120 protein-coding genes and 1 tRNA gene (2 of these 121 running past the window's edge) are annotated in these 108,362 nt (G+C 69.7%); 49 read left to right on the forward strand and 72 right to left on the reverse strand.

Going from position 1 to position 108,362, the window contains the following annotated elements:
* The 47 genes from ACZ6WN_RS24840 to ACZ6WN_RS25070 all read right to left on the reverse strand — a co-directional run.
* Nucleotides 1-1,851 carry the 5' portion of a hypothetical protein gene (locus ACZ6WN_RS24840; protein WP_465868518.1) on the reverse strand. The gene continues 558 nt to the left of window position 1, outside the view, so 1,851 of the gene's 2,409 nt are visible here — the first part of the coding sequence; it begins with the start codon at nt 1,849-1,851; the stop codon falls past the left edge of the window.
* Nucleotides 1,848-5,402 carry a hypothetical protein gene (locus ACZ6WN_RS24845; RefSeq protein WP_465868519.1) on the reverse strand — a complete coding sequence of 1,185 codons (3,555 nt, stop codon included), beginning with the start codon at nt 5,400-5,402 and terminating at the stop codon, nt 1,848-1,850. The genes ACZ6WN_RS24840 and ACZ6WN_RS24845 overlap by 4 nt, the downstream gene beginning before the upstream one ends.
* A complete protein-coding gene (locus tag ACZ6WN_RS24850) occupies nt 5,365-5,991 on the reverse strand; it encodes a hypothetical protein (RefSeq protein ID WP_465868520.1) in 627 nt (208 codons plus the stop codon). Before ACZ6WN_RS24850 ends, ACZ6WN_RS24845 begins: the two co-directional genes overlap by 38 nt.
* Before the next feature lie 540 nt (nt 5,992-6,531).
* Nucleotides 6,532-7,071: a phage tail tube protein gene (locus ACZ6WN_RS24855; protein WP_465868522.1), complete on the reverse strand. Its 540-nt coding sequence runs from the start codon at nt 7,069-7,071 to the stop codon at nt 6,532-6,534.
* Nucleotides 7,068-7,316 (reverse strand): hypothetical protein, encoded by a 249-nt coding sequence (locus ACZ6WN_RS24860; protein WP_465868524.1) that lies wholly within the window; start codon nt 7,314-7,316, stop codon nt 7,068-7,070. Before ACZ6WN_RS24860 ends, ACZ6WN_RS24855 begins: the two co-directional genes overlap by 4 nt.
* A 9-nt stretch (nt 7,317-7,325) precedes the next feature.
* Entirely contained in the window at nt 7,326-7,745 is a 420-nt protein-coding gene (locus ACZ6WN_RS24865; RefSeq protein WP_465868526.1) for a hypothetical protein, read from the reverse strand.
* The gene (locus ACZ6WN_RS24870; RefSeq protein ID WP_465868528.1) at nt 7,742-8,146 is read right to left on the reverse strand and encodes a hypothetical protein; all 405 of its coding nucleotides are present in this window, start codon (nt 8,144-8,146) and stop codon (nt 7,742-7,744) included. The genes ACZ6WN_RS24865 and ACZ6WN_RS24870 overlap by 4 nt, the downstream gene beginning before the upstream one ends.
* Nucleotides 8,143-8,559 carry a DUF6093 family protein gene (locus ACZ6WN_RS24875; protein WP_465868530.1) on the reverse strand — a complete coding sequence of 139 codons (417 nt, stop codon included), beginning with the start codon at nt 8,557-8,559 and terminating at the stop codon, nt 8,143-8,145. The genes ACZ6WN_RS24870 and ACZ6WN_RS24875 overlap by 4 nt, the downstream gene beginning before the upstream one ends.
* A complete protein-coding gene (locus ACZ6WN_RS24880; protein ID WP_465868531.1) occupies nt 8,556-9,125 on the reverse strand; it encodes a hypothetical protein in 570 nt (189 codons plus the stop codon). Before ACZ6WN_RS24880 ends, ACZ6WN_RS24875 begins: the two co-directional genes overlap by 4 nt.
* Nucleotides 9,126-9,143: 18 nt before the next feature.
* Nucleotides 9,144-9,464: an Ish1 domain-containing protein gene (locus ACZ6WN_RS24885; protein WP_465868533.1), complete on the reverse strand. Its 321-nt coding sequence runs from the start codon at nt 9,462-9,464 to the stop codon at nt 9,144-9,146.
* 12 nt (nt 9,465-9,476) lie between these two features.
* Nucleotides 9,477-10,481, reverse strand: a complete 1,005-nt coding sequence (locus ACZ6WN_RS24890; protein WP_465868534.1) for a major capsid protein — start codon at nt 10,479-10,481, stop codon at nt 9,477-9,479.
* Between the two features lie 18 nt (nt 10,482-10,499).
* A complete protein-coding gene (locus tag ACZ6WN_RS24895; RefSeq protein WP_465868535.1) occupies nt 10,500-11,207 on the reverse strand; it encodes a hypothetical protein in 708 nt (235 codons plus the stop codon).
* 52 nt (nt 11,208-11,259) lie between these two features.
* On the reverse strand, nt 11,260-12,069 hold the full coding sequence (locus ACZ6WN_RS24900; protein ID WP_465868537.1) for a hypothetical protein: 810 nt from the start codon (nt 12,067-12,069) through the stop codon (nt 11,260-11,262).
* Nucleotides 12,029-13,540 (reverse strand): phage portal protein, encoded by a 1,512-nt coding sequence (locus tag ACZ6WN_RS24905; protein WP_465868539.1) that lies wholly within the window; start codon nt 13,538-13,540, stop codon nt 12,029-12,031. Before ACZ6WN_RS24905 ends, ACZ6WN_RS24900 begins: the two co-directional genes overlap by 41 nt.
* 11 nt (nt 13,541-13,551) lie before the next feature.
* Nucleotides 13,552-15,234: a hypothetical protein gene (locus ACZ6WN_RS24910; protein WP_465868541.1), complete on the reverse strand. Its 1,683-nt coding sequence runs from the start codon at nt 15,232-15,234 to the stop codon at nt 13,552-13,554.
* On the reverse strand, nt 15,218-15,778 hold the full coding sequence (locus ACZ6WN_RS24915; RefSeq protein WP_465868542.1) for a hypothetical protein: 561 nt from the start codon (nt 15,776-15,778) through the stop codon (nt 15,218-15,220). The genes ACZ6WN_RS24910 and ACZ6WN_RS24915 overlap by 17 nt, the downstream gene beginning before the upstream one ends.
* Before the next feature lie 560 nt (nt 15,779-16,338).
* Nucleotides 16,339-17,190: a hypothetical protein gene (locus ACZ6WN_RS24920; RefSeq protein ID WP_465868544.1), complete on the reverse strand. Its 852-nt coding sequence runs from the start codon at nt 17,188-17,190 to the stop codon at nt 16,339-16,341.
* Nucleotides 17,190-17,426, reverse strand: a complete 237-nt coding sequence (locus ACZ6WN_RS24925; protein WP_465868546.1) for a hypothetical protein — start codon at nt 17,424-17,426, stop codon at nt 17,190-17,192. Before ACZ6WN_RS24925 ends, ACZ6WN_RS24920 begins: the two co-directional genes overlap by 1 nt.
* On the reverse strand, nt 17,423-17,611 hold the full coding sequence (locus ACZ6WN_RS24930; protein WP_465868548.1) for a hypothetical protein: 189 nt from the start codon (nt 17,609-17,611) through the stop codon (nt 17,423-17,425). Before ACZ6WN_RS24930 ends, ACZ6WN_RS24925 begins: the two co-directional genes overlap by 4 nt.
* Nucleotides 17,608-18,039, reverse strand: a complete 432-nt coding sequence (locus ACZ6WN_RS24935; RefSeq protein WP_465868550.1) for a hypothetical protein — start codon at nt 18,037-18,039, stop codon at nt 17,608-17,610. The genes ACZ6WN_RS24930 and ACZ6WN_RS24935 overlap by 4 nt, the downstream gene beginning before the upstream one ends.
* Nucleotides 18,036-18,182: a hypothetical protein gene (locus ACZ6WN_RS24940; RefSeq protein ID WP_465868552.1), complete on the reverse strand. Its 147-nt coding sequence runs from the start codon at nt 18,180-18,182 to the stop codon at nt 18,036-18,038. The genes ACZ6WN_RS24935 and ACZ6WN_RS24940 overlap by 4 nt, the downstream gene beginning before the upstream one ends.
* Nucleotides 18,179-18,658: a hypothetical protein gene (locus tag ACZ6WN_RS24945; protein ID WP_465868553.1), complete on the reverse strand. Its 480-nt coding sequence runs from the start codon at nt 18,656-18,658 to the stop codon at nt 18,179-18,181. Before ACZ6WN_RS24945 ends, ACZ6WN_RS24940 begins: the two co-directional genes overlap by 4 nt.
* A gap of 151 nt (nt 18,659-18,809) precedes the next feature.
* On the reverse strand, nt 18,810-19,295 hold the full coding sequence (locus ACZ6WN_RS24950; protein ID WP_465868555.1) for a hypothetical protein: 486 nt from the start codon (nt 19,293-19,295) through the stop codon (nt 18,810-18,812).
* Nucleotides 19,296-19,343: 48 nt separating this feature from the next.
* Nucleotides 19,344-19,502, reverse strand: a complete 159-nt coding sequence (locus tag ACZ6WN_RS24955; protein WP_465868556.1) for a hypothetical protein — start codon at nt 19,500-19,502, stop codon at nt 19,344-19,346.
* Nucleotides 19,502-19,912: a hypothetical protein gene (locus ACZ6WN_RS24960; protein WP_465868558.1), complete on the reverse strand. Its 411-nt coding sequence runs from the start codon at nt 19,910-19,912 to the stop codon at nt 19,502-19,504. The genes ACZ6WN_RS24955 and ACZ6WN_RS24960 overlap by 1 nt, the downstream gene beginning before the upstream one ends.
* Nucleotides 19,909-21,111 (reverse strand): DUF6551 family protein, encoded by a 1,203-nt coding sequence (locus tag ACZ6WN_RS24965; RefSeq protein WP_465868560.1) that lies wholly within the window; start codon nt 21,109-21,111, stop codon nt 19,909-19,911. The genes ACZ6WN_RS24960 and ACZ6WN_RS24965 overlap by 4 nt, the downstream gene beginning before the upstream one ends.
* The gene (locus ACZ6WN_RS24970; protein WP_465868561.1) at nt 21,108-21,671 is read right to left on the reverse strand and encodes a hypothetical protein; all 564 of its coding nucleotides are present in this window, start codon (nt 21,669-21,671) and stop codon (nt 21,108-21,110) included. Before ACZ6WN_RS24970 ends, ACZ6WN_RS24965 begins: the two co-directional genes overlap by 4 nt.
* On the reverse strand, nt 21,661-21,987 hold the full coding sequence (locus tag ACZ6WN_RS24975; protein ID WP_465868563.1) for a hypothetical protein: 327 nt from the start codon (nt 21,985-21,987) through the stop codon (nt 21,661-21,663). The genes ACZ6WN_RS24970 and ACZ6WN_RS24975 overlap by 11 nt, the downstream gene beginning before the upstream one ends.
* Before the next feature lie 33 nt (nt 21,988-22,020).
* On the reverse strand, nt 22,021-22,542 hold the full coding sequence (locus ACZ6WN_RS24980; RefSeq protein ID WP_465868564.1) for a hypothetical protein: 522 nt from the start codon (nt 22,540-22,542) through the stop codon (nt 22,021-22,023).
* Nucleotides 22,535-23,005 carry a hypothetical protein gene (locus ACZ6WN_RS24985; protein WP_465868565.1) on the reverse strand — a complete coding sequence of 157 codons (471 nt, stop codon included), beginning with the start codon at nt 23,003-23,005 and terminating at the stop codon, nt 22,535-22,537. The genes ACZ6WN_RS24980 and ACZ6WN_RS24985 overlap by 8 nt, the downstream gene beginning before the upstream one ends.
* Nucleotides 23,002-23,409, reverse strand: coding sequence for a hypothetical protein (locus ACZ6WN_RS24990; protein ID WP_465868566.1), 408 nt, complete (start codon nt 23,407-23,409; stop codon nt 23,002-23,004). The genes ACZ6WN_RS24985 and ACZ6WN_RS24990 overlap by 4 nt, the downstream gene beginning before the upstream one ends.
* Nucleotide 23,410: 1 nt before the next feature.
* A complete protein-coding gene (locus ACZ6WN_RS24995) occupies nt 23,411-24,169 on the reverse strand; it encodes a hypothetical protein (protein ID WP_465868567.1) in 759 nt (252 codons plus the stop codon).
* Nucleotides 24,166-25,083: a tyrosine-type recombinase/integrase gene (locus ACZ6WN_RS25000; protein ID WP_465868568.1), complete on the reverse strand. Its 918-nt coding sequence runs from the start codon at nt 25,081-25,083 to the stop codon at nt 24,166-24,168. Before ACZ6WN_RS25000 ends, ACZ6WN_RS24995 begins: the two co-directional genes overlap by 4 nt.
* On the reverse strand, nt 25,076-25,249 hold the full coding sequence (locus ACZ6WN_RS25005) for a hypothetical protein (protein ID WP_465868569.1): 174 nt from the start codon (nt 25,247-25,249) through the stop codon (nt 25,076-25,078). The genes ACZ6WN_RS25000 and ACZ6WN_RS25005 overlap by 8 nt, the downstream gene beginning before the upstream one ends.
* Nucleotides 25,242-25,955, reverse strand: a complete 714-nt coding sequence (locus tag ACZ6WN_RS25010; RefSeq protein WP_465868570.1) for a hypothetical protein — start codon at nt 25,953-25,955, stop codon at nt 25,242-25,244. The genes ACZ6WN_RS25005 and ACZ6WN_RS25010 overlap by 8 nt, the downstream gene beginning before the upstream one ends.
* A gap of 149 nt (nt 25,956-26,104) precedes the next feature.
* Nucleotides 26,105-26,419, reverse strand: coding sequence for a hypothetical protein (locus ACZ6WN_RS25015; protein WP_465868571.1), 315 nt, complete (start codon nt 26,417-26,419; stop codon nt 26,105-26,107).
* On the reverse strand, nt 26,416-26,625 hold the full coding sequence (locus ACZ6WN_RS25020; RefSeq protein WP_465868573.1) for a hypothetical protein: 210 nt from the start codon (nt 26,623-26,625) through the stop codon (nt 26,416-26,418). The genes ACZ6WN_RS25015 and ACZ6WN_RS25020 overlap by 4 nt, the downstream gene beginning before the upstream one ends.
* Nucleotides 26,625-26,768: a hypothetical protein gene (locus ACZ6WN_RS25025; protein ID WP_465868574.1), complete on the reverse strand. Its 144-nt coding sequence runs from the start codon at nt 26,766-26,768 to the stop codon at nt 26,625-26,627. Before ACZ6WN_RS25025 ends, ACZ6WN_RS25020 begins: the two co-directional genes overlap by 1 nt.
* A complete protein-coding gene (locus tag ACZ6WN_RS25030) occupies nt 26,768-26,962 on the reverse strand; it encodes a hypothetical protein (RefSeq protein ID WP_465868576.1) in 195 nt (64 codons plus the stop codon). Before ACZ6WN_RS25030 ends, ACZ6WN_RS25025 begins: the two co-directional genes overlap by 1 nt.
* The gene (locus ACZ6WN_RS25035; protein ID WP_465868577.1) at nt 26,959-27,237 is read right to left on the reverse strand and encodes a hypothetical protein; all 279 of its coding nucleotides are present in this window, start codon (nt 27,235-27,237) and stop codon (nt 26,959-26,961) included. Before ACZ6WN_RS25035 ends, ACZ6WN_RS25030 begins: the two co-directional genes overlap by 4 nt.
* Nucleotides 27,237-27,542, reverse strand: coding sequence for a hypothetical protein (locus ACZ6WN_RS25040; protein ID WP_465868578.1), 306 nt, complete (start codon nt 27,540-27,542; stop codon nt 27,237-27,239). Before ACZ6WN_RS25040 ends, ACZ6WN_RS25035 begins: the two co-directional genes overlap by 1 nt.
* Nucleotides 27,539-27,796, reverse strand: coding sequence for a hypothetical protein (locus ACZ6WN_RS25045; protein ID WP_465868579.1), 258 nt, complete (start codon nt 27,794-27,796; stop codon nt 27,539-27,541). Before ACZ6WN_RS25045 ends, ACZ6WN_RS25040 begins: the two co-directional genes overlap by 4 nt.
* Nucleotides 27,793-28,173, reverse strand: coding sequence for a hypothetical protein (locus ACZ6WN_RS25050; RefSeq protein WP_465868580.1), 381 nt, complete (start codon nt 28,171-28,173; stop codon nt 27,793-27,795). The genes ACZ6WN_RS25045 and ACZ6WN_RS25050 overlap by 4 nt, the downstream gene beginning before the upstream one ends.
* Entirely contained in the window at nt 28,170-28,643 is a 474-nt protein-coding gene (locus ACZ6WN_RS25055; RefSeq protein WP_465868581.1) for a hypothetical protein, read from the reverse strand. Before ACZ6WN_RS25055 ends, ACZ6WN_RS25050 begins: the two co-directional genes overlap by 4 nt.
* 179 nt (nt 28,644-28,822) lie before the next feature.
* Nucleotides 28,823-28,978 (reverse strand): hypothetical protein, encoded by a 156-nt coding sequence (locus tag ACZ6WN_RS25060; protein ID WP_465868583.1) that lies wholly within the window; start codon nt 28,976-28,978, stop codon nt 28,823-28,825.
* Complete coding sequence (locus ACZ6WN_RS25065) at nt 28,975-29,205, reverse strand: hypothetical protein (RefSeq protein WP_465868585.1); 231 nt, start codon at nt 29,203-29,205, stop codon at nt 28,975-28,977. The genes ACZ6WN_RS25060 and ACZ6WN_RS25065 overlap by 4 nt, the downstream gene beginning before the upstream one ends.
* Nucleotides 29,202-29,450 (reverse strand): helix-turn-helix domain-containing protein, encoded by a 249-nt coding sequence (locus tag ACZ6WN_RS25070; RefSeq protein WP_465868587.1) that lies wholly within the window; start codon nt 29,448-29,450, stop codon nt 29,202-29,204. The genes ACZ6WN_RS25065 and ACZ6WN_RS25070 overlap by 4 nt, the downstream gene beginning before the upstream one ends.
* 92 nt (nt 29,451-29,542) lie before the next feature.
* Between ACZ6WN_RS25070 and ACZ6WN_RS25075 the strand changes: the two genes are divergently transcribed.
* On the forward strand, nt 29,543-29,818 hold the full coding sequence (locus tag ACZ6WN_RS25075; protein ID WP_465868588.1) for a helix-turn-helix domain-containing protein: 276 nt from the start codon (nt 29,543-29,545) through the stop codon (nt 29,816-29,818).
* A gap of 150 nt (nt 29,819-29,968) precedes the next feature.
* A complete protein-coding gene (locus tag ACZ6WN_RS25080) occupies nt 29,969-30,223 on the forward strand; it encodes a hypothetical protein (protein ID WP_465868590.1) in 255 nt (84 codons plus the stop codon).
* Between the two features lie 64 nt (nt 30,224-30,287).
* On the opposite strand, the gene ACZ6WN_RS25085 is transcribed toward ACZ6WN_RS25080, so the two are convergent.
* The 3 genes from ACZ6WN_RS25085 to orn form a co-directional block, all read right to left on the reverse strand.
* A complete protein-coding gene (locus ACZ6WN_RS25085; protein ID WP_465868592.1) occupies nt 30,288-31,655 on the reverse strand; it encodes a tyrosine-type recombinase/integrase in 1,368 nt (455 codons plus the stop codon).
* 90 nt (nt 31,656-31,745) lie between these two features.
* A tRNA-His gene (locus ACZ6WN_RS25090) sits at nt 31,746-31,821 on the reverse strand.
* A 48-nt stretch (nt 31,822-31,869) separates the two neighbouring features.
* The gene (orn, locus tag ACZ6WN_RS25095; protein ID WP_465868813.1) at nt 31,870-32,538 is read right to left on the reverse strand and encodes an oligoribonuclease; all 669 of its coding nucleotides are present in this window, start codon (nt 32,536-32,538) and stop codon (nt 31,870-31,872) included.
* Nucleotides 32,539-32,644: 106 nt separating this feature from the next.
* Between orn and ACZ6WN_RS25100 the strand changes: the two genes are divergently transcribed.
* The 4 genes from ACZ6WN_RS25100 (at nt 32,645) to ACZ6WN_RS25115 (ending at nt 36,099) form a co-directional block, all read left to right on the forward strand.
* Entirely contained in the window at nt 32,645-33,403 is a 759-nt protein-coding gene (locus tag ACZ6WN_RS25100; RefSeq protein ID WP_465868594.1) for a DsbA family protein, read from the forward strand.
* A 91-nt stretch (nt 33,404-33,494) separates the two neighbouring features.
* On the forward strand, nt 33,495-34,262 hold the full coding sequence (locus tag ACZ6WN_RS25105) for an FkbM family methyltransferase (RefSeq protein WP_465868595.1): 768 nt from the start codon (nt 33,495-33,497) through the stop codon (nt 34,260-34,262).
* Between the two features lie 4 nt (nt 34,263-34,266).
* Nucleotides 34,267-34,695 (forward strand): limonene-1,2-epoxide hydrolase family protein, encoded by a 429-nt coding sequence (locus ACZ6WN_RS25110; RefSeq protein ID WP_465868597.1) that lies wholly within the window; start codon nt 34,267-34,269, stop codon nt 34,693-34,695.
* Between the two features lie 78 nt (nt 34,696-34,773).
* Entirely contained in the window at nt 34,774-36,099 is a 1,326-nt protein-coding gene (locus tag ACZ6WN_RS25115; protein WP_465868598.1) for a hypothetical protein, read from the forward strand.
* Nucleotides 36,100-36,105: 6 nt separating this feature from the next.
* Here the strand turns inward: ACZ6WN_RS25115 and ACZ6WN_RS25120 are convergent, their stop codons facing one another.
* Nucleotides 36,106-36,687, reverse strand: a complete 582-nt coding sequence (locus ACZ6WN_RS25120) for a dihydrofolate reductase family protein (RefSeq protein WP_465868600.1) — start codon at nt 36,685-36,687, stop codon at nt 36,106-36,108.
* 64 nt (nt 36,688-36,751) lie between these two features.
* Here ACZ6WN_RS25120 and ACZ6WN_RS25125 point away from each other — a divergent pair, with 64 nt between their 5' ends.
* Complete coding sequence (locus ACZ6WN_RS25125) at nt 36,752-37,852, forward strand: NAD(P)H-dependent flavin oxidoreductase (protein ID WP_465868602.1); 1,101 nt, start codon at nt 36,752-36,754, stop codon at nt 37,850-37,852.
* Nucleotides 37,849-38,367, forward strand: a complete 519-nt coding sequence (locus tag ACZ6WN_RS25130; protein ID WP_465868603.1) for a mycothiol transferase — start codon at nt 37,849-37,851, stop codon at nt 38,365-38,367. Before ACZ6WN_RS25125 ends, ACZ6WN_RS25130 begins: the two co-directional genes overlap by 4 nt.
* 19 nt (nt 38,368-38,386) lie before the next feature.
* Here the strand turns inward: ACZ6WN_RS25130 and ACZ6WN_RS25135 are convergent, their stop codons facing one another.
* Nucleotides 38,387-39,040: an NAD(P)H-binding protein gene (locus tag ACZ6WN_RS25135; RefSeq protein ID WP_465868605.1), complete on the reverse strand. Its 654-nt coding sequence runs from the start codon at nt 39,038-39,040 to the stop codon at nt 38,387-38,389.
* Between the two features lie 134 nt (nt 39,041-39,174).
* On the opposite strand from ACZ6WN_RS25135, the gene ACZ6WN_RS25140 reads away from it, so the two are divergent.
* Genes ACZ6WN_RS25140 through ACZ6WN_RS25150 form a run of 3 tightly spaced genes read left to right on the forward strand, consistent with a single transcriptional unit; the run spans nt 39,175 to nt 41,271 of the window.
* A complete protein-coding gene (locus ACZ6WN_RS25140; RefSeq protein WP_465868606.1) occupies nt 39,175-39,582 on the forward strand; it encodes a DUF6069 family protein in 408 nt (135 codons plus the stop codon).
* 10 nt (nt 39,583-39,592) lie between these two features.
* Nucleotides 39,593-40,666 (forward strand): sensor histidine kinase, encoded by a 1,074-nt coding sequence (locus ACZ6WN_RS25145; protein WP_465868608.1) that lies wholly within the window; start codon nt 39,593-39,595, stop codon nt 40,664-40,666.
* Entirely contained in the window at nt 40,663-41,271 is a 609-nt protein-coding gene (locus ACZ6WN_RS25150; RefSeq protein WP_465868610.1) for a response regulator, read from the forward strand. The genes ACZ6WN_RS25145 and ACZ6WN_RS25150 overlap by 4 nt, the downstream gene beginning before the upstream one ends.
* Here ACZ6WN_RS25150 and ACZ6WN_RS25155 read toward each other — a convergent pair whose 3' ends face one another.
* Nucleotides 41,272-41,718 carry a MarR family winged helix-turn-helix transcriptional regulator gene (locus ACZ6WN_RS25155; RefSeq protein WP_465868611.1) on the reverse strand — a complete coding sequence of 149 codons (447 nt, stop codon included), beginning with the start codon at nt 41,716-41,718 and terminating at the stop codon, nt 41,272-41,274.
* A gap of 140 nt (nt 41,719-41,858) precedes the next feature.
* Here ACZ6WN_RS25155 and ACZ6WN_RS25160 point away from each other — a divergent pair, with 140 nt between their 5' ends.
* The 4 genes from ACZ6WN_RS25160 to ACZ6WN_RS25175 all read left to right on the forward strand — a co-directional run bounded on the left by ACZ6WN_RS25160 (nt 41,859) and on the right by ACZ6WN_RS25175 (nt 45,651).
* Entirely contained in the window at nt 41,859-43,040 is a 1,182-nt protein-coding gene (locus ACZ6WN_RS25160; RefSeq protein WP_465868613.1) for an MFS transporter, read from the forward strand.
* A 29-nt stretch (nt 43,041-43,069) separates the two neighbouring features.
* Complete coding sequence (locus ACZ6WN_RS25165) at nt 43,070-43,891, forward strand: aldo/keto reductase (RefSeq protein WP_465868615.1); 822 nt, start codon at nt 43,070-43,072, stop codon at nt 43,889-43,891.
* A gap of 104 nt (nt 43,892-43,995) precedes the next feature.
* Nucleotides 43,996-44,382, forward strand: coding sequence for a hypothetical protein (locus tag ACZ6WN_RS25170; protein ID WP_465868616.1), 387 nt, complete (start codon nt 43,996-43,998; stop codon nt 44,380-44,382).
* 78 nt (nt 44,383-44,460) lie between these two features.
* Entirely contained in the window at nt 44,461-45,651 is a 1,191-nt protein-coding gene (locus ACZ6WN_RS25175; protein ID WP_465868617.1) for an acyltransferase family protein, read from the forward strand.
* Nucleotides 45,652-45,693: 42 nt separating this feature from the next.
* Here the strand turns inward: ACZ6WN_RS25175 and ACZ6WN_RS25180 are convergent, their stop codons facing one another.
* Nucleotides 45,694-46,140: a MarR family winged helix-turn-helix transcriptional regulator gene (locus ACZ6WN_RS25180; protein ID WP_465868619.1), complete on the reverse strand. Its 447-nt coding sequence runs from the start codon at nt 46,138-46,140 to the stop codon at nt 45,694-45,696.
* Between the two features lie 106 nt (nt 46,141-46,246).
* On the opposite strand from ACZ6WN_RS25180, the gene ACZ6WN_RS25185 reads away from it, so the two are divergent.
* Nucleotides 46,247-47,359 (forward strand): GlxA family transcriptional regulator, encoded by a 1,113-nt coding sequence (locus ACZ6WN_RS25185; RefSeq protein WP_465868620.1) that lies wholly within the window; start codon nt 46,247-46,249, stop codon nt 47,357-47,359.
* A 57-nt stretch (nt 47,360-47,416) separates the two neighbouring features.
* Here the strand turns inward: ACZ6WN_RS25185 and ACZ6WN_RS25190 are convergent, their stop codons facing one another.
* Nucleotides 47,417-48,166 (reverse strand): HAD-IIA family hydrolase, encoded by a 750-nt coding sequence (locus ACZ6WN_RS25190; protein WP_465868815.1) that lies wholly within the window; start codon nt 48,164-48,166, stop codon nt 47,417-47,419.
* 254 nt (nt 48,167-48,420) lie between these two features.
* Between ACZ6WN_RS25190 and ACZ6WN_RS25195 the strand changes: the two genes are divergently transcribed.
* From ACZ6WN_RS25195 to ACZ6WN_RS25205, 3 genes are all read left to right on the forward strand, one after another.
* Nucleotides 48,421-49,923 (forward strand): alpha/beta hydrolase, encoded by a 1,503-nt coding sequence (locus ACZ6WN_RS25195; RefSeq protein WP_465868622.1) that lies wholly within the window; start codon nt 48,421-48,423, stop codon nt 49,921-49,923.
* Between the two features lie 9 nt (nt 49,924-49,932).
* Nucleotides 49,933-50,310, forward strand: a complete 378-nt coding sequence (locus tag ACZ6WN_RS25200) for a YdeI/OmpD-associated family protein (protein ID WP_465868624.1) — start codon at nt 49,933-49,935, stop codon at nt 50,308-50,310.
* Nucleotides 50,311-50,487: 177 nt separating this feature from the next.
* Nucleotides 50,488-51,309, forward strand: a complete 822-nt coding sequence (locus tag ACZ6WN_RS25205; RefSeq protein WP_465868626.1) for an alpha/beta fold hydrolase — start codon at nt 50,488-50,490, stop codon at nt 51,307-51,309.
* A gap of 70 nt (nt 51,310-51,379) precedes the next feature.
* On the opposite strand, the gene ACZ6WN_RS25210 is transcribed toward ACZ6WN_RS25205, so the two are convergent.
* Nucleotides 51,380-51,949, reverse strand: coding sequence for a TetR/AcrR family transcriptional regulator (locus tag ACZ6WN_RS25210; RefSeq protein ID WP_465868627.1), 570 nt, complete (start codon nt 51,947-51,949; stop codon nt 51,380-51,382).
* Nucleotides 51,950-52,034: 85 nt separating this feature from the next.
* On the opposite strand from ACZ6WN_RS25210, the gene ACZ6WN_RS25215 reads away from it, so the two are divergent.
* Together ACZ6WN_RS25215 and ACZ6WN_RS25220 are read left to right on the forward strand one after the other, a co-directional pair.
* Nucleotides 52,035-52,784, forward strand: coding sequence for an SDR family oxidoreductase (locus ACZ6WN_RS25215; protein WP_465868629.1), 750 nt, complete (start codon nt 52,035-52,037; stop codon nt 52,782-52,784).
* A 77-nt stretch (nt 52,785-52,861) separates the two neighbouring features.
* The gene (locus ACZ6WN_RS25220) at nt 52,862-53,725 is read left to right on the forward strand and encodes a helix-turn-helix domain-containing protein (RefSeq protein ID WP_465868631.1); all 864 of its coding nucleotides are present in this window, start codon (nt 52,862-52,864) and stop codon (nt 53,723-53,725) included.
* On the opposite strand, the gene ACZ6WN_RS25225 is transcribed toward ACZ6WN_RS25220, so the two are convergent.
* On the reverse strand, nt 53,612-54,781 hold the full coding sequence (locus ACZ6WN_RS25225; protein ID WP_465868632.1) for an MFS transporter: 1,170 nt from the start codon (nt 54,779-54,781) through the stop codon (nt 53,612-53,614). The genes ACZ6WN_RS25220 and ACZ6WN_RS25225 overlap by 114 nt on opposite strands.
* 169 nt (nt 54,782-54,950) lie before the next feature.
* Here ACZ6WN_RS25225 and ACZ6WN_RS25230 point away from each other — a divergent pair, with 169 nt between their 5' ends.
* The 7 genes from ACZ6WN_RS25230 to ACZ6WN_RS25260 are packed head-to-tail and all read left to right on the forward strand — an operon-like array spanning nt 54,951 to nt 62,443.
* Nucleotides 54,951-56,228, forward strand: a complete 1,278-nt coding sequence (locus ACZ6WN_RS25230; RefSeq protein WP_465868633.1) for an amidohydrolase family protein — start codon at nt 54,951-54,953, stop codon at nt 56,226-56,228.
* 1 nt (nt 56,229) lies between these two features.
* Nucleotides 56,230-56,970 carry an ABC transporter ATP-binding protein gene (locus ACZ6WN_RS25235; RefSeq protein ID WP_465868635.1) on the forward strand — a complete coding sequence of 247 codons (741 nt, stop codon included), beginning with the start codon at nt 56,230-56,232 and terminating at the stop codon, nt 56,968-56,970.
* The gene (locus ACZ6WN_RS25240; protein ID WP_465868637.1) at nt 56,967-57,860 is read left to right on the forward strand and encodes an ABC transporter permease; all 894 of its coding nucleotides are present in this window, start codon (nt 56,967-56,969) and stop codon (nt 57,858-57,860) included. The genes ACZ6WN_RS25235 and ACZ6WN_RS25240 overlap by 4 nt, the downstream gene beginning before the upstream one ends.
* A gap of 29 nt (nt 57,861-57,889) precedes the next feature.
* Nucleotides 57,890-59,074: a substrate-binding domain-containing protein gene (locus tag ACZ6WN_RS25245; protein WP_465868639.1), complete on the forward strand. Its 1,185-nt coding sequence runs from the start codon at nt 57,890-57,892 to the stop codon at nt 59,072-59,074.
* Between the two features lie 5 nt (nt 59,075-59,079).
* A complete protein-coding gene (locus ACZ6WN_RS25250; protein WP_465868641.1) occupies nt 59,080-60,423 on the forward strand; it encodes an FAD-binding oxidoreductase in 1,344 nt (447 codons plus the stop codon).
* Complete coding sequence (locus tag ACZ6WN_RS25255; protein WP_465868643.1) at nt 60,423-61,208, forward strand: creatininase family protein; 786 nt, start codon at nt 60,423-60,425, stop codon at nt 61,206-61,208. The genes ACZ6WN_RS25250 and ACZ6WN_RS25255 overlap by 1 nt, the downstream gene beginning before the upstream one ends.
* Nucleotides 61,205-62,443, forward strand: a complete 1,239-nt coding sequence (locus tag ACZ6WN_RS25260; RefSeq protein ID WP_465868645.1) for an amidohydrolase family protein — start codon at nt 61,205-61,207, stop codon at nt 62,441-62,443. The genes ACZ6WN_RS25255 and ACZ6WN_RS25260 overlap by 4 nt, the downstream gene beginning before the upstream one ends.
* Here the strand turns inward: ACZ6WN_RS25260 and ACZ6WN_RS25265 are convergent.
* Nucleotides 62,421-63,002, reverse strand: coding sequence for a helix-turn-helix domain-containing protein (locus ACZ6WN_RS25265; protein ID WP_465868646.1), 582 nt, complete (start codon nt 63,000-63,002; stop codon nt 62,421-62,423). The two genes, ACZ6WN_RS25260 and ACZ6WN_RS25265, sit on opposite strands and share 23 nt — an antisense overlap.
* A gap of 148 nt (nt 63,003-63,150) precedes the next feature.
* On the opposite strand from ACZ6WN_RS25265, the gene ACZ6WN_RS25270 reads away from it, so the two are divergent.
* Both ACZ6WN_RS25270 and ACZ6WN_RS25275 read left to right on the forward strand, forming a co-directional pair.
* Nucleotides 63,151-63,609, forward strand: coding sequence for an agglutinin cell wall attachment protein (locus ACZ6WN_RS25270; protein ID WP_465868648.1), 459 nt, complete (start codon nt 63,151-63,153; stop codon nt 63,607-63,609).
* A gap of 144 nt (nt 63,610-63,753) precedes the next feature.
* Nucleotides 63,754-69,270, forward strand: coding sequence for an ATP-binding protein (locus tag ACZ6WN_RS25275; protein WP_465868650.1), 5,517 nt, complete (start codon nt 63,754-63,756; stop codon nt 69,268-69,270).
* 25 nt (nt 69,271-69,295) lie between these two features.
* Here ACZ6WN_RS25275 and ACZ6WN_RS25280 read toward each other — a convergent pair whose 3' ends face one another.
* The 3 genes from ACZ6WN_RS25280 to ACZ6WN_RS25290 all read right to left on the reverse strand — a co-directional run bounded on the left by ACZ6WN_RS25280 (nt 69,296) and on the right by ACZ6WN_RS25290 (nt 71,597).
* Nucleotides 69,296-70,597: a hypothetical protein gene (locus ACZ6WN_RS25280; protein ID WP_465868652.1), complete on the reverse strand. Its 1,302-nt coding sequence runs from the start codon at nt 70,595-70,597 to the stop codon at nt 69,296-69,298.
* Between the two features lie 37 nt (nt 70,598-70,634).
* Nucleotides 70,635-70,973 (reverse strand): carboxymuconolactone decarboxylase family protein, encoded by a 339-nt coding sequence (locus tag ACZ6WN_RS25285; protein WP_465868653.1) that lies wholly within the window; start codon nt 70,971-70,973, stop codon nt 70,635-70,637.
* A 186-nt stretch (nt 70,974-71,159) separates the two neighbouring features.
* Nucleotides 71,160-71,597 carry a DUF7144 family membrane protein gene (locus ACZ6WN_RS25290; RefSeq protein WP_465868655.1) on the reverse strand — a complete coding sequence of 146 codons (438 nt, stop codon included), beginning with the start codon at nt 71,595-71,597 and terminating at the stop codon, nt 71,160-71,162.
* Nucleotides 71,598-71,962: 365 nt separating this feature from the next.
* On the opposite strand from ACZ6WN_RS25290, the gene ACZ6WN_RS25295 reads away from it, so the two are divergent.
* Nucleotides 71,963-74,107 carry a winged helix-turn-helix domain-containing protein gene (locus ACZ6WN_RS25295; RefSeq protein WP_465868657.1) on the forward strand — a complete coding sequence of 715 codons (2,145 nt, stop codon included), beginning with the start codon at nt 71,963-71,965 and terminating at the stop codon, nt 74,105-74,107.
* Nucleotides 74,108-74,111: 4 nt separating this feature from the next.
* On the opposite strand, the gene ACZ6WN_RS25300 is transcribed toward ACZ6WN_RS25295, so the two are convergent.
* Entirely contained in the window at nt 74,112-74,927 is an 816-nt protein-coding gene (locus ACZ6WN_RS25300; protein ID WP_465868659.1) for a substrate-binding periplasmic protein, read from the reverse strand.
* A gap of 1,513 nt (nt 74,928-76,440) precedes the next feature.
* Here ACZ6WN_RS25300 and ACZ6WN_RS25305 point away from each other — a divergent pair.
* The 6 genes from ACZ6WN_RS25305 (at nt 76,441) to ACZ6WN_RS25330 (ending at nt 87,403) form a co-directional block, all read left to right on the forward strand.
* Nucleotides 76,441-77,961: a DUF3375 family protein gene (locus tag ACZ6WN_RS25305; RefSeq protein WP_465868660.1), complete on the forward strand. Its 1,521-nt coding sequence runs from the start codon at nt 76,441-76,443 to the stop codon at nt 77,959-77,961.
* On the forward strand, nt 77,961-78,590 hold the full coding sequence (locus ACZ6WN_RS25310) for a DUF4194 domain-containing protein (RefSeq protein WP_465868662.1): 630 nt from the start codon (nt 77,961-77,963) through the stop codon (nt 78,588-78,590). The genes ACZ6WN_RS25305 and ACZ6WN_RS25310 overlap by 1 nt, the downstream gene beginning before the upstream one ends.
* Nucleotides 78,587-81,925, forward strand: coding sequence for an ATP-binding protein (locus tag ACZ6WN_RS25315; RefSeq protein WP_465868664.1), 3,339 nt, complete (start codon nt 78,587-78,589; stop codon nt 81,923-81,925). Before ACZ6WN_RS25310 ends, ACZ6WN_RS25315 begins: the two co-directional genes overlap by 4 nt.
* Complete coding sequence (locus ACZ6WN_RS25320) at nt 81,922-83,073, forward strand: Wadjet anti-phage system protein JetD domain-containing protein (RefSeq protein WP_465868665.1); 1,152 nt, start codon at nt 81,922-81,924, stop codon at nt 83,071-83,073. The genes ACZ6WN_RS25315 and ACZ6WN_RS25320 overlap by 4 nt, the downstream gene beginning before the upstream one ends.
* Nucleotides 83,074-83,315: 242 nt before the next feature.
* Nucleotides 83,316-85,409, forward strand: a complete 2,094-nt coding sequence (locus ACZ6WN_RS25325) for a thioredoxin domain-containing protein (RefSeq protein WP_465868667.1) — start codon at nt 83,316-83,318, stop codon at nt 85,407-85,409.
* Nucleotides 85,410-85,507: 98 nt separating this feature from the next.
* Nucleotides 85,508-87,403: a helix-turn-helix domain-containing protein gene (locus ACZ6WN_RS25330; protein WP_465868669.1), complete on the forward strand. Its 1,896-nt coding sequence runs from the start codon at nt 85,508-85,510 to the stop codon at nt 87,401-87,403.
* Here ACZ6WN_RS25330 and ACZ6WN_RS25335 read toward each other — a convergent pair.
* Genes ACZ6WN_RS25335 through ACZ6WN_RS25355 form a run of 5 tightly spaced genes read right to left on the reverse strand, consistent with a single transcriptional unit; the run spans nt 87,400 to nt 92,072 of the window.
* Nucleotides 87,400-88,398, reverse strand: a complete 999-nt coding sequence (locus ACZ6WN_RS25335; protein WP_465868670.1) for a branched-chain amino acid ABC transporter permease — start codon at nt 88,396-88,398, stop codon at nt 87,400-87,402. The genes ACZ6WN_RS25330 and ACZ6WN_RS25335 overlap by 4 nt on opposite strands.
* On the reverse strand, nt 88,395-89,267 hold the full coding sequence (locus ACZ6WN_RS25340; protein WP_350662315.1) for a branched-chain amino acid ABC transporter permease: 873 nt from the start codon (nt 89,265-89,267) through the stop codon (nt 88,395-88,397). Before ACZ6WN_RS25340 ends, ACZ6WN_RS25335 begins: the two co-directional genes overlap by 4 nt.
* Before the next feature lie 29 nt (nt 89,268-89,296).
* Nucleotides 89,297-90,544 (reverse strand): ABC transporter substrate-binding protein, encoded by a 1,248-nt coding sequence (locus ACZ6WN_RS25345; protein WP_465868671.1) that lies wholly within the window; start codon nt 90,542-90,544, stop codon nt 89,297-89,299.
* Nucleotides 90,545-90,594: 50 nt separating this feature from the next.
* Entirely contained in the window at nt 90,595-91,287 is a 693-nt protein-coding gene (locus ACZ6WN_RS25350; RefSeq protein ID WP_465868673.1) for an ABC transporter ATP-binding protein, read from the reverse strand.
* Between the two features lie 11 nt (nt 91,288-91,298).
* Nucleotides 91,299-92,072, reverse strand: a complete 774-nt coding sequence (locus ACZ6WN_RS25355) for an ABC transporter ATP-binding protein (protein WP_465868675.1) — start codon at nt 92,070-92,072, stop codon at nt 91,299-91,301.
* Nucleotides 92,073-92,261: 189 nt separating this feature from the next.
* On the opposite strand from ACZ6WN_RS25355, the gene ACZ6WN_RS25360 reads away from it, so the two are divergent.
* Together ACZ6WN_RS25360 and ACZ6WN_RS25365 are read left to right on the forward strand one after the other, a co-directional pair.
* Nucleotides 92,262-93,947, forward strand: coding sequence for a tannase/feruloyl esterase family alpha/beta hydrolase (locus tag ACZ6WN_RS25360; protein WP_465868676.1), 1,686 nt, complete (start codon nt 92,262-92,264; stop codon nt 93,945-93,947).
* Between the two features lie 55 nt (nt 93,948-94,002).
* Nucleotides 94,003-95,502 carry an amino acid permease gene (locus ACZ6WN_RS25365; protein ID WP_465868677.1) on the forward strand — a complete coding sequence of 500 codons (1,500 nt, stop codon included), beginning with the start codon at nt 94,003-94,005 and terminating at the stop codon, nt 95,500-95,502.
* A gap of 50 nt (nt 95,503-95,552) precedes the next feature.
* On the opposite strand, the gene ACZ6WN_RS25370 is transcribed toward ACZ6WN_RS25365, so the two are convergent.
* Nucleotides 95,553-96,515 carry an ArsR/SmtB family transcription factor gene (locus tag ACZ6WN_RS25370; RefSeq protein ID WP_465868679.1) on the reverse strand — a complete coding sequence of 321 codons (963 nt, stop codon included), beginning with the start codon at nt 96,513-96,515 and terminating at the stop codon, nt 95,553-95,555.
* Nucleotides 96,516-96,571: 56 nt separating this feature from the next.
* Between ACZ6WN_RS25370 and ACZ6WN_RS25375 the strand changes: the two genes are divergently transcribed.
* Nucleotides 96,572-97,846 carry an MFS transporter gene (locus ACZ6WN_RS25375; RefSeq protein ID WP_465868681.1) on the forward strand — a complete coding sequence of 425 codons (1,275 nt, stop codon included), beginning with the start codon at nt 96,572-96,574 and terminating at the stop codon, nt 97,844-97,846.
* Here the strand turns inward: ACZ6WN_RS25375 and trhA are convergent.
* Complete coding sequence (gene trhA, locus ACZ6WN_RS25380; protein ID WP_465868682.1) at nt 97,807-98,547, reverse strand: PAQR family membrane homeostasis protein TrhA; 741 nt, start codon at nt 98,545-98,547, stop codon at nt 97,807-97,809. The two genes, ACZ6WN_RS25375 and trhA, sit on opposite strands and share 40 nt — an antisense overlap.
* Nucleotides 98,548-98,635: 88 nt before the next feature.
* Here trhA and ACZ6WN_RS25385 point away from each other — a divergent pair, with 88 nt between their 5' ends.
* From ACZ6WN_RS25385 to ACZ6WN_RS25395, 3 genes are all read left to right on the forward strand, one after another.
* Nucleotides 98,636-99,412, forward strand: coding sequence for an isoprenyl transferase (locus ACZ6WN_RS25385; RefSeq protein WP_465868684.1), 777 nt, complete (start codon nt 98,636-98,638; stop codon nt 99,410-99,412).
* A 299-nt stretch (nt 99,413-99,711) separates the two neighbouring features.
* Nucleotides 99,712-101,118, forward strand: a complete 1,407-nt coding sequence (locus tag ACZ6WN_RS25390) for a PhoH family protein (protein ID WP_465868685.1) — start codon at nt 99,712-99,714, stop codon at nt 101,116-101,118.
* A gap of 196 nt (nt 101,119-101,314) precedes the next feature.
* Entirely contained in the window at nt 101,315-102,022 is a 708-nt protein-coding gene (locus ACZ6WN_RS25395; RefSeq protein WP_465868686.1) for an aggregation-promoting factor C-terminal-like domain-containing protein, read from the forward strand.
* Nucleotides 102,023-102,096: 74 nt separating this feature from the next.
* On the opposite strand, the gene ACZ6WN_RS25400 is transcribed toward ACZ6WN_RS25395, so the two are convergent.
* Entirely contained in the window at nt 102,097-103,485 is a 1,389-nt protein-coding gene (locus ACZ6WN_RS25400; RefSeq protein WP_465868687.1) for a class II fumarate hydratase, read from the reverse strand.
* 18 nt (nt 103,486-103,503) lie between these two features.
* Nucleotides 103,504-104,166, reverse strand: a complete 663-nt coding sequence (locus ACZ6WN_RS25405; protein WP_465868817.1) for a spermidine synthase — start codon at nt 104,164-104,166, stop codon at nt 103,504-103,506.
* Nucleotides 104,167-104,294: 128 nt separating this feature from the next.
* Here ACZ6WN_RS25405 and ACZ6WN_RS25410 point away from each other — a divergent pair, with 128 nt between their 5' ends.
* The 6 genes from ACZ6WN_RS25410 to ACZ6WN_RS25435 all read left to right on the forward strand — a co-directional run bounded on the left by ACZ6WN_RS25410 (nt 104,295) and on the right by ACZ6WN_RS25435 (nt 108,072).
* Nucleotides 104,295-105,161: a glucose 1-dehydrogenase gene (locus tag ACZ6WN_RS25410; RefSeq protein ID WP_465868689.1), complete on the forward strand. Its 867-nt coding sequence runs from the start codon at nt 104,295-104,297 to the stop codon at nt 105,159-105,161.
* The gene (locus ACZ6WN_RS25415) at nt 105,161-105,661 is read left to right on the forward strand and encodes a DUF6328 family protein (protein ID WP_465868690.1); all 501 of its coding nucleotides are present in this window, start codon (nt 105,161-105,163) and stop codon (nt 105,659-105,661) included. Before ACZ6WN_RS25410 ends, ACZ6WN_RS25415 begins: the two co-directional genes overlap by 1 nt.
* Before the next feature lie 9 nt (nt 105,662-105,670).
* On the forward strand, nt 105,671-106,168 hold the full coding sequence (locus ACZ6WN_RS25420) for an NfeD family protein (protein WP_465868692.1): 498 nt from the start codon (nt 105,671-105,673) through the stop codon (nt 106,166-106,168).
* A gap of 15 nt (nt 106,169-106,183) precedes the next feature.
* Nucleotides 106,184-107,212, forward strand: coding sequence for an SPFH domain-containing protein (locus ACZ6WN_RS25425; RefSeq protein WP_465868694.1), 1,029 nt, complete (start codon nt 106,184-106,186; stop codon nt 107,210-107,212).
* Between the two features lie 69 nt (nt 107,213-107,281).
* Nucleotides 107,282-107,848: a GNAT family N-acetyltransferase gene (locus tag ACZ6WN_RS25430; RefSeq protein ID WP_465868696.1), complete on the forward strand. Its 567-nt coding sequence runs from the start codon at nt 107,282-107,284 to the stop codon at nt 107,846-107,848.
* Complete coding sequence (locus tag ACZ6WN_RS25435; protein ID WP_465868697.1) at nt 107,845-108,072, forward strand: hypothetical protein; 228 nt, start codon at nt 107,845-107,847, stop codon at nt 108,070-108,072. Before ACZ6WN_RS25430 ends, ACZ6WN_RS25435 begins: the two co-directional genes overlap by 4 nt.
* 27 nt (nt 108,073-108,099) lie before the next feature.
* Here the strand turns inward: ACZ6WN_RS25435 and ACZ6WN_RS25440 are convergent, their stop codons facing one another.
* A protein-coding gene (locus tag ACZ6WN_RS25440; RefSeq protein ID WP_465868699.1) for a fumarate hydratase crosses the window boundary here: on the reverse strand, nt 108,100-108,362 show its 3' end. Its footprint extends 1,426 nt past the window's final position; 263 of the gene's 1,689 nt are visible here — the last part of the coding sequence; its start codon lies beyond the right edge, outside the window — the gene reads right to left on this strand; it ends in the stop codon at nt 108,100-108,102.

Raw genomic sequence — 108,362 nt, forward strand, 5'->3', positions numbered from 1 at the left:
CCCCGAGATCCTGGCCACCAGGGCGTACGTCGAGTCGACCAGGCCGCTGTGCGGCACCTTCCAGGTCGGGTTGGCCGGCTGGGAGGTCGGGACCGCGAAGGTCTTGTTCGAGATCGACGCCGGGTCTGCAGTCCCGGCCGCGACCAGCGACGGAGACAGCGCGGGCACGAAGTCAGGGTTCGCCGGTGACGTGTAGATCAGGACGTTGCCGCCGACACCGCCGGGGTTGGCGACCTGCAGGGAGGCCTCGGCCGGCATCGTGCCCTGAACGTCGACCGTGAACTTCCCCTGTCGGCCCGTGCCGATCGGCGGGATGGAGGTCGCGGTGTCGACCTGGGTGACGGTGAGGGTCGCAGTGGTCGCGGCCGCGGCCGATGCTCCCGTCGGGGTGACGTCAGGGCCGGTAGCCTTGAGGGTCAGCGTCGAGCCTGTCCGTGGCCCGACACGGAAGTAGGCCTTGAATGTGCCGTCCGGGGCAGCGGTGACCAAGTCGGGCTTGATCCACCCCGAACCGCCCAGCAGCCCGGACGCCATGAACGTCGGCGAGGCGCCGGTGATCTTGCCGGTGATCACGAGGTACGGCGCCTCGGTGGTGGTCGCCCATGCCGCGGAGCGGGTCAGGACGGGAGTCAGACCGCCGGACGCGTGGTGGTAGGCGGCGACGGCGACCTGGCCGGCGGAGACGACCATGGACGCGAGCCCCAGCTCGACCTGGGCAGAGGCGTCCACCGCGCCGGTCCAGTCGTAGGCGCGGGTCGTCGTGTCCGGGGCGTTTCCGAAGAAGCTCGCACCGTCGGGTCCGACGTAGACCTGCCGCAGGGTGTAGGTGCGCTCACCGCCGGTGGCGTTCGTGAACTCCGTGTACGGATAGATGCCCAACGCCACGGCGCCCGCGGGCGGCGTGAGGAGGGCGCTCATCGTGTGGGTGGGGTTCGTTCGAGGGACCTCGGTGATGGTGAGGTCTCCACCGATCTGCTTCCGGGAGGCGTTGAACCACCGGTAGACCATCCCGAACCTGCACAGGAAGGCGCTTCCCTGCTCGAACCGCACGCGAACTGGGCCAGTTCCGATCAGATAGGCCCAGGGCGCGTTGGCGAACACCCGTGTCGACGCCGACGTCGGCTTCCCCTTGACGACCATCCTCCCTGAGGACCAGGAGATGGAGATCGTGTTGGAGCCCGCAGACCAGCCGCTGTTCTTGGCCGCGTCCGAGATCAGCGGCCGCGGCATGATGTTGTAGCGCAGCGGCGTCCACGACTGCGCGGCCGAGAGCGCGCTTCCCGACGCCGGCACCCAGTCTGGGTCCTGCGCCGACCAGTTGGTCGACGATGCGACGTCGTCGACGAGGGCATACGTGGGCTCGCTGACCGCGGTGCCTTCGGTGCGGACCTCGGTGTCCGAGCGCGGGAACGGCTTACAGGTCAGCGTCAGCTGGTAGACCCGGCGGTTGTCGACGTCGTCCTGGTCGTCGTAGTTCAGCTCCGGCTTCGCGTGGAGCACGTCAAAGACTGTCGCCGGGGACGCACCGTCGGCCGCGCGATAGATGAGCTCCCTCATGCCAGGGCGCCGCAGGACGCGGACCATGGCCGTGACTCCTCGGCCCAGGGCCCCCGAGTCCACTCCCACGATCGCCACTGGGAGCGTGGCGGTCATGTTGCCGTACGCGCCGGCTGTGATCGCCTCGCCGTCGAACAGCTGCGACTGGACGGAGGCGACGGCCTGCTCCGCGCTGGCCATCTCCAGGTTGTCGCCGAGCAGCTCGAGGTGGTAGCCGTCGGTGTCGTCGGCGAGGCGTCCCTCGAGGTCGCTGGTGAGCAGGGCTAGCTCGTCGAGCGTCCATGATGGGGTCATCTGCTTCGTGCCCCTCTCCGTGCCGCGGGTCCGGCGCCGTTGTCCTTGCGAGACTTCTGGGCCGCGTCGTGCCGTCGGTCCTGCTCCTTGCGGAGCAGGCTGAGCTGCTTGTTCATGGTCTTCTGCTGCGCGAGCTGCTTGTCGAGCGCGCCGCGGAGCGCGTTGAACTCGGGCGTGAGGACCTGGCCGCCGAATCGGCCGGCCGCCGCGGTAGCGGACTGGCGGGCGTTGTACGCGCGCTCGTAGGTCTGCAGCTCCGACTTCGATCCTGACGCGAACATGCGGGCCCGGTTGGCATCGCCGGAGGCGATGATCTCCTCGAGCGCTGCGCCATTGAGGCCCTTCTTCCGCAGGGTCGCGATGTCCTTGTTGAACTGCTTCGCCGTGCGGGTGTCGGCGTTGAGCAGCGAGGTGACACCACCGATTGATCCGGCCGCGAAGCTCTTGCTGAACGCGGACCCGCCGTTGTTGGCCCACAGATCGCTGCGCAGGCCGGAGGCGATCGACGAGGAGATCTCGTTGCGGCGGTCGCGTGAGGCCTCGAACCGGTCGCGGGCCTTCTCGGTCTGCTTCTCCTGCACGGTGATGGCTCGCTCGAGGCCACGCTCGAAGCGAGACAGGCCCTTGTTCGAGACGTCGTCGAAGGCCTTGCCCAGCCGGATCAGCTGCTTGACCGTCATGCCGGCGATCAGGGACGCATCCGGGGTGCGGTGTCCCGCCTGCCACCGCGCGGCCGCAACCGGGTCCGTGCGCCTGCGGGTAGGTGCGCCGCCGGTCGTGCCGCCGGTTGCGAACGCGGTGACCTCGGCGCCGAGGCGGTCTGCGGCAAGCGCGAGGATCTCGAGGTTGCGATCCCGCTCGCCGGGCTTGCCGGAGATGTAGGCTTCCCACCCGGTGGACTTTTCGCCCCACAAGATGTTCTTGCCGCCCGGGACGAGCATCGGCTCGCGGGAGTAGTACCTGCCGTCGGATCCCCAGCCGCCGTCGGCGAATGCCCGGGTGCCGTTGACGTGGAAGCCACCGATGGCGTCGGACCAGCCTGGGTTTGCGGCCGCAGCGCCCTTCATCTTGGTGACGCCGTAGTCGATGATCCGGCGGCGGGTCACCTGGTCGGTGTAGACCGTGATCAGGGCGGTGCGGCCATCCAGGGAGAGCAGCTGGCGCGCGATCGAGCCCAGGGGCCCCGAGGCGAGGTCCTTCAGGGTCATCAGCGCGGTGCGCTGCTTCTCGGTCAGCTTGTACTTCGCAACCAACGCGTTGACCTGAGCCTCGGTCCGCGGAATGCCCTTGGTGGCGATGTGTGTCTGAACTTCGGGCGGTAGGTCGCGGAGAGCATCCCGGGCGCCTGCGATCGCGCGCTGGGCAGTGGAGGTGTCGACCTTCATCGTGGCCGGCTTGTCGAGGCCGGCCTGGAGCTCGCGGATGCGCTCGCTGGTCAAACCCATGCCGCGGCCGAGCTCGGCAATCTCCTGCCGGGCGTCGCGGTATCCCTTGACCGAGTTCTTCGTCGCCGCGTCCTGGGCGTTGTAGGCCTCGATCAGCGTCGTCATGGCGCTGCGGTTCGCGCGGCCGGCCTCGGTGAACTTGTCGAAGCCCTGGGCGCCCGTGTCTGCCTGCTTCGCAGCGGCGGCCAGCGCGGCGCCGTACGCAGTTCCGGCGTCGATGCCGTCGAGCGATGCCTGAGTCTGCGCCTGCTGGGCGATGGTCAGCTCGTTGAGCGCGCCGACGGCGAAGCTCGCCGACTCGGCGTAGTTCTCGATCGCGCCCTCGGCCTCGGTGAGGGCGTCCGACGCCTCGCCGGTGGCGCCGGTGATGCCGCCCATCACCTTCGGGATGTTCGTCAGGGGCGCGATGACGTTGCCGATCTCGCCGACGCGGCCACCGAAGGCTCCGGGGAGGTCGAATCCGAACAGGTCGCTGTCGGTGGCCTCGGTCAGGTTGGAGCGCAGCTGATCGCGGGCCGCATTCATCTGCTCGAGACTGCCCGCAGCGATGGCCTGGTTGACCGCCTCGATTGAGGCCTTCAGGTCGTCGTTCGCGTGTGCGAGGTCCATCGTCAGACCAACGGCAGCGCCGGTGGCGGTGCCCAGCGGACCGACCATCGAGCCGGCAAGGGCGAGCATCGCGGTGTTGGTCAGGCCCATCTTGTCGGAGGCGCCGCTGGCAAGGAGGGTCATGGCCGCCAGCTGCGGGCCCGACTCCTTCGCGGCCTGGCCGACGCCGGCGAGTGCTCCGCGGGTCCGCTGAGCGGCGGCAGTGGTGCCGGACATGAAGGAGAGCGCGGCGGAGTGGGCACGACCAAGGTTGCCGTACTCCTTCGACATGGACCTCACGTCGCGGCCGAGCCCAGAGATGGTGCTTCGGGCGTTGCCCGCCGCGGTCTCGACCTTGGCAAGATTGGGGCCGAGCAGCGCGGAGGCCTTGGACAGTGCGAGCATCGAGACCGCGGCGGTAGCGAGAGGAGGTCCGATCGGGGACCCTGCAATCGCACCCAGGGCGTCTGCGCCGGCGGTGAGGATGGGGATCACCGCGGTCCCCCAGGGGGCCAGTGCGGTGGCGAGCTCAATGGATGCGTCGGCTGCGGAGCCGAGGAAGTCGACGACGTCGGGGCCGGTCTCGCGAACGTAGTCAGCGAACTCGCGGAACCCTTCGGTGTCCTCCATCCCGGCCGCCCACTCACGGAACGCGCGGGAGGACTCCAGCAGGTCACCGGATGCGCCACCGGAGAGCTCCGAGAGCGCCTCGACCATGTTCGCCACGCCAGCGACGAAGTTGCCGGTCGAGCGGCCGAAGTCCTCCATGATGGGCCCGGCGTCGGTGGCCATGAAGCCGAAGAACTCCCGCCAGTCCTCGTCGTTCGCGAGCGCCTCGCCCATGTCGCCGCCGAGGTCACCCACCCGACGAGAGATGTCCTCGACGAAGCTGATGACCCGGGGCGACTTGGAGACCAAGGCGTCCAGGCCACGCTCGAACCCGGGGAAGATGCCGTCGCGCGACGCCATCTGCAGGTCACGGAGGACGGGCTGCATCTCCTTGAGGGAGAGCACGAACTGGGCACCGGAGGGCCCGACAGCATCGAGCGCAGCCTCTACCTTGGCGAGGTTCTCCGCGGTCGGCTCGAGCTCGTAGTCCGAGACGGCAGAGACGGCGTCGCCGACGCCCTGGAAGGCGAGCAGGAGCGTGGCTGAAGCGGCGGCGGCCGTCAACATACCCGTCGCCAGCGCGCCGAGCGCGGGGACGCCGGCGGCCGCGACGGGCAGGATGGTGGGGCCGAGCGCGAGTGCCGCGGTGCCGAGGAGGCCGAGGCGATTGGTGTAGGAATCGAGGTCACCAGCGCCTCGGCGGGTCGCTACGGCAAGGCTGTCGACCTGCCGCTCGGTCGTGCGCAGCGCAACGGCCGAGGATCGGTTCGATCCCTGCAGCTTGGTCAGCGACCCGTCGAGCTTCCCGAGGGTGCGGTCCAGCGCCACGGCGTGTGCGTTGGCGTTGGCGAAGCCGGTCGAGAGGTTCTCGTCAAGGCTTACGACGACGCGCTCGTGCCTGGTTCCCACTGGCCACCCCCTTCGCCTTGGCTTCCTCGAGGCGAGCCATCGCCTCTTCCTTCGGGACGCGGACGACCACGGTCACGACCCCGTCGTCGGGACGGGGTTCTGATGCCGGCGCACCCTTCTCCCCGAACTGCTGCTTCTCCCACTCGCGGACCCGCTCGGCGCGGATCCGGTCGTCGATCTCCTTCGCCCGGCACGCCGGGCACTTGCGGGCCCTGATGTCGAAGAAGAAGCTCTCCGGGTCGGTCGTCTCGGCGTGGTGATGGCCGCACGGCCCGATGCCGGACTCGTAGAGGTCGAGGGCGAGCAGCTTGGACCGCTCTACGTCGTCCCACTCCGACTCCGGCCGGGATGCGACCAGGCGACCGGAGTCGTCGTAGGCGTACGTCGTGGTCGGCTCCCAGCCGAGGAGCCGCCGGTGCGAGATCCCGAGCGATCTCGCCAGGTTCAGCTGGTCGCGGAGCTCCTGGTCGTCGAAGACGCGCTCGACGATTTTGGGAGGATCACCGGGCGCTGGTGGTGGTCCACGATCGACTGGAGCAGCTTCTGGGTGTTCGACGGCGGGATCTTCTTGGTGTGTGCGGCCGTCCAAGCACCCTCGTCGAGAGGCTCGTCGTTCCAGCCGACGATGAACCTGCCGATGTTCTCGAGCAGCTCGCGAGCGCTGACCCAGCCACGGCAGACGGTGACGTCTGCGGTGTGGCCCGGCTCGTCTTCGCCGGCCGCGGGGTGCTCTTCGACGAACTGGAGCCACTCGCCCGGGTCGAGGACGCGCAGCGTGAGGGTGGCCTCCGAGGCCTCGAGCGCCTTCTCGAGCTTCTCGATCTCGGTGTCGAGCTCGCGCCGCCGCGGGCTCACGCCGCTTCCGGCCTTGCGAGCGCGCGCGGCACCGGTCTGCTTCTGGGTGGCCTCTGCCTCGTCGAGCGCTTCCCGCTCCTCGCGGAGAATCTCGAGGGCGGCCGTGCTGCTGAGGTCAGTGGGAACCTTCTCGCTCCAGGTCTGCAGTTTCGCTGGGGCGACGGTGAACTCGGCGAAACTCGCCATGGTGTTGCTCCTTGCTCGCCGCGTAGCCACGTTGAGGCTCCCCGCCCAGCACGCGGCTAGGACCGGGCGGAGAGCCGTCAGTGGTGGATCAGGTGCCGATCGTGATGTCGATCGGACCGTCGTAGCCGGGAGCGAATCCCAGCGGGACGAGGAGTGCGTTCTCGCCGCCGGCGTCGTCCTGGGTCTGCGTCTCCATCGGCCGGCCGACCTTGACCGCGTAGGCCTTGCCCCGGTCGCCGGTGGCGGCAGGCATGTCGCCGACCACGCCGTTGTTGAGCACGATGTAGCGGATGGTGTCCTCAACGAGGGCCTCGCGCGCCTCGTTGCCCTCCGCGGTGTCGACCTCCTGCGCGCGGTGGGTGACCGTCATGTCGGGGATCGCGACGGTGCTGGTGCCGAGGACCTGGACGGTCTTCCTCGATCCCGCCTTGCGCGCGGTGCTGGCGCGCTCGGTGTCGGCTGTGGGGAACCACGCACCGACGACGTGCAGCGAGATGTTCGCGCCGGCGCCCATCTCCGTGAGGGTGATGACGCCGGTGGTGTCGAGCGCGGCCGGCTTGGCGGTGAGCACAGTGATGGACTGGGCGCCGTAGGAGAGCTCGGTCTCCGGGGTGGGCAGCTGGGTCATCGGTTGGTTCCTTCCGAGGTCGGGGCGGACTCGGAGTCGATGACCGCCGCCTGGGTGGACTTGCTGGACTTCTTCGAGTCGACCGCCTCGGCGGCGGGCGTCTCGGTTTCGACCGCCTCGGGGGCGGGCGTCTGGGCGGGCTGGGGCTCATCGATGACTTCCCAGCCGTGGCGGCGCGCGTCGGTGGCCATGGCCTCGAACTCGCGCCCGTCGGCGTCGCGGACGCGTACGGTCCTTCCGGGCATGCGGATCTCCTAGAGGGTGTAGGTCCAGGCGGTCAGCCCGGAGCGGAGGCCGCCATCGCGGGCGATGGCGTCGGTGACGTCGTGCTGCAGGGGCGTCGACCTGAAGCCCTCGACGACCAGGCGCTTCGAGTCGAGGGCGGTTGAGATGTGCCTCAGCGCCCATGCGGCCTCGTCGACCGTCGCGCCGACGTACCGGACCGAGACTCGCCAGCTAGACCGGGATGCCTTGCGCGAGTTGTGGGTGGGGGCAAGGTACGCCCGCTCGACCTGCAGCAGCGCGTGGATCCGGGGCATGGTGCCGTCGTTGCCGTCCAGGCCGGGCACCTCGCCGAAGTCGTAGGTGTCTTCGCCGAGCTGGGCATCCACGGCCTCGATGGCCGCCTTGACTGCGTCGAAGTGCGCGCGCACATCGAGGACTGGCGCGCTCATGCCGGCCAGAACCAGTCGTCCATGGCGCTGCGGACCGCGCCGGCCGTCGCCGGGAGGATCAGGTCGGCGCTCTTGGCAAGGTCGTTGTGCGGGGGCTGGTTGCGCGAGCCGCGCTCGAAGCTCATCTCGCCCTGTCGGCGGCTGGTCTCCGGGCCGTACGCCGCGCTGATCGAGCCGCCGCCGAAGCCGAAGAAGGTGCTGGCCGAGGTGTCCCAGGTGATCGCCCCGGGGTAGTGCTTGCCGTGTGCCCCGGAGGTCCGCTTCGCGTTTCCGCGGGCCTCCGTGCCGCCGACTCGAGCGGACGTCTTCACGATCCTCACCATGTCCTTGACGGCGATGACGGGGATCTTGCGAAGGTCGCTGGCGAGGTCGGTGAGGCCGGCGTGGTGGACATGAATCACAGGTCCCACTCCTCCGGTCGCTGGACCGCTTCCACCGGGAGGTGGCGGGCGGTCTTCTGGTCGGACATGTCGGCCTCGAGCACCTTGAGCACGAGGCCGGCGCTCTCTCCGGATGTCACCTCGATGTGGTCTCCGTCGCGGAGGTTGGTCGTGGCGACCGGCACGTGCGCCGTGAGCACCGCGAGATTCACGACGCCGCCCGGGAGCGTGAGCTGCCGGGTCTGGCTGGTGCTGCCCGCCGGCGCGGCGACCCGGATCGGCAGCTCGGTGTGAGTCACGGTCCAGACGGGGTACTGGCGGCCCGTGTCCTCGTTCTGGGTCATCCGGCCCGTCTTGCGACGGATGGTGGCCCGCGAGAGCATGCGGGACTCGGCCCGCGCGCGGAGCCGGCCGAGCGCCTGGAGGGCCCTCACAGGGTCGCCTCGATCACGGCCGTCGAGCCGCCGCCGAAGCGTGCGGACAGCCAGCGGGCGGTCCGCTCCGGGATGTGGACGGGGGAGACCGCGGCCGCGGCCTCCTGGGTATAGGTCTCCGAGGCGTCGTCGACGCGGACCGAGACGAGGCCGGCTGTGGAGCCGCCGCCCGCCTGGTCGTGCTGAAGCCACGAGACGGCGAGCTGGACGCAAAGGTCGCTGATGTCCTCTGGGACCTCGAGGAGGCCGTAGGTGAACGTGACCCTGATGCTGGTATGCGCGTCTCCCCAGCCGCAGCGCCGAAGCAGACCGTTCGCATTGACGGTCCAGTCGGTGACCGACCGACCGTCAACCTCGACCCTCGCCACGGCCACGATCGGGCCCGGGAGACGCAGCAGCTGGGCGGCCGTACCGTCGACGACCACAGTGCCGGACCCCTGGCTGATGATCGAGCCGGCAGCGTCGCGGATGGCCGACGAGGCCACCCTGAGAGCCTTCTCGGCCCTGGAGTTTCCGGACCAGACCGCGGGGAGGTCCGACACGGATGCGAGCGGGTCGTGCGCCATGGCGGACCTCCCTTCCGGTCAGGCCGGGCTCGAGGCCGGGCTCGGGGTCGGGTTCGAGGCCGACGCGATGGCGGCCAGGAGCTCGTCCTTCTTCTTGGCCTCGCCCAGCTCGATGCCCTTGCTGGCGGCGTAGGCCTTGAGCTGGTCGTTGGTCCACTTCTCCTCGGGGTCTCCCTCGGGGAAGGCGGACGCGGCCGGTGCGTCGTCGACGACCTTGTAGCCGTGGCGGCGGCACCAGTCGATGGCGGCGAGGTCGGAGGTCTCCGCCTCGCCGTCGATGAAGCCGACGCCGGCCCGCTTGCCGGTGAACTCCGTGTTGGGGGAGTAGATCTTGGCCATCTCAGGGTCTCCTTACTGGACCTTGACGTTGCGGAGGACCGCAGCCTTGGTGGTGTTCTTGAGGACCGGGGCGGCGACCATCTCGATCTCGCCCGGCTTGACCGCGCCGGCGGTGGAGAAGTCCGGCAGCCAGGCCTTGAGCAGCGGCCCGACCTTGGACGCGGCGTGGAACGCGTCGAGGCCGAAGTTCACGGCGTAGAGGTCGGTCAGGCCGGTGATGTTGCCCCCGGCGCCCGCCCCGTCGACGTCGCGCGTCTCGATCGGGACCACGTTGGTCTCGGTCGTGCTTCCGTCGGCGACAACGGTGCCGGCGTCGATGAGGACGGTCTTGCCGTAACGCTCGACGACGCGGCCGAGCGCGTCCTCCTCGCGGGTGTAGTAGCCCGCGCGGCGAGCCAGGGACCGAACCCGGGTCATCGACTTCAGGTTGCCGATGAGGACGTCGGCACCTCCGTTGATCAGCGCCATGAACTCGTCGAGGGCGTCGAGCGCCCCATGAGCCTTGTCCTGGGTGTTGATGGTGGCCGAGGTCCAGTCGAGGCTGGTGCCGGTGCCCATCTCGGTGGACGTGCCGGTCAGCATGACGTCGAGGCCATCGAACCCGTTGGCGTTGACGGCAGTGTCGCCGTTGACGATCTGGTTGATGAACCCGTTGACCGCACCCTCGATGAGCTGCTCCATCTGGAAGGTGACCTCGTTCGTGCGCGAGGCACCGAGGTCGGCGATCACGCGGTCGACCTCGAACGCGCCACCGAGCGGCACCAGGTCGGCGGTGGCCCGCACGCGGGTCGCCTGGCCCTTGGCGTACTCGGAGTTGATCGCGCGGAACGCGGCCTGGCGGGCGTTCACCAGACGGGTGTACCCGTAGGTGAGCGTCGCGCCCCCGGTGCCCGGGTTGACCACGTCGTCGAACGTGAGCTGGTCGAGCAGCCACGAGGTGCGGCGGTACTTGTCGATCACGGTGTAGTCGACGTCGTCCTGGACGTTGACCTGAGCCTGTGCAAGTGTCACAGCCATGAGAGAGCCTCCTTAGCTCTAGTCGGCGTAGCGGCGGGCGACGGCTTCGCCCAGAGATGCAGCACGCTTGGGAGCCCCCTTGCGGGACCCACCGTCAGCACTGCCCTGGAACCTCTTGCCGCCTTGCGCGAGCAGGTGAGGCTTCTTCTCGCCGAGCTCCTTGAGAGCGTCGGTGATGGCCTCGACGTCGACCTTGTCGTCGTCGAGGAAGTCTTCGATGTCATGGGTCCGCAGCAGCACCGCTACCGCGTCCTCGGGATCGGCGAAGGCGCTCGCCTTGGCCTCGATCTTGTCTTCGACGCGGCCGTGCAGCGCCTCGCGTACGGCCTCGGCCTTCGCGTCGGCGCGGACCTTGTCGAGGTCGGGGGCACCGCTGTCGTCGGCGGCCTTGTCGCCGGCCTTGCCGCCGCCCTCGGGCTTCTTGCCGGTCAGGTCGGCGATGGTCCTGGCGTCCCTGCGAGTCTTGCGCTCGAGGGTGCGGTTGACCTTCTGCTGGGCCTCGAACTTGGCCTTCCAGTCGACCTTGTCGTCGTCCTGGTCGTCGTCGGAGTCGTCGCCCTGGTCGTCGTCTCCGTCGCCGGAGTCGTCGCTCTGGTCGTCATCCTGGTCGCCATCGTCGGGCCCCATGCGCCAGCCGGCGTACGTCGAGCGGTTGCGCTCGATGGTTGCGGCCAGCCATGCGGCGTGCTCCGGCGAAAGCCGCGACGGAAGTGCGCTGTGCTTCATGGTGATCTCCCCTTGCGGAAGGTCGGCCCGGCGCCTTGCGCGTCGGGAGGTTTCAGGCGGCCGCGGTGCGACCGTTGGGCCCGAGCAGGTATCCGTTCTGCTCGAGCAGGCTGAGGTAGGTGCTCTTGTCGCCGTTCGCGGCTCGGCGAGCGCCCGCGGGGGTCAGGCGGCCGGCGCGAGCGAGCACCTCGCCCGAGACGGACAGGCCGGCGGCTCGCCGGCGGATGTTCACGACCCGGTTCATGTCGGCGCCATGGTTGATGGCGTCGAGGTCGGCCTTCGACAGGCCGGTGACGAGGCCCTCGCGAGCGAGCTCCTCGGGGTCCTGGACCAGGGAGTCGTCGTCACGAGCCACCGGAACTGCAATGCAGTCGCATCCGGGGTGGCGGGGGAGATCGTCCTCCCAGTTGTAAGTCTTGCCCGCCAGGATGGCGCACCGAGAGCACGAGGGGAGGTTCAGCATCCGTACGTAGCGGAGATCCTCATCCTGGACCGCGATGGCGGCTTCCTGGGCAGCCCGGGCGGCCTCCTGGGTGATGGAGGCTGCAATGCGCTCGATCTGCCACTCGGTCTCGACCTGCTGGGCGATCTGCTGCAGCGTGGCGGGGGGAGTGGTGAACGCGACGGGGTTGATGCGGGCCAGTGGGCGGGCCGGGATGCGCTGCTCGGCGAGCATCTGGGCGATGCCGCGCTCGGCGAGGATAGCCGCGCGGACCTGCCATGCGACGACCGCGGCCGCGGCGGCGGCCGCGCTCTGGGTCCAGGCGGTGGCGGCCCCTGCAGCGGCCTGCGAGGCGGCCAGGGCGGACAGCGCCTGGTACTTAGCTGCCGACGGTGGTGCTTGCTCGGCCTGCGTTGGCACCGACTGCTCCGAGCTCGTTGACGAACGCCTGCGTTACGGGATCCACGGGTGCCTGCGCCTGCGCCTCGTCACGGATGCGCTCCATCTCGCGGTCGATCTGCTCGGTGGTGAAGCCGTATCGCCGCTCGAGGATCGTGCGCAGGCTCATGCCGATTGCCTTGTCCTTGGTGGCGGCGTCGGCCAACTGCGCGAGCGAGTTGATCGCGCCGTCCTTCCAGTGGACGAACTGCAGCGCCGGCGTCGAGCGGATCTCCTTCGCGAAGGCATCCTTGCCGCGGACGAGCGCCATCAGGGCGCCGATCTCCTTGATGTCTGGGGACGCGTGCAGGTGGAAGTTGTCCACCTTGGTCGAGAGCGGAACCTCGGCTGCGGTGAGCGCGTCGCCGTTGAGGTTGGCGAACTTCTCGTTCGAGAGCAGGTAGTGACCCGGCGTGCGCGTCTGGGCGGCGATGTGGGCGATGGCTTCGCGGATGACGCCGATGAAGTAGTCGTTCTTTGCGGCTTCCCAGGAGTCGATTCCGGAGGCACCGGGGAGGTAGAGGAAGCGGCCCGCCTCGAGCTCCTCCATCTTCGCCGGCCGCGATCCGATGACCTGGCCGGCGTCGTCGAGGACCGGGACCCGTGGCGGCTCGCCGCCGGTGATGACGCGGGCCGGCATTGAGGCGTGGTCGGCGGCCGGGAAGAGGTAGGACCACATCAGGTTGCAGGTGTCCTGCATCGCCATGACCCCGTCGATGTCCGAGATCGGCTGGCCACCTCGACGCGGGCGGTTCAGGACCTCGACCACGGGCACGACTCCGAGAGGGTTCCGCAGTGGCCAGGCCTCGCCCGGAACCTCGCGCGGCTGCCAGCCGGCGTGGCCCAGGTCCAGGGTCGGGATATCGAGCCCAGCCTCGACCAGGCGGGCGCGGGCGCGCTCGCTCACCGAGGCGGGCCGGCTCCACTTCCACAGCTCGTCGGGCAGGTAGAGGGTGGCGTACTCCAGCTCGTCGTCGGTCCACACCTTCAGGGCGGCGCGACGGCGGCGTCGGGAGCCCGGGACGTAGTCAACAATGACCTCTTCGGGGAGCTCCCAGGTCGGCTCCGGCTCGCCATCGTCGTCCGCCCAGACGATCACGGCCGAGCGGGAGGCGGCGACCGAGGACATGAACCCTTCGTTCGACTGGGCGGTCATCTCGGCACGCTGCCAGTCGACCCAGAGCTCGCGCTCGTCGGCGGTCTGCTCGTCGTCGCCAATGCGGAAGCCGTCGACCCGGAGCCGGTCGACCACCGCGGAGGCGACAACCTCGCACCAGTTGTCGGAGAACCCCTTGTAGCGGTTGGCGTGGATCGTCTTCCACTTCTCGGTGGCGAACTTAAGCGGCTGCTCGGCCTCGAGGTACTCGAAGCGGGGCTTGATCTTCTTCGCCCGCAGGGCCAGTCGCTCGGAGAGCTTGACGACGAGCTCGAGGGCTTCCTTGGAGTCGACCATGAGGCCTCCTCTCAGGCGATGAAGACGAGATTCTCGACTGCTGTGGGCCAGCCGTCCTTGGATGCGGTGACGTCGCCCCAGGCCTCGTTGGCGAGGATGGAGGGGATCGCCATGTCGATCTTGCGGCCGTCGCCTGGCTTGGCCAGGAGGTAGCGCTCCTGCGGCCGAGACGACTTCACCGCGGAGGTGATGTGCCCGAGCGTGATCTCGCAGCCGTCCTGGGTGAACTGCGAGTCCTTCTTGATGACGTCGGTCAGGAGGCGCTCGGCCGCGGCGTGCATGGGGACGAGCCGCTTGGTGTACCAGCGCATGACGACCTTCTCGCCGTACTTCTCCGCCCAGGTGTCGATGTCTGTCTCCCAGTAGGGCGGGTCGGCGTACATCCGGACCAGCTCGTACTCAGAGTTGATGTGCGCCATGGCTCGGTGGACGTCGAGGCGCGGGACCTGGCCGCCAAACTCCGCCGGGTTCCAGATCATCGGCTCGCCGTCCGGTGCGACCGGGGTGAACTGGTGGCCGTCGCGCGTCTGGAGCCGGAACCCGGTCCAGTCGTCGACGTCGGAACCGTCGAATCCGCCCGTGACCTGCGTACGGGCCTTGACGACGATCAGCCGCTTGCGGGCTTCCCAGGGCTCGGAGGCCATGTAGTAGCCCGTTCCGGCGGAGACCATGTTGCCGTAGAACCGCTCCATCTCGGCGCGGTCCTTCTCGATGCCCTCGACGATCTCGGCCTCGACGCCGTCCAGGTCGACGTGCGCGATGCCCTGGTAGACGTACTCGAGGATCTTCCGGCGCTCGCGCTTGTTGGCCAGCGAGTAGAACTTGCCGTCCTTGCGGCGCAGGGCCGGGTTTTTGGTCGGGTCGAGCCAGAACTTGAAGACGTCCGGGGCCTTCGACTCCCAGGTGCGCTGCGCGACCGAGTCCTCGCTCGGGTCCCAGGGGTTGGTGGTCTCGATGACCCGGCCGCCCATGGCGGTGGCGCCGCGGCGCTGGGCGCCGGCGACCTTGCGGAGTTTGTTCTGCTCGGTCCAGGTGCCCGTCTCGTCGTGGCCGGCGAAGATGATCGGGTTGCCCAGGCGGGACTGCGCCGAGGAGGTGACCGTCTCGATCTTGCCGTCGTTCGGGAGCCGGGTGAAGTCCTCGCCCACGGTGTAGAGCTCGGCGTCGGGGCCGTACTGCAGCATCGCCTTCAGCGGCGTGTAGACGTTGTCGGTCTGGTCGTCGCTGGTCGCGGTCAGCTGGATGAGCGGCTTCGCCCACGGCTTGCCCATCGGCTCGCCGGCCCCGTAGGTGTAGACCCAGCCGCACGGGCATCCGTGGTCGGCGCAGTCGTACGTCTCGCCGCCGTCCGCCCAGCCGTCGAAGAGGACCGGACCGGCGGCCTGGCCCTTGATCTTCTTCGCCATCCACGGGCCCTTGCCGCACTTCTGCGGGCCAACGTAGAGCAGCCGGCGGTTGTGGAACGCGGTGTTGAGCTGGCCGCGCTTGGCCTCGGGCTTGATCCGGTACCAGTTGATCGAGCACCACAGCTGCTGCGGATACTCGACGAACGGGATCGGGTTGCCGTCGTCATCACGGAGGACGCCGCCCTCGGGCGTGGAGACGACGCAGTGTCGTTCCTCCCAGTCGATCGCGACCCAGAGGACCGGGAAGTCGACGACCCAGGCGTCCGGCCAGTCAGGCGCCCCCGCCACCAGAGACGACCTTCACTCGGTCGCGAGCCGAGGACTGCTGCTGCGCGCCGGCGGCCGGCGAGCCCTCCTCGCTCTCCTCGCGCTTGGCTCCGACCTCGTCGCGGGCGATCGCCCAGCCGTTCTCCTTGAGCCCGGCCGGCGTCATGCCGATCTGGTCTGCGAAGCGGTGGATGGCGCCCTTGTCGGCCGCGGTGGCCTCCGAGGACTCGCACACGACCTGCGTGCGGACCCACATCGCCACGGCGTTCCAGCGCCACGGCTCGAGTGCCCAGGCGCACGCCTGCGGGTAGGCCCAAGCCTGCCTCCACAGGTCGACCTCGCGCTCACGGAAGGCCGCGGTGGCCTCGCTGTCGATGACCTGGAAGCGGCGCTTGTCCTCGTACTCCCAGCGCATGACTGTGAAGGTCATCAGCGGGAACTCGGGGACCTCGCCGCGATAGCCCTCGCTGGGCAATGCGGTCAGGACGATGCCGCGCTCCGCTGAGCGAAGGGACTGCGGGTCCGCTCCTGGGCCGGAGCGGTTACGTGCGCCTCCAGAGGCCATGTCGATCACTCCTCAGCAGCCTTGCGCTGCGTCCGGATGACCACCAGGCCTTGCGCCAGGTGGCAAAACTTTGAACCCTCCGGACCCCGGAGAACCCTCTCCCGCGGTCCTCTCACCAGCCGCCGGGACGGCCCCCCGCCAGGGGGTGCGGGGGTCCGTGGCTCGGGTGTGGGCAGGCGCTCACGCGGCCAGAGGTGGCGCGGTTCTCGCCCGGATGCTCGGGCCCGTGCCAGACGCTTCGGTCGTCGTCGCAGTGACCAAGGTCCCAAGAGTGAGGGAAGACGACCTTGCCACACCGCCAGCACGTGAAGACATGACCAGCGTCCATCAGGGACTGGTAGTGAGCACGTAGGTGATCGTGCTCCACCCCGTACCCACGTTCCTGCCTGCTGCCACGCTGCTGCTCACGTGCACTGCGGTGGGCGTCGCATCTGCCCCTGACCACAGGCTCGGGACACCCGGGCTCAGAGCACACGCTCATGGTCATGGTGTACGTACCCAGATCAGGGGACGCTGACGCCACGCCTTCTGGCGACAAGCATAGGGCATGACTAGTGAGATCACGCCACACCCGACTGGGACGTTGTGCTCTCCCCGTCGTCGAGCCTGGTCTCGCCCTCGACCACCAGCCTGTCGAGCACCTCGCCGAGGCGGTAGCGCTTCGGGCCCACCGGGTCGCCATCGTCGTCGAGGGCGCGGAGCGCCTCGAGCTGGCGGCGCTCGCCCCACTTCTGGATCCGCTTCCGCAGGCGCAGGACTGACATCTCGGTATCGACCAGGGCGACCAGCGCCTGGGCCATCTGGACCGGCGTGGCCACCCAGCCGCGCGCCTCGGCGAGGATGAGCTCGAGGTGGTCGCGGGCGTACGTCCACGTGCCACAGCCGGAGCAGGAGACCAGGCTCATGCCGGGCACGACGTACGTGGGCGTCTTGCACTGGCGGCACTCGCCGGCATACCAGCCCGGCACGGCTGACTGAGTCAGCCTCCGCAGCTGCGCCTCGTGCTGGGCGAGCTGGCGCACAAACTCGCCGCACCACTCGGTGGTGGCGATCGTCGTCAGGTTGGCGTCGAAGACCTTGCACAGCCACGCGACCACCTCCTCCTCGGACATGTCGAGCGGCGGGACGACGCCCACCGGTCGCTGCTCGCCGAGGACCCGCGCCCAGGTGGAGAGCATGTTGTCCGCGCTACTGAGCGCGGTGGTGACTCGATTGCCGTCGCTCTCACCGCGCTGAAGGAGCCACTGCCCGGATGCGCCGTAGCTGCCGTTCGAGCGCGCCGGCCGGATCCACCGGGCAAGGTTGCGGAAGTACACCGGGATGAACTCCAGGCTGTAGCCGGCGCTGGCCTGGCAGGCGCCGCACAGCGCGAGGCCGTTGCTGGTGGTGGCGGTGCAGTGCTGGCAGATCATCAGAACTCCTCGTGGTCTTCGGCGTGGTGGCGGCGCAGGCGGCAGGCGGGCATGTCGCACTTCCGGCCGCCGCAGATCCGACAGCGGACAGGTATGCCGCCGTGCGGGACCTCGGGGCCACTGACCCATTCGTGGTCGTGGCTCCCGTTGCACTGGGCGCAGGTGTGGCCCTGCTCGACCAGCCCGCGCGCTGGCCAGCGGCACTCTTGGACGTCCGGCCATGGCAGGTCGCTCATCCCTCCCTCAGCTTCCTGATTGCGTCCGCCTCGGCTACGTGGTCGCGCTCGACGAGGTATGGGAACGCCTCGGCAAAGGTGGGCAGCGGACCAAGGAACGGGCATTCGCCACCAGTTGCCCGGACCAGCGAGCACGCGCAGACCGCGCCGTTGCCGTCAGCCTCGCACTCCATCGGCTCGCTCATCGGCCGCCCTCCTCGTCGCGCTCGGGTTCGGCGAGGGCGGAGCGGATGCACCCGGCGGCCCGCGCTTGCCACGGGGGCCAGTAGCCGCCAGCCTCCAGTTCCTCGGCCAGCGCCTCGACGCGGGTGACCTTGGTCCTGAGTCGAGCGATCTCGACATCGAGTCGGCGCGCGCGGGACTGCCAGGTATTGCCCCATTCATCCGAAGGGCACTCGGCGGCCTCCAGCAGCGCCTCCCGACGCACGGCGGCCTCTCGAGCCTTGGCTTGCTCGGGGCTCAGGTAGCCAGCGGCCTCCACTTCGCCAGCGAGCGCCAGCCAGACAGGCTTGCCGACTCGGTGTCCCTCGGTAGCGAAGAACGCGTCATGCAGGCGAATTGAGAGCCGGTCGCGCTCGTCCTCGGTCAGGCCGTCGGGCCTCTGCTGGCTCATGCCTGCTCCTCGGCGCCAGGCTGGACGGACGGCTGGTCGACCGGCCCGCAGGTCTTCACGTGCTCGTTGTTGAAGGCGACGGCCTTGGCGACCTCCTTGGTCTTCAGGCCCTCGCCGCAGACGTTGCAGTCGATGGTGATCACGAGGTCTCCTCGGTGGTCGTGGTCTGGTGGTGCTGGTCGGCGGCTCGGTCGCGCATGGGCTCGAGGTGGTTCTTCAGCTCGGTGACGACCTCGACGGCCTCGTCCCTGTCGAGCGGTGGGATCGAGCCCATCAGCTCGAACTCGTGGTCCTCGGCCCATCGCGCCTCGCACTCGCTCCTGGAGAAGCCGCAGACGCCGCAGGTGTGCTCGCGGACGAACGGCTTGTGCTCGACGGGCCGGTCGGTGTTGCGCTCCCGCCAGCACGACGAGCGGGGATTGGCGATCGGGGCCGGCGTCTCGAGCGTGCGGTCGTCGGCGGCGTGGACGACGGCCAGGGCAACGTCGGCGAGGCTGAGGTGCTTGACCTTGGCGATCGCGGCGAGGATGCCGGGCTCGTCCCAGCGTCGGGCGCCGTAGGGCCGGATCCTGGCGGCGAGGTAGGCGAGCGCTCGGGCTTCCTGGTCGGTCACTGGCATCTCGACCACCCCTCGGCGGCTTGCCGCCCATCCATCGAGCCGCTCGCGCGCACTAGGTGAGGGTCATGGATGGAGGTGCACGACAGGGGTAAGGGGTAAGGGGTAAGGGAGTTGGCCATTGCATCGCGCATGGCATCCCCGATTGCATTGCTCATGCCATGCTCCGTTCCTTGGGAGACGCCATCGCGTATGCAGCAGGCGACGTCTCGGCCAATCCGGCCCAGCCTGGAAGACCTGGCTCGTCCTTCATGTACTGCCGCAGCTCGCGCCCGATCGCCGCGCGCAGCTGCGCCGACACGACCGCCTCGAACGCGGTTCCGGTGGCCTTGCCCATGTTGACGCGGGCGAGCACGCCGTCGTGGCGTACGTACGTCCGCAGGAGCAGCTCCTGGGTGTTCTGGTCGACGATGACGAACCGGGTCTTGATCAGGCCGGCCACCGCGGTCTTGAACTTCGCCGGCGTCATGTCGGCCGACAGCTTGGCGAACCGGCCTGGGACGTAGTCGATGACGCCGGCGTACGACAGCCCCTTGTTCGACATCAGCGCGAGATAGCAGTGCTGCTCGGCCATCTTCAGCTCGAGGAAGTCGGGGTCGTCCCAGATGCTCGTCTTCACTCGGGCGTGGTCGCGTGCCATCTCAGGCCACCTTTCGGGGTCGTGGTGTTGTTGGGTCGAGCTGCGTCATCAGGTCTCGTCGACCTCGACGATCTCCATGTGCTCGGCATTGGGGCAGGCGTCCCGGACCGCCTCGAGGAAGCCGCGGTCGTCGTACGCCGCGGTGGGCTCCGGGAAGCGGCGGGCGAGGTCGGTGCCCTCGCGATAGCGGATGGCGTACTTGGGCATCAGGCGGCGGCCTCCGGTGCGTCGGGGTGGTTGGCGCTGTGCTCTTTGGCGGTCTCCCAGACGCGAGACCACCGGGTGGCGCGCTGGAGATCGCCGAGGGTTGTCCCGGTGACCGCCGGCCACAGCTGGATGACCTGGACGCGCTCGGCCGCGGTGGCGTGCTTGGCCAGGCTCATGTCGCCGTTGAGGATGCGGGCGACCACCGCGGCGTCGTAGTCCTCCTTGGGGCGCTTGCCGTCCTCGATCGGCACGTCGCAGTGCGCGGCCAGGACGATCGCCAGCGCGCGCAGCTGCTCGACGTCGAGCGGGAGCAGCAGGCGGGCGACCTGGCTCTTGTCCTCGCGATCGACGGCGCGCGAGAGCGCGGCCGCCGTCGGCCTGGCGGCCTGGATCTGGTCGTCGGGGGTCACGACTGCCCTCCGCCGTGCTCGGCGTCGTACGCGGCCCGGATCTCCTTCGTGACGTGGGACCGATCGGAGTTGATCAGGCCAACCTTGAGGGCCCACTCGCGGATCGCCTTGGCGCGCTCGACCTCGGCGGCCCGGGCGGTGCCAGGGTTGGGGGAGCCCGGCTTCTGCAGTTGCAGGAACGGCAGGAGGCGGCCGGCCCGCTCGGCGGCGTTGTACTCCTCGACGATCACGTGGGCGGTGAGCTTGTCGATGGTGCCCTTGTGAACCTCGCGCGCGGCCGCAGCGCGGGCGTTGAGCTGTCGCGGCACGATGCCGGCCAGAGAGCCGATGAGACGCTGGCGGTCGAGGTCCTCGCCGTAGGAGCCGACGATGTGACCGAGCGCCTGGATGGTGCCACTGCCCGGTCCCTCGGGGTCGTCTCCCCATGCGGAGGTGATGATGCTCAGGATGTACGTGAGGAGGTTGGCCCCGCCGACCTTGTAGACCTTCTCGAGCGCCGCGGTGCAGGTGATGTGACCGCGTTTGCCGCGGTAACTGACCGTCCAGCCGGCGCCGGTGCAGGACTTCTCGATCGCCGCGACGTCGGCATCACCGGCGCCGCGGCGGGCCTTCCAGCGGTCCCAGCCGGTCAGCTGCTTCCGCGTGGTGTTGAGCCGGTGGTAGAGCGCGGCCTCCTCGTCGACGGTGAGGCCGACGTGGACGCGGCAGGCGATGTGTGGGGCCTCGGCCTCGAACATGACGTCCTTGGTCATGGCCCACCGGTGCTGGCCGTCGAGGATGGCGTAGCGCCCGTCGCTGCGAGCAGAGACCTCGATGATGCCGACCAGGGCCGCGTCGTACGCGCGGACCATCCTCGCGACGCGGTGAGGGTCGAGCTCGCGCTGATAGGTGCCGTCGGCGAACAGAGCGCCGATCGGGAGCGCAGTGACGTACGGCCCCTGTGTGGCCTCCTGGGTGGGCGCGGCTCGCTCGGCGGGCGCCTGGTCGTGCTCGACGTAGCCGACGGACATGATCCGCATGACGGCGTCGCGCAGCTTGATCTTGTCCGGGTAGCCGTGGTGCTTGAGCAGCTGCTCGAGGTCGGTCATCACCATGCCGTGCTTGTGTGCGATGTTCGGGAGCGCGAGGATCGGCTGAGGGCTCGCGATGACGGCGCGGAGGATCGCGACGGTCTCGTCGCGGGTGTCGGTGGTGGTCATGACTGCTGCTCTCTGTTCCAGGCGGAGACGTGCTGGTGCCGGTGGTACTTGACCTGCTCGTCGAGCGCCGCGCGCCCGACGGAGGTCATCTCGAATTCGCAGCTGGGCACCTTGCAGGCTGCGGTGTAGGTCCAGACGCCCTTCTCGTCCTGGCCGAGCTCGTCGAGACGGCGGATCGGGCAGATTGGGCGCTTGGCCGGAATGTCGGTGCTGGCGGTGCTCGTCGGCCGCCTCTCGGTCTCGGTCACGACGAGGTCACCGCCCTCTTCCTCGAGCAGCGCCATCTGCACCGAGCCGTCGCCGGCGAGGTACTGGTCGAGCTCGTCGGCGAGCTGCTTCCAGATCTCTCGCTCCTCCGCAGAGGGGGGGGTAGCGCGGTGCTCGTCGTGACACTCGCAGGCGCACCGCTCGGGCCCACGCGTGCACCAGTGCCGCGCGAGCGACGTCTCCTCCTTCTTGGCCTTGCGGCACTCGCGGCTGTGGGTCGTGGGGCGCCGCAGGTCGGTCCGCTCGGACTCGGCGCGCGCGAAGTCGCGCTGTCGCTCCAGCTCAGTCGCCATTGGTCTCCTCCTCAAGGTGCTGATTCGGGCAGTCGGGGGTCGGGCCGGGCAGCGGCCCGATGGCCGAGGTGACGTACCCGATCCCTCGGGGCGAGGCGGCGCCACAGCCCTTGCAGATCCAGCGAGTGCGGCCGGCGTGCTCGTGGATCACCGACGCGTTGGCGAGGGTGTGGGCGATGTTGGCGATCGGGTCGACCCGGTGGTCGCGCTTGCGCTGACGGCCACGCCACTCAAGGGGGATGCCATCGGGGTACTTCGCCAGGAAGTCGGCCACGCTGCGCTCCAGGTCGCTGTCGATGCAACTGGTGGTCGTCACGACGCGCCACCGTTGAACAAGTCGGCCTTGGGCTTACCCATCGGACTCACCGCCCTTGAGCGCGTCCCGGATCCGAGCGGCGGCCTGCTCGTGGACCTCGGCCGCCTTATCCATGACGCGGTTCTCGCCGTTGATCTCTGGGCGGTAGGTCCGCGCCTTGTCGGCCTTGGTGTCGTGCCAGTCGGCCAGGTCCTCGAGCCGAGCGACGACGTCGAGCAGCTGCGCGACGTCGGCCGGCGCGGCGGCGATCGCCTCGGCGTCCGGGTGACGGATACCGATCAGGTCACCCCGGTAGACCCGACGGTCAGCGCGGTCGGTCGCAGTCGGGGCGACCTCGAACACCGGCATCGTGGTGGCCTTGTTCATCATCCAGTCCTTGTCGATGAACCGCGGCTGTGCATCCCGCATCCCCCACCGGACGAAGTCCATAACCGTGGAGCTTCGGCGGCCGAGCCAGATCTGGTTGGTGTCGACGTTCCCCCGCCAGTGCCACGGGCCTGGGCTCGCCTTCTTCCAGCGCTCCCGGATCTGCTTGATGGTCGACCGCTCAGCCATTGGAGGCGCCTCCCTCGATCGCGAGGGCGGTCTCACGCTCGCGGTAGGCGGTGTACAGCGTGGTGTCGCCGTCGACGTGGAGATAGGGCAGGAGCACCTGGTCGATCTCGACCATCTGGGTCTGGACCAGGGCGAGCTGCGCCTCGAGCCAGTCCTTCATGACCCGCCAGGCGACGCGCTCGGCGTGCTCGCGGGAGCGGAGGACCGCGACGGAGACGCCGCCAGAGCGGAGCTTGCCGGCGTCCTGCTCCGAGCAGAGCAGTCGGTGCATCGCGCGTACGTCGACCGGGAGCGAGAAGAGCTTCGGGCCGTGCGGCGTGGTCAGCGAGAACGTCAGCCCGGACGGCCCGCCGTCCTGGTAGTCAGTCGCGATCCGAGAGGCGCCGGCCTTGGCCAGCATTGCCTGGATCTCGCCGACGGTCTTCGTCGCGGCGATCTTGGTTGTGTAGTTGAGGACGCTCACGCTGATCGACGCCCCTTGACGGTGAGGACGTGAGTGCCGTTCGCGTGCGCTTGGGTCTGCGCAACGTGGCAGCTGCCGGCCGTGACGATGATGTAGTCGTTCAAGATCGTCGCGGTCTCAGATTCGCCGGTCTTGGCGTCGCGGACGGTCACCTCGATGGCGCCGTCGACCTTGGGCTCCTCGTCGGCATCGGTCGCAGCCGCAAGCAGCGCCAGACGCTCGGCGTACGTCGCGAGGTCTCCGGCGGCCTTGATGGCGAGGGCCTTCTCGGCGCGCTCGGCGAGGTAGGCCAGCGACTGTGCTGCCGCCCGCGCGGGCTCGGACTGGCCGGTGTAGAGCTCGCCGGACACCACGAAGTGGATGAGTTTGGTGACGGCGTCGGCCTCGGTCATCGTCATCGCCATGTCAGGCCCCCGTGCCGTCAGCAAGCGCCTGGCGGGCGGCGTCGGCCGCCGCGTACCTCGCCCGGGTGTTCTCTCGGGACGAGCGGACGAGGTGCTCGGCGTCGGTCGTGGCTGCCTTGAGGGATGCGTGCTCAGCGACCGCGGCTGCCTCGCTCAGGGCGGAGCCGGCGTACGCCCACGTGGCATCCAGCGCGGCCTCGTAGTGCTCGACCTTGTCCTCCAGACGCCCCATCGCCGCGATCGCCATGTCGGTGTTGCCCTGCGCGGTGGAGACGACCAGGTTCAGCTTCTCGACCTCGGTCTCCAGTTCCTTGACGCGAGCCGCGGTGCCGGCCATGAGCTCGATCTCGCCGGCGAGGTCGGCCCAGTGCACCGCGTTGACGCCCTTCGCCTTGGCGACGGCCGCGGCCGCCGCGTTCATCCAGGCGACGACGTTGACGGCCGGGAGGTAGGTGTCCTCGCTGACGCGGACGCGCTCGACGACCGGGCCCGGGATCTGCTGCCACCCCTCGTCGATGCGCGTCCCCTCCGGGACGCTGGGCATCAGTCGCAGGACCAGCTCGGCGGGGTCCACCTGCACGTGGTACCCGCGGGCGAAGCACAAGCCGCCCTCCCTGTCGTGGTCGTCGCAGTGGTCCTCGCACTTCTCGAACCGCTGGACGACGACGTTCGGCACGCCATCGAACTTCTCCAGTGCGAGCTCGGTGCGTGCGGGCACGTCGGGCCAGTCCTGCGTTGCCAGGACGGTCTGGTCGGTCATTCCTTCTTCTCCCTGTTGGTGCGGCGCTTGAAGCCGGCGGCGACACCAGCAGCGCCCTTGCGCGCGGCCTCGTCGACCGCGGCGGCGTAGCCCCTGGTGGTCTGGATGTTGGCGTGGCCCATCACCGCGGCGGTCGCGGCGAGGTCACGGGTGGAGCGGTAGAACTGGGTGCCGAAGTAGTGGCGGAGGTGGTGCGCGGTGGCCTTCGACCCGAGGTCTCGGAGGGCACGGTTGACGGCGGAGTCGAGCCCGTCGCCGGTCATGAAGTCGGCGGTGCCGGTGACGATCGACGTCCCGGACACGGGGTCGCCGAGCTCGGCGAGGACGTCGTCCTCGAGCGGGACGCGCCTGGTCTTGCCGCCCTTGCCGGTGACCTCGACGAAGGCGTCACCGGGGGTGGCGTCGACGTGGTCCCAGTCGGCGGCCGCGGCCTCGCTGACCCGGAGACCCGCGAAGGCCATCAGGAGGCCGGCGCGGTAGAGCCGACCGGCGCGTGGGGTCGCGCCGTCGCCGCTGGTCGCTTCGAGGTACCGGTCGAGCTGGTCCTGGGGGATCGGGTGCGGCATGCCGCGGCCGACCTTCGGGGCGTCGAGCCGGATGGACGGGTCGTCCTTGCGGTGGTCCCAGCGCTGGCACCACTTGTAGAACGACCGCAGGCATCCGAGGTCGGTGTTCCGGGTGGACGGTGCATGGTCGCGGCGCGACTCCCACCATTCCTCAATCTCCGCCCGCGTGGCCCGGCCGGCGTTGCGCACCGAGCGCAGCACCGCAGCCCGCCGCTTGATGGTCGACTCGGGCTTCCGCTCCTCGATCTGCCACTCGATCCACATGCGCGAGAGCAGGTCCTGCGGGAGCGGGATCCCCGCCAGCTTGTCGAGCGGCTTCTTCTTGGTCGGCTCGTCGAGGTCAGCCATCGGAGTCCTCCCGCTTCTTCTCCACGGCAGACTCCAGGGCCGTCGAGCAGCTGGCGCAGATCGCCTGGCCCGGCGGGCAGATGCACTGCACCCATCCCTCCGGAGCCTCGCCGCTGGTCACCGCGGTGGCCCCGCAGAGCAGGCAGTTCCACGTCCGGTCAGCCATCGGAGGTCTCCGAGCCACCGGTGTTCTCCAGGGCGGCACGCAGGTCGGCGATCGGCAGTGTCACGTACTCGACCGGGTTGGAGCGCTCGATCTCCTCGGCGGCCGCCAGGTCGCCGTCGCTGTAGCTGTGGCCCCGGCCGGACTCGTGGCAGCCGTACTCCTGGCGCTCGTCGTACCGCAGGTTGCAGTCCAGGCATCGGACGTCACCTCGGGCGGCGCGCACCCGGGCCTCGATCGTCTCGGCGATCGCGGCGTCGCGAAGCGCCTCGACGCGCGCGATCTTGGCCTCGAGCCCATCGACGTCCGGCTCGCGCCCCGAGGCGGCGTACACCCACCGGCCTTGGATGTGGTCGGTGAGCTCGCCTTCGTGGGCGAAACCTCGGAGGTCGCCGTCTTCGACGTCCGCGCTGAACTTCCAGCGGCCGTCGCCTCTCTTGGTCCAGAGGTCTCCATCGACGTCGAGGTATCCCAAGGGCTTGGCCTCGGAGGGATCCGCAGGCTCGGGAGCGGCGGGGAGGTGGGTGAGGGTGCGACGTGTCGGGGCCAAGTCGGCGTCCGCCTGGGTTCTCCGCGCGCCAAAGCACCGCCACTCGTCGCTGCCGGTCTTGGTGTGCACCGTCGTGGCCCATTCGCTGGTCCACGTGACCTTGGCGCCCACCGGCAGACGGGCGTAGTCGCCGCCCTTCACCTGCTGGCCGACGACCAACTCGGGATCGACTTCGGGACTCTCCGGGGCACCTTCCGAGCGGTCCTCCGGGCCTCCATCTGGGGCCCCGTTTTCGGGCGTTACATACTTCATCGACAAATCCTTAGAATGTGCGTCTGACCTGCGGGAACACGTGTTACGACGGAGAACTACAATTCATCGACAGGGCGGTCTGAACTGGGGAAACGTCGGGGCCCTGTCAGGTTTCGCGTGACCGTGTTCTTCCGGTGCTCGGCGCACTCGTCGCACAGCCACGAGAAGAGGGCCTGAACGACCGTCGTGCCGGGCACCGACGCCCAGCCCACGAGCACCTGCTCGGAGGCCGGAGCCGGACAGGTCGCGCACGTCGGCTGCTCGTCGCCGTCGTCGTCCATGTGGATCTGGGCGGGGTCGAGGAACGCGCCGAGGCGGACCAGCTGGGGCCGGAGGAGCCGGCGCATGATCCTGAGGCGGCCGCCGCTCACGATCCGATCCGATCGTCGATGCGGTACTCGCCCTTGTCCTCGTCCCACTCGAGCTCGAGCACGACGTCGGCGCCGAGGTGCCGGATCTCGGGGTGGCTGTAGCCGCCGATGTCCACGTTCCGCTCGCGGCGAACCTTGGACAGCGCACGAAGGGCGGCCGCGATCTCCTCCAGGTGCTCGGCCGTGAGCGTCAGGGGCGCGCTCATCACGCCCCCTGCTTCACGGCGTCGAGGACGTAGGTCGCGATGCCGACTCCGTCGAGCTCGGGCCGCTCGGTGACCATCTCGTGGACTGCTGGCAGGTATCTCCGGAGCAGCGCTCGGCGGAGCTTGTCGAACCCGGCGCTCATCAGAGCCGCCCCCAGCCGGGGTTGAGGGTGCCCTGGGTGTGCTCGATGCCAGCCAGCCGGGCCTTGATGCGCTCCTTGGCGACCTGGATCTCGAGCTCCTCGACGGCGAGCTTGGCGTACTCGGCCTTGAGGGTCTCGGCTTCCTGATACAGCCGAGCGGACTCCTGCGCGACGGTGTTCTTCGCGGCGCTCATCGGGCGCCGCCCGCCTGGTGGATCGCGGCATCCGCGCACATCCGCTGGAACTCCTCGATGGAGACGCCGTGCAGCATGGCCATGGTGTCGTCGCCGAGCGGGTAGGTCGGCGGATCGGCGAGGACACGGTCCTCGCTCTCCTGGACCTGCTGCTCGCCGGCCTTGGCAGCGCAGGCGATGCCGAGCAGGGTGAGCGCGATCGCCACGGCGATGCCCGCTACGAGGATCTGGCCGGGAGTCCAGCCAGCTTCGATCAGTACGTCAATGCCGGGCATTAGCTGTACTCCTTCTGGTGCTTGGTGAGCAGGTTCCGGGCGCGGAGCCGGAGGTACTCGGTCTCGGTGGTGTCGCTGGCGAGCTCGTCGATGGCGGCGACGAGCCCGTCGTACGCAGCGGTCATCCGGATCAGGCGGTCGTGCGTGACCCGGTACTGCTCCCCGACCTCGTCCACGACCGCGGCCGCGATGAGCTGGACGGCCGGCTGTGCGGCCTGGACCTCGGCGGCGGTCGCGCGCTCGGCCTTGGCCTCGGCAGCGGCGCGGTAGTCCGAGTCGCCCTCCATGAAGTCGAACGCGGTCACGAGGCCACCGCCTTCGCCTGCTCGGCCTGGTGCGCGCGGATGTGCTCGGCGCGGTGATCGTGCGCGTCGACGAGGGCGTCGGACTTGTACCTCGCCGAGACCTTCCAGGGGCAGCCGATGACCTCGCACCGGATCCGCCAGAACTTGCCGTACCGGTTGCGCTCGCGGACGGGCGCGGCGAAGTAGGGGTGAGCCTCCGGGATGGCCGTCTTCGGGCGGTCGAGGAGCACGGGAGAGATGGCGAGGTCGGTCATGCTGCAGCCCCCAGCGAGAGGACCGTGCGGGTCGCCGAGTCGAACCGGTGAGCGATGTGCGCGATGGTCAGCTGCTGCTCGCGCTCGGGGTGCGCCTTCGCGTAGCCGGCCAGGAGCACGGTGGCGAGGTAGACGCGGGCACCCCGGCCGAGGCGGCGGGCGTTCGGGCCCCACGGGGTCAGCGGGTCGTCTCCGGGCCACGTCGGGCGCATCAGCGCGTGGGCGTGCTTGTGGAGGTCCGCCTCGGTGCCGAGGATGTCCCACATCTGGCCGCGTACGTCGAACGCGGCGCCGATGCTGCGGACGAAGTTGCCGTCGGCGGGGTTGCCTGCGAGCGTCGCGCCCGGCGTGCGGCGCGGGAGTCGCGGGGCGGTCACGATGCCGACACCTTTCCGGTGCGAGCGTCGGTGACCGTGCCGTTCGGGTGCTCGTCGCAGTCCCAGTGCTCGATCCGGTCGCCGAGGATCCGACAGGCGTCTCCGGGCTTCGGGGTGTGCACCGGCTCGTCATCCGCCGCATCGGCGCCCTTGTCGTCAGGCCGGCCGGCGAGGATGGCGCGCACCCGCTCGGTGATCTCGGCGCCGGTGTAGATGCGGATCTTCAGGCCGTCCACCTCGCCATTGGCGTAGATGTTGGACGCGCCGCTGTAGGGCTCGGGGTAGGACTCGATCTCGGCGTTGGCGAACCCGACCCAGGCGGCGAACGCGTCGGCATCGCCGACGGGGGTCTGGATGCTGGGCGCGCCATAGTTGGCGACGCTCACGGAGACCGGGGCGGTGAGCCCTGCCTTCTCGGCGGCCTCCATCATCGCGGCCGCCCGGCGGAACTGGTCGTACGTACTGGACATGACATACTGCCTCTCGTTGGTGGGCGCCTCGTGTACTTGTCGGTGGGCGAGGTCGCCTGCTTCTCTTCGGCTTGATGGCCCCCAGCCGGCGCCGGCTTCCCTGTCCGGAGCCGACCGGGGACGTCGTTGCCCGACGCCCTCGGGGGAGTGAGGCGTCGGCCGCATCTACGGGGCTGCGCTCACGAGCTCTTGCGCTTCGCCAGGCCGCGGACCTTCTTCGAGGCCTCGGGCGATCGGTTGACGGACTGGATCGCTCGGCGCAGCGGGCTGCGGTTGATCGCGATGTTGCCCGCGACGTCGGTGATCGTGAGTCGCTTCTTCCGCTTCTTGCTCATGCCGCTCGCCTCCGCCGGCGCCGCGTGGCAGCCTCGCTCCGAGCCGGGTCGTTGCTCGCGGCCTCGAGCATCGCTGCGATCGCGGCGGGGTCGATGACCCAGCGGCCGCCGACCTTGGAGCCGCGGAGCTTGCCGGCGCGCAGCTGCTCGCGGTACCACTCAGGCTTGAAGCGGGGGAGCTTCACGGAGGCCTGCTCGGGGGAGAGCCAGCCGGTCAGGTCGGTCATGCCGCTTCGTCCCCAAGGAGGCGCTCGGCGCGCTCCATCAGCTCGGAGGCGGGCACGCCGACGACGTCGGCGATGCGGAAGAACTCGTGGGTGGGGAACTCGTGGGTGCCATTGAGGCGTCGACGGAGGGTTCCGAGGGGGATGCCGGCCTTGGTTGCGGCCTCGTTCTGCTGCATTCCCGCGGTGGCGAGCGCGCCCCGGACGACCCTGGCGAGGGCCTGCACCTGCTGGTCACTTGTAGCCATGCCTGAACATTAGCACTCAAAAATGAGTGGTCAAGACTATTTCTGAGTCCAGATATGGCTATTACTGCTCACATGTGGTTACCGTTGAAGACATGGAGGCCAAAAATGACAAGGACCCGCCGGCGTTGACCGCCGAGCTGGGCAGCGTGATAGCGGCCGCGCGAACGCGCCGCAGGTTGAACCAGACGGACGTGTCGATGGCGACCGGCATCCCGATCAGCACCTACCGCCGCTACGAGAAGAAGGGGCCCGCGAAGCTCACTGAAGCGTTTGCGATCGCCCAGTTCCTGAGGGTCCCGCTGAGCGAGCTCATCAAGGAAGCGGAGACTGGCATCATCGACGCACCGCCGTCGACCCGAATGGGCTAGGGGTTACGGGGACCTTGGTCACCTCGTGCCGCTAATCAGTCAGCAGTTTGGTTAAGGACCCACACAATTGAGGTACAGATCGTAGGTTTCCTTGTGGCGCCACCGTGGTGCTGACTTGGGAATCTCTCGAAAGTGCAACGTGTCTCACTGATGGAACTCCGGATCAACCTCTACACCGCGGCAACAGCCATCTCGCTCTTCGCCGCCGTCGCGCTCGTCGCGCTCGCCTTCGCCGGGACGATCCCCGCGATGCACGGGCTCGTGCTAGGCAACACTGCGCTCATCGGAGCCGGCGTCGCCTTCGTGACCTCCCGCCTCGAAAGGTTTGCCTCCATGGCCTTCCAACGTGGGCACGAGGTCGGCAGGGAGGAGGCGGCCGTACGCCGCCTCGCCGGTCGCCACTGAGACTCTCGGGAAACGGACCACCCCCGCTCGCCGGCTAGCGAGCGGGGGTCTTTCGTGTCCTGGGTCAGGCCGGGAGCTCGAGCAGGGCCGGTTCGGGCGCAGGTAGCGGAGTCGGCTCCGCCGGCTTCGGCTTGCCCAGCCTGGTTCTGGTGAACGCGAGCGCCGCGGCCGCGGCGGCGTCGGAGGAAGCCTCCGGGAGCAGGTGGCCGTAGAGCCGCTTGGTGGTCAAGTAGTCCTCGTGGCCGAGGCGCTCTTGGATGACGTCGAGGCGAATGCCGTTGTCGATGAGCCAGGACGCGTGTGTGTGGCGGGCGTCGTGGATCCGCGGCCGGAATGACAGCGTGCCCTTGCAGCCGCACGCCTCGGGGAGGTTGACGTAGAGCAGCTCGCCGGCGGGGCTTCGTACGGCGTGCTGCTTGCAGCGCTCGGGGAAGCCGCCCAGGCAGCGACAGCCCTTGGGTCGATGCTGGGGGCAGATGGTGGCGCGGAGCGTCGCCGGCTTCCATACCCGATTGAAGAAGTTGCTGTGGCGGACCGGCTGACCCGTGCTCGTCCTGAAGAGGAAGTCGTCTGGCCTCAGATCGTCGAGCAGCGGCTCGACCAGGCCGACGACGACGTCGTCGAGGTAGATGGTCCTCCTCGACGCCTCCGACTTGGGAGGACCGAGCCGCCGCGGGCTCTGCTTCCAGGCGCGGACGATCTTCGTACGCGGCAGGTTGGTCCAGTCGTCGCCGTCCCAGCGGCCAGCCAGGAGGTTGAGGTCGCGTTTCTGCACCGCGGTCGTCTCGGAGAACCGGGTGCCGGTGCCGAACATCCACCCGGTCATCGGGTGCCAATACTCGGGGATCTCCCCCCAGAGGATGTCGAACTCGGAGTGCTCGAGGAACTTCGGGTCCTCGACGTCCTCCTCGCCGGCGCGGGGGAGCTTCATCCCCTTGGCCACGTTGCGCGGGCAGTGCCCGTCCATGACCGCGGTGTTCAGCATGCCGGAGAGCACGCCGTGCTCGTTCTCGATCGTCTTCGGCTTCTTAGTGCCCTCCACGGCGTTGACCCAGCGCGCGACGTCGTTGACCTCCAGCTCGTCGATGCGCAGGTTGCCGAGGTAGGGCATCCAGGACCGGTCGGCGATGGCGAGGTAGTCGGTGCGGGTCCGGGACTCGACGCCGGTCAGCCGCTCGACGTGGGTCTTGAGCATCTCGCGGACGGTCGGCACGTAGTCGCTCGAGGAGGAGTCCTCGCGCTCGCGCATGGCCACCGCTCGCTCGACCCCGATGTTCGGGTCCTTGCAGCGGAGGATGAAGACCTTCGCCGCGTTCTCATTGGTGAAGGTCTCAGTGGTCTGCCTGCCGTTGACGCGGATCCGTACGCGCCATGTGGTCGTGCCGTCGGTCGCGACGTGCGGGACCGCCTTCGGGTCGAGCTTCCTGCCCATGTGACCCAGAATAAGTGCACTCGAATGTGCACATGGCGAAAACGAAGAAAGCCCCTGACCTCTTTTACGAGGTCAGGGGCTGTTTCCATCTGGGGTGAGCGACGGGGCTTGAACCCGCGACCCTCGCGACCACAACGCGATGCTCTACCAGCTGAGCTACGCCCACCATCGGCTCGAACAGCGCATGTTCGAGCCAGCAAGAATCATAGGGGAATCAGGCCGGATCTGTGGAATCGGGGGTGGCTGCCGGGTCACCGAGCCCGGTGATCGAGGCGCCGTGCCGGGCGGCGATCTCCTTGGCCGTGTCCGAGTCCGGGCCGGGCATCGGGACGAAGACCGCCTCGCGGTAGTAGCGAAGCTCCTCGATCGACTCCTGGATGTCGGCCAGGGCGCGGTGATTGCCACGCTTGGGCGGAGCCGAGAAGTAGGTGCGCGGGAACCAGCGGCGCGACAGCTCCTTGATCGAGGAGACGTCGACGTTGCGGTAGTGCAGGAACCCCTCGAGCTCGGGCATGTCGCGGGCCAGGAAGTTGCGGTCGGTGGCCACCGTGTTGCCGCCCAGCGGCGGCCGGGAGTCCTTGCCGCAGTGCTCCCAGACGTACGCCAGGACCTGCTCCTCCGCCTCGCGCATCGGCACACCGTTCTCGAGCTCGACCAGCAGCCCGGACTTGGTGTGCATGTCGCGCACGAAGTCGTCCATCTGCTCCAGCGCCTCGGCCGGGGGTTTGATGATGATGTCGACCCCGTCGCCGAGCACGTTGAGATCGAAGTCGGTGACGAGGGCCGCCACCTCGATGAGCGCATCGTGCTCGAGGGACAACCCGGTCATCTCGCAGTCGATCCAGACCAGACGTTCGTTCAGTGAAGCCACGCAGAGCACCATAACGCCGCTGGTCAACGGCTTCACGGCGGGATAGGCGACGATGTGATAACGGTTCCCATGGCGTGGTTTCAGCCTGCGCTCAGGAGATGCACCTATGTTTGGCACCATGAGCACGGATTCAGCCAGCAGCCCCTCGCGCAAGGAGAAGCGTGAGGCCCGCGCTGCCAAGGCCGCCGCGGAGCTGGAGGCACTGCGCAAGAAGCAGGCCCGCAAGTCGATCCTCACCGTTGTGGCGGTCTGCGCCGCCATCGCCGTGATCGTCGGCGGCCTCGTCTGGTTCAGCCTGAACCGCTCCGGGGACAGCGAGATCGCCGCGCCCGAAGCCGGCAGCAGCGAGCACGGTCTGGTGATCGGTCCCGACGATGCGCCGCACAAGGTCGTCATCTACGAGGACTTCCTCTGCCCCTACTGCGGTGAGTTCGAGGCCGCCTCCCGCGACGATCTCGCCGAGCTGGCCGCCGACGGCAAGGTCCAGGTCGACTACCGCCCGTTCGTGCTCCTCGACCGGTACGGCCCCTACTCCATGCTCGCCACCTCGGCCTTCGCGGTCGTCCAGGAGGAGGCCGGCCCCGAGGTCGCCAAGAAGTTCCACGACCTGCTCTTCGAGAACCAGCCCAGCGAATCCGGCCCCTTCCCCGAGGCCTCCGACCTCGTCGACCTCGCGGTCGAGGCGGGCGCCGAGGAGTCCGCGGTCGAGGACCGCATCACCAGCCTCGATGGCAAGGCCTGGGCCGACGCCGCCACGAAGGCGGCCGCCGACGACGGAGTCAACGGCACTCCGATCATCCTGCTCGACGGCGAGCAGTTCCAGGACGGCAACTCCTTCGACAGCATCGCTGCCAACCTGGTCGAGCAGATCTCCTGAATCGCGTTGCCCGCGGTTCGACTCGTGTTTCCGTAGGCGCCCTAGGGTTCGGCGACAGCCGAAGGCGGACCCCTACCCGAAGGTGCTCGAGATGGCGTACGCGACGACCGAAGACGGGCATCGGATCTATGTGAAGCCGACCGATCCGCGGGCCATCGGCCTGATCGCCAACAAGGGGCGGATCATCCGAGGCTCGCTCGAGCTGTGGCGGTTGGCGCTCGGCCTGCACGAGTGGCGGACCGTGATCGATGTCGGCGTGAACTACGGCGAGATGCTCGTCGGGGTGGACATCCCCGAGGGGGTTGAGCTGATCGGGTTCGAGCCGAACACCTCGCTGCACAAGGTGCTGCGCAAGACGCTCGAGACCCGCGGGATCACGATCGACCTGCGCGCGCAGGCGGTCGCCGACGCGCCCGGCGCCGCGCGGTTCGCGGTCGACCGGACCTGGTCGGGGACGTCGTCGCTCTACGACGAGCGCCACGACGGCTCGGCGCGCTGGCAGCTCCGCGACGTCGAGGTCACCACGCTCGACGAGGTGCTCGGCGGCTCGGGGCGGTCGTTCTGCGTGAAGGTGGACGTCGAGGGGTTCGAGCGCGAGGTGGTCGACGGTGCCGCCAGATCCCTGGAGGGCACGACGCACTGGGCGCTGATGCTCGAGATCGAGCACATGGACCGCGGCTATCTCGTTGAGCTGGCCCGGACCCACGACGTGTTCGTGAAGGAGAAGGAGACGACCGCGCTGCGGCGGGTGCCCGGCGAGCGCGTCGCCGTCGAGGAGCTGCTCGACGACTCCACCCTGCACCACCAGGATTGCCTCGTCGTGAGCCCTGCCCTCGCCCGCCGAACGGCGATAGCGTGACGGCATGACCGAGATCCAGACCGAGATCCAGATCGTCGAGCAGTTCCTCGCCGCGCTCGAGACCGGCGACGTCGACGTGGCGCTGGCGCTGTGCGCCGACGACGTCACCTACCAGAACGTGCCCCTCCCGCCGGCCCGCGGCCTGTCCGAGGTCGGGCGCCAGCTGCGGATCATGGGGAAGTACACCACCGGCTTCGAGGTCCGGATGATCAACATCGCGGCCAACGGCCCGGTGGTGCTCACCGAGCGCATCGACGTGCTAAGCCGCGGTGCCGTCTCCGCCGAGTTCTGGGTGTGCGGCACCTTCGAGGTACGCGACGGCAAGATCGTGCTCTGGCGCGACTACTTCGACTGGACCACGTTCATCGCGGCGGGCATCAAGGGCGTCGGCCAGGCGGCGTTCGGTGCGATCCGGAAGGCCGTCGGCCGCTGAGCCGTTGTGCGCGCTGCACGAGGCACCTCGTGCGCCGTTCCTGTGACGCCAGTCACAGCGAGCCCTACGCTCGGAGACATGCCTCGTGCGTCAGCCGCTCTCCTCGCCCTGCTCCTGACCGCTTCCGCTCTGGTCGCCTCGACCGGGCCGGCGCTGGCCGACCGCGAACCACCCGGTGATCAGCCGCTGCCCGGCTACACGATCAGCAACCCGCCGGTGGCGCCGATCGTCGTGGACGGGCAGACGACCACGGTGCGCCAGGGCGTGCACGAGCACGCCGCGTACATCCTCGAGGTGCCGGCGGACTGGAACGGCGAGCTGGTGATGTGGGCCCACGGCTACCGCGGGCTCAGCTACACGCTGACGCCGGAGACACCGGGCTTCGGGCTGCGGCGTACGTTCCTCGAGCAGGGCTACGCCTGGGCGGCGTCGAGCTACTCGACCAACGGCTACGACGTGGGCGCCGGGGTCCGCTCGACCCGGGAGCTGGCGACGTACGCCTCGAAGCTGCTGCCCCGCCGCGCCAGCCGCACCTACGTGACCGGGGTGTCGATGGGCGGGCACGTGATCGGGCGCTCGCTGGAGCAGTATCCGGGCTTCTACGACGGCGCGCTGCCGATGTGCGGGCAGCTGGGCGACGTGGAGCTCTTCGACTTCTTCGTCGACTACAACCTGGGCGCGCAGGCGCTCGCCGGGCACGACGCCTACCCCTACGACGCGAACTACCAGAGCGTCGACGTCCCGCTGATCAAGGAGCGGCTCGGGCTCGGCGGCACACTGACGCCGGAGGGGGAGCAGCTGCGGGCGATGACCATCGAGCGCAGCGGTGGCCCCCGGCCGGGCGCCGAGGCGGCCTTCGGGCAGTGGAAGGACTTCCTCTTCACACTGCCGTCGGTCGACGACGGTGGCACCCTCGGCTTCAACATCGGCCGGGTCGCGACCAACCGGGACACCGTCTACACACCGAGCTCGCCGGTCGACCTCGACGCCGAGATCGAGCGGATCGACCCCGTCGACCCGGCCGGGCGCCACAGCCACCGGCTCAACGCTCCGTCGCGGATCTCCGGCCGTCCGAGCGCACCGGTGGTGAGCCTGCACAACCTGGGCGACATGTTCGTGCCGTTCTCGCTGGAGCAGATCTACCTGCGCGAGGTGAACCGCCACCACCGCGGCGGGCTGGTCGTGCAGCGCGCGATCCGCTCGGCCGGGCACTGCGAGTTCAGTCCCACCGAGGCCGCGACCGCCTGGGGCGACCTCGTCGACTGGGTCGAGCATGGCGAGCGCCCGGCCGGTGACGACGTGCTCGACCGGGCGGCCGTCGCCGCACCCGGCTACGGCTGCGCGTTCACCGATCCCGCGGCGTACGGGACCGGGTCGCGCCGCCTCTACGCGCGCTGCCCCTGACCGAGGTCAGCGGACGACGTCGTAGACCAGCTTGAGGATGCCGTTGGCGTAGGCCTCCGACTCGACCAGCTCGAGCCGCTGCTTGTCCTTGTCGGTCTCGCTCCACATCGACTTGCCGGCGCCGAGGACGACCGGGAAGACGAGCAGGTGGTAGCGGTCGATGAGGCCGGCGTCGGAGAGGTTGCGGGCGAGCTCGGCGCTGCCGGCGATCAGGATCGGGCCGCCGTCGCCCTGCTTGAGCTCCTCGACCTCGTCCAGCGACCTCAGGATGGTCTGCGGGCCCCAGCCCTCGACCAGGGCGTCGTCGCCGAGGGAGGTGGAGACGACGTACTTCGGGATCTCCTTGACCACCGTGAAGTCCTCGATGTCGGGCCAGATCGGCGCGAAGGCCTCGTAGCTGCGGCGGCCGAACATCATCGCGCCGGCCTCCTGCATCTCGCTGCCCTTGATGGCGTAGGCCTCCGGCAGGAACTCGATGTCCTTGAACGTCCAACCGGCGCTGCGGTGCTGCTCGGAGGAGGAGCCGCCGCCGGGGGAGTCGACGACGCCGTCGAGGGACACGAACGCTGAGTAGATGAGGGTGCGCATGCGCCCGATCCTGCCGTGAGGGACTCCGACCGCGCCAGAGATTTCCGGGCGCTACCGTGAATGTATGACGGCCCGACGACGTGCTCAGGAGTTCTGCGAGGCGTACGGCCTCTCGATGCCGATCCTTCAGGCGCCGATGGCGGGAGCCTGCCCGCCGGCGGCGGCCGCCGCGGTCGCCGACGCGGGCGGGATGGGGGCGGCCGGGGTGGTGCTCGACCCGCCGGATCGGATCGCGGCGTGGGCCGCCGAGTTCCGGTCGATGTCGCCGGGTCCGTTCCAGCTGAACATCTGGATCCCCGACCCCGCCGACGACGACCCCGCGAGGATCTCGGCGGCGGAGGAGTTCCTGGCCCGGTTCGGTACGCCGGGCCCCGAGCAGTCGCCCGCGCCGTCGTTCGGGGAGCAGTGCGAGGCGATGCTCGCGGCCCGGCCGAGGGCGGTCTCCTCGATCATGGGGCTCTTCCCGGCGGACTACGTCGACCGTCTGCACGAGGCCGGGATCGCCTGGTTCGCGTGCGCCACGACCCTGGCCGAGGCGCTGGCCGCGCAGGAGGCCGGTGCCGACGCCATCGTCGCGCAGGGTCTCGAGGCCGGCGGGCACCGTGGCGTCTTCGAGCCCGGGACGGCCGAGCGTACGGCCGTGGGGCTCTTCGCGCTGCTGCCGCACATCGTCGACGGGGTCGACGTGCCGGTCATCGCCGCCGGCGCGATCGCCGATGGGCGTGCCGTCGCTGCCGCGCTGACCCTCGGCGCGAGTGCCGTGCAGGTCGGCACGGCGCTGCTGCGGTCGCCGGAGACCGGGATCGCCGATGCCTGGGCGGCCTCCCTGGACGGCCTCGCGCCGGAGGACACGGTCGCCACCCGGGCCTACTCCGGCCGCCTCGGCCGTGCCGCCCCGACTCCCTACGTGCGCTCCTGGGAGGCACCGGGTGCGCCGTCGCCCGCGCCCTACCCGCACCAGCGCCGGCTGGTCGCCCGGTGGCGCAAGGGCACGCCCGACCCCGCTGCCGAGGCGCCCCTGGACCGGGCCAACCACTGGGCCGGTCAGGCCGCGGCCCGTGCCACCGCCGCGCCTGCCGCCGACATCGTGACCCGGATGTGGAGCGAGGCCCGCGGCCACCTTCCGGGCGCGGCCGATCCCGACGGTGTAGAACGGAAGGCATGAGCGAAACCTGGCCCCAGCGACTGCTCGCGGACGGCTTCGGCCGGATCGCGGAGACCCTGCCCCAGATCATCGACGGCCTCTCGGTCGACGACCTGCTGTGGCGGCCCTACGACCGGGCGAACTCGATCGCCTGGACCCTGTGGCACATCGCCCGGATGGAGGACGCCCAGATCGCGCCGCTCGCCGGCACCGACGAGGTGTGGACGCGCGAGGGCTGGGTGGAGCGGTTCGGGCTGCCCTATCGGCCGCGCGCCATGGGCTACGGCCAGACCGCCGAGGAGGTCGGGGCGTTCCGGCTGGAGGACCCGTCGCTGCTGACCGGCTACTACGAGGCGGTCCACGCGGCCACGATCGAGCTGGTCGACTCGCTGAGCGAGGAGGATCTCGCGCGCGTCATCGACGAGCGCTGGGACCCGCCGGTCACGACCGCCGTGCGTCTCGTCAGCGTCGTCGACGACGCCGCCCAGCACATCGGCCAGGCGGCGTACGTCAAGGGTCTGCTGGGTCTGCGCTGAGTCGGGCTCAGACGACGGCTCAGAGGACGGCGGCGATGGCCTCGTCGATCGAGGCGTCACCGGAGACGAGCTCCCACTGCTTGCCGACGGTGGCGTCGTCGTCGACGACCGCGGCGATGACCGCGGCCACGTCGGCCCGCGGGATCGAGCCGCGCTCGAGCTTCGGGGCCAGCTTCACCCGGCCGGTCCCGGGCTCGTCGGTGAGGCCACCGGGACGCAGGATGGTCCACTCCAGATCGCTGTCGCGCAGGGCGATGTCGGCGTCGCGCTTGGCCTCGACGTAGGCCTTCCAGACCTCGCCGGCGTCGGCCGCGACCGGCTCGTCGACGCCGATCGCCGAGACCTGCACGAAGCGCCGGATGCCGGCGGCCTTCGCGCCCGCGATCGACTTGGTCGAGCCCTCCAGGTCGACGGTGCGCTTGCGCTCCTTGTTGCCGTCGGGGCCGCCGCCGGCGGCGAAGACCACCGCGTCGCAGCCGGCGAAGGCAGCGGCGAACCCGTCGGCGTCCTGGTGCTCGATGTCGAGCAGGCCGACCTCGGCCCGCAGGGCCTCGAGCTCGGCTCGGTAGCTCTCGCTGCGTACGAGCGCGACCGGGGTGTGACCCGCCGCGGCGAGGAGCGGATGAAGGTGCAGGGCGACCTTGCCGTGGCCGCCGACGATGGCGATTCGCATGCCTCCACGATAGGCACACGCACCACTGACAATTGTCACCGTCGGGTTCGGACAATCAGATCTGACGCCCGGGTGCCCCGAAACGCGAGTCTGGAGACACCACCCACGGTGGGTGGTGGAGAAGGAGAGCTCGCATGACGACCATGACGAACGAGACCGAGCAGCGCACCCGGGTCGGCTGGCGCCGGATCGGCGCGGTGGCGGCCGTGGCCGCGGTGGCGGCGACGGTGGTGTGGCTGCTGTGGAGCCAGGCCGGGGGAGTCGACCTCGAGGTGAAGTCGGGCAGCGGCAGCCAGCAGATCGGGGTCGCCTCGGTGATCGTGAGCAGCCTGCTGATCGCGCTGGCCGGCGGCGTGCTGCTGCGCTGGTGGCAGGGCCGTTCCGAGCGGGGGACGAGGCGGTGGACGATCCTCGCGGTCGGGATCGCCGTGATCTCCCTGATCACGCCGACCAGCGCGCTCACCCTGGCCGCCGGCCTCGGGCTGGCCAGCCTGCACGTGGTGGTGGCGATCGTCGTCATCGCCGGTCTGCGCCGGCGCTAGGGTGAGCCTCGTGTCGAGCCTGTGGTGTCACCTCCAGCGGCACGGTGTCGTGCTGGTGTGGCTGCCGGTGCTGCTGCTCTTCCCGCTGCTCAACCTCTCCGGCGACGTGCTCGTGGCCCTCGGCCAGGTGGCGCTGGTGCTGGCTCTCGGCGCCGCCGCGGTCGCCCTCGTGGTCACCGGCCGGGTCCGTGTCCTGCTGCCGGTCCTCGTCGCCCTGATCGTGCTCGCCGCGATCCAGGGCGAGGGCTGGCAGACGGTCTGGGGAGTGCTGGCCATCGTCTCCCCGGCGGTGCTGCGCGGCCGGCGCCTGGTGGTCGCCGTCGTGGCGGCCACGGTCGGGGTCGCGGTCTCGATCGCGGTCATCGAGGGGGTCGGTGACGCCTACCTGATCAGTGTCGGCGGCGTACTCCTCAGCGGGGTGACGACCACCTCGTTCCTGCGCCTCATCGACGCGGTCGAGCAGCTCCGGCGCACCCGGGAGGAGCTGGCCCGGGTGGCCGTGGCCGAGGAGCGTGCCCGGATGTCCCGCGACCTGCACGACCTGCTCGGCCACACGCTGAGCGTGATGGTCGTCAAGGCCCAGGCCGTACGCCGCCTGGCGACCCGCGATCCGGAGGCGGCCGCCGCGCACGCCGCCGACATCGAGGAGGTCGGGCGCGCCGCCCTGACCGACGTCCGCGCGGCCGTCGATCAGATGAAGACGCTCTCGCTCACCGAGGAGCTCGACGGCGCGCGCCGCGCGCTCGACGCGGCCGGGATCCGTACGTCGGTGACCGCTGCCCCGTCCGACGTGCCCGACATCGCCGGCCAGGCGCTGGCCTGGGTCGTGCGCGAGGGGGCCACGAACGTGCTGCGTCACTCCGGGGCGGCGACCTGCCGCTTCGAGCTCACCGAGGACGGTGGCGAGCTCCGGCTCGCCGTGGTCGATGACGGGGTCGGTGGTCCGGTGGGCCCGGGCGGCCCTGGCGAGCGGTCGGGCGGACTCGACGGCCTGAGGCAGCGGCTGCGTGCGGTCGACGGCCGCCTCGACGTACGTCCTGGGGCCGACGGCTTCCGCCTCGAGGCGAGGGTGCCGGCCTCGTGATCCGGATCCTGCTCGCCGAGGACCAGGCGATGATGCGCGGCGCGCTGGCCGTGCTGCTGGGGCTCGAGGAGGACCTCGAGGTGGTCGCCCAGGTCGGCACCGGCACCGAGATCGTGCCGACCGCCCTCGAGGTGCGTCCGGACGTCGCCCTGCTGGACATCGAGCTGCCCGGCATCAGCGGGATCGAGGCCGCGCGCGAGCTGGCGGCGCGGCTGCCGGGGTGCCGGGTGATGATCCTGACGACGTTCTCCCGGCCCGGCTACGTCCGCGAGGCGATGGCCGCGGGCGCGGTCGGGTTCCTGGTCAAGGACGGGCCGGTCGAGGAGCTGGCCGACGCGATCCGCCGGGTGCTGCGCGGCGAGACCGTCCTCGACCCGGCGCTCGCGGCCGCCACGCTCCGCGCCGCTCCGAACCCGCTGACCGCGCGCGAGCGCGACGTGCTCGCGGCCTCCGAGGACGGGTCCAGCATCGCCGACATCGCCGGCCGGCTCTTCCTCTCCCCGAGCACGGTGCGCAACTACCTCTCCGCGGCCATCGGCAAGACCGGCACCCGCAACAAGACCGAGGCCGCCCTCGCCGCGCGCCGCAACGGCTGGCTCGCCTGATCAGGCAGGCGCGAGCGACCCGAGCGCGTGCACGAGCGGCGCCAGCTCGGGGATCTCGGCGGCCTCGTCCAGTGCCGTACGCAGCACCTCGTCGTGCAGCGGACGGGCCTTCTTCAGCAGGGCGCGTCCGGCCGGGGTGAGCTCGGTGTAGATCCCGCGCCGGTCGTCGGCGCACAGGATCCGGGTGAGGAGATTGCGGTTCTCCAGGCGCGTGACCAGGCGGGTCGTGGCCGAGGAGGACAGGGCCGCTGCGCGGGCCAGCTGCTGCATCCGCATGTGCCAGCCGTCCTGGCGGCTGAGCGCGTCGAGGACGGTGAACTCGACGACCGACAGCCCGTGCTCGCGCTGCAGCGCCTTCTCGAGCTCGGCCTCGATCAGTCCGTGCACGGCTGCCAGCGTGCGCCAGCCCTGAGCGCGGATCTCGACGGCGTCATCAGCGATTCCCATGGGTCCTCCTTCGTGGACGTCTCCAGCATACCCGAGTTGCGCGGATAGTGCGCGCGTGCAACTATAAATATGAAGCGTGTGCAACTACTGCGCACGCCGACTATCGACAGACGCAACCCGTCCACGTTCAGGAGTCATCCATGCCCGTCGCACTGCTAGCCCTCGCGATCGGAGGGTTCGGCATCGGCCTCACCGAGTTCGTCATCATGGGCCTGCTGCCCGAGGTCTCCACCGACTTCGCGGTCAGCGAGACCACCGCCGGCTACCTCATCTCCGGCTACGCCCTCAGCGTCGCGGTCGGCGCGATCGCCCTGACCCTCGCGCTCACCCGGGTGCCCCGCAAGCTCGCCCTGCTGGGCCTGATGGTGCTGTTCATCATCGGCAACCTGATCTCCGCGACCTCGCCCGACTACGCCACGATGATGGTCGGCCGGATCGTCGCGGCGCTGTGCCATGGCGCCTTCTTCGGCATCGGCGCCGTCGTCGCCGCGCAGCTGGTCGCCCCGGAGCGCAAGGCGAGCGCGATCGCGTTCATGTTCGGCGGCCTCACCCTGGCCAACGTCCTCGGCGTACCGCTCGGCACCCTGCTCGGCCAGGCCGCCGGCTGGCGCTCGACCTTCTGGGCCATCACCGCGATCGGCATCATCGCCTTCATCGGCATCGCCCTCCTGGTCCCGGCCCACACCGGCCGCAACGAGGCGGCCGCCCCGGCCGTACGCACCGAGCTGGCCGCCTTCGCCAGCCCACAGGTCTGGTTCTCGATCGCCCTGACCGTGCTCGGCTACGGCGGGATGTTCGGCGGGTTCACCTACATCGCCTTCACCCTCACCGAGGTCAGCGGGTTCTCCGCCGGTGCCGTCCCGCTGCTGCTCGTCCTCTTCGGCGTCGGGCTCTTCCTCGGCAACATCGTCGGTGGCCGCGCCGCGGACCGAGACGTCGTCAGGACCCTCGGCGTGCTGCTCGCCGCCCTGACCCTCGTCCTCGCGGCCTTCGCCCTCGTGGCCACCAGCCAGGTGCTCACCGTCGTCGCCCTGGTCCTGATGGGCGCGGTCGGCTTCGGCACCGTGCCCGCGCTGCAGATGCGGGTGATGGGGTACGCCGACAAGGCACCCACCCTCGCCTCCGGCGCCAACATCGCCGCCTTCAACGTCGGCAACGCGCTCGGCGCCTGGATCGGCGGCGTCACCCTCGCGGCCGGACTCGGCTACACCTCGCCGCTGTGGGCGGGCGCCGGGGTCACCGCGCTCGGCCTGCTCGTGCTGCTGGTCGCCGTCCGCGCGCCCGGGGGCGAGCGGCGTACGTCCGTCCCTGTTCCTGCCTGAACCCCAACTCCGGAAAGAAGAGAAGTCTCATGACCATCCCGAACATCACCCTCAACAACGGCGTCGAGATGCCGCAGCTCGGCTACGGCGTCTTCCAGGTGCCGAACGAGGAGACCGAGGCGGCCGTGACCGCCGCGCTCGAGGCCGGCTACCGCAGCATCGACACCGCGGCGGTCTACGGCAACGAGGCCGGTGTCGGCCGCGCGCTCGCGACGTCGGGCATCGCTCGCGAGGAGCTCTTCATCACCACGAAGCTCTGGAACGCCGACCACGAGCGGCCGGTCGAGGCGTACGAGAAGAGCCTGGAGCTGCTCGGTCTCGACCAGGTCGACCTCTACCTGATCCACTGGCCCACCCCGGCCCGTGACCTGTACGTCGGCGCCTGGCAGGGCCTCGAGGAGCTGTACGCCGCGGGCCGCACCCGCGCCATCGGCGTCTCGAACTTCCTGCCCGAGCACCTCGACCGGATCGTCGGGCTCGGCGGCACGGTGCCGGCGGTCAACCAGATCGAGCTGCACCCGGCGCTGCAGCAGCGTGCGACGGTCGCCGCCGACGACCGCCTCGGGATCGCGACCGAGGCCTGGAGCCCGCTCGCCCAGGGCGCCATGCTCCAGAACCCGGTCATCACCGCGATCGCCGACCGCCTCGGCCGCACCACCGCCCAGGTGATCCTGCGCTGGCACCTCCAGCAGGGCCGGGTCGTGATCCCCAAGTCGGTGACCCCCTCGCGGATCGCGCAGAACCTCGACGTGTTCGGCTTCGATCTCACTACCGCCGACCTGGCCGCGATCGACGCCCTGGAGAGCGAGGGCCGCACCGGCCCGGACCCGGCGACCTTCAACGCCGCCTGATATCTGGGCCTGACATCTGGCCCTGATATCTGGGCGAGCAGGTGTTATCGATCGGTGATCAGCCCAGGGCAGATGTCCGGACCGGTTCGGGGCATGCTTGGCTCATGCGATTGACCGAGCACGAGCTCACCGTGGCCCTGACCGGGACGGCCAAGTCCGTCCTGGCCTCCGGCCGGAAGTTCCGCAAGGGCGGTGCAGACATCGACAAGGTCTGGGACGAGACCGACCGTTTCCAGCGCTTCAAGCTCCTGGACGGCATCGGCACCCAGATCTTCCCGGTGCTCACCGACCTGCCCGACGTCGACGTCCCCGTCGGTGGTCGCCCGTCCTTCCCGGAGGAGCAGATCCGCGAGTCCGTCGAGCGCAACATCGGTGACGACGTCGGCCGGCTCCGCCGGGCGGTCACGGTCAAGGCGCGCGTCGCGCTCGTCCAGGCCGCCCTCTCCCACCTGCCGCCCCGGGCCGAGGGCGACCTGCGTCTGACCGACTGAGCCGGCCGGCGCCCGGTCCTCGGGGCCGCCTCCAATTGGGGGCGACAGCGCGCTCGGAGGAGGCTACGTTGAGGCGTCATGACGGCCGTCCCGGCGGGGGAAGCGGCGGGCACCGCCCGGCCCGAGCGGCGTTCGGAGATGGATGCGCTGCGGGCGCTGGTGGTCGTGGGGCTGGTCTTCTTCCACTCCGCGCTGGTCTTCGACTCCGAGACCGACTTCTACGTCCACAACGACACCACGGCACCACTCTCGATGGCGGCCGGCCCGGTGGTGGTCTGGGCGATGCCGCTGCTCTTCGTGATCGCCGGGTTCGGGGCGGCGCAGTCGCTGCGCCGCCGCGGTGGCAGCGGATTCGTCCTGGAGCGGCTGCGCCGCCTCGGCGTACCTCTGATCTTCTCCGTCTTCGCCCTGTTGCCGTTCCCGCAATGGCTCCGGTGGCGTGCTGACGGCCACCCCGAGTCGTACGTCGAATATCTCCCGATCTTCTTCGACGTCCACCTCTCGCTGGGGCGGCTGCCCTTCCTGGTCCGCGGTGAGCAGTTCGAGTCGGGGCACCTGTGGTTCGTGGTCCTGCTGCTCGCGTTCTCGCTGGTGGTGGCGGTGCCGGTGGCGCTGGTGCCGGGCGAGTGGCGCGCGCGTGCGCTCTCGGTGGGCGTGCGGGCGGTCGAGCGGCGGCCGTGGACGATCCTGCTCGCCGGGCTCCCGCTGGCGCTGGTGTGCGCGGTGTGGGGGCTGGAGGTCGACTACGGCGGCTGGCATCGGCTGGCCTACCTGCTCTTCTTCTCCTTCGGCCTGCTCGTCGCCGCCGACGATCGGCTCCGCGACGCGATGCAGCGGGTCGGCAGGACTGCGCTCGTGGCGGCGGTGCTCCTCTTCTGCTGTGGCGCCCCGGGGTTCTTTCTCACCGACGAGCCGTTCGTCGAGTCGAGCCCGCTGGCGATGGTCGGCCGGGCGTTCTACGGAGCGGTCGGCTGGTGCGCGGTCGTGGCGATCCTCGGGCTGCTGGATCGCCCGCGGGCCGCACCGCGCGGGGACGGCTCGTCGCTGCGCGCCCGGTCGGCCGGCTACCTCGGCCCAGCGGTCCTGCCGATCTACATCCTGCATCAACCGGTCGTGGTCGGCGTCGCGTACGTCGTGATCCGCTGGCCCCTCCCGGCGCTCCTCCAGTACGTGGTCATCGTCGCCGCCTCGCTGCTGCTCACCGTCGGCCTCTACGACCTCCTCGTCAGGCGTACGTCGGTGACCCGGTTCCTGTTCGGAATGCGGTGAGGTCGGGCTGGAGGACCGAACGGACGAAGACGCCTCGGCGGCTCAGGGCAGGCGCTTGGCGACGTTGTCGCTGAGGTGGTCCAGCGAGTCCTTGAGCGTGGTGAACTCCTCGGTCTGCAGCGCCATCACCTCGGCGATCGTGTCGGGCACGCCTGCGGCTCGGTTGCGGAGCTCCGTCCCGGCATCGGTCAGCACGACACTGACGCTGCGCTGGTCCTCGGGGCGCTTCTCGCGGGTGACCAGCCCTGCGGCCTCCAGGCGCTTGACCAGCGGTGTGACGGTGCCGTAGTCCAGGCCCAGCCGCTCGCCGAGCTCGCCCATGGTGACGGGGGAGCTCTCCCACAGCACCAGCATGGCGACGTACTGCGAATAGGTCAGGCCCAGGGCGTCGAGGATCGGTCGGTATGCCGCGGTCACGAGCCGCTGCGCGGTGTAGAGCGAGAAGCACAGCTGCTCGCTCAGCTCCAGGCTGTGGCGAGTCTCCGTCATGCCTCCACCCTACAACCCCTTGCGCGCAAGGGTTTTGAAGCGAAGCCTTGCGTGCAAGGTAAGTCCGACGTAGATTCCTTGTACGCAAGGTATTCTGCTTCGAGGAGTGAACGACATATCCAAGCCCGTCCTGGAGCCGCCGACAGCCGAGTTCGTCGCCGACCCGCTCTGCCTGTTCGACCTCGGTCCTGCCGATGGTCGCGTGGGCTCCTCCCGCGCCCGCCGGCGCATCGCGTTCCTGCTCTACGACGGCGTGAAGACGCTCGACTACGTCGGTCCCGCCGAGGTCTTCGTCGAGGCCAACCAGGCAGTGGACGGCTACGACATCCTGCTGCTCTCGCCGGACGGCCAGGACGTGGTGACCTCGCTCGGCACCCGGGTCTCCGTGCACGGCGCGGCCCACGACGCGGGTGAGTTCGACACCGTGGTCGTGCCGGGGAGCGAGCGGCCACCCCACGAGTTCGTACGCGGCCCGCTGACCGAGGCCGCGATCTCGCTGGCTTCGCGTGCCAGGCGGGTGGTGTCGATCTGCAGCGGCGCGTTCGTGCTGGCCGAGATCGGCGTGCTCGACGGCAGGCGCGCGACCACGCACTGGAAGTTCGCACCCGAGCTGGCGCGGCGCTATCCGGACGTGCGCGTCGAGCCCGACGCGATCTTCGTACGCGACGGAGACATCTGGACCTCCGCCGGTGTGGCGGCCGGTATCGACGTCGCCCTCGCCCTGGTGGAGGACGACCACAGCGCCGACGTCTCGCGCCAGGTCGCCCAGCTGCTGCTCGTCTACCTGCAGCGCTCCGGCGGCCAGTCGCAGTACTCGGTCCCGCTGCGGGCGCGCGCGCAGGCCACCTCGATCGTCCGCCGGGCGACCGATCTGGTCGACGCCGATCCCACCCGCGCCTGGACCGTGACCGACCTCGCCCGCCTCGTCTCGACCAGCCCGCGCCACCTGGCCCGGCGCTTCCGCGACGAGCTCGGCCAGTCGCCCTCCGAGTACGTCACCGCGGTGCGCTTCGACCTCGCCCGGATACGCCTCGAGAGCGGTGCGAGCGTGACCGAGGCGGCGGCGCAGTCGGGGTACGGCAGCCCGGAGGCGCTGCGGCGTACGTTCGTCGCGCGGCTCGGCATCTCACCGTCGCAGTACCAGCGCCGGTTCTGGTCGGCGCTCGCCACCGAACGCGGGCGGCGCAGGGGACGGGCCCGGTTCGAGCTCGCGGACTGAGCCGACCGCCGTGCTCAGCGATCCCGACGGCTTCACCTACGTCGAGGGCCCGCTGCCCTACTGACCGTCGACGAGCGGCAGTACGTCGGCGATGGACGCGACCACGCGCGTGGGCCGGAACGGGAAGGTCTCGACCTGCTCGGGCCTGGTCGATCCGGTCTCGACGAGGATGGTGCGCATCCCGGCCTCGAGGCCGCTGATGATGTCGGTGTCCATCCGGTCGCCGATCATCACCGTGGTCTCGGAGTGGGCCTCGAGCTGGTTGAGGGCGCTGCGCATCATCAGCGGGTTCGGCTTGCCGATGAAGTAGGGCGCCCGGTTGGTCGCGGCGCTGATCAGCGCCGCGACGGAGCCGGTCGCGGGGAGCGTGCCCTGCGGGCTCGGCCCGCTCGGGTCGGGGTTGGTCGCGATGAACCGCGCGCCGCCCTCGATCAGCCGGATGGCCCGGGTGATCGCCTCGAACGAGTAGGTGCGGGTCTCGCCGAGCACGACGTAGTCGGGGTCGTTCTCCGTCATCACGTAGCCGACCGCGTGCAGTGCAGTCGTCAGCCCGGCCTCGCCCACGACGTACGCCGAGCCGTCCGGCCGCTGGTCGGCGAGGAACTGCGCGGTGGCCATCGCCGAGGTCCAGATCGACTTCTCGGGCACGTCCAGGCCGGAGCGGAGCAGCCGGACCCGGAGGTCCCGCGGGGTGTAGATCGAGTTGTTGGTCAGCACCATGAACGGCACCGACGCCTCGGTGAGCTTCGCCAGGAACTCGGCGGCGCCCGGGATCGGCTCCTCCTCGCGCACCAGGACACCGTCCATGTCGGTCAGCCATGTGTTGATGGGGCGCTCGTCGATCACGGAGACATCCTCGCCGATCACGGGCCAACCGCCAACCGTTGTCGCCGACTCGTACGGCAAGCGTCTTCGGCAGGGGCGGTGATCTGGGCCACTCCTACTTTCCCCACCCGTCAATAGTGCTTTCGGCCACCCCGGGAATGGTCCTCGGCCGGATGTCTCCGCCCTCCGATCGGCGAAGACTGACACCGTTCCGTCACCATCCTCGGGAGGAAGACATGAAACGCATCTCGATACCGCTCACCGCAGCCGTCGTCTCGCTGGCGGCCACCCTGGCTCCAGGGGTCTCGCCGGGCCCGGCCGCAGCCGCGGCGCAGGCCGCGCCACCGGATGGCATCACGTGGGGCACGTGCCCCGCCGACATCTCGCCGGTGCCGATCCCGAAAGGGATGCAGTGCGGCACCCTGAAGGTCCCGCTGGACTACAGCGACCCCGACGGCAAGACGATCGACATCGCGGTCTCCCGGCTGCCGAGCGCGAAGCCCGACAAGCGGCGCGGCATCCTGGTGACCAACCCCGGCGGCCCCTCCGCGGGCGAGGGCTACCCGGCCATGCTCGTCGCGATGGGTCTCCCGCAGAGCGTCCGGGACAGCTACGACGTGATCGGCTTCGACCCGCGCGGGATCGCCCGCAGCACGCCGGTGACCTGCGACCTCACCGAGGAGCAGTATCTGACCGGGAACATCCCGCCGTACGCCCTCGACGCTGCCGACGTGACCGAGCAGGCAGCGGTGAGCAAGCAGATCGCCGAGCAGTGCGCGACCTCCAAGACCTCCTGGATGCTGCCGCACATCAACCCGGCCAACACCGCACGTGACATGGACCGGATCCGGGCGGCGCTGGGCGAGTCGAAGCTGTCGTACGCCGGTGCCTCCTGGGGCACCCACCTGGGCGCGGTCTACGCCACCCTGTTCCCGCAGCGCGGCGACCGGATCGTGCTCGACAGCAACCTGGCCCCGGGTGGCTGGGACTACGCGGGCAACCGGCTGTGGTCGCAGGGCGTCGAGGACACCTTCCCGGCCTTCGCGAAGTTCGCTGCTGCGAACCACCGCGAGTACGGCCTGGGCAAGACACCGGCACAGGTGCGGGCGACATACTTCGATCTCGCCGAGCGGCTGGAGAAGAAGCCGATCGAGACGCCGGACGGCCCCTTCGACCACGCCGCGTTCCGGCTGATCAACTTCGGTCTGCTGTACGGCCCGACCCAGCTGCCGCTGCTCGCGGACATCTGGAAGGCGGTCGACGCGAACCAGCCGCCGCCACCGCTGCCCGGAGGCGACGCCGTCGGCGACGTGGACAACCTCATCTCCGGTCGCTACTACATGATCTGCAACGACGCGCGCTGGCCGAAGTCGGTGGCCACCTACCAGCGCAACGTCGCCGTCGACCGGATCAGGTATCCGCTGTTCGGTGCCGCCGGAGCCAACATCACGCCGTGCGCGTACTGGCCGGCACCCACCGAACCGCCGGTCCGGATCACCGATCAGGGTCCGTCCAACGTCCTGATGGTGCAGAACCTGCGCGACCCGGCGACACCGCTCGCCGGTGCGCGGGAGATGCGGGCGGCGCTGGGCGAGCGGGCGACCATGGTGACCGCCGACCAGAGCGGCCACGGCGTCTACCCGGCGGGCAAGAACCGCTGCGCGAACCACGCGGTGACGACCTACCTGATCACCGGTGAGCGGCCCGCGCGCGACTACCACTGCTCGGCCGACCATTAGGTTGGCCGGGTGGAGACGATCGACGGCGAGCCGGTGCTGGACCGGCCGTCCGTGGCCGAGGTGGAGGCCTGGTTCGAGGCCGCGAGTCCCGAGACCCGCGCGGTGTGGCTGCGGCTGACCCGCAAGGGCGTCGAGCCGGCCTCCCTCTCCTCGGACGAGCTCGTCGATGTCGGCCTCTGCTTCGGCTGGATCTCGGCCGTACGTCGCCGGGGCGATGAGGAGACCTACCTGCAGCGCTACACCCGCCGGCGTCCGGGCTCGAAGTGGTCGCGGCTCAACATCTCCAAGGTCGAGCGGCTCACCACCGAGGGCCGGATGCGGCCGGCGGGGCTGGCCGAGGTGCGGGCGGCGCAGGCTGACGGCCGCTGGGACGACCCCTGGACCTGACGGGGCCCGACCGTTGCGGTCGACGTGCGGTCGAACGTGTCCGGATTCGTGGGGTATCGGGCAGATGGGGCGGGGCCGGAGGGGGCACTCGAGGCAGAGGATTGACCTGGCGTCGGGACCGCGACAGCTTCGGCGATGGGGGCGGCGGGCCGGCGCAGAACCTCGAGGACTCCCACCATGCCAACCTTCACCACCTCCGACGGCACCGAGATCTACTACACCGACTGGGGCACCGGGAAGCCGGTCGTGCTCAGCCACGGGTGGCCGCTCAGCTCGGACGCCTGGGCCGTCGAGTCCAAGCTGCTCGCCGACGCCGGCTACCGGGCGATCGCGCACGACCGCCGCGGCCACGGCCGCTCGACCAACACCGATGTCGGTCACGACATGGACACCTACGCCCGCGACCTGGCCGAGCTGATCGAGCACCTCGACCTCACCGAGCTGGTCGTGATCGGACACTCGACCGGTGGCGGCGAGGTCGTCCGCTACGCCGCCCAGCACGGGAAGGGCCGGGTCCGCAAGGTCGTCACCGCGGGCGCCGTGCCGCCGGTCATGGTCCAGTCGGAGACCAACCCCGAGGGGACGCCGATCGAGGCCTTCGACGGCATCCGCGCCGGTGTGCTCGCCGACCGCTCCCAGTTCTACAAGGACCTGGCGGTGCCGTTCTACGGCTTCAACCGCGACGGCGCCAAGGTCTCCCAGGGCCTCATCGACGACTTCCAGCGCCAGGGGATGCTGGCCGGTCTGGTCGCTGCGTACAACTGCGTCAAGGTCTTCTCCGAGACCGACTTCACCGAGGACCTGAAGGCGCTGGAGGTGCCGATCCTGATCGCGCACGGCTCCGACGACCAGATCGTGCCGATCGCGGCCGCCGCCGACAAGGCGGTCAAGCTGGTCGCCGACGGCACCCTGAAGGTCTACGAAGGCGCTCCGCACGGCATCGCGGGCGACTACCAGCAGGCCCTCATCGCCGACATCCTCGAGTTCATCGCCGACTGACACTCCAGGACCGCCCGGCGGTCGCCGTCCGGTCGAGCAGGTGGCGTGTGCCCTGCTCGGCCGGCGGCCGTCAGAGAAGACGGTCCGCCAGCGAGTGGGCGACGGAGCGGAGCGTCTCGACGTCCATGCCGGTACGCCCCATGTACACCAGCCCCTGCTGCGCGGCGAGCAGGGACCGCGCGATCTCCTCCGCGTCCTCCTGCGCGGGGAGGTCGCCTTCGCGCTGCGCACGCGCGACACAGGCCGTGATCAGCTGAGTCATCGTCTCGTACGCCGCTCGCGCCTCGACGCGTACGTCGGCGTGCTGGGTCGCCAGCTCGCAGGTGGAGTTCGCCAGGAAGCAGCCGCGCTCGGCGCCCGGGTTGACGGGCGCCAGGAGCATCTTCCGGAGCGCGTCGATCGCGCGAGGCTCGTCCTCCAGGGTCCTGCGCAGGCCCTCGTTGCCCTCGGCGATATAGGTGCGAAGCGTACGCAGGAAGAGCGTGTGCTTGTCGCCGAACGCCGCGTAGAGGCTGCCCTTGCCGAGGCCGCTGATGCGCATCAGGTCCTGCAGGGAGGTCGCCGAGTAGCCGGCGTCCCAGAACCGGTCTCGCAGCTCGTGCAGCACCTGGTCCTCGTCGAAGCTCCGCGGTCGTGCCATGGTCCCGATCCTAATCGTTATTGACCGAATGGTCCAGAACTGCCTATGGTGGACCGAACGGTCAAGAACTAGCTCAGGAGTGAACGTGTCCGCACTGAAGAACAAGGTCGCACTGGTCACCGGTGGTTCCCGAGGCCTGGGGGCGGCGACCGCGCGAGCCCTCGCGGCTGACGGTGCCGACGTCGCGATCAGCTATGTCGCGTCGACGGAGAAGGCGGCAGCCGTGGTCGAGGAGCTGACGGCGCTGGGTGTGCGAGCGGCGGCGTTCCGCAGCGACCAGGCCGACCCGGCCGCTGCGCCGGAGCTCATCGCCGACGTCACCGCACACTTCGGCGGCCTCGACATCCTGGTCAACAACGCGGCGATCGGCGTCAACGCCTGGACCCCGGTGGACTCGCCGGACGCCGATGTCGCCGAGTGGGACCGCATGCACGCCACGAACTACGCGGGCGTCATCGCCATCACCCGCGCTGCGGCGAAGGTCCTGCGTGAGGGAGGGCGCATCATCACGGTGAGCTCGGGCCTCGGGGCTCGCACCGGCCTCCCCGGGACGGCCGACTACGCGGCGACCAAGGCGGGGATCACGGCCTACACCCGCGGGATCGCCCGCGACCTGGCTCCGCGTGGGATCACCGCGAACGTGATCCAGGCGGGGTTGATGGCGACGGACATGGAGCCGGACCCGGAGGTCTTGGCCGCGCTGACGGCGAACCTGGCGATCCAGCGTCAGGGCCTGCCGGCCGAGCAGGCCGAGGGGATCCGCTTCCTCGCCACCCCGGCCGCGTCCTACATCACCGGCGCGGTCCTCGACACCAACGGCGGCTATCTGGCCTGATCCGGAGGTGGGCGGGAATAGCCCGGCGCCGCCCGCGCGCTGGGTGAGGTGTGAACCAGGACCGTTCGTCATGGGAGATGACGCTCGCCCATCAGGAGGTGCTGCCCGCCGGCTCCGCCGGTGAGGACGTACGCTCCGCCACCTGGTTGCTCGTCGACGACGGCACGATCGTGCTGACCGCCGCCGGGCAGTCGCACCTGCTCCGCGCGGGCGACGCGGTTCTGGTCGGGGGACAGGTCCGGCACCGGCTGGCGACCCGTGACGGGGCCGCGCTCACCCGGGCCGACCTGCGGGCGGTCGCGGTGGCCTACCCGCTCGCCAACCCGCTGGTCGTGCGCGACTTCGTCGGCCGGCACGGCGGCGTGGCCGAGCTGGTGCGGCGCTGCCCGCTGGCCGGGCCGTGCCGGCCCTCGGCGCTCTTCGCCTCGGGCTACGCGTCGCTGCTCGGGGCCGCGATGACCGCCTCCTGGCTCGAGGACACCGGGCGCGGGACCGACGCTCCCGCGCCCGTCCTCGACCCGACGGTCGCGCAGGTCCTGTCCGCGCTGATCGCGGATCCGGGACGGGCCTGGTCGGTCGAGGCGATGGCGGAGTCGGTGCACCTGTCGAGGTCGGCGCTGGGGGAGCGGTTCCGGCGGGGTCTGGGGCAGAGCCCGAGCGAGGCGCTGCGGGACGTGCGGATGCGTGCGGCCCGCCACCTGCTCGCCGACGGTGACCGTCCGGTCGAGCAGGTGGCGTTCGCCGTGGGCTACGGGTCTGGTGCGGCCTTCAGCCGCGCCTTCAGTGCGACCCATGGGATCGGTCCGCAGGCCTGGCGCGAGGATCCTTCAGGAGCGCGGGACGCGGAGCGCCCCGAAGCCCGCCGCGGCGAGGGCCGCACCGATCGCGCCGAAGATCAGCACGCGCCCGACGCCGTATTGGTCGAGGACCGCGCCTCCTAGCGCCGCGCCGAGGGTGATCGCGATCTGGAAGGCGGTCACCTGGAGCGCCAGCGCCGACTCGGTCCGCTCGGGCTCGGCGCGGGTGACCCACAGCTGCGTGCCGACCGGCACCATGTTGAACCCGAACCCCCACACGAGCATCGCCAGCGCCATCACCGGTGTGCTCTCGGCGAGGACGGTCAGCACCAGCCCGCCGGCGAGCAGGAGCGGCGCGACGGTCACGACCGCACGCAGGCGGTGGGAGAACCGGCCGGCCGCCAGGTTGCCGAAGAGACCGCCGACACCCCACAGCGCCAGCATCCACATGCCTGCGCCCGGGGAGGTCTCGGCGATGGCGATCCGGATGAACGGGTACGCCACGAAGTTCCCGAGCACCGCCACGACGAGCACCACCACACCGGCCACCAGGAGCGGGTTGCGCAGCGCCTGACGCATCATGCTCAGCCCGGCCGAGGGGTGGGCCGGCACCGGCGGCAGCGCCCGCGCCAGCGCGGCGGCGGCGACCAGACTCAGCACCGCGGCCGCGGCGAACCCCCAGCGCCAGCCGGGGCCGTCGGCGAGCAGCGAGCCCAGCGGCAGGCCGAGGATCGTGGCCACGGTGACGCCCAGCGCGATCGAGGTCGAGATGACGTGGTCACGGCCCGGGGATGCGTACGTCCCGACGGCGAAGGCGAAGGACCAGTAGCCGGCGATCGCCGCGCCGAGCACGAGCCGGCCGAGGAGCAGGACGACGAAACCGGGGGAGACCGCCACCGCCAGGTTGGCGACGGCCGCGGCGACCAGCAGGCCGACCAGCAGCGTACGTCGGTCCATCCGGGGCAGGATCATGGCGATGGTCGGTGCGGTCAGGGCTCCGGCGATCGCCGTCGCGGCCACCGCCAGCCCGGCGGTCCCCTCGCTGATGCCGAGGTCGCGCGCCATCGTGGGCAGGACGCCCGCGGGCAGGAACTCGCTCGAGACCAGGATCGCGATCCCGGCGGCGAGCGCGACCACCGGCGCCGCGCGGCCTCGGGCGGTGGTCGGGGACGGGGTCGTTTCAGGCGAAGTCGTTGTCACCCTTCGATCGTCGCCGCGATCCGAGCGCCCGCGTTGATCGCCTGTCGCCCGTGCTTGACCGGATGGGGGTTTCATCGAGGAGGACCGAAACGGTTACGCCGCCGAAATAACCGCTCCCTACGCTCGAAAATGTTCATCTCATCAACATTTTTGACGGGGAGGGTAGCCGATGACCGGGGCACGAGGGGCAGGACAGATCGGGCCGGCGGACGGTCCGGCGCGTCTGGCCGGCGTGGAGCTGACGGCGCTGCGAAACATACGCCTCCTGGACGGCACCCTCGCCGATCTGGATCTCGCCGACGGGGAGATCGCCGTCGTCCGGCCGGTCGAGGGCGGTCCCGGGACCGACGCCGCCGGCTGGCGGCTGATCCCCGGTGCCGGCGAGCCGCACGCCCACCTCGACAAGGCGCTGAGCGCGGAGCTGGTCGCGCCCGGGCCGCGGGCGGGCAACGACCTGGTCGCCGCGATCGAGCAGTGGCGTTCGCTCGTCCCCACCCTCACCGCCGACGACTTCGCCGAGCGCGCCCGGCGGGCGGTCCGTCGCTACGTCGCGAACGGCATCACCACGATCCGTACGCATGCCGACGCGCTCCTCGCGGGCGACCCGCTGCGTGGGGTCGATGCCCTGCTCGGCCTGCGCGAGGAGCTCAGGGGCGTGGTCGATCTCCAGGTCTGCCTGCTCGCCGGTCAGGACGTTCCCGACTCGGTGATCGAGGACGCGATCGGCCGCGGGATCGATGTCCTCGGCGGGTGCCCCCACCTGGCCGACGAGCCGGCCAAGGAGACCAGCCGCATCCTCGACCACGCCGAGCGCTCCGGCCTTCCCGTCGACCTGCACACCGACGAGCAGACCACCACCGCTCACCTCGACCTGGCCGACCTCGCCGAGCAGGTCATCGCCCGGAGCATGCAGCAGAGGGTCACCGCCTCCCACTGCGTACGCCTCGGCATGCTCGACCACGAGCGCCGGCGCCCGGTCGTGGACCTGGTGGCGAAGGCGGGGATCGGCATCGTGACCCTCCCGATCACCAACCTCTACCTGCAGGGCCGCGACGCCGACGGGGCGGTGCCGCGGGGCCTCACCGCCCTCCGGGCTCTGCTCGAGGCCGGCGTGCCGGTCGCGGCCGGCGCCGACAACCTGCGCGACCCGTTCAACCCGGTCGGCCGGGCGGACCCGTTCGAGACCACCTCGCTCCTGGTCGCCGCCGGTCATCTCCGGCCCGCTGAGGCCCTCGCCGCCGTCACGACCACCACCCGCACCGTGCTCGGGCTCCCGGCCGCGGGCACCGGGCCGCGCAGCCGCGCCGACTTCCTGCTCGTGCCCGACGTGCCCCTCGACGAGGTCGTCGCGGGCGCCCCCACCGCCCGTGTCGTCGTCCACGGCGGCCGCGTGCTCGCCGACACCCGCGTCAGCACCGTCCTCGATCTCGATCCCATGCCGAGGTGACATGAAAACGACCACCGCCACGCTCGCCCTCACCGGGGTGACCAAACGCTTCCCGACCGGCACGACGGCGCTGACCGGGGTCGACCTGAGCGTCGACGCCGGCGAGTTCGTCTCCGTCGTCGGCCCCTCCGGCTGCGGCAAGTCCACCCTGCTCCGGCTCGCCTCGGGACTCGAGGAGGCCACGGTCGGCCGCGTCGAGGTCGATGCCGGCACCACCAGCTACGTCTTCCAGGACCCCACCCTGCTGGAGTGGCGCAGCGCCCGCAAGAACGTCGAGCTGATCGGCGAGCTGAGCGGCCTGTCGAGGGAGCAGCGGCGACGAGTCGCCCAGGAGGTGCTCGATCTGGTCGGCCTCACCGGCTTCGAGAAGCAGCATCCGCGCCAGCTCTCCGGAGGCATGCGGATGCGGGTCTCGATCGCCCGCGCGCTGGTCGCCGAGCCCGACCTCGCCCTCTTCGACGAGCCGTTCGGCGCGCTCGACGAGATCACCCGGCTGGCGATGCAGACCGAGCTGCAGCGGCTCTTCCGACTGAAGGGCTTCGCGGGCCTCTTCATCACCCACTCCGTGGCCGAGGCGGTCTACCTCTCCACGCGCGTCGTGGTGATGAGCGGGCGGCCGGGCCGGATCGTGGCCGAGATCCCGGTGCCCTGGGAGTTCCCGCGACCGCCCGAGCTGCGGTTCGAGTCCGACTTCGCCCACCTGGTCGGCCAGGTCTCCGCGGCACTGGAGGAGCACGCATGAGCACCGAAGTGAGCACCGAAGTGAGCACTGGGCCGGTTGTCGAGCCGGACGTCGCACCCGCGACCGAGGTCACCCAGGAAGCGCCAACCAGGAGACGTACGTCCCCGGTCCTCGGGCGCCTCGTGGCCAAGGTGCTGCCGATGATCGCGGCGCTGGCCGGTCTGGCGGGGCTGTGGTATCTGGTGACGTACGTCGTCCTGGGTGAGGACAAGCGATTCCTGCTCCCGCCGCCGCACCAGGTTTTCGGGGAGACGCTCGGCCGCCCGGAGGTCATGCAGCCGATGCTCGCGGCGCTGTGGCAGTCGGTCCAGGTTGCGCTGGCCGGTCTGGTGATCTCGGTGGTGATCGGGATGGCCTGGGCGATGGTGATGGCCCAGACCCGGCTCCTGGAGAAGGTGCTCTACCCGTATGCGGTGATCCTGCAGACCGTCCCGATCCTGGCACTGACCCCGCTGATCGGGATCTGGATGGGCTACGGCGTCCCCGCCCGGATCGTGGTCTGCGTGATCATCGCCGTCTTCCCGATGATCGCCAACACCCTCTTCGGCCTGCAGTCGGCGACCGCCCCGGCGCACGACCTCTTCACCCTCAACCGCGCGTCCCGGCTGCAGCGGCTGATCAAGCTGCAGCTGCCCGCGGCGATGCCCGCGATCTTCACCGGCCTGCGCAACGCCGCCGGGCTGTCGGTCATCGGCGTGATCGTCGGTGACTTCTACTTCCAGCAGGGCAGCCCCGGCATCGGCGGCCTGCTCCGCGTCTACACGCTGCGGCTCAGCATGGAGCCGCTCTTCATGGCGATCATCCTGACCGCCCTCTTCGGTGTCGTCGTCTTCTCGGCCTTCGCCGCTCTCGACCGTGCCGTCATCGGCAAGTGGTACGGCGAGCGCTGACCCCTCCCTCCCCCAGAAACGGACCCAGCATGAACCGACACATTCCCCTGCGTACTGCTGCCCTGGTAGCACTCTCGACCGTCGTCCCGCTCGCCCTGGCCGGCTGCGGCAGCGACGCCGGCTCCACCAACACCGCGACCGCCGCCGAGGTGACGCAGGCGGAGAAGGGCAGCGCGAAGGACCTCTCCGACGTCTGCCCGGCGACCGTGGTGATGCAGCAGGACTGGCAGCCCGAGGCCGAGCACGGCGGCATGTACAGCCTCATCGGAGAGGGCTACACCGTCGACACCGACAAGAAGACCGTCACCGGGCCGCTGGTCTCCGGTGGCGTCGACACCGGGGTGAAGATCGAGGTCCGCTCCGGTGGCCCGGCGACCGGGTTCCAGCCCGTCCCGGCGACGATGTACCTCGACAAGGACATCCTCATCGGTGCGGTCAACACCGACGCGGCGATCGCCGCCGCGGAGAAGCAGCCGACCGTGGCGCTGACCTCGCAGCTGACCGTCTCGCCGCAGATCCTGATGTGGGACCCGAAGAGCCAGGACGAGGCGACGACCATCACCGAGGCCGCGAAGGACGGCGACCCGGTCGTGACCGCCGGTGACGTGATCCCGGCGCTGCTCGAGTCGCAGGGGATGATCGAGAAGAAGCAGTCGGACCTCTCCTACGAGGGCACCCCGCAGCGTTTCGTCACCGAGCCCACGATCCTGCAGCAGGGGTTCGCCACCGCAGAGCCCTACATCTACGAGAAGGAGATCAGCAGCTGGGGCAAGCCGATCGGCTACCAGCTCCTCTCCGAGGTCGGCTACAGCATCTACCCCGAGCCGGTCGCCGTGCGCGCCGAGGACGTCACGAAGGAGGCCGACTGCCTCGAGAAGCTCATCCCGGTGATGCAGCAGGCCGAGATCGACTACCTGGCCGACCCGGACTGGGCCAACGGGATCATCGTCGACATCGTCGAGCGCTACCAGACCGGCTGGACCTACAGCGAGGGTGTCGCTGCGTACGCCGCCGAGACGATGACCGACCTCGACCTGGTCCACGACGACCCGAAGTCGGGCGTCTTCGGCCAGCTCGACCCCGAGCGGATGGCGCAGATCGTGGAGACGTTCGCGCCGATCATGAAGCAGGCCGGCACGATCACCTCCGACGACATCGACCCGGAGTCGCTCTATGACAACCGGTTCATCGACGACTCGATCTCGATGAAGTGATGTCGATGACCATCTCGCAGCGTACGTCCCTGGTGACCGCGCAGGTCGCCGACCGCCTCGGCGCGGACCGGGTCGAGACCGACCCGGCCGCGCTGGTCAAGCTCTCCTCGGACTGGTCGCGGATGTCGCCCGTCCTCCAGGAGAAGGTGCCGAGCGGCCGCTACGTCGCCGACGCGATCGTCCGGCCGCGGACCGAGCAGGAGGTCGCCGACGTGCTGGCCCTGGCCTACGAGCACGACGTGCCGGTCGTCCCGCGTGGCGCGGGGACCGGCAACTACGGCCAGGCGACCCCGTTCACCGGCGGGATCATCCTCGACCTGCGCGGCCTGGACGCGATCGAGGTGCTGGCCGACGGTGACGTACGCGCCGGGGCCGGCGCCCGGATGACCCGGATCGACAAGGTGGCCCGCGAGGCCGGGCGCGACCTGTGGATCTTCCCCTCCACCAAGGGCTCGACCATCGGCGGCTTCATCGGCGGCGGCAGTGCCGGCACCGGGACGATCGAGCACGGCACCACCTCCGACGGCTTCGTCACCGAGCTGACCGTGGCCCCGATGGACGGCAGCGGTCGCCTGCTCACCATGCGGGGTGCGGAGACCCTGCCCTACATCCACGCCTACGGCGTGACCGGCGTCGTGACCTCGGTGGTGGTCCGCACCGACCCCGCGCGGGACTGGGTCGCGGTCTACGCCGCCTTCGACGGCTGGGACGCGTTGGTCGCCGTTCACCGCCGGCTGCTCGACCTGCCGGTGCTGCCGCGGCTGGCCTCGGGCGACGAGCCCGCGCTGGTCCCGACGCTGACCACCAACGTCGAGCTGGACCCGGCCCAGCACAGCCTGCGGGTGATCGCCGAAGCCTCCACGGTCACCGAGATCGAGTCGCTCGTGGTGGCGGCCGGGGGCAGCGTACGGGCGTGTCTGGAGGACTACGCGGCGACCGACCTTCTCTCCGGGATGTCCTACAACCATCCGGTCTACTTCCTCCAGCGTGCCCACCGCGACCGGAGCTGGTTCCACATGGAGACCGGGGGAGAGCTCTACTGGAGCGACGCCGACCGGGTGCGGGAGGTCTATGACGGGCCGGTCTGGCTGCACCTGGAGCTGATGGGCAAGGGCCCGCTGGCGATGGTGGTCGCGGAGTACGTCTCCGAGGAGCAGGTCCTCGCCGGCATCCCGCGCTTCGACGAGATCGGCGTGGGCGTGCACTCGCCCCACCAGTGGTACGTCGACCGCAACCTCGAGCTCGTCACCGAGGTCGCACGCGAGCGTGATCCCAAGGGGCTGCTCAACCAGGGCAAGCTCACCGACCACGCGCTGGTCGACACCCGCGTCAACATCGGAGTCCGCTGATGCCCCGCCACGTGCCCCGTTTCGCCGACCTCACCGCCCCCGAGATCGCTTCGCTGCCCGAGGACACGGTTGCCGTGATCGGGCTCGGTGCGATCGAGCAGCACGGTCCGCACCTGCCGGTCTCGACCGACTACGTGATCGCCGCCGAGGCGGCCTCGGCCGCGGTGGCTTCCGTGGCCGAGGCGGGCACCGCGTCCGTCGTGCTGCTGGAGCCGCTGGCCTACACGAAGTCCGACGAGCACTCCTGGTCGCCCGGGACGATCTGGCTCTCCTGGGACACCCTGATGCGGGTGCTCGTCGACATCGGCCGCTCGCTGAGCACGTCGGGGATCACCCGGCTGCTCTTCGTCAACGGGCACGGCGGAAACTCCGCGCTGGGGCAGGTCGCCAGCCGTGAGCTGCGCAAGCAGTTCGGGCTCGCCACCTTCTTCGCGCACCTCTCGGTGCCGCCCGACCAGGGCGGCTCGTCCTCCCGCGCGGACGAGCTCGGGCTCGGCATCCACGGGGGCCACGGCGAGACCTCGATGATGCTCCATCTGCGGCCCGAGCTGGTGCACCAGGAGCGCGGGGAGCGGAAGGTGCCCTCGCATCTCGCCGGTTATCAGCACATCGGCTTCGGCAAACCGGTCTCCTTCGGCTGGCTCTCCGACGACTTCGGCACCGACGGCTATCTCGGCGACCCGACCACCGCGACCGCCGAGGACGGCAAGGCCCGTTTCGAGGCGGGCGTCGCCACACTGGCCGAGGTCATCGTGGAGGCCGCCCGCTTCTCGCCGTCCGCATGACGCTGCGGATCACGGGCGCGGGTGCGGGCGACCTCGAGGTCGAGGGGCCTGACGACGTCCTCGACGCCTCCGGCTGCCTGGTCACGCCCGGTCTGGTCAACGCCCACCACCACCTGCTGCAGACGGCGTTCCGCACGCTCCCGGGCACTCGCGGCGTCCCGATGGCGACCTGGCTGCCGACGATGGCCGCGGCCTACGACCGGGTCGGCGTGGACGCCGCTCTCACCTATGCCGCTGCCCGCGCCGGGCTCGCCGAGTCGCTGCTCTGCGGGGTCACGACGGTGGCCGACCACCACCTGACCTGGCCGGCCGCGCTGAGTCCCGAGGAGACGGTGCCGCTGGCGCAGGGCACCGCCCGGGCGGCGGCCGAGCTGGGTGCTCGCCTGGTCCTCGTCCGCGGCGCCGCCCGGGACGACCCCGAGACGGCCGCGCACAGTGCCGACCTGATCGCCGAGGCGCTGGTGGGGGGCGCACCCGGTGGGGTGAGCGCCGACGGGATGCTGCAGGTCGCGGTCGGTCCGGCGGGGGTGCACTCCGACCCCGAGCCGACCTTCCGGCTGCTGGGGGAGGTGGCTGCCCGGCGCGGTCTGCGGCGGCGTACGCAGGCCAACGAGCAGGTCGACGTCGCGATCGCGGCCGAGCGCTACGGCCGGCGTCCGATCGACCTGCTCGAGGAGTGGGGCTGGCTCGCGCCCGACGTGACCCTGGCCCATCTGTGCGAGGTGACTCCGGGCGAGATCCGGCGGCTCGCCGCGGCCGGGGTGAGCGCCACCCACGCGCCCGGCTGCGACCTGCCGATGGGGTGGGGGATCGCGCCCGTCGCCGCGCTGCGCGAGGCCGGGATCGAGGTCGGGCTCGGCACCAGCGGCGGCGGCAGCAACGACGCCGGCCACCTGCTCGCCGACGCCCGGCTCGCCCTGCAGGTGGCGCCGCTGGTCGGCCCGCCGCTGGCCGCCGCCGACGTGCTCGAGATGGCGACCACCGGCTCCGCGACCGGCCTCGGTCGGCCGACGCTGGGGGACGGGCAGGACCTGTGCATGTGGGACGTCTCCGGTGTGGCCGACGCCGGGGTCCACGACCCGGTGGCCGGACTGCTCTGGGCCGCGCCCGGGCGACGACCTCGGCACGTGGTCGTGGCGGGCAGGGTCGTCGTACGCGACGGGGTGCTCGTCACCGCCGACGAGCAGGAGATCGTCGCGGAGCTGAGCCGGCTCAGCGCCCGCGCTGCTCCTTGACCACCAGCAGCCGGAAGAGCCCGCCGTCGGCGCTGGCCCACCGGTGCCGTACGCCGCCGGGGATGTAGACGGAGTCGGCGGCCTCCATGGTCTGCTCCTCGCCGTCCAGGTCGATCCGCAGCGTGCCGCCGACGACGTAGACGAACTCGTCCTCCTCGTGCTGCCAGTAGCGGTCCCAGGTCGTCTCGTCGCCGGTGAACTCCATCGGGATGAAGGCATGGTCGGCGCCGGCGACCAGCGCCTGCACCGCACCGTTGGACGCCTCGGCGGTGGCCGGGTCCGAGCGGCGTACGACCGCGGCCGGGCCGGCGGAGACCGGCTCGACGCTGTCGGCGAGCAGGCCCTGCTGGGTCGTGCCCAGCGTCTGCGCGATCCGGAACAGCGAGGACATCGAGGGGCGTGCCATCCCACGCTCGATCTGGCTCAGGAAGGGGTGGGAGAGGTCGGTCGCCTCGGCGAGCTGGACCAGCGTCATCCCCTGCGCCTTGCGCAGCTCCCGCACCCGGGCACCCAGCCGCAGCACCGAGCGATCCAGGGACTGTCGCGGGTTCCGAGTCACGTGCTCAACCTAGCCGTCGGCGGCACTCCGCGTTCACCGCGTCACGAGGAACTCACGGAGCCGTCGTGTGCCGGAAACAACTCCTCCGTTCCTGCTCCGCGAAACGGAGTTTCGAAATGCTGTCGACAGCGGTAGTAGGTTGATGGGCATGACCGTTCCTCCTGTGGTCAGACAGGAACAGCTCATCGATGAGATCGCCCTCAACCTCGCTGACGAGGTCGAGGGCGACTGGTCCACGTTGGTCTTCAACCACCGCAACCTCTCCATGTTCTTCACCGGCCGCATCGATGTGCACCGACCGGACGGCAGCCTCGCCCACGCCCGACCACCCGACACCGTCCTCTCGCTGACCGAGGAGCTCCGGCGGGTGATGTACGAACCGGGCAGGGGAGCCTGGTTCTCCGCGCGCTGGACCATCGCGAGCAGCGAGGGCACCGAGGAGAAGAACTCGACGACCGTCGTCTTCAACTACGACGACGAACCGGTCTGGCGTTGGCCGGCCCACCCGGGCCTGTACGCGCTCGATCTCGAGACGTTCCCTCGCGCCGACGACCGGGTCCCTGCCTGGCTCCGTCAGAAGGTCAACGGCGCCCGCCGGACCTTGTAGGAAACAACCATCCCCCACCGACGACTCCCGCGCGATCCGGGGGTTCGCCGGCTGGTGTCCACAAGGAATTCGACAAGGAATTCATCAGAAGCCTGTCGGAGTCGAGCGGTCACAGGAGCGGCGCCAGATGAAAAAGTCTGCACCGTGCCACAGGTCTCTCGAATTGCCATCGTCAACCGCGGCGAAGCCGCCATGCGTCTGATCCATGCCGTCCGCGACCTCAACGCGCGGGACACATCCGTGGGGATGATCCGCACCATCGCGCTGCACACCGACGTCGACGCCGGGGCGGCGTTCGTCCGCGAGGCCGACGAGGCCCATCTCCTCGGCGCGGCCGCGGATCGCCCCTACCTCGATCTCGCCGTCCTCGAGCAGGCGCTGATCGCCTCCGGCGCCGACGCCGCCTGGGTCGGCTGGGGCTTCGTCGCCGAGGACCCCGCCTTCGCCGAGCTCTGCGACCGGCTGGGGGTCACCTTCATCGGTCCCAGCGCAGAGGCGATGCGGAAGCTGGGCGACAAGATCGGCTCGAAGCTGATCGCCGAGGAGGTCGGTGTCCCGGTGGCTCCCTGGAGCCGCGGCGGGGTCGACACGCTCGAGGAGGCGCTCGCCAGCGCCGAGGAGATCGGCTACCCGCTGATGCTCAAGGCCACCGCGGGCGGTGGCGGTCGCGGGATCCGGAAGGTCACCTCCGGTGCCGAGCTCGCCGAGGCGTACCAGCGCACCCGGGACGAGGCGGAGCGGGCGTTCGGCAGCGGCGTCGTCTTCCTCGAGAAGCTGGTCACCGACGCCCGCCACGTCGAGGTCCAGGTGATCGCCGACGGTCAGGGCACCGCCTGGGCGATCGGCGTACGCGACTGCTCAGTCCAGCGGCGCAACCAGAAGGTCATCGAGGAGTCGTCCTCCCCGCTGCTGACCGACGACCAGGCCGCCGAGCTCAAGGCGTCCGCCGAGCGGCTCGCCACGGCGGTGGGCTACGCCGGGGCCGGCACCGTCGAGTTCCTCTACCACCCGGGGGAGAAGAGCTTCGCCTTCCTCGAGGTCAACACCCGCCTCCAGGTCGAGCACCCGATCACCGAGGTCGTGACCGGCACCGACCTGGTCGCGCTGCAGATCCAGGTCGCCTCCGGGGTGCCGCTCAGCGGCGGCCGGCCGAGCGAGCGGGGTCACGCGGTCGAGGCCCGGCTCAACGCCGAGGACCCGGACCGCGACTTCGCACCCGCTCCGGGGCGGATCAGCCGCCTCGAGTTCCCCGCCGGTCCCGGCATCCGGGTCGACACCGGCGTGGCCGAGGGCGACACCATCCCGGCCGACTTCGACTCGATGATCGCCAAGGTGATCGCCTGGGGCGCCGACCGCGAGCAGGCGCTGGCCCGGCTGCGCCGTGCGATGGGCGAGACCACCGTCATCATCGACGGCGGCGCGACCAACAAGAGCTTCATCCTCGACCTCCTCGACCAGCCCGAGGTCACCAGCGGCAGCCCGGCCTGGGCCGACACCGGCTGGATCGACCGGGTCCGCGGCGAGGGCCGCCTGCAGGCAGCCCGGCACGCCGGCATCGCGCTCGTCGCCGCCGCGATCGAGGGCTACGACGAGGCCGAGCGAGGCGAGATCGCCCGCATGCTCCAGACGGCGCAGGGCGGCCGCCCCCAGATCCAGCACGACCCGGCCCGCACCATCGAGCTCAAGCTCCGCGGGGCGACGTACGCCCTGACCGTGCGGCAGTCCGGACCCGCCCGCTACCAGGTCACCATCACCGCCGGCGGTGAGCGGCGCACCCTCACCGCCACCCTCGACCGGATCGACGAGGTGCACGGCCGGCTCACCGTCGACGGCCACCGCTACCGGCTGGTGACCGCCACCCACGGCCCCGTCCACCTGGTCGAGGTCGACGACGTGATGCACCGGGTCAGCCGCGACGAGGGTGGCATGCTGCGGTCGCCCGCGCCGGCGCTCGTCGTCGCCACCCCGCTCGCCGTCGGTGACGAGGTCGAAGCCGGTCACCCGGTGCTCGTGCTCGAGTCGATGAAGATGGAGACCGCCCTGACCGCGCCGTTCACCGGCCGGGTCAAGGAGCTCCTGGTCCGGGTCGGGAGCCAGGTCGAGACCGCGGCTCCGCTGCTGCGCCTCGAGCCGACCGGCGCTGCCGAGGGCGAGCAGGCGAGCACCGCCAGCCTGGCCGACCTCGACCTGCCCGCGCCCACCACCGAGCCCGGCCGCAGCAACGGCGCGCTCGCCGACCTGAGCAGCCTGCTGCTCGGCTACGACGTCGAGGAGGATCAGCGTCCGGCGCTGCTCGCCGCCCACCTGGCCTCCCGCTCCACCGGTGCGCCCGCCGACACCCTGCACACCGAGATGGACCTGCTGGCGCTGTTCACCGACTTCGCCGAGCTCAGCCGCAACCGCCCGGCCAGTGACGAGCCGTCCACCGAGCTGCGGGTGCACAGCTCGCGGGAGTACTTCCACACCTACCTGCGCAGCCTGGACCCCGACCGGGGCGCGCTCCCGGACCACTTCCGCGACAAGCTGCAGCGGGTACTCGCGCACTACGGGGTCACCGACCTCGAACGTACGCCGGAGCTCGAGCGCGCGGTGTTCCGCATCTTCCTCGCCCAGCAGCATCCCTCCGACGTCGACGTCGCCATCGGGGTGCTGCAGCGCTGGCTCGGTGACCCGCCGCCGGCGGCCGAGGACGCCGCCGCGGTCCGCGCGCTGCTCGAGCGGATCGTACGCGCCACCCAGCGCCGGTTCGCCGTGGTCGGCGACCTGGCCCGCTCGGTCCGGTTCGGCTGGTTCGACCAGCCGTTGGTCGATGACGAGCGCCGCGCGGTGCTGGAGGGCGTACCGGCCGAGGTCGCTGCGCTCACCGACCCGGACGCTCCCGACCGGGCCGCCCGCATCGACGCACTGGCCGCGGTCCCCGAGCCGCTGGTCGGCTTCCTGCGCGACCGGCTGGTCGACGGGCTTCCCGAGCGCGAGCCGCTGCTGGAGGTGTTGATCCGGCGCCACTACCGCGACTACCACCTGCACGACCTGACCGTCACCGGCGATCGCGGCGGACGTCCGGTGGCGCACGCCGAGTACGCCACCGACGAGAAGGGCGCGACCCGGGTGGTCTCCACCATCGGCGACGTGACCGAGCTCGCCGATCCCGACGGCCCGCTCGCCACCGCGATCACCTCGGCGATGACCACCGACCACGACGACGTCGTCGAGATCTACCTGCGCTGGACGGACGCGCCCGCCGATCCGGACCGCGCCTCGGCCGAGCTCGCCGCGATGCTCGCCGGGCAGAGTTTCGCCCGCCGTGCGCGCCGCGTCTCGGTCGCGGTGTGCCACCCCGCGCCGCAGCCGATCGACTACTTCACCTACCGCCACCACGCGGACGGCACCCCTCACATCCCGACGGCCGAGCTGGTCGAGGACACGCTGGTCCGGGGCATGCACCCGATGGTCGGTCGCCGGCTCAACCTGTGGCGCCTCAGCGAGTTCGAGGTCACCAGGCTCGCCGCGCCCGACGACGTCCTGCTCTACGAGTGCGTCGCCCGTGCCAACCCGGCCGACCGCCGGCTCGTCGCGGCCGCTCAGGCCCGCCAGCTCGCCGTGGTCCGCGACGAGGAAGGCCGCGTGATCGCGCTGCCGCACGTCGAGCGTGCCGTCGAGAACTGCCTCGAGGCGATCCGTCGCGTACGCACCGCCCGAGGCCGCGAGGGCACCAAGCTCGACGTCAACCACGTGTGGGTGACGGTGTGGCCGGTCGTCGAGGCGGATCTCGACCAGATCACCGCGCTCCAGAGCAAGATCACCCCGCTCAGCGAGGGCACGGGGATCGAGGAGGTGCTCGCCGAGGGTCGCGTGGCCTCGCCGGACGGCGGCGCGCCGAACCGGCTGGCGATCCGTTTCCACGCCCAGCCGGGCGCGGGCGTCGTGGCCGACGTCATCGAGCCGCCCACCGAGCCGCTCGCCCCGCTGGACGAGTACGCCGCCAAGGTGCTGCGCGCCCGGCGCCGCGGCCTCGTCTATCCCTACGAGCTCCAGCGCGCCCTGGCCGGGAGCGGCACGGTTCTCGAGCACGACCTCGACGACTCCGGCAAGCTCGTACCCGTCAACCGTGCCCCCGGGCTCAACAAGGCCGGCATCATCGTCGCCGTCGTGACCACCCCGAGCACGCTCTACCCCGAGGGCATCACCCGGGTCGTGCTCTGCGGTGACCCGCTCAAGTCGCTCGGTGCGCTCTCGGAACCCGAGTGCGCCCGGGTGATCGCGGCCATCGACCTCGCCGATCAGATGGGGGTCCCGGTCGAGTGGTTCGCGGTGTCGGCCGGTGCCCGGATCTCGATGGAGAGCGGCACCGAGAACATGGACTGGGTCGCCGCCGCGCTGCGTCGGATCGTCCAGTTCACCCAGGCCGGCGGCGAGATCAACATCGTCGTCGCCGGGATCAACGTCGGCGCCCAGCCCTACTGGAACGCCGAGGCGACGATGCTGATGCACACCAAGGGCATCCTCGTGATGACCCCGGACAGCGCGATGGTGCTCACCGGCAAGCAGTCGCTCGACTTCTCCGGCGGCGTGTCGGCCGAGGACAACCACGGCATCGGCGGCTACGACCGGGTGATGGGCCCGAACGGGCAGGCGCAGTATTGGGTGCCCGACCTGGCCGGTGCCTTCCGGGTGCTCATGGCGCACTACGAGCACACCTACGTGGTTCCCGGGGAGACCGGGCCGCGCCGCGCGCCGACGACCGACCCGATCGACCGCGACGTGTCGTCGTTCCCGCACGCGGGTGACTTCGCACGCGTCGGCGAGATCTTCTCGGCCGAGCACAACCCCGACCGCAAGCGGCCCTTCGACATCCGCACCGTGATGCGGGCGCTGGCCGACGCCGACCACGAGATGCTCGAGCGGTGGGCCGGCATGGCCGACGCCGACACCGCCGTGGTCGTCGACACCCGGATCGGCGGCTATCCGGTCAGCCTGGTCGGCATCGAGTCCAAGCCGGTGCCGCGCGCCGGCTTCCCTCCGACCGACGGTCCGGACACCTACACCGCGGGCACCCTGTTCCCGCGGTCGTCGAAGAAGGTCGCGCGGGCGATCAACGCGGCCTCGGGGAACCGGCCGCTGGTGGTGCTCGCCAACCTGTCCGGCTTCGACGGCTCCCCGGAGTCGATGCGCAACCTGCAGCTCGAGTACGGCGCCGAGATCGGCCGCGCGATCGTCAACTTCGAGGGCCCGATCGTCTTCTGCGTCATCTCCCGCTACCACGGCGGTGCGTTCGTGGTGTTCTCCAAGCACCTGAACCCGTCGATGACGGTGCTCGCCATCGAGGGCTCCTACGCCTCGGTGCTCGGTGGGGCACCTGCGGCGGCCGTCGTGTTCGCCGCGGAGGTCGCCAAGCGGGCGGCGGCGGACCCGCGGGTGGCCGCGCTCGAGGAGCGCATCGACCGCGCCGAGGACGGCGAGCGCGGCGCGCTCGTCGTCGAGCTCGCCGAGCTCCGTGCCCAGCTGCGGGCGGACAAGATCGCCGAGGTCGCGGCCGAGTTCGACGGCGTGCACGACATCCACCGCGCCGTGGAGGTCGGCTCGGTGGACGAGGTGATCGCGGCAAGCGACCTGCGGCCCAAGGTGGTCGAGGTCATCGAGCGGACGTTGGGCAACGGGTGACCGAGCGAGGTCACCACACCGCGGGCTAGGTCGCCGAGCGGGGGTCCAGGGAGGCGGTCGGCTCCCTGGACCGGCCTGCTCCGACCAGCACCTGGAGGACGACCAGCAGGCCGATCACCAGGGCCAAGCACCACCAGAACCGGTTCATCGAGACGTCGTTGCCCCAGAGCAGGACCACCCCGCCCAGCGCCACCACGACGACTCGCATCCAGGTCACGTTGGCGGCGACCCAGCGACCCGCTCTGCCTACGGTGGCGTCGCCCACGCCGCCGGCCAGGCCGGCGCCGAGGTTCTCGAGACTCCTGCCGGTGGTCGTGCGTGCGGCGGTGGCGTACCTGGTGGAGCTGGCGAACCAGCCGGCGAGCACGATCGCCAGACCGAGCCACAGGACCACCTGCTGGCCGCGCTCGAGATAGCTGAGCAGGGTGTCGAAGAAGATCCGGCTCGCCGGCCCGAAATCGGTGCCGGCGAGCGCGTTGACGAACAGCTGCTGCCCGATGGACAGGACCAGCGCCAGCAGCAGGGCGTTGGCGGCCACGACCGCCCCGATCCACACCGCCATCCGCGGGCGGCGGCGGGCCAGTACCAGGGCGGCCAGGAACAGGACCCCGACGACGGGAAGCAGCCACTGGGCCACCGGGTTCGAGAACGCGTAGATCGTGCGTACCTGCTTGAGCTGAGGGGCGTCCATCAGCACGATCTGACGGTCGGTCTCGGGGATGGGTACGTTCTCGACGATGGTCAGGCCCCGGTCGACGAGTCTCGCCTTGACCTGTTCGATGACCTCGTCGACGTCGAGCACGACCTCGTCGCCCTGGAGCGAGACGGCACCGGTGTCGTCGCCGTTCAGGAGCCGCTGGAGGGTCTGCTGGGCTCGGGTGTTGGCCCGGACCCAGATGTCGGCGAACTCGTCGGAGGCGATGAACGCGCGGACCTCGCGCTCGACCAGACTGTTGATGGCCGCGGCGAGGGGCGCCACCAGCCGCTCCAGGCGCGGCGCGTCATCGATCACGCCGGCGAACACGGTGTTGAGGATCGCCTCGATGTCGACCTGTTGCTGGATCGCGGCGGTGACCCGGGTCGCGATCACGTCCTGCACCTCGGGGGACTCCACCAGAGGGCCGACGGTCTCGACGTACCGCTCGGCGTCGTTCAAGGTGCGCTGGCCCCAGTAGGCCACCGCAGCCGGCGTCATCAACAGCCCCGCCAGCACCAGGCAGATCACCGCCGCGATCGAGCGCCCTCGTGAGGGTCGGTCGACGGTGGTGGTGACCGGGTCGTCGGGGGATTCTCGGAGCTCGCGTGTGATGGGCGCGTCGTTCGACATGGTGGTGGTCCTCTCGCCAGGTACCGTCGATCGCCCGTCAGCTCAGCTCGTCGTCGGCCAGATCCGCGGAGGCCTGCTCGATGCCGACTCCGATCGCCACCACGATGCGGCTGGTCGCCGCCGCGACCCGCGAGGTCCCGACGATGGGTGCGATCGCGGTGAGCACGCCGCGCACGTCCTCGACGTCGAGGCCGACCTCACCTGCGATCGCGAGGTTCAACGCGTAGGAGACGGCCGGAGCGTCGCTCGCCACGAGCGCAGCGAGGCGGACCAGGGCGATGGCTTGTACGTCGAGGCTTGATGCCTCCACGGAGGCGGTCGTCATGGTGGCGAGCAGGTCGAGGACAGGGGTGTCGGAAGCGGTCGTGTCGGACATGACACTCCTTCGGTGGTCGTGAGATGGCTTCGAGCGAGGCCGGGTCCCAGGCTTTCCGGCGGGCCCGCCCCGGACATCACCCGGAACGGACGAACTGCTGGCTGCGACGAGGAGCCCGCCGCGGCACCCGGGGTCCGTGGGCGCCGCGCGGGTCGTCCGGCCCGAGCCGGCCGTTCGGTCGCGGGGTCAGCGGGTGATGTCGCGACCGTGGGCGGTCAGTGCCCAGATGACGAAGACGTCGACCGCGATGATCAGCGCCGACCAGAACGGGTAGTAGGGGAGGAACGCGAAGTTGGCGAAGGCACTGAGCCCGGCCAGGATGACGCCGACGGTGCGACCCCAGACCATGCCGTTGAGCACCGCGAAGCCCGCGAACGCCACGAGCAGTCCGAGCAGCAGGTGGATCCAGCCCCAGCCGGTGAGGTCGAACTCCAGCAGGTAGTTGGGGGTCCTGGCGTAGAACTCGTTCTCGAAGAGTGCGACCAGGCCGGCGAAGGCCTGGAAGCTGCCGACCATGATCATCATCACGCCGGCGAACACGACGAAGCCGGTCGCCAGACCACTGGGCGGCGGTTCCTGCGCCTGCCAGGTGGTCCCATCCTCTTGTGGGGTCTGTTCGGTCATGACGGAACGCTCCTTGGATTGCCGCCGACCGCGAAGGGGTCGATATCGGGTCGGGAAGTGAACGGACGATCTCAATCTGGCCGCCGCGGCCCGTGGGCGAATCATTCTCATTGTGTGAAACCGAAGGGTCTCAGGACTGCCACGGTGGACGGGACTCCGTCGGTTCGAGACCCTGAGGGCGACTGCTCGAGCCCGGGGTCGAGGCGGTTGTGCCTACAAGTCATCCGTCAGGGGTGAGACGTCCGGCCGCTCGGATCCCTAGCGTGCACAAGGTGGACGGTGGCGAAGCGGCGCGAACGGCTGCTGAGCTCGACGAGGTTATGCTCGACGTCAAGCTCTCGGCTCCCGAACCGCCGCTCAGACTGGTGAGCAGGGCCCCTCTGATCGAGGCGGCCCGGAGCAGCGGTGCACTGTCGGTCGGCATCACCGCGCCGGCCGGCTACGGCAAGTCGACCCTGCTGGCGCAATGGGCACAGGCCGAGGACCGCCCGGTCGGCTGGGTGTCGCTGGACCGTCTCGACGACGATCCCGGCGCTCTCCTGGTGCTGCTCGCCTCGGCGTACGTGCGGGCGATACCGAGTCAGCAGAGCGTCGTCGCCGACGTGAGCGGTCCGGGCGTCTCGCCGCTGGGGCGCGCCGCACCGCGCCTGGCTGCTGCGCTCAGCCGAAGTCCGGAACCTTTCGTGCTGATGGTGGACGACCTGCACGAGCTGCGCTCCTCGGCCTGCCACGATGTGCTGAGCGTGATCGTCTCCGGTGTCCCGGCCGGCTCGCAGCTGGTGTCGGCGAGCCGGATCGAGCAGCCGCACCTGGCTCGGCTGCGCGCCTGCGGCGGGGTCCTGGACGTCCTGAGGTCCGACCTCGCGCTGGACGTGACGGGTGCCGAGCAGATCTTCGCTGCGGCGCACCTGCCGCTCACGCGTGACCAGGCGATGGTGGTGACCGAGCGGACGGAGGGGTGGGCGGCCGGCCTGCACCTGGTGGCGAGGATCGCTCGCGACACCAGGCAGGACGTATCGAGCATCTCCGGCGACGACCGCTACGTGGCCGACTACCTGTACCGGGAGTCGCTGCGCCAGCAGGACGAGGCGACGCAGCGGTTCCTGCGACGTACCGCTGTGCTCGACCGGCTCTGTGGGCCGCTGTGCGACGCGCTCTCGGGGGAGGCCGACGGTCAGGATCAGCTCCTCGCGCTGGAGGGATCCAACTCGTTCCTGCTGCCGCTCGACCGGCGCCGGGAGTGGTACCGCTACCACCCGCTGTACCGCGAGTTCCTGCTCGGGGAGCTGCGTCGGGTCGAGCCCGAGGTCGTCGCGAAGCTGCACCTGCGGGCCGCCGACTGGTTCGAGGCCAACGAGTCCGCGGCGATGGCCCTCGAGCACCTGCTGAACACGCCCGAACGTGACCGGTGCGTCCAGATCGCGACGCAGCTGGTGCTGCCCACCTACAGCGCCGGACAGCTGTCGACCGTGGAGCGGTGGCTGTCCGCGCTCGGCGACTCCGCCATCGAGCAGCACCCGCCCCTGGCCGTACTTGCGGCCTGGACGGGTGTCTGGGGCGGCGACCCGCTGAGGGCCCAACGCTGGGCTGCGGTGGCCGAGACCGCGGCGTATGACTGGGTGCCGATGGACGGCACCGCCTCTTTCGAGTCCGCGCGCGCCATGGTGCGGGCCGTCATGTGCCCGGCGGGACCCGCGGCGATGATGCGGGACGCCGACTTCGCCCTGGCCCAGGAACCGCCGTGGAGCCCGTGGCGCGACACGGCCCTGGCCGGTGCCGCGGAGGCGCAGCTGCTGATGGGCGACGTCGAGCGGGCCGCCGCCCTGTTCGCCGAGAGCTCCACCGTCGGAGCCGAGCTCGGCAAGACCGACACCGTCGTCAACGCCCAGGCCGAGCTCGCGCTGCTGGCGATGGAACACGGGAGCTGGGACGAGGCGGCGGAGAGGTTGGCCCACGCCCTCGCCGTCATCGAGGAACACCGGATGTACGACTACGCGGTGAGCGTCCTCGCGTTCGCGGCCGCTGCCCGGCTCGGGCTGCACGAAGGGGATCTCGCCGAGGTGGACCGGCAGCTGACCCGGGCCATGCGTGGGCGTCCCTCCTGCACGTACGTCCTGCCGTTCCTGGCCGTGCGTGGTCGCCTCCAGCTGGCCAGGGTGTTCTGGGCACGCGGCGACCCGACCTCCGCCCGGCACCTGCTGCGCGAGATCGACGACGTGCTGCAGCGCCGACCGGACCTCGGCGTGCTGGTCGACGAGGTCGCGGGCCTGCGCGCCAGGATCGACTCCACCGCACGCGTCACCGCGGGAAGCTCGCCCCTCAGCCCGGCCGAGCTGCGCCTGCTGCCCTACCTCCAGACCCATCTCACCATCGGCGAGATCGGCGAGCGGCTGTTCGTCTCCCGCAACACCGTCAGCTCCCAGGTCGCCTCGATCTACCGAAAGCTGGGCGTCTCCTCGCGCAGCGATGCGGTCCGGCAGGTGATCTCCATCGGGCTCCTCGGCTCCTAGGGGGTCAGGAGCCCTTGTCGCGGAACACGTCGGAGAGCGGGTCGGCCTCGAAGTAGGCGGTCTTGATCTTCAGCCACTCGCCGCTGAGGACCATCTCCTTCAGGACTTCGTCGATCTGTTCCTTGCGCTGGTCGCCGGAGCGGATCACGAACCCGATCGGGGCGTCGTCGACCTCGTAGACGATCGGCTCTTCCAGGGCGATGGGTGCGCTCTTGATGATCGACTGTGCGTACGGTGCGCCATGAAACATCGCGTCCACTGCGCCTCGCCCGATCAGCTCGACGGCAGCGCCCACGGTCGGGGCCCTGACGATCTCGACGTCGTGGTACTTCTCTTCGAGGTAGGCCGCCTGGATGGCACCGTCGACGACCGCGATCCTCTTCCCGTCGATGTCACGGCGCGTCCGGATGGTCGATCCCTCGGGGGTGAGGAAGGCAACGTACGTCGAGAAGTACGGCGCGCTGAAGTCGAACTCCCGCTCGAGCTCTGACGTCTTCGTGACCTCGGCTCCGATCATGTCGATCTTGCCCGCTCGCAGGGCCGGGAAGAGCTCGTTGAAGTCCATCGGTACGAACGCAGCCTCGACGCCCATGCCGTCGGCAACGCTGCGCGCCATCTCGTAGTCGAAGCCCCTGGTCGCGCCATCGCTCTGGTAGTAGACCGGTTCGCTGCTCTCGACACCGATCCGAAGGGTGCTGCCGCCGACCGCGGCGCTCGCCTTGCCGGTGGCGGATGGTGCGGGGTGCGAGAAGTGTCCGCTGAAGGCGATTGCTCCCAGGAGGGCCACTGCGCCGGCGACGACCAACTTGATCTGATTCATGTGGGGGTCCTGTTGCTGGGGGCGGTGGCACCTGGCTTGGCTGGCCTACGGGCCCGAGCGGTGAGGCACGCTCCAGACAACAGGACCCGACCGTCATGTGGAGCATGGCTCGACGAACACGGCGCTAACGAGTGATGAACCCCTGCTGCCGCAGCGGCCGGCTCCGCAGTCGTGTCACGTGCTCGTGGCGGCCGACCTCGGTCAGGCGGCTGTCGCGGCGTCGAGCGTCGACCTGGATAGCCCATTGGCCGTCGTTGAGCGCCTTCGAAATGAGTGCCAGGGAGAGGTCGCCGAGCAGGTCATAGAGTTCGCCGGGTCGTCGATCCGATGACTGCTGTGGGCAAGCTGGCGCAGGCTCTCCCGTGCTTGGCTGTGTGAATGCTCGAGTCGCTGGTTGTCACCTTCCGCCTCCGTAATGATGCGGCGGCCATCTGGAAGGTGCATTCCGGCATCCGTGGTCGCGCCACGCAGCGTCGGAGTTCACACGAGTTCGTGCGACTCCAGCGCTGTTCGCGGTGTCCTCAGCCGATCAGGTGCGTTGCCTGCTGACCCGCGCTGAAGATTGCATCCTGCTCGCCTTCGATCCGCGCGTCCAACACATGCTCGCGGTCTAGAGCATTGTCCCAGGTCGGAGGCTGACCAGCCGAAGAGTGCCGAAACTCTTGGAGACGTCCTCGATCCGCCCAACAGTGCAGAGGGTCAGGGGTTCGAGTCCCCTCACCTCCACCGAAACACCTGATCAGGGCCATGTTCTGAACCTTCATAGAAGGTCAAGAACATGGCTCGATCGCATTTATGTCGCATTTTTGGTTCCGGTTTCGGAACCTCTCGCGGTCGTCTTGGCCTGGCTCGGAGGGCTTCGTCTCCAGGTGTGGCATGGGACATCACCGTCAACGGGACGCGAAGTATCGCCGCGATGACGACTGCCTCATCGAGTTCGACCTCGCGCTTGCCTGCCTCGATGTCCGCGACCCATCTCGGTCTCGAACGCTGACGCGAGTTGCACAGAGACCTTCTTGGCCAACTCCTGACGGCTCAAATCCACTGCGCTCGTGTTCCTCACGCGTGCGGTGAGCAAACGTACGGCTCAATCTGGAAGGTATGGCGTGGCCCCGATCGTTCGCCTCGATTCGAATGATAGGCCCGGCCGGCCGGTCAGTTGTCAGGAGGAGGTTCAAACAGGTGGCCGAGCACGAGCATCTGGGTACGGCTCGCGGCTAGGGACGCGGCAACGTCACGCATGGCTTTCGCCATCACATTGCAGATGTCACGTGGCGCGAAAGTCGAGCCTTGTTCGGCAAGGCGAAGGTGATGCGCTGTCCCCCTTGTAACCGTAGGCAAGGCGGGTGATGCGCCACCTCACTTCACTCTAATGGTGGCCCGTGTTCCTGGAGGCCGTCCCCGCCGCGACGGTCGTCGATACCTCGACCAGGTCGGACCCGCAATCTCAGGTTCTCCTGAAACTGTCGGTCGAGGCCGTCAGTATGTGAGTACGCAGGGGAGGTGGGGAGTAGTGCGCAACCCGGATGAGCTGGTTCGCGAACATGAAGCGCTGGCGCGTGTTCTTGACGACCACGCTGCGGTGAGTCTGCTCCAAATGGATTCGGCCGATGTTCTGATCACTGTCCTGGCTAACACCTTCTCGACGGAGCGCGACTCAATTCCCGCGGAAGTCTTTGAAGCCGAGGTCGAGTCAGTCCTCAGGACACTGCACGCTCGCGGCTATGCGACTCCGAAGGTTCGCGAGGTGCAAGGTGATGGGCGCCGAGTCCCGGACCTCTGTCGCGACTGGGTGAATGCCGATTGGCTATGGCGCACCGAAGGTGATGACGGAGCAGTCGTCTATACGCGTACGGCCGAAACTCATGAGGCAATCGCCTTCTTGGAGCGCCTCGGTGACTCCCGTCGCGGAACTGCGGCTGCGGCAGTGGGCGAACTCGTCGCGAGCTTCGAGCGGATGTCAGCTCGAGTCACGGGGGATACTGAGCGCCAGCTGGAGCAGATCCAGCATGAGCGTGAGCGTCTTGATGCTCGCGAAGCACTCCTGCTGGCCGGGGAGGCAGGCGGGGTCAGTGTCGACGAGTTCGAGCGTTGGTATGACGAAGCGCTGAACAACCAGCAGCGGATCTCGTTGGCACTCCGGTGGATGGCTCAGGAGCTTCCACGTGCCCGCCGCGCGCTCATCGAGAAGGTCGCAGACGACGACCTCGATGGGATCACGCACATCACCGCCTATGCCGAAGCATGGGAAGATGTCACCGACACTCCTCAGGGCCGCGCGACGAAGGAAGCGTTGTCCGTGCTTTCGGACTCGAACCAACGTCAGACGTTGAGCCTGAACGTTGCGGCGATCGCGGAGAGTGACGTCGGGCAGCTTCTGAACGACCGTGAGAAACGCAGTCTCTCTGATGTCTCGGTGGCGCTATACACGCAGATACAACCGTTGATCGATGTCTTCAACTCCAACCTCGACGAGGTGACGTACGCCTTCAAGCGCCGTGCGATCTCATCGACGGACCGGTCGGCGTGGATGAACGCTCTGCGGGACGCCGTCGCCGCTCTGCGGGATGCGGAGGGTCGAAACATTCCTCTTGGTGCGCTCCCATTCCCTGTCCGGGCCGAGATGGGACAACCGCCTGCGTCGTTCAAGGTTCGCGAACCCGCGGCGGAACCGCCATCGCTGGATGAGATGGACACCTCGACCGCACTGCCACCAGACCCCGAACTCCTCGCCCGCTGGGCTGGACCGCACAGGACAGAGGTTGCCGAACACATTGCCGCGACGCTGGCCGCACTCGAGCCGGGTGAGGCGATGTCGCTCAGCGAGCTCTGGGGCCTCTCGCCAGAGAGCCTTCGACGTGCTGTGGAGCTTGTTCCCTACGTCGAGCACGCTCACGCCGTCGCCGATGTCGGCGAGAGCGGCTACCAACCCGGATCGGGTGAGGTGATCGAGACCCTTGCACCGGACGGCAACCTCGTTCGGTACCAGATCGCCCGCATCATCTATCGCAGACCGATCATCGAGGCGCCCTGATGGATCCTTTGTTTGGCGGCGATGTCGTCGACACCGGCACCGAGCCCGCCGAAATCCGCGAAGTGCTCACGCTCTTGTTCAGGGAGCCTTTCTTCGACGGCAACCAGAAGCCACGCCAATGGCAGGTTCTCTTGGAGAACGAGGCACACATCCGGTCGCGAATGCATGACTTCTACGTGGAGCTGATCATCAACACCGGGCACCGGGTGGCGATGCGACAACAGGTCCACGCCGAGCAGGAGTACCGGAAGTTGATGCCCCAGCGAGTCATGAGCCGTGAGCTGGCGATGGCGGTCTTGGTGGTCATCGACCGCTTCCAGCGTGCCGCTGTTGCGAATGCTCCGACCGCGACCGTGACACGGCGCGAGTTCGCCGAGGCGTTCGACCAGATGTGGGGCGCGGGAGAGAAGAACCGCGCCGCGCGCGAGCGTAACGCGGAAGCCGCGCTCAAACGCCTCTATGAAGCCAACCTCATTGCCGGCACCAGCCCTGCGAACGGCGGCGACAGCTGGACGGTGTCGCCTGCTGTGCCGGTCATTTACGGCCCGGACGTTCTGGACAGCATGACTCGTGCGCTTCGGCGCGATGAAGGCGACCTCGACGACGCCGAGATCGAGGAGGCGGAGTGACCGACGTGTCGCGGCCCGCCGGCCAGTGGTACCTGGCCACCGCCCAGGTCTTCAACTGGGGACCGTTCAACGGCTATCACCGCCTCGATCCGGCGGGTGTCGGTGAAGCGACGCTGATCTCAGGTAGCAGTGGCACTGGCAAGTCGTCGTATCTCGACGCCACGACCGCGCTGCTTCACCCCGGCAAGGTCTTCAACAAGGCATCGAGCGGAGGCGGGAAGGCCCGTTCGATCTCGACCTATATCCGAGGCGTGTGGGACAAGGAGGAGACTCTGGCCGGTACCCGCGTCTTCGCACTGCGCGACAAGCAGGCCACCTGGTCGGCGATTGCCCACACATGGGCGAACCTCGACGGCGAGGTGGTCACGATCTTCTCTGCCTATTTCATGAACACCGACGATGAGAAGCCGACCCGGGAAGCACATGGGCGGATCGAAGGCTTCTTCGACGTCCGTCGCTTGGACCCGTTCACCCGGCCGCCGCACACGCCTTTGAACGGCAGGAGCCTCAGGTCAGCGTTCCCGACCATGTTCCTGGCCACCTCTCGTACGGCGAACCTGGTCTGGCTCTTCGAGAAGCTCGAACTGGCCAGCAACGGCGCCAACCTCATGGACGTCCTTTACCGGATCCAGGCCAGCCAGGAGATCGAAGGAGTCGACTGGCTCTTCACGAACCTCGTGCTCGAGGAACCGACTGCACTGCTCGAAGCAGTGGGGGTGGCACGTGAGTTCTGGGGCAAGGTCCGTGACGCCCGGCGCGAGCTGTACGACCGAGAACGGAAGGCGGAGATCCTCAACAACCTGCCGACGTTCCATGACTCCTACGTGGCCAACCGTGATTCAGACGCGTTCTACAACTCGCTTCGCTACGGCGACGGGCGTACGCCCGCCGACACACCGTTCTGGCGGTGGGTACGTGAGCGGGAGTTCGCCATCCTCGACGAGCTTGAACCACGTGTTGCCCAAGAAGCGCGTGATGCCGCTGCAGCGGTCGCGAATCTCCGGATCGAGAAGGGCCTAGCCGAGGAAGCGGCCTTCCAAGCGCAGAGCCGCTACCGCAATGCAGGTGGTGACCGAGCTGCACAGCTGGAGAACGACATCCGCTCAGCGGAGATGCGCGTGAGCGATGCACGCAGCGATCGCGCTTTGCTCGCAGAACGGGTTGGCGGCCACCTTAGCGTCCCCAGAACACGGGATGATGTCGACGTGCAGCGTACTGAGTCCGTGGCGTTTCTCGGTGACGTCGACCGCCACCTCGCCGATCTCAAGGATCCGCTGGAAAGGGCAAATCGTGCCCAGTACGCGGCCGAGGAGAAACTTGCGAAGCTACGCAAGGAGCAGGCCTACTACGCACCTCGGCGCGACTTGATCCCGAAGTCGCACGCCGATCGCCGCGACGAATGGGCGGCCCTGACCGACATCCCGGCGTCGGAGCTGAAGTTCGTGGGCGAGCTGATGGATGTTTTGCCTGAGCGCGAGGAGTGGCGAGACGCTCTCGAAGGCGCCGTCGGTTCGTGGGCGCTCACGCTGCTTGTGCCAGAGGGACACATCAAGGAGTTCCGACGCAAGGTCAACCACATCAAGACCCCGCCGATCATTCATTCGCAGGCCGTGCCCGACGTTGCGCTCACCGAGAGCGATGCACCAGCGAACCAGATCGCGGGCCGCGTCTACTACGCCCAACACCGCTACTCCGCGTGGCTGTCCCGCGAGGTGGCGCGGCGCTTCACTCATGAGTGCGTCGAGGACGGCGAGGGACTGAACCGGCTTCCCGATGGTGTTTACGGCGTATCCAAGAGCGGCCAGGTCCGAGGCCCGAATGGTACGGGCAAGCATGGCGGCGCTGGACGCCGGAACATCGGCTTCTCGCCAGACCGGCTGCTCGCGGAACTTGCCGTGAAGATCGAGGAGGCCGACTCGGAAGCAACCAAGGCGAGCGAGGAAGCTCAGGAACTGAAGCAGACTCAACTCGACCTGACCCAGGCACGCGATGCGCACAACCACTTCATCGACGCCCTACGCGACTGGCACCGCTACGACTTGGTCGGCGCCGAGAGGCACCTGGCTTCGCTCCGGTCCGAGAAGGCCGCAATGGCTGGCAACGACGTGCTCGAGGTGCTTCGAAAGGTGGCCGACGATCGCAAGGCTGACGCCGACGCTGCGGCCGGGCGGTACTTCGCGGCCGAGGGCACCGCCGAGAGTGCCTTGAGGGTGAGGAACGAGGTTATCGAGGACAAGGAGCTCACCGAGCGTGCCCTCGACATGCTTCGCGGGCGCGGTGTCGACCTGCCGGACATGGATCGAATGGAGCGCGAAGCCTCCAACGCGTTCGGCGTCGACCAGCTCTCCCGCGACCACCTGCGATCGGGAGCCATCGTCCGGCTTGCCGACTATCTGCGTAAGGCCCAGTCCGGAGCCGCCGGCCAGAAGGGTGTTGCTCTGCGCAACATCCGCGACGTCATGATCGCATTCAACCGCGAGTACTCCGATGTCGCTCCCGTCGGCGTCTCGCTCGACAACCCGGACCCGGTGGCCGACTACAACGGCTATTCACGCATTCGTAGCCAGCAGACCACCGATGGCCTTGCACAGGCGAAGGAGCAGTTCGCCCAGCAGGTCATGGAGTTCACCAACGTGAACGTCGGCGGGATCGCAGACAGCTATGAGTCGCAGCGGCGCTTGATCCATGCCCGTATCGGCGCAATCAACAAGCTGCTCGCACCGGAACCCTTCGGCGGCGACAGCACCCTGTCGATCCAGATCCTCCGGGATGAGAAGCCGATCGAAACCAAGGATTTCCTGGCTCAGCTCGGCTCGCTCGGCGCCCACTCGACCAAGGGCATCACCTATGAGGCCGCCCTCGAGAGGTTCCCCGCGTTCGACGCCGCGATGGAGAAGGTCTCGACGGATGCGCAGGTGTCGGCGCTGTTCGACGTGCGCCGGCACATGACGATCCAGGCACGTGCCGAGCACCAGAACGGCAGCGTGACCACCTACAACCACTTCAGCGGCGAGAAGTCCGGTGGTGAGACCCAGGAGCTGACCGCGTTCGTCTTGGCCGCCGCGGTTCGCTATCACGTCGGCACCGAAGGCGTCACCCGTCCGAAGTTCGCCACCGTGTTCTTGGACGAGGCACTCATCAAAGCCGACGACCAGTTCACCGAACGAGCCATCAACGTGTGGCTGCGGTTCGGCTTCCAGCCGATCATCGCCGCCCCCGTCGGCAAGTTCGAGGCAGCCACCAGCGCGACCTCGGTGATCTACATGGTGTCAAAAGACGACCGCCATCGATCGCGGATCGACTTTGCTCGCAAGATCGCCGGAACCAAGCAGTGAAGACCCCCGATCAGGCTCGCGATGCCGTACGCAAATGGCTCGGCACACACCTGCCCGCCGCCGTCGCAGGAGCCGAACCGGATCAGTGGACGACGGGACGGTCGGTGTCTCTGCTGGGGGAGGCCAGAAGATCCACGCTTCAGGCGAACTGGCCGACCTATCAAGCCTGGGCGCGAGACTGGTTTACCAAGCGCCTCCCCGAGGGCGTGACGCTCCGTGAGGTGCTGCGACAGGTCGGTCCAAGCGAGCAACCGATCCCTTCACACCTCGAGTTCTCGGACATCGACGCGATGTGTGCCTACGCGGGCCGCGCGGCTGAACTCATGCAGATGCGGTCCCGCTGGGCTTCGATCGAGTCTCGGTTTCCCGGAGCACCGGACCCGGCCGGCGCCCTTCGGCGAACGCGAACATGGTCAGATGTCGACTTCGCCACCTTGATGAATACCGCCCAGTGGTTTGCTGATAACCCCGAGGGCTGGCACAATCTCACCCCGCGCCAAGTGCCTGTCCCTGGCCTCCAGAGCAAATGGCTCAATGCGGCGTCGAGGGTCAAGGAGATCTCCGGGCTCACCGGTATTGGTCCGATCGAGATGCTAGGGCGTCCGCCGACCATCCGATTCACCTACTGCGACCCTGCCCACCTCGCTGCCAAGGGCCGCCGGCACGACACCTGGGTCCGCGGTGACCTCACGAGCTTGGCGTACGCTCCGAGGACCGTAGTCATCGTCGAGAATCAAGACACCTACTTCTACTTTCCCGAGCGTCCGGGTCTCATCGTCGTTTGGGGCGTCGGTGACATGGCGCCCACCCGACTTGCCGAGTGTGACTGGATTGCCAGCGCAGAAGATGTCGTCTACTGGGGTGACATTGATGCCGACGGCTATCGCATCCTCGATGCGCTGCGTACGCGAATCCCGCAGACCCGGTCGATCCTCATGAACATCGACACGTACGAAGAATACGAGAGGTTCGGCACCAACCTCGACCGCAACGGCCGGCCAATCAAGGCCGGCCTCAAGTGGGATCCGGTTTCGTTGACCAACGCCGAAATCGACGTGCTGCGTCTGATCACCCGGAAAGAGCACGCTATGCACCGACGTGTAGAGCAGGAGCGTATCCCGCTCCCAGTGGCACTGCCGAACCTCTAATGCAGATGCTGGGTGCCGCCCATGGGGCAACGAGCTTCGGCGGCACTGAGGGTGGCGTGCACGGCATGACCTTCCTAGGCGCAACGCGATGCTGCCCGCCGAGTGTGCCCCGTGCCTTGACAACAGATCACTCCTTGCCGCGAACGAATGCCGATCTAGCGTCGCCGCGCGCATTCCTGTCCCGAACTCCTGTCCTGGGACAGGTTTGCATCACTTGTTCACGTGCGTGCAAGGCTGGGGGAGTGGCCAACCGACTCGCCTCCGCGACCTCGCCCTACCTGCTTCAGCACGCTCTGAACCCGGTGGACTGGTGGGAGTGGGGGCCGGACGCGTTCGACGAGGCGAGGCTGCGGGAGATTCCGGTCCTGTTGAGCGTCGGGTATGCCGCGTGCCACTGGTGTCACGTGATGGCGCACGAGTCGTTCGAGGACGCGGCGACCGCGGCGTACATGAACGAGCACTTCGTCAACATCAAGGTCGATCGAGAGGAGCGGCCGGACGTCGACGCGGTCTACATGGCGGCGACGACGGCGATGACGGGGTCGGGCGGGTGGCCGATGACGGTGGTGCTCGACCACGACGGCAACCCGTTCTTCGCCGGCACCTACTTCCCGGACATGCCACGGCACGGGCAGCCGGCGTTCACGCAGGTGCTGCAGGCGCTCTCGGAGGCGTGGACGCAGCGGCGCTCGGAGATCGGGGCGGTGGCTGAGAACGTACGTCAGCACCTGGCCAACATATCCGGGACGTCCGGGGCCGCGGGCGACTGGCGGGTCGACGTCGATGCGGCGGTCGAGACGCTGGCGGGGGAGTTCGACCCGATGGCGGGCGGGTTCGGGGGTGCCCCGAAGTTCCCGCCGTCGATGGTGCTGGAGTTCCTCCGGCGTACTGCCGTCTCGGCGTCAGAAACTGACTCTTCGGCGTCAGAAACCGACCTCTCGCGGAGGGCTTCGCACATGCTCTCGCGCACCGTCGCCGCTATGGGCGGCGGGGGGATCTATGACCAGATCGGTGGCGGGTTCGCCCGCTACGCCGTCGACCGCGGCTGGGTCGTCCCGCACTTCGAGAAGATGCTCTACGACAACGCCCAGCTGATCGGGCTCTACGCCCGCCTAGGCACCGAGCTCGGCGACCGCGTCGCGCGGGAGAGCGCCGACTGGATGATCCGCGAGCTCGGCACCGCCGAGGGCGGGTTCGCCTCGGCGCTCGACGCCGACAGCGAGGGGGTCGAGGGGAAGTTCTACGTCTGGACCCCGGCCGAGCTCGTCGACGTCCTCGGCCCCGAGGACGGGGCCTGGGCCGCGGAGGTCTTCGAGGTGACCGAGGCCGGCACCTTCGAGGAAGGTGCCTCGACCCTGCAGCTGCGGCACCGGCCCGAGGACACCGAACGGCTCGAGTCGGTCAAGGCGCGGCTCCTGGCGGCGCGTGCGGACCGGGTCCGCCCGGCGCGCGACGACAAGGTCGTCGCGGCCTGGAACGGGCTCGCGATCAGCGGGCTGGTCGACGCGGGGCTGCTGTTGGGGGAGCCGCGCTGCGTGGACGCGGCGGTCGCCTCGGCCGAGTTGCTGTGGCAAGTGCACCGAGCCGACGGTTCGTCTAGGTATGCAGCCGAACCGTCGCTTCCCGCGCGGAGCTCCACCGGGGAAGTGTCGGTTGACCTGCATACCTCGATGAACCGCCACCCCGTCCGCCTCCTCCGCGTCAGCCGCGACGGCGTGGCCGGCGCCCACGCGGGGGTGCTGGAGGACTACGGCTGCGTCGCATCGGGGTTCCTGAGTCTGACCCAGGCGACCGGCGACGCGACGTGGCTGGTCCGGGCGACGAGCCTGCTCGACACCGCCCTGACCCACTTCCGCGCGGACGACGGCGGCTTCTACGACACCGCCGACGACGCGGAGGCGCTCGTCACCCGGCCGCGGGACACCTCCGACAACGCCAGTCCCAGCGGCACCAGCGCGATGGTGCACGCGCTCGTCACCGCCCACGCGCTCACCGGGGAGGGCCGCTACCGCACGGCCGCCGAGGAGGCGCTGGCTGCCACGAGCACCCTGATGACCAAGGCGCCGCGGTTCGCCGGCTGGTCGCTGGCGGCCGCGGTGACGATGGCCGACGGGCCGCTCGAGATCGCGGTCGTCGGACCGCCGGGGCCCGGCCGCGACGCCCTGGAGGCCGCGGCTCGGCGCAAGCCGGGTGCGGTGGTGGTCGTCGCCGACGAGGCCCGCGACGACATCCCGCTGCTGAGCAGCCGCACTCCCGTGGACGGGAAGGCGGCGGCGTACGTCTGTCGGGGGTTCGTCTGCGAACGCCCGGTCACCACGGTGGAGGCGCTGTCCTGAGCTTGTCGAAGTGACTGGCGAAGACCCATACCTGATCAGGGGGAACTATGTGGTGATCCCCTATGTCGGCGTGCGCGGAGAAGTGTAACTTCGGTCACATGACGGCCGAGGTGATCGCGTTCCTGGAGATGCTGGCCGGGGATGCCGCGGAGGCCGACTTCGAGGGACCGTCGCGGGCCGCGCGAGCGGCGGGGATGAGCCCCGAGGACCAGGATCGGATCGACTACGCCAAGAGCCTCGCGCTCCAGGTCAGGGCGACCCTGGAGGCCCGCCGTCGGCGCGAGGGCGAGCTGGGGGCGCTGTTCGAGTCGGCCAACGACCTGGCGATGCTGACCAACCTGGAAGCGGTGCTGCAGGCGATCGTGACCCGGGCGAGGCAGCTGCTCAACAGCGACGTCGCCTATCTGACGCTCAACGACGAGCGCCGGGGTGAGTACATGCGCGTGACCGAGGGCATCCTCACCGCGGCCTTCCGGTCGACCCGGATCCCCTACGGCATCGGCCTCGGCGGCCTCGTCGCCCAGACCATGAAGCCCTACTCGACCGCCGACTACATCCCCGACGAGCGCTTCCGGCACGCCCCCGACATCGACGGCGCGGTCAGCGGCGAGGGCATCCGCGCGATCATCGGCGTACCCCTCCTGCTCGGCACCCAGGTGATCGGCGTCCTTTTCGCCGCCAACCGGACCGTACGTCCCTTCGGTGACGAGGCGAGCGCGCTGCTCGTCTCGCTGGCGGCCCACGCCGCGATTGCCGTGGACAAGGCCCGGCTGCTGGAGGAGACCCGGGCCGCGGTCGCCGAGCTCGAGGTCACCACCCGCAAGCTGCAGGCGCGCAACGAGGCGGTCGAGCGCGCCGCCGACGCCCACGACCGGCTCACCCGGATCGTCGTCGAGGGCGGCGGCGTCGACGACGTCGTACGCAGCGTCGCCGAGGTCCTCGGCGCCCGGGTCGTCGTGCTGGACCTCGACGGCGAGCCCATCGCCAGCAGCGCCCGCGACCAGCCCGTCTCCGACTACGAGGCGGCCGTGACCAGGCGCAGCCTCGACCTGAGCCGCACCGCCGGCAGCGGCGACATCTACGCCACCCCGGTCCTCGCCGGCGCCGAGCAGCTCGGCTCGATGCTCCTCGGTCCGCGCGAGGTCGACCGCGACGACGGGGACCTGGACGACGGCGACCAGCGGATCCTGGAGCGTGCGGCGTTGGTGACGGCGCTGCTGCTGCTCTTCCGCCGCAGCGTCGCCGAGGCCGAGGGACGGGTGCGGGGCGAGCTCCTCGACGAGCTCCTCTCCGGCACCACCCCCGATCCGGAGACGCTGCGCGAGCGCGGCCGGCTGCTGCAGGCCGACCTGTCCCGGGACTATGCCGTCGTGGTCGCCGACGTTCCCGGCGACCGGGCCCGGGTCGGCCAGGCGGCGACGTTCGTCGCGGCCACCCACGACGGGTTCGCGGCGGTGCGCCAGGGGCAGGTCGTGCTGATCTTCCCCGACTGTGACGCCCGCTCCGCCGGCGAGCTGGTCGTCGAGGGGCTGCGGCTCTCGGCGGGGGCGCCGGTGACGGTCGGTGCCGCCGGTCCGGTGCCGGGACCGCTGAGCAGCCCCGGCGCAGTGGTGAAGGGCTACGACGAGGCCCGCCGCTGCTTGGCGGCCGCGATGACCCTGGGGCGCGAGGGCCAGGTGGTCACCGCTGAGGACCTCGGCTTCGTCGGGCTGCTGCTCGGCTCCGACGGCCACCCGGCGGCGTACGTCACCTCCCGGCTGGGCCCGGTGATCGACTACGACACCGCGAAGGGGTCGAAGCTGGTGGAGACCCTGCGGGCCTACTTCGCCGCCGACCGCAACCTCACCCGCACCGCTGCCGCGCTGCACGTGCACGTCAACACCGTCACCCAGCGTCTCGAGCGCGTGACCCGGCTGCTCGGCAAGGGCTGGCAGGAGCCGGAGCGCCAGCTCGAGGTTCAGCTGGCGCTCCGGCTCCATCTGCTGGTCGCCTAGGAGCGCCGCCGGTTCACCCAGAGGTGGCGGGCGGTGCCCCAGATGCCGCGGCGGAAGAGCAGTACCACGGTCACGAACACAGCCCCGGTGACGATCCCGATGCCGTCGAACCCGGAGGAGGCCAGGTAGTCGGCGAGGATCACGATGAGGCCGGCGCCGATGACGCCGCCCCACAGGGTGCCGATCCCGCCGAGCACGGTCATCAGGACGACCTCGCCGGAGGTGGCCCAGTGCAGCTCGGGCAGCGCGACGAAGCCGTGCGAGACGGCGAAGACGCCGCCGGCGAGCCCGGAGAGCCCGGCCGAGAGCACGAAGACGACCAGCTTGTAGCGCTCGACGTCGTAGCCCAGCGCCCGGGCCCGCGGCGCGTTGTCGCGGATCGCGACCAGCACCCGCCCGAAGGGGGAATGGACGATCCGCCAGGCGGCCCACATCCCGAGCAGGATGATCGGCAGCGCGGCGTAGTAGAAGAAGAACGCGTCGGTCTCGACCGCCTCGATCCCGAAGAACGACCTCGGCACGCCCTGGAGCCCGTTCTCCCCGCCGGTCAGCGAGGAGGCCTGGTTGGCGATGAAGAAGAGCATCTGCGCGAAGGCGAGGGTGACCATCGCGAAGTAGATCCCCGACCGCTTCACCGACAGGTAGCCGATCGGCACCGCGAGCAGCATCGCGAAGAGCGCGCCGCCGAGGATCGCCACCGGGAACGGGACGCCGAGATGGATCGCGATCAGTCCCGTCGCATAGGCCGATCCGCCCCAGAAGGCGGCGTGCCCGAAAGAGAGCAGCCCGCAGTAGCCCAGCAGCAGATCGAGGGCCACCGCGAAGAGCGCCCACGCGGCGATGTCCATCGCCACCGGCGGGTAGACGAACCAGGGCAGCCCGAGCGCCACCACCAGGCCGATCCCCAGCAGGACCAGCCGCTGCCAGGGTCGTGCCCCGGCGATCGCCGCGTGCTGCTCGGTGACGCTCGCACCGGCTGTCGCGATGGAGGTCATGCCGTCGCCTCCTCTCGGCCGAAGAGCCCGGCCGGCCGGGCCAGCACGACCACGGCCATCAGCACGAAGATGAGCACCTGCGCGAACGTCGGTGCGTACGCCTGTCCGAAGGCCTCCACGAGCCCGACGAGGAACCCGCCGACGACGGCGCCCACGATCGAGCCGAGCCCGCCGATCACCACGACCGCGAACAGGATGATGATGAAGTCGCTGCCCATCTCGGCGGTGATCGCCCGGAACGGTGCGGCGAGCACCCCGGCCAGACCGGCGAGCGCGACCCCGAAGCCGAACACCGGCGTGACCCAGCGCCCGACGTTGATCCCGAGCGCGCCGGCGAGCTCGGGCCGCTCGGTCGCGGCCCGGACGATCATGCCCACCCGCGTACGCGTCATCAGCAGCCAGACGCCGAGGCAGACGAGCAGCGCGACCCCGATCACGAAGAGCTGATAGACCGGCAGCCCGACGCCACCCACCTGCACCCGGCCGGACAGCACCTCGGGGCGCTCGTAGGGCAATCCCGAGACCCCGTAGCGGCGCTTGACGAGGTCGACCAGCAACAGGGTCAGCCCGAAGGTGAGCAGCAGGTTGTAGAGCGGGTCGAGCGGCAGCAGCCACTGCACCAGCAGCCGCTCGACCAGCATCCCGAAGACCAGCATCAGCAGCGGCACCACGATCAGTGCCAGCCACAGGCTCATCCCCACGGTGTCCAGGAGCACCGCCGCGGCGACCGCTCCCAGCATGTAGAAGGCGCCGTGGGCGAAGTTGACCACGCCCAGCACCCCGAAGATGACCGCCAGGCCGAGCGCGGCCAGCGCGTAGAAGCTGCCGGCCGCGAGCCCTTGGACGGTGTATTGCAGAACCGCGTTCATACCAATCCCTCTAGACCTCGGATGCGCAGCTACATCGAGCAGCCGGACTCGGCCGCCGGGCGGAACGCCTCCTCGGCCGGGATCGTCTTGATGATCTCCTCGTAGTCCCAGTCCTCCTTGACGTCGGCCGGGCCCTTGACCCGGGCCAGGTAGACGTCGTGGATGACCCGGTGGTCCTCGGCGCGGATCTCACCGTTGCGCAGGAACATGTCCTCGACCTTCTTGCCCTCGAGCTCCTCGACGACCTTGTCGGCGTCGTCGGTGCCGGCCGCCTGGACCGCCTCGAGATACTGCGTCGCCGCCGAGTAGTTGCCCGCGTGGGCGTAGGTCGGCCGGTCCCCGGTCTCCTCCATGAAGCGGTCGGCCCACTCGCGCGACTTCTCGTCGAGGTTCCAGTACCAGGCGTCGGTGAAGATCGTGCCCTCGAACGCCTCGACGCCGAGCGAGTGGATGTCGGAGATGAACATCAGCCCCACGGCCAGGTCGATGCCCTGGTCCTTGAGCCCGGACTCGTTGTACTGCTTGACCAGGTTGATCAGGTCGCCACCGGCGTGCATGGTGCCGATGACCTGCGGTTTCGCGGCGCCCGCCTTGGTGATGTAGGTCGCGAAGTTGTCGTTCGGGAACGGCGTCGCGATCGTGCCCGCGACCTTGCCGCCGCCGGCCTCGATGGCGCCGGTGAACGACTTCACCATGTCCTGGCCGAAGGCGTAGTCGGGGTAGATCAGCTGCCAGTTCTTGTCGCCCTCCTCGGTCACGACCGTGCCGGTGCCGTTGGCCAGCATCCAGGTGTCGTAGGCGTAGTGGAAGGTGTACTTGTTGCACTGTGCGCCGGTCAGCTCGGTGGTCCCGGCGCCGATGTTCATGTAGAGCTTCTTCTTGTTCTTCGCCTGCGTCGCGACGGCCAGCGCGGCCGAGGACGTCGGCACGTCCAGGATCACGTCGGCGCCCTCGCGGTCGTAGAGCTCCTGGGCCTTGGTGTTGGCGATGTCCGGCTCGTTCTGGTGATCGGCCGAGGTCACCTCGATGTCGTCGACGACGGCCTCGTCGCCGTACTTCTCCTGGTAGTCGTCGATCGCCATCTGGATCGCGATCTTCGAGTCGGGGCCGGAGACGTCCTTGTAGACGCCGGAGGCGTCGTTGAGCAGGGCGAGGACCACCTTGTCGTCGGTGAAGTCGCCCCCGCTCGCGCTCGGCCCGCCGGCACCGCAGCCCGCCGTGACCAGGACACCTGCCATCAGCATCGAGGCGCCGGCAGCTGTGCGTCGCTTGTTCATCGTGTCTCTCCTCGTGGGGTAGGGCTGTGCTCCATCGCTGGGGACGTACGTCAGATCCCGAGGTGTTCGAGTAGCTCGTCCTGACGTTCGACGAACTCGTCGTTGTCGAGGCTCTCGACCAGGCGGCCCTGGGCGAGCAGGTAGTGGCGGTCGGCGACGGTGGCTGCGAAACGTACGTTCTGCTCGATCAGGAGCACGCCGATCCCGGACTGCTTCGCGGTGCGGACGATGTCGCCGATCTGGGCGACGATGACGGGGGCCAGCCCTTCGGACGGCTCGTCGAGCAGCAGCAGGCGGGCACCGGTGCGGAGCACCCGGGCGACGGCGAGCATCTGCTGCTCACCGCCCGAGAGCGTCGTCCCGCCCGCTCGCCGGCGGCTGCCGAGAGCCGGGAAGGCGTCGTAGACCTGCTCCAGCGTCCAGGCCGACTCCGAGACGCGGGGCGGCAGCAGGAGGTTCTCCTCCACGCTCAGGTTGGCAAAGATGCCGCGGTCGTCCTGCACCCAGCCGAGCCCGGCGCGGGCCCGCTTGTGCGCGGGCAACGACGTGAGGTCGCGACCGTCGAGCCGGATCGACCCGGTCAGGTGCTTGTGGAGGCCCATCAGGCAGCGGACGAGCGTGGTCTTGCCGGCGCCGTTGCGGCCGACGAGGGTGACGACCTCGCCCTCGCCCACGCTCAGGGTGGCCTCGCGCAGGGCCTGCGCCTCGCCGTACCAGGCACTCAGGTTCTCGATCTCAAGCACAGGGACCTCCATCAAGCACTGTGGGCCTCCCCGAGATAGGCGGTGATGACGCGTGCGTCGGCGCGGACCTCGTCGTAGGGGCCCTCGGCGAGCACCGCACCCTGCTGCAGGACGGTGACCCGGTCGGCCAGCTGGCCGACGACGTGCATGTTGTGGTCGACGAAGACCACCGTCCGCCCGACCGCGACGCGCCGGACGAGCTCGATGGTGCGGTCGACGTCCTCGATGCCCATCCCGGCCGTCGGCTCGTCGAGCAGCAGCAGCCGGGGCTCGACCGCGAGGACGAGAGCGAGCTCGAGCGCCCGCTTCTGCCCGTAGGCCATCAGCCCGGTCGGCCTGTCGGCCAGCTCGGTCAGGCCGACCTCGGCCAGCAGCCGGTCGACCTCCTCGCGCCGCCGCCCCAGCAGCTTCTCCGAACGCCAGAACTTCAGGCCCTGGTTGGTCAGCCCCTGCAGAGCGATCTCGACGTGCTCGCGCGGGGTGAGGTTCTCGAAGAGGCTGGTGATCTGGAACGAGCGGGCCACCCCGTGGCGGGTGATCCGCTCCGGTGCCATCCCGGTGACATCGTCACCGAAGACCGTGATCCGTCCGCTGGTGGGCTTGAGGAACCCGGTCAGCAGGTTGAACAGGGTCGTCTTGCCGGCGCCGTTGGGGCCGACGAGCGCGTGCACGGTGCCCTCGCCGACCTCGAGGTCGACGGAGCTGACCGCGCGGAAGCCGCGGAAGTCCTTGGTGAGACCCTCGGTCCGTAGTGCGCACCTCGGGGTCGGTGTGGTGCTCGTCACAGGGGCGACGCTAGGGAAGTGGTGAGACGTACGCCATAGGGGTTCGAGACACACTGGCGCCGTCTGCTGTGTGGCCGATCACCATGCCGGCCCGTTGCCGCCAGACTCACGGTCGCCCACATCCCGCGCGCCGGAGTTGTGTGCGGCGGCCACATGGCGCACGTCACACCGCGTCGCGATCCTTGAGAAATGGCCCCCACCCGTCTCGTACGTAGATTCCTGACCGTCGGCTCCTCGCTCACCCTCGCCGCCGCGGCCCTGGTCGTGGGCCAGGTGCCCGCGAGCGCCGCGCCGTCGACGGGCACCGCCGGCACCGCCACCGACTGCTCGTCGCTGGTCGGGCTGAGGATCCCCGCCCACCGCATCGGTCTGCCGACGACCGGTGCCGAGGTCACCGCGGCGACGTCGATGCCGGCCTCCGGGACCGGCCCGACCGCACTCCCGGCCTACTGCCGCGCCGACATCGCGATCCATCCGGTCGACCCCGCCGCCCCGGACATCCGGATGGGGCTGGCTCTGCCACAGGGCTGGAACGGGAGGACGATGATGTTCGGCGGCGGTGGCTACAACGGCACCGTCCCCAACCTCGCCCAGAACGTGCCCTTCGGGCCGGTCGACCAGCGCACCCCGCTCGGCCGCGGCTACGCGACCTACGCCAGCGACTCCGGCCATCAGGCCGACACCAGCCGCCACCCGATCGCCAGCCTGGACGGCTGGTTCGGCCAGAACGACGAGGCGGTGCGCAACTTCTCCGGTGACGCGCTCAAGAAGGTGCACGACACCGCCACCTACGTGATCACGAAGGCCTCCGGCCGCGCTCCCGGCACCGCCTACTTCGCCGGCGGCTCGACGGGCGGCCGCGAGGCCCTCGCCGTCGCGCAACGCTGGCCGCGCGACTTCGACGGGGTGATCTCCGCCTACCCCGCCTGGAACGCCGCGACCCTCGACCTCTTCTTCGGCCGGCTCACCCACGAGTTCGGCAAGCCCGGCGCGTTCCCGTCGAAGGCGCAGCAGGACCTCCTCGCGCAGCGGGTGCTGACCGCCTGCGACGGTGCGGACGGGCTCGAGGACGGGGTGATCTCCGACGAGGCCGGCTGCGACTTCGACCCGGAGACGCTGCTGTGCGGCGAGGACGAGACGCCCGGTGCGACCTGCCTCTCCCGGGAGCAGGTGGACGCGGTGGTGGCCGCCGACAGCAGCTGGCGGCTGCCCTACCGGGTGGCGAGCGGGGAATGGGGCTATCCCGGGTTCCCGCTGCTGTCCGGGGCACGGATGTCGACGCCGATCCTCGGTTACGGCACCACCGCACCGGCCGACCCGATGCCGGTGACCGCCGGCTACGGCATGCAGTTCTGGAACCAGTGGGCCAAGTACTTCGTCGCTCGCGACCCGCAGATCAGCCCGTTCGCGATCGACCCGGCCGACCCGGGAGAGTGGCAGCGCCGGATCAGCGAGCTGACCGCGCTCCAGGACGTCAACGACGCCGACCTGCGCCCGTTCGCCCGGTCCGGTGGCAAGCTGATCCTGGTCCACGGTGCCGCCGACGAGCTGGTCAGCCACCGCTCCACGGTCGACTACTACCAGCGGGTCCAGCGGGTGATGGGCAAGCGGGCGACCGCGGGGTTCTCACGGTTCTACCTGGTGCCCGGCGCCAACCATGCCAACTTCGCCCCGGTCGCCTTCTCGGCTTCGTACGACTCGCTCACGGCGCTGGAGAAGTGGGCCGAGCGGGGCGTCGCGCCGAGCGAGACCCAGGTGGTCGCCGACGGTAACGCCGGGGCCGACCGCACGCGGCCGTTGTGCGAGTGGCCGAGCTGGCCTGCGTACGTCGGCGGCGACGCCTCGGAGGCGAGCAGCTTCAGGTGCGAGATGTGACGGATGACACCCCCGAGCTTTCCTGTCCGTCGGTCGAGATGGTTTCCTATCCCTCATGTCTGTTTGGCGCACCAAGTCCATCGAGCAATCACTTGCCGATGCCGAAACCCCGGAGTTCACGCTCAAAAGGCGGCTCACCGCGGTTGACCTCACGGTCTTCGGGATCGGCGTCATCATCGGAGCCGGGATCTTCACCCTGACCGGTCGTGCCGCGGCCCAGTACGCGGGCCCGGGCGTGGTCTTCTCGTTCATCATCGCCGCGATCTGCTGTGGCCTGGCGGCGCTGTGCTACGCCGAGTTCGCCTCGACCGTGCCGGTGTCGGGGTCGGCGTACACGTTCTCGTACGCCACCCTCGGCGAGATGCTCGCCTGGATCATCGGCTGGGACCTGATCCTGGAGATGGTGCTCGGTGCGTCCGTGGTCGCGCAGGGCTGGAGCAGCTACCTGGTGATCTTCCTCGAGGAGATCGGCCTCGGGTGGCCCGAAGGCTTCGGTCCGGATGCCAACGCCTCGTTCGGCCAGCCCAACCTGGCCGCGTTGCTGCTCGTGATCGTCCTGGTCGGCCTGATCGCGATCGGCATCAAGGAGTCGCTGCGGGTCAACCTCGCGCTCGTGGCCGTCAAGCTCTTCATCGTTCTGTTCGTCATCGTCGCCGGCATGTTCTACGTCTCCGGTTCCAACTACTCCCCGTTCATCCCCGAGCGCGCTGGTTCGGTCAGCGGTGAGGGCATCCACCAGCCGCTGATCCAGTGGGCCTTCGGTCTCGAGCCGCAGACCTTCGGTGTCCTCGGCATCATCTCGGCCGCTTCGGTCGTCTTCTTCGCCTACATCGGCTTCGACGTGGTCGCCACGACCGCGGAGGAGGCCAAGAACCCCCAGCGTGACCTGCCCCGAGGCATCATCGGCTCGCTGGTGATCTGCACGATCCTCTACGTCGCCGTCGCCCTGGTCATCACCGGCATGGTGAAGTACGACGAGATCGACCCCGACGCCGCGCTCGCCACCGCGTTCCGCGACGTCGGACGCAGTGGCTTCGCGACCCTGATCTCGGCGGGGGCCGTGGCCGGTCTGACCACCGTCGTGATGACGCTGATGATCGGCGCCATCCGGGTCGTCTTCGCGATGAGCCGCGACGGCCTGTTCCCGGTGAGGTTCGCCCACGTCAACCCGAAGACCGGTACGCCGATCCGGATCACCCTCACCATCGGTGCCCTGGTCGCGGTCGTGGCCACCTTCACCCCGGTCGGCAAGCTCGAGGAGATGGTCAACATCGGCACCCTGACCGCGTTCGCGCTGGTCTCGATCGCCGTGCCGATCCTGCGCAAGCGTCGCCCGGACCTGCCGCGCTCCTTCAAGGTGCCGTTCAGCCCGGTGCTGCCGATCGTGGCCGCGCTGATCTGCATCTACCTGACGCTCAACCTGAGCATCGAGACCTGGCTGCGGTTCCTGGTGTGGATGGCGATCGGCTTCGCGATCTACTTCGTCTACGGCTACCGCAACTCGCGGGTCGGCAAGGGCGGCGACGACAAGACTGTCGAGCCGCTGCACATGTGACGCTCTCCTAGGAGAGGAAGGGGCGCGCGGCCGGTGGCCGCGCGCCCCTTTCATCTCACCGCGTCCAGCAGGCGATCGCCCAGGTCGGAGCGGAGGTAGAGCACCGACCGGCCGTGGCGGGCCGAGGTCAGCAGCCCGGCCGCGCGCATCGCCCGCAGGTGCTGGTTGACGGCCGTGGGGGTCACCCCGAGGCGTACGGCCAGCTCGGTCGAGGAGGCCGGCGCCTCCAGCAGGGTGAGGAGCCCGGAGCGGCTCTCGCCGATGAGGTCGCGCAGCGCCCGCGGCGCGTGCGGCCGGTCGCTGGTCCACAGGGTGCCGAGGCCGCGGGCCGGGTAGAACATGACCGGCGGCTCGGCGGGCGAGATCGGCGTCGACGGGTTGCGGGTGAACAAGGTGGGCACCACGGTGAGCCCCTCGCCCGCGGTCGTACGCCGGTAGTCGACCTTCGACGTGGTGAGCCGGATCGCGAGGACGTCGTCGGCGAGGGTGACCCGCGGCGAGATGTCGGCGAACATCGCCGCCATGCCGGAGTGCACGATCGTGCGCCCGCGGTGGACGATGTCGGCCTCCAGCACCGCCCGCATCCGCTGCCAGTGGGGTTCGAAGCAGGCGTCCCAGTAGTCGCGCAGAGCGGTGAGGACGCGGCGCAGCACGACCTGCGGGCGTCCGTCCAGGACGGCCGGCGGGCCGGTCTCGAAGTGGACGGCGGCGAGGTCGGCGCGGACACGGTCCGCCGGGGTCGCGGCGACCAGCTCGAGCTCGTCGTCGAGCCGGGCCAGCGGGGTGCGCGGGCGCGGGTTGAGGAAGTCCGGCGTCCAGAGTCGCCCGTTGGTCAGCGCCAGCAGCGGCTCGCGGTCCAGGTCCGCGGCGGCGACCTGGCGGAGCCAGGGCAGGTGGAGCGGGAACCGGCCGGGGTCGCGCAACGCTCGCAGCGAGAGGGTGAGCTCGTTGAGCGGCGAGATGGCGAACCTGACCTCGCTCAGGTCGGGACCGGCCAGCTCGTACCTGATCATGAAGCAATACGCTACATCGTTAGCGCGCACGTCCACGGGGTGCGACAACTGGGCCCATGATCCGACCTCCCAGCGACCCGGTCGAGCGCCCGCTCGTCGGTGCCGTCGCCGCCCTCTCGCTCGCCCGCGGCATGTTCTTCGCGGTCAGCGCGCTCTACTTCACCCGCACGGTCGGCCTCTCCGCGGTGACCGTCGGCATCGGCCTGACCGTCGCCGGGGGAGTCGGTGTCGTGGCGACGTACGCAGGCGGGCGGCTCAGCGACCGGTGGGGTCCGGACCGGGTGCAGCTGTGGGCGATGGCGAGCTACGGCACCGCGCTGCTCGCCTACGCCCTGGCCCGTGACGTGGTCGCGTTCGTGCTGGTCGCGACCTGGGTCTCGGCCTCGCGAGGCTTCCAGTCGAGCGCGCAGTCGACGCTGGTCGCGCGCTGGTTCGACGGCCCCGACCGGGTCGCCGTACGTGCTCGGCTGCGCGTGGTCATGAACGTGATGATCGGCGTCGGGACCCTGCTCGCGGCCGGCGCCCTGGCGGTGGACACCGGGGCCGCCTATCGCACCACGATGGCGCTCGTCGGGGTGCTGACCACGCTCGCGGCGGTGCCGCTCGTCGGGCTCCGGCGACGGGTCGCCGGCCTGGCCGTGCGGATGGATGCCGGTGCCGGGCCGACGGTGGCCGCCGGGCCCTCACCGCTGCGCGACCGCACCTATGTGACCGCCACGGTGCTCAGCGGGGTGATGGCGATCCACTTCGGGGTGACGTCGATCGGAGTGCCGCTGTGGGTCGCCGACCACACCGATGCGCCGACGGTCCTGGTCTCGCTGCTCCTGGTGGTGAACACCGTCTACGTCGCGCTCTTCCAGGTGCGGGCCTCGCGCGGCACCCACGACATCGCCACCGCGGGCAGAGCGGTCCGAGGCGCCGGGTTCCTGCTGCTGGCCGCCTGCCTCCTCTTCGCCGCGGCGGCCTACGCGGGTCCGGCGGTCGCCACCTGCGTACTCCTGCTCGCCGCGGTGGCAGCGTCGGCGGCCGAGACCCGTGGGGAGGCGGGCAGCTGGGGGCTGGCCTTCGAGCTCGCCGACCAGGAGCGGGCCGGTGCCTACCAGGGCGTGAGCCAGATGGGCTACGCGCTGGCCCACATGCTCGCACCCCTGGTGGTGACCGCCACCGCGATCGACCACGGCACCGGCGGCTGGGCGGTGCTGGGCACGCTCTTCGCTGTCACCGGCGTCCTCACCGCGCTGCTCGCCCGGCACGCGGCCGCCTCGCGCGCTCAGGGCGTCGGTGTCGAGCCTCAGCGCAGCGAGTACGTCGCCAGCGAGACGCCGGTGTAGTGCACGATGAAGGCGAGGATCGTGAAGGTGTGGAAGACCTCGTGGAAGCCGAACCACTGCGGCCACGGGTTGGGCCGCTTGAAGCCATAGATGACGCCGCCGGCGGTGTAGAGCGCCCCGCCGACGCAGATCAGCGTGAAGGTGGCGATCCCGATGCCGAGGCCCAGCGCGACGGCGCCGGAGAAGAAGGACGGGATGAAGAAGATCGCCGCCCAGCCGAGGGCGATGTAGTTCGGGACGTACAGCCAGCGCGGCGCCTCGGGCCAGAACACCCGGAAGAAGACGCCCAGGATGGCGCCGGTCCACACCACCGAGAGCAGCACGACCTGGGTGACGCCGTCGAGCAGCAGCAGCGAGAAAGGGGTGTAGGAGCCCGCGATCATCAGCATGATGTTGGCGTGGTCCCAGCGCTTCAGGATGGTGTGGGCGCGCGGGTTCCACTTACCCATCGCGTTGCCGCGGTGGTAGACGGCCGAGACGGTGAAGAGCAGCAGCGCGGCCATCGTGAACACCGCGGCGCCGAGCCGGGGAGCGCCCGCGGGGGCGAGCACGATGAGCACGATCCCGGCGGCGAGGGTGAGCGGAGCGCTGGCCAGGTGGATCCAACCGCGCAGCTTCGGGAGGGCCTCGTGAACGGTCGAGGAGACCGAGTCGGTGATGTTGCCGACCTTGAGGCGCATCGCATCCGTCATCTCACTCATGACGCGTAAGAGTATCGGTCCACCCTGAAGATCAGGTGAATCCCGTCCCGCTGGGTGATGTCGCCGCGCCGCCGATACCCTTCTCCTCGTGGCAGACTGGAAGGACGGCGTACGTCGAATTCTCTATCCCGCCTATGAGGCGCGGATGCTTCGGAAGCTCGACGTCTCCAAGCTGCCCAAGCACGTCGGGGTGATGCTGGACGGCAACCGCCGCTGGGCCAAGGAGGTCGGCCAGTCGACCGCCCACGGCCACCGGGCCGGCGCCGCCAACATCGAGCCGCTGCTGACCTGGTGCGACGAGATCGGCATCGAGGTGGTCACCCTGTGGCTGCTCTCCACCGACAACCTCAACCGCCCCGCCGACGAGCTGGCACCGCTCCTCGAGATCATCGCCGACGCGGTCGACTCGCTGGCCGACGTACGCCGCTGGCGGCTGCACCCGGTCGGCGCGCTCGACCTCCTGCCCGACTGGCTGTCCCAGCGCCTCAAGGCCGCCGAGGAGGCGACCCGGGACGTCGACGGGATGCTGGTCAACGTCGCGGTCGGCTACGGCGGCCGCCGCGAGATCGCCGATGCCGTACGCGCCCTGCTCAACGAGCACGCCACCCGCGGCACCTCGCTGGAGGAGCTCGCCCAGATCATCGATGTCGAGCACATCGCCGACCACCTCTACACCAAGGGCCAGCCCGACCCCGACCTGGTGATCCGTACGTCGGGGGAGCAGCGGCTGGGCGGGTTCCTGCTGTGGCAGAGCGCGAAGTCGGAGTTCTACTTCTGCGAGGCCTACTGGCCCGACTTCCGGCGCACCGACTTCCTGCGTGCCCTGCGGGCCTACGCCCACCGGGAGCGTCGCCTCGGAAGGTGACCGCTGGCCGGAACAACTCGGCGTGTCACCAGGAGTTCACAAAGAAAAATGCTCCGTGTTGCCACGGTCCGTTGGTCCGGCGTCGTAGCGTTGTACCAACGGCGGGGAACAAATTCCCGTCGCACCTGGAGGCCCGTTACGTGAGAAGTCACGAACCGAACCTGCGTCAGGATCTCATCGATCCCGACGGGTGTGAGGCGGTCGGCACCCCGACTGACGGTCCACCGTCCGGTCCATCTGATCAATGATGAAATGGCCGGACTCATGGGTGTATGAGCCGGTCGCGAGAGGTGATCCGCGTGGCCAACCGAACCACGAACGAGCATGTCACCGAGGCCGATTCGTCGGCCGCTCCGACACCGGCGTCGGGGTCTTCCCCCTCGGGCACTGCCCCCGAGAGCGAGTCGCCGTCAGTGCGCACCTTCGTTCTCGACACCAGCGTCCTGCTCTCGGACCCGAAGGCCATGACGCGCTTCGCCGAGCACGAGGTCGTGCTCCCGGTGGTGGTCATCACCGAGCTGGAGGGAAAGCGGCACCATCCCGAGCTGGGCTACTTCGCCCGCGCCGCACTCCGGCAGCTCGACGGGCTGCGGATCACCCACGGTCGTCTGGACACCGCGGTCCCGGTCGGCGAGGAGGGCGGCACCATCCGTGTCGAGCTCAACCACACCGACCCGTCCTCGCTGCCGAGCGGCTTCCGGCTCGGTGACAACGACACCCGGATCCTCGCGGTCGCGCGCAACCTGAAGGGCGACGGGCTCGACGTCACCCTGGTCTCCAAGGACCTGCCGATGCGGATCAAGGCGTCCGCGGTCGGGCTCAAGGCCGAGGACTACCGCGGTGAGCGGATCAACGACTCCGACCCGGGCTACTCGGGCATGGCCGAGCTGGACGTCGCCTCCGCGGCCCTCGACGAGCTCTACGACGACGGCGTCCTCGACCTCGACTCGGCCCGCGACCTGCCCTGCCACACCGGCCTGGTGCTGATGTCGGACCGCGGCACCGCGCTGGGCCGGGTCGGCCCCGACAAGCAGGTCCACCTCGTCCGCGGCGACCGGGAGGTCTTCGGGATCCACGGCCGCTCCGCGGAGCAGCGGATCGCGCTGGAGATGCTGCTCGACCCCGAGGTCGGCATCGTCTCCCTCGGTGGCCGGGCCGGCACCGGGAAGTCCGCGCTGGCGCTCTGCGCCGGCCTGGAGGCGGTCATGGAGCGCAACCAGCACAAGAAGGTGCTCATCTTCCGCCCGCTCTTCGCCGTCGGCGGCCAGGAGCTCGGCTATCTGCCCGGCACCGAGGGCGAGAAGATGTCGCCGTGGGGCCAGGCGGTCTTCGACACCCTCTCCGCGGTGACCACGCAGGACGTGATCGACGAGATCATCGACCGGGGCATGCTGGAGGTGCTGCCGCTGACCCACATCCGCGGCCGGTCGCTGCACGACTCGTTCGTGATCGTCGACGAGGCGCAGTCGCTGGAGCGCAACGTGCTCCTGACGGTGCTCTCCCGGATCGGCGCCAACTCGAAGGTCGTGCTCACCCACGACGTCGCCCAGCGCGACAACCTCCGGGTCGGACGTCACGACGGCGTGGTCGCGGTGATCGAGAAGCTGAAGGGTCACCCGCTCTTCTCCCACGTCACCCTGACCCGCTCCGAGCGCTCGCCGATCGCCGCGCTGGTCACCGAGATGCTGGAGAACGTGGTTCCGTGACGCCGTAATCATTGTCACGTCAACGGCCCCAGACCGGTAAGGTCTGGGGCCGTTGTGACTTCTGTGACTTGTGTTACGGAAGTGATGCTCAGGACGGTCATTTCTGACCTACAAACGGTGCGTCCGGTTTGATACGGGGTTGGTGCTCATGCATTGTTTGCGGGTCTGCAATGCCTCAGCCCCCGAATGAGAGCCCGTGACCAAGCCTGTTCATCGTGCCCCGCGACATCGCGGTGCACCAGCGAATCCGCTTGTCGACGTTCCGCACAAGGCTGCGCGTACGACCGCCAAGACAACCCTCCTCCTCTCCGTCCTCGCCCTCGGCGGGACGGGCGCCGCAGTCGCCGGCGGGGTGGCCTACACCGGCCCCGCCACCGACGACCCGACGCTCAGCGCGGGTGAAGCGGCCGCTGACATCCCCGAGCTCACCGACGCCCAGCGCGCCGCGATCGAGGCCGAGTCCGCCGCCCGCGGCGGCGAGACCACCCTGTCGCGTTCGGCCGGTGACCGCCGCGAGGTCGCCGACCCCGGCAAGCAGGCCGCCCTGTCGGTCGGCGACGACGTCCGGGCCATCGCCGGCGTCGAAGAGATCGAGATCGATCTGCGCAACCCCAAGGACATCGCCAAGTCGATGCTGGGGGACTTCGGCTGGGGTCTGGACCAGTTCTCCTGCCTCGAGCCGCTCTGGGAGAAGGAGTCGGGCTGGAACACCACCGCCGCCAACCCCTCCTCCAGCGCCTACGGCATCCCGCAGGCCCTCCCCGGCTCCAAGATGGCCTCCGCCGGCGACGACTGGGAGACCAACCCCGCCACCCAGATCGAGTGGGGCCTCGGCTACATCAACGACCGCTACGGCTCCCCCTGCGGCGCCTGGAGCCACTCCCAGTCCGCAGGCTGGTACTGAGCGACCCAGAGTCGGCTCATCCTGACGTGAAATCTCGCCGAGTCGGCGCGTCATGACGCGCCGACTCGGCGATCTCAGGGGTGGGTCATCGACTCGACGTCGAGGGCTTCGTCCAGCTGAGCCTCGGTGAGGGTGCCGTCGGCGACGTAGCCGAGCTTGATCACGGTGTCCTTGATCGTGGCGCCCTCGGCGAGGGCCTGCTTGGCGACCTTGGCGGCAGCCTCGTAGCCGATGTGCTTGTTGAGCGGCGTGACGATCGAGGGGGAGGACTCGGCGTAGGCGCGCAGACGCTCCGGGACGGGCACGATCCCGTCGACCGTACGCTCGGCCAGGACGGTCATCGAGGTCGCCAGCAGCCGGATCGACTCCAGGATGTTGCGGGCCATCACCGGCATCGCGACGTTGAGCTCGAAGGCGCCCGACGCGCCGGCGGCGGTCACCGCGGCGTCGTTGCCGATCACCTGGAAAGCCACCATCAAGGTGGCCTCGGGCACGACCGGGTTGACCTTGCCGGGCATGATCGAGGAGCCCGGCTGGAGGTCGGGCAGGTGGATCTCGGCCAGGCCGGTGGTGGGGCCCGACGACATCCAGCGCAGGTCGTTGTTGATCTTGATGAGGCCGACCGCGATGGTCTTCAGGACGCCGGAGAGCTCGACCAGCGAGTCGCGGGTGCCCTGGGCCTCGAAGTGGTTGCGCGCCTCGGTGAACGGCTGGCCGGTGCGGTCGGAGAGGTCGGCGATCACGGCCTGCGGGAAACCTGCGGGCGTGTTGATGCCGGTGCCGACCGCGGTGCCGCCCAGCGCCAGCTCGCGCACCCTCGGGAGCACGGACTCGAGCCGCTCGGCCGCGTAGCGGATCGTGGCTGCGTACCCTCCGAACTCCTGGCCCAGGGTGACCGGGGTGGCGTCCATCAGGTGCGTACGCCCGGACTTCACCAGGCCGGAGAACTCCTCGGCCTTCGCCTCGAGCGAGGTCGCCAGCCGGTCGATCGCGGGCAGCAGCTGCTCGGTGACGGCGACGGCGGCGGCGACGTGGATCGCGGTCGGGAAGGTGTCGTTGGAGGACTGGGAGGCGTTGACGTGGTCGTTGGGATGTACGTCGCCCCCTGCCCGGGCCACCAGCGAGGCGATCACCTCGTTGGCGTTCATGTTGGAGGAGGTGCCGGAGCCGGTCTGGAAGACGTCGATCGGGAACGCGTCGTCGTGGCGGCCCTCGGAGACCTCTCCCGCGGCGGCGATGATCGCCTCGGCCTTGTCGCCGGGCAGCACGCCGAGATCGGCGTTGGCCTTGGCGGCGGCCGCCTTCACATGACCGATCGCATGGATCAGCGCCGGCTCGATCGGAGTGCCCGAGATGGGGAAGTTCTCCACGGCCCGCTGGGTCTGGGCGCGCCACAGCGCGTCCTTCGGGACCCGGACCTCACCCATGGAGTCGTGCTCGATGCGAAAGCTCATGTCGTCCATGTCTGGTTCAACCTTTGACTAGTTGGTGCCATTCCCTGGCGAGACCGTGCCCACATAGAGCCAGTAGGTCTCCGAGTGGCCTTGCAGGTCGACGGGGTAGGAGTGCGCCGCGGCGTCGTCGAAGACCTGCGCCATCACCTCCAGCAGCGCCGGGGCCTCCGCCGCCGACCACACCACCACGGTGCCACCCGGAGCCGTGGCCTGTCGCGCATCGGCCAGCGCGGGCGCCTCGTAGAGAGCCCCGTTGGCGTCGTGGACCAGATAGCCGGGGCCGTTGTCGACGTCGAGCAGCACGACGTCGTACGCCTCGGCGTTGCTCTCCCGCAGGACCACCGCCACGTCGGCGACCTCGATGCGGACGCGCTCGTCGTCCAGGAGCTCCGGGCCGTGGGGGATCCGGCCGGTCCGCATCCACTCGACCAGACGCGGCTCGATCTCGACGACCGTCACCGCCTCGACCCGCGGGTCGCCCAGCACGGCCTCGAGGGTGAACCCGAGCCCGAGTCCGCCGATGAGCACCTGCTTCGGGTCCGGGTGCAGCTCGAGGGCTCGCGTCGCGAGTGCCTTCTCGGTCGAGGTCTCCCGGGTGTCCATCACGAAGATCCCGTTGGCCCGCAGCTCCAGGTGTCCGTCCGCCCGGTGCTTCAGGACCAGGCCACCGTCGACGATCACCGACTCCATCCCATTCACGCGACCACCTCCGTAGCGCAAGCGCCAGAGTACGGACGCGGTCGCGTGAAATTCTGTTGGTTCACTCGCTGACGCTCGCTCACGGTTCCATTGTGTCGGATGTGGGTACCGGTCCTGCCATGAGCGATGACAACACCCAGTTCCCCGTCCAGCAGCAGGAGCCTCCGGGGCTCACCGGTGAGATGGACCCCGTGCCCGACCACGGCGAGTCCAGCTATCAGGGCCACGGCCGCCTCGATGGCAAGGTCGCGCTCATCACCGGTGCCGACTCCGGCATCGGCCGCGCGGTCGCCATCGCCTACGCCCGCGAGGGGGCCGACGTGGCCTTCACCTACCTCCCCGAGGAGGAGCCGGACGCGCAGGAGACCTCGAAGCTGGTCGAAGAGGCCGGCCGTACGCCGCTGGCCATGCCGATCGACCTGCGCGAGCGCGAGGCGTGCGACGAGGTCGTCGAGCGCACCGTGCAGGAGCTCGGCGGCCTCGACATCCTGGTCAACAACGCCGGCTACCAGTTCGCCCGCGACAAGGGCCTGACGGACATGGACGACGACCGGATCGACCGGACCTTCAAGACCAACCTGTACGCCCTCCTCTGGCTGACCCGGGCAGCCGTCCCGCACCTGAAGAAGAGCCAGGGCTGCGTCATCAACAACGCCTCCATCCAGGCGTACGAACCCTCGACCAGCCTGCTCGACTACGCCGCGACCAAGGCGGCCATCAACAACTTCACCGTGAACCTCGCTGCCGAGCTCGGACCCGACGGGGTCCGGGTGAACGCGGTGGCGCCGGGGCCGATCTGGACCCCGCTGCAGCCGGCGACGCAGGCGCCGGAGAAGGTGCAGAAGTTCGGAGCCAACACGCCGCTGGGGCGCGCCGGTCAGCCGGCCGAGGTCGCGCCGGCCTTCGTGTTCCTGGCTTCGCCGGCCGAGGCGTCCTACGTCTCCGGCACCGTTCTCGGGGTGACTGGGGGACGGCCGGTGTTCTGATGGTCACGAGCAGCTCTCACGGTGGCGTGATCGAGGGTGGTGGTCCGGACGAGGGGCCGGAGGAGCGGATCACCCGAAACTGGAACGAGCTCCTCCAAGAGCTTCGGGTGCTGCAGACCGGCGTGCAGATCCTGACCGGTTTCCTGCTGACGGTGCCCTTCTCGCCCCGCTTCCCGGATCTGGCCGACCATCAGCAGACCATCTACCTGGTGGTGCTCGTCGGCTCGGTCATCACCACCTCCCTGATCATCGCCCCGGTCTCCTTCCACCGGATGCTGTTCCGCCGCCGGCAGCGGCGCTGGCTGGTCACGGCCTCCCACCTCTGCGCCCGCGCCGGGCTGGTGGGCTTCGCGATCGTCTCGGCGCTGGTCGTGCTGCTGGTCTTCGACGTCGTCCTCACGTTCAGTGCCGGCCTCATCGCCGCCGCGTCCGTCCTGGTCCTCTTCGTCGCGCTGTGGGCGGGACTGCCGCTGCTCAACGGGCGGAACAACTCTCACTGACCCCATGTGATGACCGCCACACCGGGAGTACGCTGGTCGGAAACCGAGTCTGGTGGGCTTATGTGGTCGTTCTTCTGGATCCTCGTCGCGGTGCTGCTCGGAGTGGCTGAGGCGTTCACGATGACGCTGGCGTTCGCTTTCGTCGCCGGCGGGGCGCTGCTTGCCGCGGGCAGCGCGGCTCTCGGCGCACCGGTGCTGGTGCAGCTGCTCGTCTTCGTCGTCGCGGGCGGCGGCAGCGTGCTGCTGGTGCGGCCGGTCGCGCGTCGGCACATGGCCCTGCCGCCGGCGGTCAAGGACGGCACCGACGCTCTCATCGGTCGTCAGGCGGTCGTCACCGCGGAGGTCAGCTTTGATCACGGGCTGGTGCGCCTCGCCGGTGAGGAATGGTCGGCCAGGCCCTATGACGAGGACCTGATCATCCCGGTCGGTTGCCGGGTGGACGTACTCGAGATCGACGGCGCGACGGCGCTCGTGCACCCGCGCGACCCGCTGTCGCTGTCGCCTTAGAGGAGGGCGTACGAGATGGAACTTCTGCTGATCGTTCTGGTCATGGTCGCACTGGTGGTGGGCGCGGTGGCCTCGACGGTGCGGATCGTGCCGCAGGCCCGGCGCTACAACATCGAGCGGTTCGGGCGCTATCGGATCACCCTGCAGCCGGGGCTCAACTTCGTGATCCCGCTGGTGGACCGGGTCAACACCAAGCTCGATGTGCGCGAGACGGTCTACTCCTCCAACCCCCGGCCGGTGATCACCGAGGACAACCTCGTGGTCAACATCGACACGGTGCTCTACTACCAGATCACCGACCCACGAGCCGCCGCGTACGAGGTCGCGAACTACCTGCAGGCGATCGACCAGCTCACCGTCACCACGCTGCGCAACCTGATCGGCTCGATGGACCTGGAGCGCACCCTGACCTCGCGCGAGACGATCAACGCCCGGCTGCGCGAGGTGCTCGACGACGCCACCGGGAAGTGGGGGATCCGGGTCAACCGGGTCGAGATCAAGGCGATCGACCCGCCGGCCTCGATCAAGGAGGCGATGGAGAAGCAGATGCGTGCCGAGCGTGACAAGCGTGCCGCCATCCTGCACGCGGAGGGCAAGCGGGCCTCGCTGATCCTCGAGGCCGAGGGCACCCGGCAGCGGTCCATCCTGGAGGCGGAGGGCAACCAGCAGGCCCGCGTGCTCGAGGCCGAGGGTGAGGCCACGGCGCTCGAGCGGGTCTTCCAGGCGGTCCACGCCAACGACGCCGATGCCAAGGTCCTGGCCTACAAGTACCTCGAGATGCTGCCCTCGCTCGCCTCGCACGGCAACTCGTTCTGGGTCATCCCTGGCGAGCTGACCGAGGCGATGCGTACGGTCACCGGTGCCTTCGCCGACAACGCCTCCTCCCTGCGGCAGGCGAAGCCGTCGGAGAACGGCGCCGACCCCCGACGTACGCCTCCGGTCCCCTCACCTCGCGACGCCATCGAGCAGGCCGAGCACGAGGCGGCCAAGGCGGTCGAGGCGGCGCACGAGGAGTCGGCCCGGGCGGATCGCATCATCGGGTGACGTAGAGCCTCGGCAGCGGTGACCGAAAACCTGGTGCGGCGAGCAGCCACGGGCTGACAGCATCGGGTCATGTCGCTGCCCACTCCGACGCTCGTCACGACCCGGTTGCGGCTGCGGCCGTTCACCGACACGGATGCGGATGACCTTTTCGCGTTGCAGAGCGACGCCCACGTACTGCGCTACTGGGACTCCCCGCCGTGGACCGATCCCTCCCGTGCCGGAAGGTTCATCGCCCGGTCTCGGGAGATGGCGGAGGAGGGGGTCGGTGTCCGGGTGGCCATCGAACGAGACGCTGTCTTTCTCGGCTGGTGCACCTTCAACTCGTGGAACCCGGACTTTCGCAGCGCGTCGCTGGGCTACTGCCTCGGCAAGGCGGCCTGGGGCCATGGCTACGCCACCGAGGCGGCTGGTGCCGTGCTGACCTGGGCCTTCGACACTCTCGACCTCAACCGGGTCCAGGCGGAGGCCGACACTCGCAACGCTCCCTCCGCCCGGGTGCTGGAGAAGCTCGGGTTCATGCTGGAGGGCACGCTTCGCGAGGACTGTGTGGTGGACGGGGTCGTCTCCGACTCGTGGGTCTTCGGACTGCTTCGCCGGGAGTGGTTCGCCCGGCAACGGGGTACCGCACGGGCATGAGCCACGAGCAGCTACCTGCAGAGGGGCCCGACGACCCCGAGTACACCGAGGAGTCCGGGCAGGTCTCCGAGACCCAGCGCCTCGACGAGGACGAGAGCGGCACGCCGATCGCGCCCGCGGACTCGACGGCGGGCTATCCCGACTCCGAGTCCGGCCGCCCGGACACGCGGGGGTCCGGACCGAGCGAGGCGCCGCCCGAGAACCGGCGCGACAACGACGTCTAGAAGCCCCTGCTCAGCGCCGGCGTCCGCTCAGCGCTCCTTGGAGCGCACCCGGATGCCGGTGAGCGGGATCGTGGTGGTGCCGGAGGGGTCGGTGAAGAAGTCGTTGCCCTCGCCGTCGACGACGATGAAGGCCGGGAAGTTCTCGACCTCGATCTTCCAGACCGCCTCCATGCCGAGCTCGGGGTACTCGAGCACCTCGACGGACTTGATGCAGTCCTGGGCGAGCCGGGCGGCGGGGCCACCGATGGAGCCGAGGTAGAAGCCGCCGTAGGTCCCGCAGGCCTCGGCCA

Source organism: Nocardioides sp. NPDC054178, from assembly GCF_055585005.1.

What these genes read in the sequence shown, in the direction of transcription:
- ACZ6WN_RS24855 (WP_465868522.1), bottom strand. Translation starts at nt 7,071, where the DNA reads ATGACCCAGCTGCCCACCCCGGAGACCGAGCTCTCCTACGGCGCCCAG.
- ACZ6WN_RS24860 (WP_465868524.1), bottom strand. Translation starts at nt 7,316, where the DNA reads ATGCCCGGAAGGACCGTACGCGTCCGCGACGCCGACGGGCGCGAGTTC.
- ACZ6WN_RS24865 (WP_465868526.1), bottom strand. Translation starts at nt 7,745, where the DNA reads ATGAGCGCGCCAGTCCTCGATGTGCGCGCGCACTTCGACGCAGTCAAG.
- ACZ6WN_RS24880 (WP_465868531.1), bottom strand. Translation starts at nt 9,125, where the DNA reads ATGGCGCACGACCCGCTCGCATCCGTGTCGGACCTCCCCGCGGTCTGG.
- ACZ6WN_RS24885 (WP_465868533.1), bottom strand. Translation starts at nt 9,464, where the DNA reads ATGGCCAAGATCTACTCCCCCAACACGGAGTTCACCGGCAAGCGGGCC.
- ACZ6WN_RS24890 (WP_465868534.1), bottom strand. Translation starts at nt 10,481, where the DNA reads ATGGCTGTGACACTTGCACAGGCTCAGGTCAACGTCCAGGACGACGTC.
- ACZ6WN_RS24895 (WP_465868535.1), bottom strand. Translation starts at nt 11,207, where the DNA reads ATGAAGCACAGCGCACTTCCGTCGCGGCTTTCGCCGGAGCACGCCGCA.
- ACZ6WN_RS24905 (WP_465868539.1), bottom strand. Translation starts at nt 13,540, where the DNA reads ATGGTCGACTCCAAGGAAGCCCTCGAGCTCGTCGTCAAGCTCTCCGAG.
- ACZ6WN_RS24915 (WP_465868542.1), bottom strand. Translation starts at nt 15,778, where the DNA reads ATGGCCTCTGGAGGCGCACGTAACCGCTCCGGCCCAGGAGCGGACCCG.
- ACZ6WN_RS24920 (WP_465868544.1), bottom strand. Translation starts at nt 17,190, where the DNA reads ATGATCTGCCAGCACTGCACCGCCACCACCAGCAACGGCCTCGCGCTG.
- ACZ6WN_RS24925 (WP_465868546.1), bottom strand. Translation starts at nt 17,426, where the DNA reads ATGAGCGACCTGCCATGGCCGGACGTCCAAGAGTGCCGCTGGCCAGCG.
- ACZ6WN_RS24930 (WP_465868548.1), bottom strand. Translation starts at nt 17,611, where the DNA reads ATGAGCGAGCCGATGGAGTGCGAGGCTGACGGCAACGGCGCGGTCTGC.
- ACZ6WN_RS24935 (WP_465868550.1), bottom strand. Translation starts at nt 18,039, where the DNA reads ATGAGCCAGCAGAGGCCCGACGGCCTGACCGAGGACGAGCGCGACCGG.
- ACZ6WN_RS24945 (WP_465868553.1), bottom strand. Translation starts at nt 18,658, where the DNA reads ATGCCAGTGACCGACCAGGAAGCCCGAGCGCTCGCCTACCTCGCCGCC.
- ACZ6WN_RS24950 (WP_465868555.1), bottom strand. Translation starts at nt 19,295, where the DNA reads ATGGCACGCGACCACGCCCGAGTGAAGACGAGCATCTGGGACGACCCC.
- ACZ6WN_RS24955 (WP_465868556.1), bottom strand. Translation starts at nt 19,502, where the DNA reads ATGCCCAAGTACGCCATCCGCTATCGCGAGGGCACCGACCTCGCCCGC.
- ACZ6WN_RS24965 (WP_465868560.1), bottom strand. Translation starts at nt 21,111, where the DNA reads ATGACCACCACCGACACCCGCGACGAGACCGTCGCGATCCTCCGCGCC.
- ACZ6WN_RS24970 (WP_465868561.1), bottom strand. Translation starts at nt 21,671, where the DNA reads ATGGCGACTGAGCTGGAGCGACAGCGCGACTTCGCGCGCGCCGAGTCC.
- ACZ6WN_RS24980 (WP_465868564.1), bottom strand. Translation starts at nt 22,542, where the DNA reads ATGGCTGAGCGGTCGACCATCAAGCAGATCCGGGAGCGCTGGAAGAAG.
- ACZ6WN_RS24990 (WP_465868566.1), bottom strand. Translation starts at nt 23,409, where the DNA reads ATGGCGATGACGATGACCGAGGCCGACGCCGTCACCAAACTCATCCAC.
- ACZ6WN_RS24995 (WP_465868567.1), bottom strand. Translation starts at nt 24,169, where the DNA reads ATGACCGACCAGACCGTCCTGGCAACGCAGGACTGGCCCGACGTGCCC.
- ACZ6WN_RS25000 (WP_465868568.1), bottom strand. Translation starts at nt 25,083, where the DNA reads ATGGCTGACCTCGACGAGCCGACCAAGAAGAAGCCGCTCGACAAGCTG.
- ACZ6WN_RS25005 (WP_465868569.1), bottom strand. Translation starts at nt 25,249, where the DNA reads ATGGCTGACCGGACGTGGAACTGCCTGCTCTGCGGGGCCACCGCGGTG.
- ACZ6WN_RS25020 (WP_465868573.1), bottom strand. Translation starts at nt 26,625, where the DNA reads ATGAGCGCGCCCCTGACGCTCACGGCCGAGCACCTGGAGGAGATCGCG.
- ACZ6WN_RS25025 (WP_465868574.1), bottom strand. Translation starts at nt 26,768, where the DNA reads ATGAGCGCCGGGTTCGACAAGCTCCGCCGAGCGCTGCTCCGGAGATAC.
- ACZ6WN_RS25030 (WP_465868576.1), bottom strand. Translation starts at nt 26,962, where the DNA reads ATGAGCGCCGCGAAGAACACCGTCGCGCAGGAGTCCGCTCGGCTGTAT.
- ACZ6WN_RS25035 (WP_465868577.1), bottom strand. Translation starts at nt 27,237, where the DNA reads ATGCCCGGCATTGACGTACTGATCGAAGCTGGCTGGACTCCCGGCCAG.
- ACZ6WN_RS25045 (WP_465868579.1), bottom strand. Translation starts at nt 27,796, where the DNA reads ATGACCGACCTCGCCATCTCTCCCGTGCTCCTCGACCGCCCGAAGACG.
- ACZ6WN_RS25055 (WP_465868581.1), bottom strand. Translation starts at nt 28,643, where the DNA reads ATGTCCAGTACGTACGACCAGTTCCGCCGGGCGGCCGCGATGATGGAG.
- ACZ6WN_RS25060 (WP_465868583.1), bottom strand. Translation starts at nt 28,978, where the DNA reads ATGAGCAAGAAGCGGAAGAAGCGACTCACGATCACCGACGTCGCGGGC.
- ACZ6WN_RS25065 (WP_465868585.1), bottom strand. Translation starts at nt 29,205, where the DNA reads ATGACCGACCTGACCGGCTGGCTCTCCCCCGAGCAGGCCTCCGTGAAG.
- ACZ6WN_RS25070 (WP_465868587.1), bottom strand. Translation starts at nt 29,450, where the DNA reads ATGGCTACAAGTGACCAGCAGGTGCAGGCCCTCGCCAGGGTCGTCCGG.
- ACZ6WN_RS25075 (WP_465868588.1), top strand. Translation starts at nt 29,543, where the DNA reads ATGGAGGCCAAAAATGACAAGGACCCGCCGGCGTTGACCGCCGAGCTG.
- ACZ6WN_RS25080 (WP_465868590.1), top strand. Translation starts at nt 29,969, where the DNA reads ATGGAACTCCGGATCAACCTCTACACCGCGGCAACAGCCATCTCGCTC.
- ACZ6WN_RS25085 (WP_465868592.1), bottom strand. Translation starts at nt 31,655, where the DNA reads ATGGGCAGGAAGCTCGACCCGAAGGCGGTCCCGCACGTCGCGACCGAC.
- orn (WP_465868813.1), bottom strand. Translation starts at nt 32,538, where the DNA reads ATGGTGCTCTGCGTGGCTTCACTGAACGAACGTCTGGTCTGGATCGAC.
- ACZ6WN_RS25100 (WP_465868594.1), top strand. Translation starts at nt 32,645, where the DNA reads ATGAGCACGGATTCAGCCAGCAGCCCCTCGCGCAAGGAGAAGCGTGAG.
- ACZ6WN_RS25105 (WP_465868595.1), top strand. Translation starts at nt 33,495, where the DNA reads ATGGCGTACGCGACGACCGAAGACGGGCATCGGATCTATGTGAAGCCG.
- ACZ6WN_RS25110 (WP_465868597.1), top strand. Translation starts at nt 34,267, where the DNA reads ATGACCGAGATCCAGACCGAGATCCAGATCGTCGAGCAGTTCCTCGCC.
- ACZ6WN_RS25115 (WP_465868598.1), top strand. Translation starts at nt 34,774, where the DNA reads ATGCCTCGTGCGTCAGCCGCTCTCCTCGCCCTGCTCCTGACCGCTTCC.
- ACZ6WN_RS25120 (WP_465868600.1), bottom strand. Translation starts at nt 36,687, where the DNA reads ATGCGCACCCTCATCTACTCAGCGTTCGTGTCCCTCGACGGCGTCGTC.
- ACZ6WN_RS25125 (WP_465868602.1), top strand. Translation starts at nt 36,752, where the DNA reads ATGACGGCCCGACGACGTGCTCAGGAGTTCTGCGAGGCGTACGGCCTC.
- ACZ6WN_RS25130 (WP_465868603.1), top strand. Translation starts at nt 37,849, where the DNA reads ATGAGCGAAACCTGGCCCCAGCGACTGCTCGCGGACGGCTTCGGCCGG.
- ACZ6WN_RS25135 (WP_465868605.1), bottom strand. Translation starts at nt 39,040, where the DNA reads ATGCGAATCGCCATCGTCGGCGGCCACGGCAAGGTCGCCCTGCACCTT.
- ACZ6WN_RS25140 (WP_465868606.1), top strand. Translation starts at nt 39,175, where the DNA reads ATGACGACCATGACGAACGAGACCGAGCAGCGCACCCGGGTCGGCTGG.
- ACZ6WN_RS25155 (WP_465868611.1), bottom strand. Translation starts at nt 41,718, where the DNA reads ATGGGAATCGCTGATGACGCCGTCGAGATCCGCGCTCAGGGCTGGCGC.
- ACZ6WN_RS25160 (WP_465868613.1), top strand. Translation starts at nt 41,859, where the DNA reads ATGCCCGTCGCACTGCTAGCCCTCGCGATCGGAGGGTTCGGCATCGGC.
- ACZ6WN_RS25165 (WP_465868615.1), top strand. Translation starts at nt 43,070, where the DNA reads ATGACCATCCCGAACATCACCCTCAACAACGGCGTCGAGATGCCGCAG.
- ACZ6WN_RS25170 (WP_465868616.1), top strand. Translation starts at nt 43,996, where the DNA reads ATGCGATTGACCGAGCACGAGCTCACCGTGGCCCTGACCGGGACGGCC.
- ACZ6WN_RS25175 (WP_465868617.1), top strand. Translation starts at nt 44,461, where the DNA reads ATGACGGCCGTCCCGGCGGGGGAAGCGGCGGGCACCGCCCGGCCCGAG.
- ACZ6WN_RS25180 (WP_465868619.1), bottom strand. Translation starts at nt 46,140, where the DNA reads ATGACGGAGACTCGCCACAGCCTGGAGCTGAGCGAGCAGCTGTGCTTC.
- ACZ6WN_RS25190 (WP_465868815.1), bottom strand. Translation starts at nt 48,166, where the DNA reads ATGGACGGTGTCCTGGTGCGCGAGGAGGAGCCGATCCCGGGCGCCGCC.
- ACZ6WN_RS25195 (WP_465868622.1), top strand. Translation starts at nt 48,421, where the DNA reads ATGAAACGCATCTCGATACCGCTCACCGCAGCCGTCGTCTCGCTGGCG.
- ACZ6WN_RS25205 (WP_465868626.1), top strand. Translation starts at nt 50,488, where the DNA reads ATGCCAACCTTCACCACCTCCGACGGCACCGAGATCTACTACACCGAC.
- ACZ6WN_RS25210 (WP_465868627.1), bottom strand. Translation starts at nt 51,949, where the DNA reads ATGGCACGACCGCGGAGCTTCGACGAGGACCAGGTGCTGCACGAGCTG.
- ACZ6WN_RS25220 (WP_465868631.1), top strand. Translation starts at nt 52,862, where the DNA reads ATGACGCTCGCCCATCAGGAGGTGCTGCCCGCCGGCTCCGCCGGTGAG.
- ACZ6WN_RS25230 (WP_465868633.1), top strand. Translation starts at nt 54,951, where the DNA reads ATGACCGGGGCACGAGGGGCAGGACAGATCGGGCCGGCGGACGGTCCG.
- ACZ6WN_RS25235 (WP_465868635.1), top strand. Translation starts at nt 56,230, where the DNA reads ATGAAAACGACCACCGCCACGCTCGCCCTCACCGGGGTGACCAAACGC.
- ACZ6WN_RS25240 (WP_465868637.1), top strand. Translation starts at nt 56,967, where the DNA reads ATGAGCACCGAAGTGAGCACCGAAGTGAGCACTGGGCCGGTTGTCGAG.
- ACZ6WN_RS25245 (WP_465868639.1), top strand. Translation starts at nt 57,890, where the DNA reads ATGAACCGACACATTCCCCTGCGTACTGCTGCCCTGGTAGCACTCTCG.
- ACZ6WN_RS25250 (WP_465868641.1), top strand. Translation starts at nt 59,080, where the DNA reads ATGACCATCTCGCAGCGTACGTCCCTGGTGACCGCGCAGGTCGCCGAC.
- ACZ6WN_RS25255 (WP_465868643.1), top strand. Translation starts at nt 60,423, where the DNA reads ATGCCCCGCCACGTGCCCCGTTTCGCCGACCTCACCGCCCCCGAGATC.
- ACZ6WN_RS25260 (WP_465868645.1), top strand. Translation starts at nt 61,205, where the DNA reads ATGACGCTGCGGATCACGGGCGCGGGTGCGGGCGACCTCGAGGTCGAG.
- ACZ6WN_RS25270 (WP_465868648.1), top strand. Translation starts at nt 63,151, where the DNA reads ATGACCGTTCCTCCTGTGGTCAGACAGGAACAGCTCATCGATGAGATC.
- ACZ6WN_RS25280 (WP_465868652.1), bottom strand. Translation starts at nt 70,597, where the DNA reads ATGTCGAACGACGCGCCCATCACACGCGAGCTCCGAGAATCCCCCGAC.
- ACZ6WN_RS25285 (WP_465868653.1), bottom strand. Translation starts at nt 70,973, where the DNA reads ATGTCCGACACGACCGCTTCCGACACCCCTGTCCTCGACCTGCTCGCC.
- ACZ6WN_RS25290 (WP_465868655.1), bottom strand. Translation starts at nt 71,597, where the DNA reads ATGACCGAACAGACCCCACAAGAGGATGGGACCACCTGGCAGGCGCAG.
- ACZ6WN_RS25300 (WP_465868659.1), bottom strand. Translation starts at nt 74,927, where the DNA reads ATGAATCAGATCAAGTTGGTCGTCGCCGGCGCAGTGGCCCTCCTGGGA.
- ACZ6WN_RS25310 (WP_465868662.1), top strand. Translation starts at nt 77,961, where the DNA reads ATGGATCCTTTGTTTGGCGGCGATGTCGTCGACACCGGCACCGAGCCC.
- ACZ6WN_RS25330 (WP_465868669.1), top strand. Translation starts at nt 85,508, where the DNA reads ATGACGGCCGAGGTGATCGCGTTCCTGGAGATGCTGGCCGGGGATGCC.
- ACZ6WN_RS25335 (WP_465868670.1), bottom strand. Translation starts at nt 88,398, where the DNA reads ATGACCTCCATCGCGACAGCCGGTGCGAGCGTCACCGAGCAGCACGCG.
- ACZ6WN_RS25340 (WP_350662315.1), bottom strand. Translation starts at nt 89,267, where the DNA reads ATGAACGCGGTTCTGCAATACACCGTCCAAGGGCTCGCGGCCGGCAGC.
- ACZ6WN_RS25345 (WP_465868671.1), bottom strand. Translation starts at nt 90,544, where the DNA reads ATGAACAAGCGACGCACAGCTGCCGGCGCCTCGATGCTGATGGCAGGT.
- ACZ6WN_RS25360 (WP_465868676.1), top strand. Translation starts at nt 92,262, where the DNA reads ATGGCCCCCACCCGTCTCGTACGTAGATTCCTGACCGTCGGCTCCTCG.
- ACZ6WN_RS25365 (WP_465868677.1), top strand. Translation starts at nt 94,003, where the DNA reads ATGTCTGTTTGGCGCACCAAGTCCATCGAGCAATCACTTGCCGATGCC.
- ACZ6WN_RS25370 (WP_465868679.1), bottom strand. Translation starts at nt 96,515, where the DNA reads ATGATCAGGTACGAGCTGGCCGGTCCCGACCTGAGCGAGGTCAGGTTC.
- ACZ6WN_RS25375 (WP_465868681.1), top strand. Translation starts at nt 96,572, where the DNA reads ATGATCCGACCTCCCAGCGACCCGGTCGAGCGCCCGCTCGTCGGTGCC.
- trhA (WP_465868682.1), bottom strand. Translation starts at nt 98,547, where the DNA reads ATGAGTGAGATGACGGATGCGATGCGCCTCAAGGTCGGCAACATCACC.
- ACZ6WN_RS25400 (WP_465868687.1), bottom strand. Translation starts at nt 103,485, where the DNA reads ATGGACGACATGAGCTTTCGCATCGAGCACGACTCCATGGGTGAGGTC.
- ACZ6WN_RS25405 (WP_465868817.1), bottom strand. Translation starts at nt 104,166, where the DNA reads ATGGAGTCGGTGATCGTCGACGGTGGCCTGGTCCTGAAGCACCGGGCG.
- ACZ6WN_RS25410 (WP_465868689.1), top strand. Translation starts at nt 104,295, where the DNA reads ATGAGCGATGACAACACCCAGTTCCCCGTCCAGCAGCAGGAGCCTCCG.
- ACZ6WN_RS25415 (WP_465868690.1), top strand. Translation starts at nt 105,161, where the DNA reads ATGGTCACGAGCAGCTCTCACGGTGGCGTGATCGAGGGTGGTGGTCCG.
- ACZ6WN_RS25420 (WP_465868692.1), top strand. Translation starts at nt 105,671, where the DNA reads ATGACCGCCACACCGGGAGTACGCTGGTCGGAAACCGAGTCTGGTGGG.
- ACZ6WN_RS25425 (WP_465868694.1), top strand. Translation starts at nt 106,184, where the DNA reads ATGGAACTTCTGCTGATCGTTCTGGTCATGGTCGCACTGGTGGTGGGC.
- ACZ6WN_RS25430 (WP_465868696.1), top strand. Translation starts at nt 107,282, where the DNA reads ATGTCGCTGCCCACTCCGACGCTCGTCACGACCCGGTTGCGGCTGCGG.
- ACZ6WN_RS25435 (WP_465868697.1), top strand. Translation starts at nt 107,845, where the DNA reads ATGAGCCACGAGCAGCTACCTGCAGAGGGGCCCGACGACCCCGAGTAC.